A 115,343-nucleotide genomic window follows, 5' to 3' on the forward strand; every position below is an offset into this window, starting at 1 on the left:
CCGAGATCGGCAATGTGCTGGGTGTGACGGAGAGCCGGGTCAGCCAGATCCACACCAAGTCGGTGCTCCAGCTGCGGGCCAAGCTGGCCGACGCCGGCCGCTGAGGCCGCCCCGAATCGTGCCTGCCTTGCACATCACGTCGTCATAACGGCGCCTCATCCGTACAGTAGGACCGTGCCAAGGATTCGAGCGGCCTCGGTGGCCGAGCACCGGACGATGCAGCGCGGCGCCCTGCTGGACGCCGCCCGCTCCCTGCTGTCCGAAGGCGGTACGGAGGCGCTGACCTTCCCCGCCCTCGCTGAGCGCACAGGTCTCGCCCGGTCGTCCGTGTATGAGTACTTCCGATCGCGCGCCGCCGTCGTCGAGGAGCTGTGCGCCGTCGACTTCCCCGTCTGGGCGGCCGAGGTCGAGAGCGCGATGGACCGGGCGGACACCCCGGCGGGCAAGGTCGAGGCGTATGTACGCGCGCAACTGCTGCTGGTCGGCGACCGGCGGCACCGCGCCGTTGTGGCGATCTCCGCGAGCGAGCTCGACGCCGGTGCGCGCGAGAAGATCCGCGCCGCGCACGGCGGTCTCGTCACGATGATCGTCGAGGCGCTCGGTGAACTGGGCCATGAACAGCCCAGGCTCGCGGCGATGATGCTGCAGGGTGTGGTCGACGCGGCGGTCCGGCGCATCGAGCTCGGCGCGGCCGAAGCGCCGGACGTGATCGCGGACTCTGCGGTAGCGATGGCGCTGCACGGCGTCCAGGGCTGATCCGGCCCGTCCCCTTCGGCCACCGGGCCTCATCCTGCGATGGGCCCACAGCGCTGCCAGCGCCAAGCCCGCCGCGTAAAGACCGTCGCCCGTGCCCGCAGCAGCAGGCGCAGCAGATAGGGCGGCGGCAGAGGGCGCGGCAGAGGGCGCGGCAGAGGGTGCGGCAGGTGGCGGCCCCGCCGGGACGCCGAACACCGGAAGCAGGCGCGGCGGGCCCCGGTGCAGCAGGTCGGGTGGGAGCAATGTCAGCGGATCGAGGTACACCACGCCTCTGCGCAGCCCCCAGTGCAGGCAGCCGGAGGCGCAGTGTGACCGGCCGCCCTCCAGGACAGCCACCACCTGCCCGGCCCTGACCTCGTCCCCCTTCGCGACCAGCGCCCGCACCGGTTCGTACGTCGTCCGCAGAGGCGGTTCCCCCGTACCGGACAGGGCAATGGACAGCGTCCCGCGCCCCGCGACCCGGCCCGCGAAGGACACCCGGCCGGAGGCCGCCGCCCGTACGGCGTCACCCCGCGAGGCAGCCAGATCCACTCCCCGGTGCCCCGGGGCGTACGCAGACGGGGGCGGCTCCCAGCCCCGTACGACCGGCGGCCGGTCGCCCACGGGCCAGGCCGCGTCCGGGATTCCGGCAGCGGCCGCCGCCGGCACGTACAGGGCAGCAGGCAGGAGCAGGCCGAGCAGCACGGCCACGATCACCGGCACCAGCACAGTCGTTCGTCGCATGGGGAAACCGTGGCGCGACGGACGGATTCGTGGGGATCATGATCCGTATCTGTGGACCACCGACCGGTTGTGGACAGCGCCGTCACCCGGCACTGCCCAGGTCCCGTACACTTCTGGTGGCGATCCGGGTCACCGGGTCGACTTCGCACGCCCCGCCACCAGTCACTTCGCAATCGGTGGCCGCGCCGCTCGGTCCCTTGTGGGCACGGCGCACCGGGGCGTCAGGCGCGGCAGCAATCCTGCGGTCGCGGCAACCGAGTAACTCAAGGAGTACGGCCATGGCCGTCGTCACGATGCGGGAGCTGCTGGAAAGCGGCGTCCACTTCGGTCACCAGACCCGTCGTTGGAACCCGAAGATGAAGCGCTTCATCTTCACGGAGCGCAACGGCATCTACATCATCGACCTTCTCCAGTCGCTGTCGTACATCGACCGCGCCTACGAGTTCGTCAAGGAGACCGTTGCCCACGGCGGCTCCATCATGTTCGTCGGTACCAAGAAGCAGGCCCAGGAGGCCATCGCCGAGCAGGCGACGCGCGTTGGTATGCCGTACGTCAACCAGCGTTGGCTCGGCGGCATGCTGACCAACTTCTCCACCGTCTACAAGCGCCTTCAGCGTCTGAAGGAGCTTGAGGCGATCGACTTCGAGGATGTGGCCGCGTCCGGCCTCACCAAGAAGGAGCTCCTGGTCCTCTCGCGCGAGAAGGCCAAGCTGGAGAAGACCCTCGGTGGTATCCGCGAGATGTCGAAGGTTCCCAGCGCTGTCTGGATCGTCGACACCAAGAAGGAGCACATCGCCGTCGGTGAGGCGCGCAAGCTCCACATCCCGGTCGTCGCGATCCTCGACACCAACTGCGACCCCGACGAGGTCGACTACAAGATCCCGGGCAACGACGACGCGATCCGCTCCGTCACGCTGCTCACCCGCGTGATCGCCGACGCCGTCGCCGAGGGCCTCATCGCCCGTTCCGGCGCTGCGACCGGCGACCAGAAGCCGGGCGAGAAGGCCGCCGCCGAGCCGCTCGCCGAGTGGGAGCGCGACCTGCTCGAGGGCGACAAGAAGGCTGAGGAGGCCGCCCCGGCCGCCGACGCCGAGGTGCAGACCTCCGCCGAGACCGAGAAGGTCGCCGACGCCGAGAAGGCCGACGAGGCCGCCCCGGCCGAGGCCGCTGCCCCGGCCGCCGAGGCCGAGCAGGCCTGACACCCGTCACGGTTGACGACGGCGGGGGAGGGCGCGACGAGCGCCCACCCCCGCCGCCACCCGTAGATCTTCGCTTCGACTTCGAGAGAGATTCACAGATCATGGCGAACTACACCGCCGCGGACGTCAAGAAGCTCCGTGAGCTCACCGGCGCCGGCATGATGGACTGCAAGAAGGCGCTCGACGAGGCCGACGGCAACGTCGACAAGGCCGTAGAGGCCCTGCGTATCAAGGGTCAGAAGGGCGTCGCCAAGCGCGAAGGCCGTTCTGCCGAGAACGGTGCCGTCGTCTCCCTCATCTCCGAGGACAAGACCTCCGGCGTCCTGCTCGAGCTGAAGTGCGAGACGGACTTCGTCGCCAAGGGTGACAAGTTCCAGGCCGTCGCCAACACGCTCGCCGCCCACGTCGCGAAGACGTCCCCGGCCGATGTCGAGACGCTGCTCGCGTCCGAGATCGAGCCCGGCAAGACCGTCCAGGCGTACGTCGACGAGGCCAACGCCAACCTCGGCGAGAAGATCGTCCTGGACCGCTTCGCGCAGTTCACCGGCGGTTACGTCGCTGCCTACATGCACCGCACCATGCCCGACCTTCCGCCGCAGGTCGGCGTCCTGGTCGAGCTGGACAAGGAGAATGCCGAGATCGCGAAGGATGTCGCTCAGCACATCACCGCGTTCTCGCCGAAGTACCTGAACCGCGACGAGGTCCCGGCCGAGACGGTCGAGAACGAGCGTCGTGTCGCCGAGGCCACCTCCCGCGAGGAGGGCAAGCCCGAGGCGGCTCTGCCGAAGATCGTCGAAGGCCGTGTCAACGGCTTCTTCAAGGACGTCGTCGTGCTGGAGCAGCCGTTCGCCAAGGACAACAAGAAGTCCGTCCAGAAGGTTCTGGACGAGGCCGGCGTCACGCTGAAGCGCTTCTCGCGCATCCGCGTCGGCGGCTGAGTCCGTACGCGATCGACCTAAGACCCCGATAGGGTCTGACGCAGTCGTCCGCGTGCGCGCCGGACGACCGCAGATCTGACGAGGAGGCCATTGCCGCAGAGGGAACCGCAAGGACCCACCGGCAATGGCCTTCTTCGTATGTGCACGAGGAGATCTCCATGAAACAGGGCGCGGACGCCAAACAGTCTGCCGACGACAAGATCGACAACGGCAAGAAGAGCGGCCGCTTCATGCTGAAGCTGTCCGGCGAGGCGTTCGCCGGCGGTGGCGGGCTCGGCGTCGACCCCGACGTCGTGCACGCCATGGCGCGAGAGATCGCAGCGGTCGTACGCGACGGTGCCGAGATCGCCGTCGTCATCGGCGGCGGCAACTTCTTCCGTGGCGCGGAGCTCCAGCAGCGCGGCATGGACCGGGCGCGCTCCGACTACATGGGCATGCTCGGTACGGTCATGAACTGCCTCGCCCTCCAGGACTTCCTGGAGAAGGAAGGCATCGACTCCCGCGTCCAGACCGCCATCACCATGGGTCAGGTCGCGGAGCCGTACATCCCGCTGCGCGCCGTACGCCACCTGGAGAAGGGCCGCGTCGTCATCTTCGGCGCCGGTATGGGCATGCCCTACTTCTCCACGGACACCACCGCGGCACAGCGCGCCCTGGAGATCGACGCCGAAGCCCTGCTCATGGGCAAGAACGGCGTGGACGGGGTCTACGACTCCGACCCCAAGAAAAACCCGGACGCGGTGAAGTTCGACGCGCTGGAGTACGGCGAGGTGCTCTCCCGCGACCTCAAGGTCGCCGACGCCACTGCCATTACCCTTTGCCGCGACAACGCGCTTCCGATCCTTGTCTTCGAACTGCTCGCCGAAGGCAATATCGCGCGCGCCGTCAAGGGTGAGAAGATCGGCACCCTCGTGAGTGCGCAGGGCACCCGGACCTGATCCGGGTGACGCCCCTGTGAGGGGATAGACAAAGCCCTGCCGGTCGGACACCGTGCAGGACTAGACGCGGGTTACTCCGGGCCTGAATGCTGAGTTCCGGGCCCACTCAAGACATGCAGGAGCAGTGGTGATCGAAGAAATCCTCCTCGAGGCCGAGGAGAAAATGGAGAAGGCCGTCTTGGTCGCCAAGGAGGACTTCGCCGCGATCCGCACCGGCCGTGCGCACCCGGCGATGTTCAACAAGATCGTGGCCGACTATTACGGCGCGCTGACGCCCATCAACCAGCTGGCCTCGTTCTCGGTTCCCGAGGCGCGGATGGCCATCGTGACGCCGTTCGACAAGACCGCGCTGCGCAACATCGAGCAGGCGATCCGGGACTCCGACCTCGGCGTCAACCCGAGCAATGACGGCAACATCATCCGGGTGACGTTCCCCGAGCTGACGCAGGACCGTCGCAAGGAGTACATCAAGGTCGCCAAGACCAAGGCCGAGGACTCCAAGATCTCGATCCGCTCCGTCCGCCGCAAGGCCAAGGAGACCCTCGACAAGCTCGTCAAGGACAAGGAGTCCGGCGAGGACGAGGTCCGCCGTGCGGAGAAGGAGCTCGACGACACCACCGCGAAGTACGCCGCGCAGGTGGACGAGCTGCTCAAGCACAAGGAAGCCGAGCTGCTCGAGGTCTGATGAACGACTCTTCCTGGGGGGCCCCACCCCGGAGCGACTACGCCGGTGCGTGGGGACCCTCCGACCCGGGGCCCGTCCCGGCGGGTCCCGCCTACGATGCGCACGGGGCCGATCAGACTCGCCCCATGCCCATCGTGCCCGAGGAGCCCATGCCCACCCCGCCACAGCCCCCGCAGAAGAAGCGTGCGGGCCGTGACCTGCGTGCCGCCATAGGGGTGGGCGCAGGGCTCGGCGCGGTGATCATCGCGTCGCTGTTCATCTGGAAGGCCGCCTTCGTCGGTGTGATAGCGGTCGCCGTGGTCGTCGGGCTCTGGGAGCTGACCTCGCGGCTGGAGGAGCGCAAGAGCATCAAGGCTCCGGTCGTGCCGCTCGCGGTCGGCGGTGCGGCGATGGTCGTGTCCGGTTACATCAGGGGCGCCGAGGGCGCGTGGACCGCCATGGCGCTCACCGCGCTCGCGGTGCTCGTCTGGCGCATGACCGAGCCGCCCGAGGGCTACCTCAAGGACGTCACGGCCGGCGTCTTCGCGGCGTTCTACGTGCCGTTCCTGGCGACGTTCGTCGCGCTGATGCTCACCGCGGAGGACGGGGCACAGCGCGTGCTCACGTTCCTGCTGCTGACAGTGGTCAGCGACACGGGTGCGTACGCCGTGGGCTGGCGCTTCGGCAAGACCAAGCTCGCGCCGCGCATCAGCCCGGGGAAGACCCGGGAAGGGCTGGCCGGGGCGGTCGCCTTCGCAATGGTGGCGGGTGCGCTGTGCATGCAGTTCCTGGTGCACGACGGGACGTGGTGGCAGGGTCTGCTGCTCGGTGTCGCGGTGGCGGCGAGTGCGACGCTCGGTGACCTCGGCGAGTCCATGATCAAGCGTGACCTCGGCATCAAGGACATGGGCACGCTGCTGCCGGGCCACGGCGGAATCATGGACCGCCTGGACTCACTGCTGCCGACGGCTCCGGTGGTCTGGCTGCTCTTCGTGATCTTCGTAGGTACCGGCTGACCTGTGGTCTTGTCGGTTTGGGGTCCGCTGTCCACAGGACGGCGGACCCTTTCCGTACGTCTGCGACACTGGTATGACCATGCCTGTACCCGGAGAACTCACTTTCGTCGCGCCGCGCGGAGCCAAGAAGCCCCCGCGGCATCTCGCCGACCTCACGCCCGCCGAGCGCCGCGAGGCCGTGGCTGCGATCGGCGAGAAGCCGTTCCGTGCCAAGCAGCTTTCGCAGCACTACTTCGCGCGGTACGCGCACGACCCCGCGGAGTGGACCGACATTCCCGCCGGTTCGCGCGAGAAGCTCCAGGCGGAGCTGCTGCCCGACCTGATGACCGTGCTGCGGCACATCAGCTGCGACGACGACACGACGCGCAAGACCCTGTGGAAGCTGCACGACGGCACGCTCGTCGAGTCCGTGCTGATGCGCTACCCGGACCGGGTCACCATGTGCATCTCCTCGCAGGCCGGGTGCGGTATGAACTGCCCGTTCTGCGCGACCGGGCAGGCGGGGCTCGACCGCAATCTGTCGACCGCCGAGATCGTGCACCAGATCGTGGACGGCATGCGCGCGCTGCGCGACGGCGAGGTCCCTGGGGGTACCTCCCAGGCCGGAGGCTCTGGGGGAGGGCCCGCCCGGCTGTCCAACATCGTCTTCATGGGCATGGGCGAGCCGCTCGCCAACTACAAGCGGGTCGTCGGCGCCATCCGGCGGCTGACCGACCCCGAGCCGGACGGACTCGGCCTCTCGCAGCGCGGGATCACCGTGTCCACGGTGGGCCTGGTCCCGGCGATGCAGCGCTTCTCTGACGAGGGCTTCAAGTGCCGCCTCGCCGTGTCGCTGCACGCGCCGGACGACGAGCTGCGCGACACGCTCGTACCGGTCAATACGCGCTGGAAGGTGCGTGAGGTACTGGACGCGGCGTGGGAGTACGCCGAGAAGTCCGGCCGCCGGATCTCCATCGAGTACGCGCTGATCCGCGACATCAACGACCAGGCGTGGCGCGGTGACCTGCTCGGCCGCCTCCTCAAGGGCAAGCGTGTGCACGTCAACCTGATCCCGCTCAACCCGACGCCGGGCTCGAAGTGGACCGCCTCCCGTCCCGAGGACGAGAAGGCCTTCGTCGAGGCGATCGCCGCCCATGGCGTGCCCGTGACCGTACGGGACACGCGGGGCCAGGAGATCGACGGAGCGTGCGGGCAGCTGGCGGCTTCGGAGCGGTAGAGGGGCCCGTGTAACGTGGGCCGCACATTTACATATTCCGACAGGGGAGCGCCACAGCGCTGAGAGTGCGGCACGCTTTTTTCAAGCAGAGCCGCAGACCCTCTGAACCTTGCCCAGGTCATTCTGGGTAGGAAGTTCGGTCACTACTCGAGCTGTTGCGCCCTGCCCATTTTCCGTGGGCAGGGCCGCGTCTCTTCCTGGTTGCCCAGGAGGAATTCAGTGAGCACCACCAAGAAGTTCGCCGTCACCACCCTGGCCGCGGCGCTCGGCGTCTCGACGCTGGCTGCGTGCGGCGGTTCCGGTGACGACGAGTCGTCCACCGGATCGAAGTCGAAGACCGTCACGCTCGTCAGCCACGACTCGTTCGCCGCTTCCGACGCCGTACTGAAGGCGTTCACCAAGGAGACCGGCTACACCGTCAAGGTCCTCAAGAGTGGGGACGCGGGCGCCGCCCTCAACCAGGAGATCCTGACCAAGGGCTCCCCGCGCGGTGACGTCTTCTTCGGCGTGGACAACACCCTCCTCTCGCGCGCACTCGACAACGATCTCTTCACGCCGTACGAGGCCAAGGGCCTGGACAACGTCCCGGCTGCCCTTCGGCTGGACGGCGACAAGCACCGGGTCACGCCCATCGACACCGGCGACATCTGCGTCAACTACGACAAGAAGTACTTCGCCGACAAGAAGCTCGCGCCGCCGAAGTCCTTCGACGACCTGGCCAAGCCGGCGTACAAGAACCTTCTCGTCACCGAGAACGCCGGGAACTCCTCGCCCGGTCTCGGCTTCCTCCTCGGCACGGTCGCGCAGTACGGCGACGACAGCTGGAAGGGCTACTGGAAGAAGCTGAAGAACAACGGCGTCAAGGTCGTCGACAGCTGGGAGCAGGCGTACAACGAGGAGTTCTCGGGGTCCGCGGGCGGCAAGAAGGCCAAGGCCGACCGGCCGCTCGTCGTCTCGTACGCCTCCAGCCCGCCCGTCGAGGTCCTCTACGCGGAGCCGCAGCCCAAGGAGGCGCCGACCGGCGTCGCGACCGGCACCTGCTTCCGGCAGACCGAGTTCGCCGGTCTGCTGAAGGGCGCCAAGAACGAGGCGGGCGGCAAGGCGCTCATCGACTTCCTCATCGGGAAGAAGTTCCAGGAGGACATGCCGCTGAACATGTTCGTCAACCCGGTGATCAAGGACGCGAAGCTGCCCGAGCTGTTCACGGAGCACGGCGTGGTGATCGACAAGCCGCATACGGTGGCGCCCGACAAGATCGCCGACAACCGTGAGCAGTGGGTCAAGTCGTGGTCCTCGCTCGTCCTGAAGTAGCCACAAGCGTGCGCGGGGGCGCGGTGCGGCTCGGCCTCATGGCCGGTCCCGTCGCGTTCTTCGCACTCTTCTTCGCCTATCCCGTGGTCGCGATCGTCGGTCGCGGGCTCAAGGCGGAAGGCGTCTGGCAGTTCGGCCGGGTCGGTGAGGTGCTCGGCGATCCGGACATTCTGGACGTCCTGTGGTTCACGACGTGGCAGGCCGTGGCGTCGACGGCGCTGACCCTGCTGATCGCCCTCCCGGCGGCGTACGTCTTCGCGCGGTTCGACTTCCCGGGCAAGCAGTTGCTGCGGGCCGTCGTCACCGTGCCGTTCGTGCTGCCGACGGTCGTCGTCGGGACCGCGTTCCTGGCGATGCTGGGGCGGGGCGGGCTGCTCGACGAGCTGTGGGGCGTACGGCTCGACACGACCGTGTGGGCGATCCTCCTCGCGCACGTCTTCTTCAATTACGCGGTGGTCGTACGGACCGTGGGCGGCCTGTGGTCGCAGCTCGACCCGCGCCAGGAGGAGGCGGCGCGGGTGCTCGGCGCCGGGCGGTTCGCGGCCTGGCGGCGGGTGACGCTGCCGGCCCTCGTGCCCGCCGTCGCCGCCGCCGCGCTGATGGTCTTCCTCTTCACCTTCACCTCCTTCGGCGTCGTACAGATCCTGGGCGGCCCCGCCTACTCCACCCTGGAGGTGGAGATCTACCGGCAGACCGCGCAGCTGCTCGACCTGCCGACGGCGGCCGTGCTGACGCTGACGCAGTTGGTGGCGGTGGGCGCGATCCTCGCCGTACACGCCTGGACCGTGCGGCGCAGGGAAACCGCCCTGAAGCTGGTCGACCCGGCGCAGACCGCCCGGCGGCCGCGCGGGGCGGGGCAATGGGCGCTGCTCGGCGGGGTGCTCGCCACGGTGGTGGTGCTGATACTTCTGCCGCTCGGGGTGCTCGTCGAGCGGTCGCTGGACGGGCCCGACGGCTACGGCTTCACGTACTACCGCGCGCTTCAGTCGGCGGCCGCGAGTGGGGGCACCTTCCTCGTGCCGCCGCTGGAAGCGGTGTGGAATTCGCTGCAGTACGCCCTGGTGGCGACCGCCATCGCGGTGGCCGTCGGGGGGCTCGCGGCGGCGGCACTCACTCGGCGTGCGGGGCGGCTCGTGCGCGGCTTCGACGCGCTTCTGATGCTGCCGCTGGGCGTGTCCGCCGTGACCGTCGGCTTCGGTTTCCTGATCACCCTGAACCGGCCGCCGCTGGATCTGCGGACGTCGTGGATTCTGGTGCCGCTGGCGCAGGCGCTGGTCGGGGTGCCCTTCGTCGTACGGACGATGCTGCCCGTACTCCGGGCGGTCGACAGCAGGCTGCGCGAGGTGGCGGCGGTGCTCGGTGCTTCGCCGCTGCGGGCCTGGCGGGAGGTCGACCTGCCGATGGTGCGGCGGGCGCTGCTTGTGGCGGCCGGGTTCGCTTTTGCCGTGTCGCTGGGCGAGTTCGGGGCCACCGTCTTCATCGCACGGCCCGACAATCCGACGCTGCCGGTGGCCGTGGCGCGGCTGCTCGGGCGGGCGGGGGACCTCAATTACGGTCAGGCGATGGCCCTGAGCACGATTCTGATGGTGGTGTGCGCGGTGTCGCTGCTGGTCCTTGAGCGTGTTCGTACCGACCGGTCGGGAGAGTTCTGATGCTGCGGCTCGACGGGGCGACCGTGCGGTTCGGGAAGCGCGCGGTGCTCGACGCGGTGGATCTGGAGGTCGCGGACCACGAGATCGTATGCGTGCTCGGGCCGAGCGGCAGCGGGAAGTCCACGCTGCTGCGGGTCGTCGCCGGGCTCCAGAGCGCCGACGCCGGGCGCGTACTGCTCGACGGGCGCGACCAGCGCGGAGTGCCGGTGCACCGGCGCGGTGTCGGCCTGATGTTCCAGGACCATCAGCTCTTCCCGCAGCGGGACGTCGGCGGCAATGTCGCCTTCGGGCTGCGGATGCGGGGCGCGGCCAAGGCCGAACAGGTGCGCCGGGTGCAGGAGTTGCTGGAGCTTGTCGGCCTGCCGGGGGCGCAACGCCGCGCGATCGCCACGCTGTCGGGCGGCGAGCAGCAGCGGGTCGCGCTCGCGCGGGCGCTCGCCCCGCAGCCCAAGCTGCTGATGCTCGACGAGCCGCTCGGCCAGCTCGACCGCGGCCTGCGCGAACGCCTCGTCGTCGAACTTCGCCAGCTTTTCGGGCAGTTGGGTACGACCGTACTGGCCGTCACCCACGACCAGGGCGAGGCCTTCGCGCTCGCCGACCGTGTGGTGGTGATGTGCGAAGGGCGCATCGCGCAGACCGGCACGCCGCTTGAGGTCTGGCAGCGGCCGGCCTCCGAGTTCGTCGCCCGCTTCCTCGGCTTCGACAATGTCGTCCCCGCGACGATCAGCGGCGAGGCCGCCGACACGGTGTGGGGCAAGGTCCCCGTCCCGGCAGGGTCGGCGCAGGGCGAAAGCCGCCTCCTGGTCCGCCCGGCAGGCGTCCGGATGGTGCCGGCCGAGGACGGCCTGCCGTGCACGGTAACGGCCCGTACCTTCCGCGGCAACCATGTCGCCGTACTCCTGCAGCCCGCGAACGCTCCACAGCTGGAGGCCGAGTGCTCGCTGTGGGACGCGCCGGACGAGGGAGCGGAGGTGGGGGTCGCTTTCGCGGCGGAGGACGTCGTGGTGCTGCCGCCGCCGCTGCCGTCGGACTCCGGCGGCTCCGGCTCGCGTGACGATCAGAGCGCCGGCGCTCACGGCGGACTGCTCAAGACTGACGGTCGCGCCTGACAGTCCCGCCGCGTCCGGAGCCGGTACGCGTGAGTCGCGCGGGCCAGTGCCAGGCCGTACAGCGAGAAGCCGCCGTACGCGACCACCACGACCCACGGCGCATGGCTTTCCGGGCCCTTGCCCTCCTCGATCACACCGGCCCAGGTCAGCGCGCCGAACACGAGCAGGAAGATGCCGAAGGGCGCCAGCGCTCCTGCTCCCGCCCAGCCCAGGCCGATGAGGGGCAGTCGCGGGAGGCGCTCGCCCCAGGGGCGGGTCAGCGCAAAGGCCAGCGCCATGCCGATCAGGGCCAGTACGGCGGTGATGTCGACGCCGTGGTCGTACAGCCAGATCCCCGCGTTGCTCGTGTACTCCGGGTCGATGCCGGGTCTGCCGTCGCCGGTGTAGCCGACGGTCGCGCCGAGTGCCCAGGCCGTCTTGAGCGTGACGTACGGCAGCAGGGCGGCCGCTCCCAGCAGGCCCGCCCGGGTGCGGTGGCCGACGGTGACGGGCCGGGTGGTGTTGGTGTGGCCGCTGTTGCCGCAGTACGGGCAGACGCCGCGCGCATGCCGCTGGTAGGCGAGCGCCGCACACGCCCACAGCACGGCGCCGGCCACCGCCACGCCTTGGTTCGCCAGCCCTGCCCAGTCCACCGGGGGCTGGTTGCGGGAGAGGAAGGCGAGGAGGTGGATCGGAGTGAGGAGGAAGCCGAAGCCCGACATGAGGCAGAGCGCGACCACCGCCCAGGCGACGCGGGGCGGCCATCGGAGGCCGGGGCGCCGGAGCATGACGTATGCGAGGAGGGCGGTGGCGGCGTAGACCGCGGTCAGTGCCCATTCGGCGCCGGTGCCGCGCCCCTTGTGCGCGATCGAGTAGCCGAGGCGTGGGCCGAGCGCGGCGATCGCTGCCCCTGTGGCGTACGCCGCGGACCATCCGAGGGCGGCCCGCCCGGCCCACGCCGGCCAGGTCGCCCGTAAGTTCTTGATTCCCATACGGGGAGCGTGGCGTCGGCGGCGGGTGCGGGGCGTCCGGCCGGGGGACGGTCCTTGTCCGCCGCTCGGGGGAGCGGCGGATCGGCCCTACGGCTGAGCGTGTTGCGGCGCGCTTGTACCGCCGGCGAGGCGGGATAGGCCCTGCCCGGGTGGCGTCGGGGGAGGGGTGCGTCGCGGTGGATTTCCCCCACCCGCCCGTTCCCGCTCGTCCGGTTGCGGCTCCGCCGCGAGACGCACGAGACCGCTGGATCCCTGGGTGCCTCGTCCCCAGGGTGGCAGCTTCACGCCGCGGGTGGCCGCGGCGCGGTCGGTGCCGGGGGCGGGCCGGCGCGGGCGTGGCTCGGCGCTGGGCCCGGGTGACTGTCATGCGCGGCAGCCTCTGGGCTGCGGGCCGGCGCTGCGGGGTCGGTGGTGGCGTCGGTATGTGCGGCCGGGCGTGGCCCGAGCTGAGCCCCGGGGGTGGCATCAGCGGCGGCCTGGTCGCCGCAGGAGCCCCGCTGTGCGGTCGGGGGTGTCATGCGTGGCGGGCTTGTGCCATCGGCCCCGATGCGCGGGGGTTGTGGGGTAGGGGACTGCCGCCGGCGCCGGAACCGGCGCTATCGGGCCTCGCCCGGTGGGGGCAGGGGACTTCGGGAGCCTCGTGTCAGGGCTTCAAAGGCAGTGCCGCCAGTTCTGCCACCGCCCACGTCAGCGGGGCGAACGTCGTCAGCAGTGCCGCCGCTCTCACGGCCGCCGCCGTGCGTAGTGCTTGCGTGGGGGCGCCCAGGCGTACCAGGGCCTTCGTGGTTTCCGTACGGGCGTGTTTCGACTCCAGCGTCGCTGTCAGCAGCGTTGCCACCGTGCAGCCCAGTACCAGGGTCGCGCCCAGGCCCGTCAGCGGGCCGACGGGGTGCGGGGTGGCGCCGGCGTCGTACAGGGTGGCTGCGGCGATCGCCGCCGAGGCCACGGCGCAGACCACGCCCAGCGGGCGGCCGATGCGGCGGGATTCGCCCATCAGGACCCGGCCCGCCAGCAGGCGTACGGCTCCGGGGCGTACTGACTGGAGTACGCGGCCGCAGAGGTACGTCACTCCGGGGCCCGCCAGGGCCAGGCCCAGCGCCGTGAGGGCCCAGCCCACGAGGACGCCCGCCGGGAGGACGTCGATCCGGCCCGGCAGCGGGAGCGGAGCGTCCGGCGTGCCCTTGCTCGCGTACGCCTCCACCGCCAAGCCCGCCGCCGTGAGCGCAGCACCCCAGGGCAGGCCCGTGGGCACCGGCTGCGCGGGGGCCGGTTCGTCGGACGGCTCGGCGGGGCGGGGTCGCAGGGCCATGGCGCTCGCGGTCGCCGCCGCCACCGGTACCACGCAGAGCAGGGTGAGTGCTGCGGCCAGCGGCAGTGGCTGGTGCGCGGCCAGCAGCCCGGCCGCCGCACCGTCGAAGGGCAGGCCGCTGAGGTCACCGCGCAGGTGGAGGAAGAAGAGCAGGGCCAGCGAGCTGCCCAGGGTGCACGAGACGGCCGTGGACACGGCGGCGAGCGCCGTGAGGTGCGCCGGACCGAGGCCGACGGCGGAGAGCCCGGCCCGCGGCGGACTGGTGCTGGGGTCGGTCCTGGCCACCGCCACCGCGAACTGCACCGTGGCCGTGATCGGGGCCAGGCACCAGAGCAGGCGAAGCAGGGAGCCGGTGGAGTGCGCCGGGTGTCCGACGGCGTACCCCAGCGTGCACAGGAGGAGGAAACCTACGCCGGCCGACGCAGCCGCGACCAGCAGGCGGCGCAGCAGGACGATCGGGTGGGTACCGCGGGCTAGACGGAGAGCGAGCACGCGGCCCGGCCTTCCGCACCAGCCACCTGTACAGAGTTGACGCGGCGGCCGTCGAGCAGCGAAACCGTACGGTCCGCGAGGGTCGCCACCTCCGCGTCGTGCGTCGCGAGGAGGACCGTGATCCGGTGCGACCGGGCGGCGGCGGTGAGCGTACGCAGGACCTGCGCACGGTCGGTCTGGTGCAGCGGCGCGGTCGGCTCGTCCGCGAAGACGACCGAGGGCGTGGTCACGAGGGCGCGGGCGACGGCGACGCGCTGGCGCTGGGACTGCTGGAGGGCCGCCGGACGCTTCCGGGCGATCATGCCGATGTCGAGCCGCTCCAGCCACTCCATGGCGGCCTTCTTCGCGGCGCGGTGCGAGGCGCCGTGCAGGAGGAGGGGGAGGGCCGCGTTTTCCCAGGCGTTGAGTTCCGGTACGAGCCCGGGTTCGGGGCCGATCCAGCCGAACCGGTCGCGGCGCAGCCGCTCACGTACCAGCGGTCCCATGGTGTGCACGGGTGTGCTGTTGAACCACACCTCGCCCTGCTGCGGGACCAGCTGACCGGAGAGGCACCGCAGCAGAGTCGTTTTGCCGCTTGCCCGCGGGCCGTTGACCGCGAGGATCTCGCCCTCGCGCACACCGAGCGACACGCCCGTGAGGGCAGGGGAGCCGCTGTGGGAGTAGTGCAGGGACCGTGCCCAGAGCACATCGTTGTCCGGCGGGGCCTCCATGGCGTACACCTCACGTCTTGAGTGTCACAGCACGTCTTGCAGTGTCACAGCAGATATCCCCTCCCCCGTACGGGGGAACGAAGACGGGGCCGATCGGTCACTGCACCGTAAGGATTCGAGGCGTGGTGGCGTGGAAAGCGCGCGGCCCGGATGCCCCCGTTCTCACTCGAACGGGCGCATCCGGGCCGCGACTGGGTCATACGATCAGAGCTTGGTCCAGGCCTCCGTCAGCACCTGACGCAGGATGCCCTCGATCTCGTCGAAGGTCTCCTGGTTGGAGATCAGCGGCGGCGCGAGCTGGACGACCGGGTCGCCACGGTCGTCGGCGCGGCAGTACAGACCGTTGTCGTACAGCGCCTTGGAGAGGAAGCCGTAGAGCACGCGCTCCGTCTCCTCGTCCGTGAAGGACTCCTTGGTGACCTTGTCCTTCACGAGCTCGATGCCGTAGAAGAAGCCGTTGCCGCGTACGTCGCCGACGATCGGCAGGTCGTGCAGCTTCTGCAGCGTGCTGAGGAACGCGCCCTCGGTGTCGAGGACGTGCTGGTTGAGGCCCTCACGCTCGAACAGGTCGAGGTTGGCGATACCGACGGCCGCGGAGACCGGGTGGCCACCGAAGGTGTAGCCGTGCAGGAAGGTGTTGTCACCCTTGTAGAACGGCTCCGCCAGGCGGTCCGAGATGATGCACGCGCCGATCGGGGAGTAGCCCGAGGTCATGCCCTTGGCGCAGGTGATCATGTCCGGTACGTAATCGAACTTGTCGCACGCGAACATCGTGCCGAGGCGGCCGAAGGCGCAGATCGTCTCGTCGGAGACGAGCAGCACGTTGTACTGGTCGCAGATCTCGCGGACCCGCTGGAAGTACCCGGGCGGCGGCGGGAAGCAGCCACCGGCGTTCTGCACCGGCTCAAGGAAGACGGCGGCGACCGTCTCCGGGCCCTCGAACAGGATCTCCTGCTCGATCTGGTCGGCGCACCAGCGGCCGTAGGCCTCCGGGTCGTCACCGAAGATCGGGGCGCGGTAGATGTTGGTGTTCGGAACCTTGTGCGCACCCGGGACGAGCGGCTCGAAGGGCGCCTTCAGGGCCGGCAGGCCGGTGATCGACAGGGCGCCCTGCGGGGTGCCGTGGTAGGCGACCGCGCGGGAGATGACCTTGTACTTGGTCGGCTCGCCGGTGAGCTTGAAGTACTGCTTCGCCAGCTTCCACGCGGTCTCGACGGCCTCGCCGCCACCGGTGGTGAAGAAGACCTTGTTGAGGTCGCCCGGCGCGTAGTTCGCGAGGCGCTCGGCCAGCTCCACGGCCTTCGGGTGGGCGTACGACCACACCGGGAAGAAGGCCAGCTCCTGCGCCTGCTTGTACGCCGTTTCGGCAAGCTCGTGACGGCCGTGGCCGGCGTTGACGACGAACAGGCCGGAGAGGCCGTCGAGGTAGCGCTTGCCCTTGTCGTCGTAGATGTAGGTGCCCTCACCACGCACGATGGTGGGCACGGGTGCGTTCTCGTAGGACGACATGCGGGTGAAATGCATCCACAGGTGGTCGTACGCGGTCTTGGAGAGGTCCTGGCTCACGACTATCGGGTTCCCCACATATAGGTCTGCTTCTTCAGCTTGAGGTAGACGAAGCTTTCGGTGGACCGCACACCGGGGAGCGTGCGGATCCTCTTGTTGATCACTTCGAGAAGGTGGTCGTCGTCCTCACAGACGATCTCCACCATGAGGTCGAAGGAGCCCGCGGTCATCACCACGTACTCGCATTCGGCCATGGCCGTCAGCGCTTCGGCGACGGGGTCGAGGTCGCCCTCGACATTGATGCCGACCATGGCCTGCCGCCGGAAGCCCACGGTGAGCGGGTCGGTGACGGCGACGATCTGCATCACGCCCTGGTCGAGCAGCTTCTGTACGCGCTGGCGCACCGCCGCCTCGGAGAGGCCCACGGCCTTGCCGATGGCGGCGTAAGGACGGCGTCCGTCCTCCTGGAGCTGCTCGATGATCGCCAGAGAGACGGCGTCGACCGTTGGTGACGATCCGTTCCCGGTTCTGGAATCTGCGCTTCTACTGGCCACGTCTTCACTGTGCACGGGTCTCGTCCGTCTTGCAACCCCAAACCGATGAAATTCGTTGTTCGAGGGTCAAGATCTCACTGAATCCGAAGTTCACGGCGGGTAGGTATGTCGAAAGCGATACCTGAGCGACTAGGGTGGGAGTCTCACCCATCGGACGTCTGAGAGGGAGGGTGGCAGTGACCACCGAACTGCGTCGCCTGCGCAACTACATCGACGGAGAGTTCCGCGAAGCCGCCGACGGGCGGACCATCGAGGTGGTCAACCCGGCCACGGGCGAGGTGTACGCCACCTCGCCGCTGTCCGGCCAGGAGGACGTCGACGCCGCCATGGCCGCCGCCGCCAGGGCCTTCCCGGCCTGGCGCGACACCACGCCCGCCGAGCGCCAGAAGGCGCTGCTCAAGATCGCGGACGCGTTCGAGGAGCGCGCCGAGGACCTGATCGCGGCCGAGTCCGAGAACACCGGCAAGCCGCTCGGGCTCACCCGCACCGAGGAAGTCCCGCCGATGGTGGACCAGATCCGCTTCTTCGCGGGCGCGGCACGACTGCTCGAAGGCCGCTCGGCCGGCGAGTACATGGAGGGTCTGACCTCCATCATCCGGCGCGAGCCGGTCGGCGTCTGCGCACAGGTCGCGCCGTGGAACTACCCGATGATGATGGCCGTATGGAAGTTCGCCCCGGCGCTCGCCGCGGGCAACACGGTCGTCCTCAAGCCGTCGGACACGACGCCCGCCTCGACCGTCCTCATGGCCGAGATCATCGGCTCGATCGTCCCCAAGGGCGTTTTCAACGTCGTCTGCGGCGACCGTGAGACCGGCCGCGCGATGGTCGAGCACCCGACCCCGGCGATGGCCTCCATCACCGGTTCCGTACGGGCCGGCATGCAGGTCGCAGAGTCCGCAGCCAAGGACGTCAAGCGCGTCCACCTGGAGCTGGGCGGCAAGGCGCCGGTCGTCGTCTTCGAGGACACGGACATCGCCAAGGCCGTCGAGGACATCTCGGTCGCGGGCTTCTTCAACGCCGGCCAGGACTGTACGGCCGCGACGCGCGTGCTCGTACAGGAGTCGATCCACGACGAGTTCGTCACCGCGCTGGCGAAGGCCGCCGCGGACACGAAGACCGGGCAGCCGGACGACGAGGACGTGCTGTACGGCCCGCTCAACAACGCCAACCAGCTCAAGCAGGTCAGCGGCTTCATCGAGCGCCTGCCCGCCCACGCCAAGGTCGAGTCCGGCGGCCAGCGGGTCGGCGACAAGGGCTACTTCTACGCCCCCACCGTCGTCTCCGGCCTCAAGCAGGACGACGAGATCATCCAGAACGAGGTCTTCGGCCCCGTCATCACCGTCCAGTCCTTCACGGACGAGGCGCAGGCCACCGAGTGGGCCAACGGCGTCGAGTACGCGCTGGCGTCGTCGGTGTGGACCAAGGACCACGCGCGGGCGATGCGCATGTCCAAGAAGCTCGACTTCGGCTGCGTGTGGATCAACACCCACATCCCGCTGGTCGCGGAGATGCCGCACGGTGGCTTCAAGAAGTCCGGTTACGGCAAGGACCTGTCGGCGTACGGCTTCGAGGACTACACGCGCATCAAGCACGTGATGACCTCGATCGAGGGCTGATCAGAACCGGCTGATCAGGACGCTGTTCCACAGGAGCAGGAGCGGGCAATGGACGAACTGTCCATTGCCCGCTTCCGCTGTGCGGCGCGGGGAGGATTTCGCGAAAGCGTGGATTCCGTCGTGCGGCTCCAGCAGACTCGCGATCATGGATGATGACCGCGATCGGCTCAATGCCGCTGTGACGTACGGCCTGTTCGCCGCCTGGGCCCTTCACGACATCGAGGAACTGGCGACGCTGCCGGGGTGGATGCGCGAGAACGTACGCCGGCTGCGCAAGCGGTTCCCGCAGGTCCCCGAGCGGATATGGCAGGCCATGGAGTCCGCGGACGAGCGCGAATTCGCCGTCGCCGTCGGCGTGATGGGCGCAATCGTCGCCTCGGCCGCCGTCGCCGGACACCGCTCCGGCGGGCGCTCCGGCTTCTACCAGTCGACGCTCTACGGCTTCGGGCTGCACGGTCTGGTCCACATGGCCCAGGCCGCCGCCGTACGCGGCTACACCCCCGGTGTCGCCACCTCGCCGCTGGTCGTGGTGCCCTTCTCGCTCTGGGCGCGCGGCCGACTGCGCCGGTCCGGTGTGCTGCGGCCGACGCGGGCGCGGGACGCTGTGCAGGGGTTGGCCCTCGCCGGAGCGGCTACGGCGCTCTCTCATGTGGTCGCGCGGCGAGTGCTCGGGAGGCGGAGGCCGGTGGCGCCGGGGGCGACGTAAAGGGCAGGTAAATGCGGGCGTACGCTGCGGATATGAACGAGGCGAACGCCGTTCTGCGGCGCATACGCGTGTGGTTGGTCTTCTTCATCGTCTGTCTGGTACTGAGCGGGCTGACCGCTTTTCCGCTCGTCACCGAACTGCACTGGCTGGAAAGCCTGCTGAAGTCCTCGGCCTCTCCGGTGCCAGAGCATTTCCCCGCGCTGATGGAGTGGATCGAGCGGGTACGGGTGGGCCTCGACGCCACCGACGCCAAGTACCCCTTCGTCCTGTACGGGACGGACTGGCTGGCCTTCGCGCACCTCGTCATCGCCGTCGCCTTCTACGGCCCGTACCGCGATCCCGTACGCAACATCTGGGTCGTCGAGTTCGGGATGATCGCCTGCGCCGGGATCATCCCCCTCGCGTTGATCTGCGGGCCGATTCGCGGCATTCCCTTCTGGTGGTCGGTCATCGACATGTCCTTCGGGGTCTTCGGCGTCATCCCGCTGTACGTCGTACGCCGCAGAATCAAGCAACTGGAGGCGCTGACCGCGCCGGTCAAGCTCGCGGTCCCCGCAGCAGCCTGAGTCAGCGGCGCAGGGCCAGCACCGTGCCCCTCGTGACGGCCTCCTTGAAACGGGCCGAGGCCCGGCCGGTGAGGATGCCACTGCGTGGTGCATCGTCGGCGCGGGTGAACTGGGTGAGGCCGTCGCGTCGGCCGAGGCTGATGTTCTGCCAGACGTAGCGCAGGCGCAGTGGCTTGGGCGTACGGCCGGTGAGCGTGGCGGCGACGCTGCCCGCGACGTACGCGCCCATCGGCAGCCCCGTCTGGCAGGACATGCGGGATGCGGCGCCACCCGGTCCGTAGGCCGCCGCCGCGTCGCCCGCCGCGAAGACCTCCGGGTGGGAGGTCGAGCGCAGCGTCGCGTCGACCGTGATCAGGCCCCGTGCGTCGACCGCGAAACCGGCCTCGCGGGCCAGGTCCGGTACGCGGAATCCGGCCGCCCACACGACCGCGTCGGCCGGGATCTCGCCGCCGTCGGCGAGGACCAGGCCATGGGCGGCCACTTCGGCAACGCGGGTGTGCTCGCGCACCGCGACGCCGTGCCGGGCCAGGGCGGCGCGGAGATAGCGCCGACCGCGCTCCGACAGCCCGGCGCCGAGCTCGCCGCCGGTGACCAGCTGCACCTTGAGCCCCGGGTACGCCTCGGCCAGCTCGGTGGCAGCCTCGATGCCGGTCAGGCCTGCACCGGTTACGACGAGCGAGCCCTGGCCGCCCGCGCCCGCCGTACGTTCGCGCAGGCGGGCCGCGTCGTCGTAGGTGGCCACCGCCGAGGCGTGCGCGGCGGCGCCCGGAACGGGGACGGTGTCAGCCGCGCTGCCGAGGGCGTAGACGAGGGTGTCGTATCCGATGGCGTACGGAGCGGAGTCGACCCGGACCGTACGGGCGGCGGCGTCGACGGCCGTCACCCGGGCGACGACCAGCTCGATGCCTGTACCGGCGAGGAGCTTGTCCAGCGGCAGCTCCTTCAGCCGCTGGCCGGCGGCGAGCTGGTGCAGGCGTACCCGCTCGACGAAATGGCCTGCGGCGTTGACCAGCGTGATGCGTACGTCGCTGCGGCGCAGCTTGCGGGCCGCGCCCTTTGCGGCGGCCAGTCCGGCGTACCCGGCTCCAAGGACCACGATGTGATGCGTCATGCCTCCTGAACCGGTCGGTGGGCCGACCTGTGACAGCTCCGAGTGTGAAGTGGATCACGCGAGCTGGGTGGCGGCGTAAGCGAGCTTCCCCGGGTTGATGACCGTACGGACCGCGCTGACCCGGCCGTCGCCGACCTCCGGCACGATGACGCCGAGCAGCGTCCGGCCTGCGAAGACGGCGACCGCGGGCTCGCCGTTCGCCTCGGCGTACTCGGCCCTCACCTGCGCCGCCTCGGGCCGCGCCCCCAGCCCCATCAGGTAGCGGACTACCTTCTCGCGTCCAATGATCGGCCGGCGTGCAGCGGACACCTGGCCGCCCCCGTCGGACCAGGCGACCACGTCGTCGGCGAGCAGCTGCTCCAAGCCGGCCACGTCGCCTTCGAGGGTGGCGGCGAAGAAGCGCTCGACGACCTTCTTGCGCTGTGCGTCGTCGACCTCGAAGTGCCTTCGCGGGCGGCCGAGCTGTTCCCGGGCCCGGCGGTGCAGCTGCCGCGAGTTGGCTTCCTCGATGTCGAGGACCTCGGCGATCTCCCGGTGGCTGTGCCCGAACGCCTCGCGCAGTACGAATACCGCGCGCTCGCCCGGAGTGAGCCGCTCCATGAGCGTGAGCAGCGCGAACGACACCGATTCGCGCTGCTCGGCGGTCTCCAGCGGGCCGAGCTCATTGCGGGAGGTGAACACCGGCTCCGGGAGCCAGGGCCCGACGTACAGCTCGCGCTGGGCACGGGCGGAGGTGAGCTGGTTGATGCAGAGGTTCGTCATGACCTTGGTCAGCCAAGCCGCGGGCGTACGGACGGCGGAGCGGTCGGCCTTGCTCCAGCGCAGATACGTGTCCTGTACGACGTCCTCGGCCTCGCTCGCCGAACCGAGCATCCGGTACGCGAGCGAGAACAGCCGGGAGCGGTGCGATTCGAACTCTGAGGCGGCGGCTTCCGTGGTCGTCATGTCCGCAGGATGCCACTCGGGTCGGTCGGGTCAGTTGCTCTGGTTCGATAAGGCGGCGAGGACGATGTTCAACCCGTCAGCTGTGCTGCGTCCATGCTGTGCCCCCCTGCGACAGGATGGCGTGCAGCGCGTCGACGCGGTTGGTGGTGATCGAATCGACGCCGTGCCCGATCAGCCGCCGCATGGTGACCCTCGTGTCGGCGGTCCACGCCGAGACCAGCAGCCCGTCCCTGTGCACCCGCGCGCAGAGGTCCGCATCGACAAGACCGAAGCGGTAGTTGATCCAGCGCGGCTTCACCGCGTCGATCAGAGTGGGCCGCGGCGGGGCCGACGTCGTCCACGTCATGGCGATTTCCGCGCCCGGATCGGCCGCCCGTACGGCGAGCATGGTGTCCGATCCCGCGCAGTAGTACGTCCGCTCCGCCGCACCGCACTCGTGGACGGTGCCGACCACCGTCCGTACCGAAGACGGCGTGGCCCCCGGCAGGTCGATCATCAGGCGGTGCGAGTCCGCCGCGAGGAGCGCTTCGACGAGGGTCGGCACCCCGCCGCCGGACAGCTCGTGCAGCTCGTCCCAGGTGGTGTGCGCGAGCGGCCGGTCGAGGCCCCACAGCCGCTTCAGGGTGGAGTCGTGCAGCAGCACGGGGACACCGTCGCGGGTGAGCCGGACGTCGATCTCGACCGCGTCCGCGCCCCGTTCGGCCGCCGAGCGGATCGAGGCCAGGGTGTTCTCGCGGGCGCGGTACGGATCTCCGCGATGGGCGACGACAGTCACGGTGCGACGCATGCGCCCATTGTCGCCGGTCACGGCTTGCGGGTGAGCCAATCTGTCGCGTATGCATCGATCTCGGCCGTGATGCGTGCCTTGCCCGCCGGGTCGAGGAAGGACGCCTCGACGGCGTTCTTGGCGAGCGCCGCGACGCCCTGCTCGTCCAGGCCGAGCAGGCGGGCCGCCACCCCGTACTCACTGTTGAGGTCGGTTCCGAACATCGGCGGGTCGTCGCTGTTGATGGTGACCAGGACTCCGGCGTCCACCATCTCCTTGATCGGGTGCTCGTCCAGCGTGGCGACCGCGCGGGTCGCGATGTTGGACGTGGGGCACACCTCCAGCGCGATGCGGTGTTCGGCGAGGTGGGCCAGCAGCGCGGGGTCCTTGACGGCGCTGGTGCCGTGGCCGATGCGTTCGGCGCGCAGATCGTTCAGCGCGTCCCAGACGGTCTCCGGGCCGGTCGTCTCACCCGCGTGCGGCACGGAGTGCAGGCCCGCCGCGATCGCGCGGTCGAAGTACGGCTTGAACTGCGGACGCGGTACGCCGATCTCCGGACCGCCGAGACCGAACGAGACCAGCCCCTCCGGGCGCAGGTCCACGGCCAGCCTCGCTGTCTCCTCCGCCGCTTCGAGACCGGCCTCGCCCGGAATGTCGAAGCACCAGCGCAGTACGGTGCCCAGCTCCGCCTCCGCTGCCTTGCGGGCGTCCTCGATCGCCTCCATGAAGGCCTTCTCGTCGATGCCGCGGCGGGTGGAGCTGAACGGCGTGACGGTCAGCTCGGCGTACCGGATGTTCTGCCGGGCCATGTCGCGGGCGACCTCGAAGGTCAGCAGCCGGACGTCCTCCGGGGTGCGGATCAGGTCCACGACGGAGAGATAGACCTCGACGAAGTGCGCGAAGTCGGTGAACGTGAAGTAGTCCGCAAGCGCCTCGGGGTCGGTGGGGACCTTCGAGTCGGGGTGGCGGGCGGCCAGTTCGGCGACGATGCGGGGGGAGGCGGATCCGACGTGGTGCACATGCAGTTCGGCCTTGGGCAGCCCCGCGATGAAGGGGTGCAGATCGGTCATCGGATCCTCCGGAGTACGGGCTGGCTGGGTGGTTCAGGGATCATCGTAGGCGGGCGGTACCGGCCGGAACGCAGGCCGTAGCATGGCGGAACCACGATGGGGGAGACACATGTCAGACAACGCGCAGCACCCCTCGGGACCGCCGCCCGAGCGGTCGCGGGACCCCTGGGCCCCGCCGGAGCAGCCGGCGCAGAAGGTACCGCTGGACAAGCCGGCGGGCGGGGGATCTCCGGTTCACGATCAGCAGACGGTTACCTCGATGCCGGTCTCGGGACCAGGGCCAGAGCCGGGGCCGGGTGCGGGTACGGGTACGGGCGCGGTGCCGCCGCCCCCGGTCTCACCGGCGGGCCCCGCGCCGGCCGCCCCGGGCGCCTACGGCTACCCGGCGTACGCCACGCCGCAGACCCCCGCGCCGTACAACGCCGGGGGTTATCCCGGATACCCCGGTTACGCGGGCCAGACCGGCTGGGCCGGTCAGCAGGGCCCGGCGAACGGCTTCGGGATCACCGCGATGGTGCTCGGCATCATCGCCGTCACATTCTTCTGCGCGTACGGGCTGGGGATCATCCTCGGCATCCTCGCGCTGATCTTCGGCATTCTGGGCCGCAAGCGCGTGCAGCGGGGCGAGGCGACGAACAACGGCATGGCGGTGGCCGGAATCATCCTGGGCATTGTGGGCTTCGTGCTCAGTGCGGTGTTCATCGGGTTCATCGTCTGGGCGATTGTCGAGGGGCAGAACCAGAGGGATCGCGAGGCGGACGAGTACGACCCGTACGCGAATTCTTCGCTGGTGGTCGACGACGTGCGCTAGCGCGGGCGTTCACGACCCCCGGCCCCCGGCGCCACGGCGTGTCGGGGGCCCTTTACTTCCCCACCCCGCCCCTTCCCGAACTGGGGCGCTGCCCCAGACCACGCTCCTCAAACGCCGGAGGGGCTGAAAGATTCCGCCCGTCCGGGGGTCTGGGGGCTTGCCCCCAGCTTCGGGAAGGGGCGGGTAGGGGAACAGCGCCGCAGGCAGCCCGCGCACACGCACCCGCACCCCCGCACCCGCACTCGCATCGCCATCACGTCGCCCCCGCCCACGCCACGGACACTCCGTACCGTCATCCACCGGCCAACGCGACACATGGTCGACCGATTCCGTCGCGTAACCAAAAGGCAACAACGGAATCACTTGTTGGCGATGGATCCCTCTGTCAGGATCGGCACTCAATTCGAGCTGGGACAACGGAGAGCGCCATGGTCAACCGCCTTCAGGTGCAGGACCGATTCGCGGACGGTGCGCAGTTCATCGGCGGACAGCTGCGGGCCGGCACCTCGGGCCGTACGCACGCCGTCGTGAACCCCGCGACCGGCGAGAAGGTCTACGAGTACGAGCTGGCCGGCACCGCCGATGTCGACGCGGCGGTCGCCGCCGCGAGCGCGGCGTTCCCCGGATGGGCCGCCACCACGCCCGGCGAGCGCTCCGAGGCGATGCACCGCTTCGCCGCCGTACTGGCCGAGCAGGCCGAGGACTTCGCGTACGCCGAGTCGCTCCAGTGCGGCAAGCCGATCAAGCTGACCACCGAGTTCGACGTGCCCGGCAGCGTCGACAACACCGCCTTCTTCGCGGGCGCGGCCCGGCACTTGGAGGGCAAGTCGGCCGGCGAGTACTCCGGCGACCACACCTCCTACGTACGGCGCGAGCCGATCGGTGTCGTCGGCTCCATCGCGCCCTGGAACTACCCCCTCCAGATGGCCGCCTGGAAGGTGCTGCCCGCGATCGCCGCAGGCAACACCATCGTCCTGAAGCCCGCCGAAATCACGCCGCTGACCTCGATCATGTTCGCCCAGGCGGCCAAGGACGCCGGCATCCCGGACGGCGTCGTCAATGTCGTCACCGGAGCCGGCAAGGACGTGGGCGAGCACCTTGTCGGGCATCCGGACGTTGTCATGACCTCCTTCACCGGGTCGACCGCCGTCGGCAAGCGCGTCGCCGAGATCGCCACCTCCACCGTCAAGCGCCTCCACCTCGAACTCGGCGGCAAGGCCCCCTTCGTGGTCTTCGACGACGCCGACCTGGAGGCCGCCGTGCACGGCGCGGTCGCCGGCTCGCTGATCAACACCGGTCAGGACTGCACCGCCGCCACCCGCGCCTACGTCCAGCGGCCGCTCTACGACGCCTTCGTCGCGGGCGTCGCCGAGCTGATGGAGAGCGTCCGGCTCGGTGACCCGTTCGATCCGTCCACCGACCTCGGGCCGCTGATCAGCCACGCCCAGCGCGACCGGGTCGCCGGCTTCGTCGAGCGGGCCCGTTCGTACGCCCGCGTCGTGACCGGCGGCGAAGCGCCCGGGGGAGACCTCGCCAAGGGCGCGTACTACCGGCCCACCCTCGTCGCCGACGCCCCCCAGGACAGCGAGATCGTCCAGGCCGAGATCTTCGGGCCGGTCCTCGTCGTGCTGCCCTTCGACACCGACGACGAAGGCATCGAGCTCGCCAACGACACCCCGTACGGGCTCGCCGCCTCCGCCTGGACCCGCGACGTGTTCCGGGCGAACCGCGCCACCCGCGACATCAAGGCGGGCTGTGTGTGGGTCAACGACCACATCCCGATCATCAGCGAGATGCCGCACGGAGGTTACAAGGCCAGCGGCTTCGGCAAGGACATGTCGGCGTACTCCTTCGAGGAGTACACGCAGGTCAAGCATGTGATGTACGACAACACGGCGGTCGCCCGCAAGGACTGGCACCGCACGATTTTCGGGGACCGATAAGCAGAGGCCGACCGACCACGGCCGTACCCACCCGAAGGGCACTTTCGCATGGAGCAGTACAACACCGACAGCCTCTCCGCGGCCCAAATAGCCGCCATGCGACGCAGCATGGCGAACGGCAGGGGTGCGCTCACCCGCCGTTCAATGCTGCGAGCCTCAGGCGTCGGCGCGCTCGCCATCGGCGGCCTCGGCGCGCTGAACGGCTGCGGTATCCCGCCCGCCAAGCGGGAGGACGAGGGACCGGCTTCCGACGACGTTTCGGCCACCGAGAAGCACATGACCTTCTCCAACTGGACCGAGTACATGGACGTCAGTGAGGACGAGAAGAGCCGTCCGACCCTGGAGGCGTTCACCAAGCGCACCGGGATCAAGGTCAAGTACACCGAGGACATCAACGACAACGTCGAATTCTTCGGAAAGATCAAGCCGCAGCTCGCGGCCGGCCAGGACACCGGACGCGACCTCATCTGCGTGACCGACTGGCTGGCCGCCCGGATGATCCGGCTGGGCTGGGCGCAAAAGCTCGACCCTGCGAACCTGCCGCACGCGTCCGCCAATCTCTCCGCCCAGTTCCGCAGCCCCGACTGGGATCCGGGCCGGGCCCACTCCTACCCCTGGACCGGCATCTCGACGGTCATCGCCTACAACTCCAAGGCGACCGGCGGCCGCAAGGTCGACTCCGTCACCCAGATGCTGGACGACCCCAAGCTCAAGGGCCGGGTCGGCTTCCTCACCGAGATGCGCGACTCGATCGGCATGACCCTGCTCGACATGGGCAAGGACCCGGGGAAGTTCACCGACGCCGAGTACGACGCCGCGCTCGGCCGCCTCCAGAAGGGCGTCGACAAGAAGCAGATCCGCCGCTTCACCGGCAACGACTACATCTCGGACCTCGACTCGGGCGACCTCGCCGCCTGTCTCGCCTGGGCCGGTGACGTCATCCAGCTGCAGGCCGACAACCCAGACATCAAGTTCGCGATCCCATCGGCCGGTTACATCACCTCCAGCGACAACCTGCTGGTCCCGGCCAAGGCGCGGCACAAGAGCAATGCCGAGAAGCTCATCGATTACTACTACGAGCTCCCGGTCGCCGCGCAGCTGGCCGCGTACATCAACTACGTCTGCCCGGTCGAGGGTGTACGCGACGAACTCAAGAAGATCGACCCCGAACTGGCCACGAACACGCTGATCCTCCCGGACAAGGCCATGGCCGCAAAGTCCCGCGCCTTCCGCGCACTCAGCAGCAAGGAAGAGACGGCGTACGAAGAGAAGTTCGCCAAGCTCATCGGCGCGTAGCGCCCGCGCGGCGGGGCCTTCGAGGGCCGGGCGCCGCTCTCCAGCAGAAGCGCTGGGAGAGCGGCCCCGACCCGACCGGATCCGCCTTCTCCCTGGACCTCCTCAGCCCCCTCAACGCCGGGAACCATCCATGACACAGACCAGCGGCGGCGACGTCCGCCTCTCGGGGATCAGCAAGACCTACGGCTCCTTCACGGCCGTACATCCCCTCGACCTGACCATTCCACAGGGCTCGTTCTTCGCCCTGCTCGGCGCGTCGGGCTGCGGCAAGACCACCACCCTGCGGATGATCGCGGGTCTGGAGGACCCGACGACGGGCACGGTCTCGCTCGGCGACAAGGACGTCACCGACCTCCAGCCGTACAAACGCCCCGTCAACACCGTCTTCCAGAGCTACGCGCTCTTCCCGCACCTCGACGTCTCCGAGAACATCGCATTCGGCCTGCGCCGTCGCGGCATCAAGTCGGTGAAGAAGCAGGTCGACGACATGCTCGACCTCGTCGAGCTCGGCGCGTTCGCCCACCGCAAGCCGCACCAGCTCTCCGGCGGCCAGCAGCAGCGCGTGGCCGTCGCCCGCGCGCTCATCAACCACCCCCAGGTCCTGCTCCTCGACGAGCCGCTGGGCGCCCTCGACCTCAAGCTGCGCCGCCAGATGCAGCTGGAGCTCAAGCGCATCCAGACGGAGGTCGGCATCACCTTCGTGCACGTCACCCACGACCAGGAGGAGGCCATGACCATGGCCGACCAGGTCGCGGTGATGAACGGCGGCCGTGTCGAGCAGCTCGGCGCCCCCGCCGATCTGTACGAGAACCCGAAGACGACCTTCGTCGCCAACTTCCTCGGTACGTCCAACCTCATCGAGGCCGAGGTCGTCGAGACCTCGGGCGACACCATCGTGGTCACCTGCGGCGGCTCCAAGCTGCGGCTGCCCGACGAGCGGTGTTCGGCGCAGACCCACAGCGGCGGCAAGCTGCTCGTCGGCGTACGCCCGGAGAAGGTCTCGATCGCCCACGCCGACGACGCCGGCAGCATCGCCGACGGGCGCAACAAGATCAGCGGCCGGATCGTCGCCTCCAGCTTCATCGGCGTCTCGACGCAGTTCATCTCCAACAGCCCGGCCTGCCCGGACTTCGAGGTGTACGTCCAGAACATAGAACGCGACTCACGCCTGGCCCCTGGCGCCGAGGTCGTCATGCACTGGAACCCGGCGCACACCTTCGGTCTGGACGCGGATCAGGACATCGATGCGGGCGTGGAGACGGTGGAGGAGGGCGCGTGACCGTCACCGACGCGCCACCTTTGGCGCCTTCGCCGGCCCAGCCGCCGGTCCGCAAAGCTTCGACCCGCAGGCGGCTTGTACCGTACTGGCTGCTGCTGCCGGGCATCCTGTGGCTGATCGTCTTCTTCGCGCTGCCGCTGGCATACCAGGCGTCGACCTCCGTGCAGACCGGCTCCCTGGAGACGGGCTTCCAGGTCACCTGGCACTTCCAGACGTACTGGGAAGCGCTGCAGGAGTACTACCCGCAGTTCGTACGGTCGCTGCTGTACGCCGGCACCGCCACCTTGCTGTGTCTGCTGCTCGGCTATCCGCTCGCGTACATGATCGCCTTCAAGGCGGGCCGCTGGCGCAATTTCCTCCTGGTCCTGGTCATTGCGCCGTTCTTCACCAGCTTCCTGATCCGTACTCTCGCGTGGAAGACGATCCTCGCGGACAGCGGTCCGGTGGTGGATGTGCTGAACACTCTGCACGTCCTGGACGTCACCAGCTGGCTCGGCTGGACCGACGGCAGCCGCGTGCTGGCCACGCCGCTGGCCGTGGTCTGCGGCCTGACGTACAACTTCTTGCCCTTCATGATCCTGCCGCTCTACACCTCGCTCGAGCGCATCGACGGCAGGCTGCACGAGGCGGCCGGCGACCTGTACGCCACCCCGGCCACCACCTTCCGCAAGGTGACCTTCCCGCTCTCCATGCCGGGTGTCGTCTCGGGCACGCTGCTCACCTTCATCCCCGCGAGCGGTGACTACATCAACGCGGAACTGCTCGGCTCGACCGACACGAAAATGGTCGGCAGCGTCATTCAGTCGCAATTCCTTCGGGTGCTCGACTATCCGACGGCGGCCGCGCTTTCCTTCATCCTGATGGCGATCGTGCTTGCCATGGTCACCGTGTACATCCGCAAGTCCGGGACGGAGGATCTGGTCTGATGCGTTGGATACGACGTAATCTTCTCGTCATCGCGGGGCTCCTGACGCTCGCTTACATGATCCTGCCGAACATCGTCGTCATGGTGTTCTCATTCAACAAGCCGCAGGGGCGCTTCAATTACGCCTGGCAGCAATTCTCCCTGGACGCGTGGAAGGACCCGTGCGGCGTCGCAGACCTGTGCGATTCGCTCTCCCTCTCGTTCCAGATTGCCGCCTGGGCGACGGTCGGGGCCACCGTGCTCGGCACGTTGATCGCCTTTGCTCTGGTCCGCTACCGTTTCCGGGCGCGCGGCGCGATCAACTCGCTGATCTTCCTGCCGATGGCCATGCCCGAGGTCGTCATGGCCGCCTCGCTGCTGACACTCTTCCTCAACATGGGTGCTGAGCTGGGCTTCTGGACCGTCCTCATCGCGCACATCATGTTCTGCCTGAGCTTTGTCGTGGTGGCGGTCAAGGCGCGCGTGATGTCGATGGACCCGCGTCTCGAAGAGGCCGCGCGTGATCTTTACGCCGGTCCCGTGCAGACCTTTGTACGGGTGACCCTGCCGATCGCCGCACCCGGAATCGCCGCGGGAGCGCTGCTCGCCTTTGCGCTCTCCTTCGACGATTTCATCATCACCAATTTCAATTCGGGCTCGACCGTGACGTTCCCCATGTTCGTCTGGGGATCGGCGCAGCGCGGCACACCCGTACAGATCAACGTCATCGGTACGGCCATGTTCGTCATCGCCGTAGTGATGGTTCTCGCCGGCCAGTTCCTGTCGAGCCGGCGGAAGAACAACGCACAACCGCAGTAAGCCCTGAAGGAGTTGGAAACCATGGCCCCAGTTGCCATGCGTACTGCTGCACAATCCCTTTCCGACGCACAGCCCGTCTCGTTCTGGCTGGACGGCCCGGACAAGCCCGCACCACAGCCCGCCCTCACCGGCGACGAGCGCTGCGATCTGCTCGTCATCGGCGGCGGTTACAGCGGGCTGTGGACCGCGCTCCTCGCGAAGGAGCGCGATCCCCAGCGGGATGTCGTACTGATAGAGGGGCACGAGGTGGGCTGGGCCGCCTCGGGCCGCAACGGCGGATTCTGCGCCGCCTCCCTCACCCACGGGCTGGGCAACGGAATCTCCCGCTGGCCGGGCGAGCTCGCACAACTGGAGGAGCTCGGCGAGCGGAACCTGGACGCGATCGAGGCGGCCGTGGCGGCGTACGGCATCGACTGCGACTTCGAGCGCACCGGTGAGATCGACGTCGCCACCGAGCCGCACCAGCTCGCCGAACTCCACGAGATGTACGACGAGGCGCACAAGCTCGGCTTCACCGGCCTCGAACTCCTCGACCGGGACGCGGTACGCGCCGAAGTCGACTCCCCGACCTTCCTCGGCGGACTGTGGGACCGGCGCGGCGTCGCCATGCTGCACCCGGCGAAGCTGGCCTGGGGACTCAAGCAGGCGTGCCTCGGTCTGGGCGTACGGATCTACGAGCACACCCGGGGCCTCGACCTGGCCCCGGCCGGGGCGGGCATGGCCGTACGCACCCCGTACGGCCGGGTCTTCGCCCGCCGCGTCGCGCTCGGCACCAACATCTTCCCGTCGCTGGTCAAGCGCGTCCGCCCGTACACCGTCCCGGTCTACGACTACGCGCTGATGACCGAGCCGCTCACCGACGAGCAGCTCGCCTCCATCGGCTGGAAGAACCGGCAGGGACTGGGCGACAGCGCCAACCAGTTCCACTACTTCCGCCTCAGCGCCGACAACCGCATCCTGTGGGGCGGTTACGACGCCATCTATCCCTTCGGCGGCAAGCTGAACGCCGAACTGGACCACCGCCCGGAGACGTACCTCAAGCTCGCCGGCCACTTCTTCCACTGCTTCCCGCAGCTGGAGGGCGTGCGCTTCAGCCATGCGTGGGGCGGCGCGATCGACACGTGCTCGCGCTTCTCCGCCTTCTTCGGCACGGCGCACGCGGGGAAGGTGGCGTACGCCGCCGGGTACACGGGGCTCGGCGTCGGCTCCACCCGCTTCGGCGCCGACGTCATGCTCGACCTGCTCGCGGGTGAGCGCACCGAGCGGACCGAGCTGGAGATGGTGCGCAGCAAGCCGCTGCCGTTCCCGCCGGAGCCGTTCGCCTGGGCGGGCATCGGCATCACCAAGTGGTCGCTGGCCCGTTACGACGCCAACGGCGGGCGCAGCAACGTGTGGCTGAAGACCATGGACAAGCTGGGCCTGGGATTCGACAGCTGACAGGCCGAGTGCGCCCGGCGCACAACCACAGGTGGCCAAACCCGCGTAATGATCCGGTCCCGGGCCTCTCTCCTTCGTGAACGCACTGCCACTGCACCCACGAAACGGAGGCCGGGCTATGAGTGGCTCGGAGGCAAAGACCGCGGTCGAATGGCTCGTATCGGTGGCACCTGATCCCGATGCCTGCCGGTGGGAATGGGAGCGGAACCCGCTCGGAATCGCCCTCCTTCCCGCCGGCAGGCGCTGGGACGTCCTGATCCTGCCGGGAGAGCTCGGCTACCCGACCCTCGACATCCTGACGCGTCTCGTGGACCGTCCCGGCCCCGTGCTCGCCGACTTCGGCGACGCCCGCCTGGGCTTCTTCGTGCCGCCGGGCACGGCCGCCCGCTGGATCGGCACAGGCGTACGGGGTGCGGGCCGTGGCACCTGGATCGTCGTGCCCTATCCGGGCAGGGCGGCCGGCGGCGTCCGCTGGCTGGTCCTGCCGGACGCGGCCGGCACGCTCACCGATCCTTCGCTGCTGGAGCTCTCGATGCACGAGGCCGCCGCGAATTCCGCGCGGGAAGGCGATGAATGAGCAGAAGCAGCGGGAGGCACAGGCACCAGCTGCCGAACACGTCCAGCGGCCAGTGATAGCCGCGCAGGACGAGGCCGACGCCGGCCGCGAACGTGAGGACGACGGCGAGAGACGACGGCCACCATCGGCGGCCGGGGCGTACGTACGCGGAGACGAGCAGGGCCGCGCCGCAGTAGGCGACGGCCGCTGTCGCCGCGTGTCCGGACGGGTAGTAGCCGGTTTCGGCCGTGAGCGGGCCCGGGCGGGCGATCAAGGACTTGAGCGGGGCGACAAGGGCGGGCACTGCCGCGATGGCGAGGACGGCGGCGGATGCGCGGAGGAGACTGCCCCGCCAGAGCGCGTACGCGACGGCCGTGGCCAGGACCGGCAGCGCGACCGCGAGATTGCCGAGGTCGGCGAGGAACTCGGTGAGGGAGGCCGGGCCGCGGCCGACGACGGCACGGTCGAGGCGCTTGTCCGCGCGGCGCAGGGGGCCGAGGGCCGCGACCTGCCAGGTGATCAGCGCGAACAGGGCGAGCGCCGTGGTCACCGACCCGAGAAACCTCAAAGACCTCAGAAAGAGGAAAGCCGGCTGCCCGGGAACAGGGGGGGTAGTTCCGAGGCAGCCGGCGGGACCGGGCTGCCGCGCGCCCCGGGGGGTTTGGGGCGGGCGGCGATCCGATCCGTGAGGAGTTCCGGAGCCAGTGGCTCCAGTGGTGTGCGCGAGGGCACGGCCAGGGCGGGGCAGGGGGTGCCTCGACCTGGAACCGCCCGCAGTCCCCTGCGAGCGGGGTGTTTCTCTCATCTGCAGAAACCGTACGGCAGGGGGTGGGGGACCGACAGGCGGATCTCCATCCCGCCATTGGCCCCCCACACCTTCTTCACAGGTCACACGCCGGCGAAGGCCGCCTCGATGATGTCCAGGCCCTCGTTCAGCAGGTCCTCGCCGATGACGATCGGCGGCAGGAAGCGCAGGACGTTGCCGTACGTACCGCAGGTCAGGACCAGCAGGCCCTCGGCGTGGCACGCCTTGGCGAGCGCGCCGGCGGCGGCCGCGTTCGGCTCCTTGGTGTCGCGGTCCGTCACCAGCTCGATCGCGATCATCGCGCCGCGGCCACGGATGTCGCCGATGATGTCGAACTTCTCGGCCATCGTGGCGAGGCGGCCCTTCATGACCTCATCGATGCGCTTGGCCTTGGCGTTGAGGTCGAGCTCCTTCATCGTCTCGATGGAGCCGAGCGCACCGGCGCAGGCCACCGGGTTTCCGCCGTAGGTGCCGCCCAGGCCGCCGCCGTGCGGGGCGTCCATGATCTCGGCGCGGCCGGTCACGGCGGCGAGCGGCAGGCCGCCCGCGATGCCCTTGGCGGTCGTGATCAGGTCGGGCACGATGCCCTCGTCCTCACAGGCGAACCACTGGCCGGTGCGGCAGAAGCCGGACTGGATCTCGTCGGCGACGAAGACGATGCCGTTGTCGTTGGCGAACTTCACGATCGCCGGCAGGAAGCCCTTGGCCGGCTCGATGAAGCCGCCCTCGCCCAGTACCGGCTCGATGATGATCGCGGCGACATTGTCGGCACCGACCTGCTTGGTGATCTGGTCGATGGCCTGCGCGGCGGCCTCGGGGCCGCAGTTCTCGGCGCCGGTCGGCCAGCGGTAGCCGTACGCGACGGGGACGCGGTAGACCTCGGGGGCGAACGGGCCGAAGCCGTTCTTGTACGGCATGTTCTTGGAGGTCAGCGCCATCGTGAGGTTCGTACGGCCGTGGTAGCCGTGGTCGAACACGACGACGGCCTGGCGCTTGGTGTACGCACGGGCGATCTTGACGGCGTTCTCGACGGCCTCGGCGCCGGAGTTGAACAGCGCGGACTTCTTGGCGTGGTCGCCCGGGGTCAGCTCGGCGAGCGCCTCGCACACCTCGACGTAGCCCTCGTACGGCGTGACCATGAAGCAGGTGTGCGTGAAGTTCTGCAGCTGGGCGGAGGCCCGGCGCACGACGGCCTCGGCGGAGGCGCCCACGGAGGTCACGGCGATGCCGGAGCCGAAGTCGATGAGGCGGTTGCCGTCGACGTCCTCGATGATGCCGCCGTCCGCGCGCGCGGTGAACACGGGCAGCACGGAGCCCACGCCACCGGCGACCGTGGCGGTACGCCGGGCCTGAAGCTCTGCCGACTTCGGGCCGGGAATCGCGGTGACGACGCGGCGCTCCTGCGGGATTGCGGTCATGAGGGGCTCCTGGGGGTATTACGGACGCATCTTTACTTTCGCAGGCTAGGGGTGGGCGGGCATGCAGGGCATGTTCCGTTCGGGAGAATTGCGGGCGCGTCGTTGTCCGCGACGGATATAGCGGCTGCGGTGCGGTGCGGGTGCGGGCGCCCTGGGGGAACAGCGCCGCAGCACGCGCATCGGTGAACTGCGCAGCCCTACGCACTAGATTGAGCCCTCGCGCGCAAGCGCAGCGCACACCGCACTGAGCTGGTCAGGGGACGAGGGGCAGCATGGACACCGAGGGCACACACGACGCACGCCGGGTACCCCGACCGGCCGCACCCCCCGCCGTGCCCCCAGCCGCGCCCCCCTCCGTACCCCCCGCCCCCGCCCACGCCCCCACCACCGGCCCCTCCCTCGCCGACTGGCTGCGCACCCCGCGACCCGACGCCGGCCCCGGCATCTGGGCGTACGGGCATGTGCCGCGCCCGGCAGAGGAGCCCGAGCGCATCCCCGGGCGCCAGCTCGTCAGCGGCGCCCTGATCTCCCTCCTCACCGCCCTCCTCATCTGGTCGCTCTGCTGGAACGGCTACATCAGCTTCTGGCTCTGGCCACTCTTCTGGTTCACGCCCGAATCCTGGCGCGAGGACGGCGGCAACATGGCGTACGTCTGGGTGACGTACCTCTACTACGCACTGTTCGCCCTGCTCCTCGCCGTCGCCTTCGGCCGCATGGGTCGCTGGGCCGAGGTCGTACGCCGCTACCTCCTCCCGAAGCCCCGCCCCGCCGCTCCCGTGACCGCCCCCCGCTCCGCCCCCGACCCCACGGAGTGGCCCGAGCTGCTCAATGCCGGACAGTCCGAGGCCGCCGCTCGCCTCGCGCAAGAGGTGCGCTCCGGGCGCATGAACGACGTCGACTACGCCCGTATCCGCCGCGCCTGGCAGTCCGTCCAGGCCGACCCCTCCCGGCTCGCCGCCTTCACCGACACCGTCCTGCGCAACGGCGCCGCCGCGTGCACCCACCCTTCCGGTGCGCGCGACCTGCCCGTGCGTGCCGCCTCGCACGACCTGTACGGACGCCAGGTAAGGCTCGGCACAGTGCACCCCGGCGAGCGCAACCCGTACGCCCGCCGAGGCACCGGCCTCGCCCTCGACCCGCACCTCATCGGCACCTCGCTGCTCGCCGTCGGCCCGCCCGGCACGGGCAAGACGACCCACCTCGTACGACCCGTCGTCGAGTCGCTCGCCCTCCAGGCGCTCGCGGGCCAGGCCGCCGTCATCGCCGTCGGGGCGGTCGGCTCGCAGCTCGGCCCCGACGAGGCGTACGACGTCGTCGTCAAGCTCGGCGACCCCGCGTCCGTCTACGACCTCGACCTGTACGGCGGCACCACCGACCCCGACGAGGCCGCCGCCGTCCTCGCGGAGGGCTTCGTCGGCGACCTCCCCGACGTCGACAGCCGCCGCGCCGCCACGGCCCTGGCGCAGCTGCTCGGCCCGTACCGTGCCGCCTACGGGCGCTTCCCCTCCGTACCCGAACTGCGCGAGCTCCTCGACGGCGTACCGACCGCGCTCGCCGCGCTGCGCGAGGCGCTCGACGACGGATCGCAGTACGCCCTCCAGCGCGAACTCGACGCGCGTGCCCGGCAGTCCGGGACGGCGGGCGACCCCGGCATCGCTCTGGCCGACCGTGTCGCGCTGCTCGATCGGCCCGCTTTCGCTTCGTTCTTCGACACGAGTGGCAAGGCGCGGCCCTTCTCGCTGCGCTCCCTCGAACACCCACTGCGCGTCCGCATCGACCTGCCCGAACGCGGTCACGCCGAGGCGTCCCGAATGCTCGCGCGTCTCGTCCTCGCCCAGTTCACGGCGAGCGCCGCGCACCGCGGCGACCGGTCGCTGTTCGCGTGCCTCGTCCTGGACGACGCCACGCGTGCGATCACCACGGAGACCGTGCGCGGAATCCAGCGGCTCCGGTCCGCCAACGCGGGCGCGGTGCTCACGCTGCGTTCGCTCGACGACGTACCGGAGAACCTGCACTCCGCGCTGCTCGGCGCTGTCGGGTGCCGGATGGCGTTCTCGGGGGTGACGACGTGGGACGGCAAGCGGTTCGCCGAGGCGTGGGGCACGGAGTGGGTCGAGACGCGGGATGTGACGAGCCGGACCGTCTTCGCCGACCAGCCGCTGACGCGGGCATTTCATGTCTTCCGGCGGATCGTCACGGGCAAGGCCGTCACGACGGACGCCGTGACCGTACGGAAGGTCGAGCGCGAGCGGTGGTCCGCCTCCGACCTGGCGCACTCCGTGCCCGCCGGGCACGCCGTCCTCTCGCTGACCACAGTGCGCGGGGAGCACGCTCCACCGCTGCTCGTCGACCTTCGGAGCTGACAGGGCGCGCAGGACCCGTACGTCCTGGCAGAATTGGTGGCAGTCGTTCATACGGGACGGCAAAAACCTCCGTCCTAAGGTCTTACGGTCCCATGCCGCCTACTCTCGCCTCGCTCGTCCACCACTCGGCGCTCAAGCTCACCGTGCGCGCCGGGGAGGACCGGCTGGAGACGCCGGTGCGCTGGGCCCACGCCAGTGAGCTCGCCGACCCCGTGCCGTACATGGAGGGCGGCGAGCTGCTCCTCGTCACCGCCATGAAGCTGGAGGCCGAGGATCCGGAGGCGATGCGCCGGTACGTGCGGCGGCTGGCCGGGGCCGGTGTCGTGGGGCTCGGCTTCGCGGTCGGCGTCAACTACGACGAAATCCCGCAGGCGCTCGTCGACGCCGCGCAGGAGGAGAACCTGCCGCTCCTCGAAGTGCCGCGGCGTACGCCCTTCCTCGCCATCAGCAAGGCCGTCTCCGCCGCGAACGCCGCCGACCAGTACCGGGCCGTCACCGCCGGTTTCGAGGCGCAGCGCGAGCTGACGAAGGCGGCGCTGTCGGGGGACGGGCCGAAGGAGCTGCTGGCCCGCCTCGCGTCCCACGTGAACGGGTGGGCGGCGCTGTACGACGTATCCGGCGCCGTAGTCGCCGCCGCGCCCGACTGGGCCGCGCGCCGCGCCGCCCGGATCACCGCCGACGTCGAACGGCTGCGGGAGCGGCCCGCGCCCGCGAGCTCCGTCGTGGGCGGCGGCGGGGCCGACACCGACGCCGAGGCGGACGACCGCGTCGAGCTGCAGTCGCTGGGCGCGGGGCGGCGCGTACGGGGCGTACTGGCCGTCGGTACGGGCGCCCCGTTGGGCACCGCCGAGCGGTACGCCGTGCACTCCGCGATCGCGCTCCTGACGCTGACGACGGAACGGTCGCGCTCGCTGCAGGCGGCGGAGCAGCGGCTGGGCGCGGCGGTGCTGCGGATGCTGCTGGCGGGCGAACCCGACCACGCGCGCGCCGTCGCCGGCGATCTGTACGGTGCGCTGCTGGACGCCCCCTTCCGCCTCCTCATCGCTGAACCCACCGTCCCCGAGGCGGAGGGCGCCCCCGCGGACGCCGACCCGCTCCAGGCCCTCGCCGACGCGATGGAGTCAGCGGCGCTGCGAGCGGGGGAGCCGGTGCTGGTCGTGCCGGACGGCGACCGCCTCGTGGTGCTCGCGGCGGACGGAGGCGACGCTGTGCAAGCCTGCCTCGCCCATACGGAGGCCCGGCGCGGTGCGTCGGCGCGGCCGCACGAGCCGGCCGACGAGGACGACATGGTGGTCGGCCTTTCCGCTCCGGCGGGCCCGATCGCGGCGGTCTCGGCGTACAAGCAGGCGGAACAGGCCCTCTCCGTCGCCCGTCGGCGCGGCCGCGCGCTGGTCGAGCACGAAGAACTGGCCGCAGGCTCTGTCATGCAGCTGCTGGCCGACGACGCGGTGCGCTCGTTCGCGGACGGGATGCTGAGGGCACTCCACGAGCACGACGCGACGGGCCGGGGCGACCTGGTCGCATCGCTGCGCGCGTGGCTCTCCCGCCACGGCCAGTGGGACGCAGCGGCGGCAGACCTGGGCGTCCACCGCCACACGCTGCGCTACCGGATGCGGAGGGTGGAGGAAATCCTGGGCCGCTCGCTCGACGACGCGGACGTGAGGATGGAGCTGTGGCTGGCGCTGAAGGCGACGGGGACGGGGTCGGGCACGAGCTGATGGGGGTGGGTGGGGGGTTCATACTTCTAGCCCCTCCGGCGTTTGAGGAGCGGGGTCGGGAAGGGGCGGGGTGGGGAAAGCGCCGCAGGCCCCCGCACCGCCCCCCGCTCCCGCACCCCCCGCCCCCGCTCCCGCACCCCCCGCCCCCGCACCGCACCCCCCGCCCCCGCACTGCAACCGGCCCAGCCACCCCACCGCGCCGCACAGCGAAACCCCCGCCTCCTCCAAACCGGCACCCCCGCGCTCGCAGACACTCCACCCCGGACAAACGCCGAGTCCGGCCCCCGGCCCTACCGTGGTGGGTAGACAACCCCACCCCCTCGGAAGGGCCGGAACCGACATGACTTCCACCCACGCCTTCTGGCTCGCCGGCCGCCAGGCCACCGGCGAGGACGTCCTCGACGTCACCTCCCCCTGGGACGGCCGCCTTGTCGGCAAGGTCTCCGTTCCCACCGACGCCCAGGTCGAAGAGGCAGTCGCAGCCGCGCACGCCGTCGAGGGCGAGTTCGCCGCGACCCCCGCGCACGTACGCGCCGCCGCGCTCGACCACGTCAGCAAGCGCCTCGTCGAGCGCACCGAGGAGATCGCGCAGCTGATCTCCGCCGAGAACGGCAAGCCCATCAAGTGGGCCCGCGGCGAAGTCGGCCGCGCCGTCTCCGTGTTCCGGTTCGCCGCAGAGGAAGCGCGCCGCTTCAACGGCGGCGAGTCCCAGCGCCTCGACACCGACGCCGGCGGCGTCGGCCGCCTCGCGCTGACGCGCCGCTTCCCCCGCGGCACCGTCCTCGGCATCGCGCCGTTCAACTTCCCGCTGAACCTGTGCGCCCACAAGGTCGCCCCGGCCATCGCCGTCGGTGCCCCGATCATCCTGAAGCCGGCGCCCGCGACGCCCCTGTCCGGTCTGATCCTGGGCGAGCTGCTCGCCGAGACGGACCTGCCTGCCGGTTCGTGGTCCGTGCTGCCGGTCGCCAACGACCGTATGCCCGCGCTGGTCAAGGACGAGCGTCTGCCCGTCATCTCCTTCACCGGGTCCGACAAGGTCGGTTACGCGATCATGGACTCCGTGCCGCGCAAGCACTGCACCCTGGAGCTCGGCGGCAACGGCGCGGCCGTCGTCCTCGACGACTACGCCTCCGAGAAGGACTTGGACTGGGCGGCGACCCGTATCGCCACCTTCTCCAACTACCAGGGCGGCCAGTCCTGCATCTCCGTGCAGCGCGTGATCGCCGACGCGTCCGTGTACGACCGGCTCCTGCCGAAGATCGTCGCGGCCGTCGAGGCCCAGGTCAACGGTGACCCGTCCGACGCAGGCACCGACGTCGGCCCGCTCGTCAGCGAGGAGGCTGCCAAGCGCGTCGAGTCGTGGGTCGACGAGGCCGTCAACGCGGGTGCGAAGCTGCTCGCGGGCGGCAAGCGTGACGGCGCCGCGTACGCCCCGACCGTCCTCACCGACGTCCCGGCCGACGTCACGATCTCCTGCGAGGAGGTCTTCGGCCCGGTCCTGACGGTGCGTAAGGTCAACGGCGAGGCCGAGGCGTTCGCCGCGGTCAACGACTCCAAGTACGGCCTCCAGGCGGGCGTGTTCACGCACGACCTGAAGACCGCCTTCCGCGCCCACCGCGAGCTGGAGGTCGGCGGCGTGGTCGTCGGCGACGTTCCGTCGTACCGCGCGGACCAGATGCCGTACGGCGGCGTAAAGCAGTCCGGCACCGGCCGCGAGGGTGTGCGGTTCGCGATGGAGGACTACACGTACGAGCGGGTCATGGTCTTCACCGGCCTCGCCCTCTGACGTCTCAGCCGACGTACGGCCCAAGAACCACGGCCGGAGCCCACTGTGCGGGGGCTCCGGCCGTGTCTTGTGTACGAAGCGGTGTCCTGCGGACGAAGTCGTGGCTTATGTACGAACGAGTGCGCCAGGACTGGTGGGAATGCCAGGAATCGGGTACATACGGACGAGTAAAACCGGTCGGTAATGCGGTCGGCCGGGACCATGCCCATGCTCGTGTTCATGTCCGTGCCCCGACTCGCGGCGAGGTGAGCTCCTCATGTCCGCACAGCCCGCTGAATCCGTACAGCCAGCAGAACCCGCACGACCAGCACAGCAGCAGCCCAAGGTCTCCGAGCGCGAAGCGCGCCGGGTGGCCGAGGCCGCGCGCGAACAGGACTGGCGGAAGCCGAGTTTCGCCAAGGAACTCTTCCTCGGCCGTTTCCGGCTCGACCTCATCCACCCGCACCCGATGCCGCCGCCGGACGACGCCAGGCGCGGCGAGGAGTTCCTCGCCAAACTGCGCGTGTTCTGCGAGGCGAAGATCGACAGCGCGCAGATCGAGCGCGAGGCGAAGATCCCCGACGAGGTGATCAACGGCCTCAAGGAACTCGGCGCGCTCGGCATGAAGATCGACACGAAGTACGGCGGCCTCGGCCTCACCCAGGTGTACTACAACAAGGCCCTGGCCCTCGTCGGCTCGGCGAACCCGTCCATCGGCGCCCTGCTCTCCGCCCATCAGTCGATCGGCGTACCGCAGCCCCTCAAACTCTTCGGCACGCAGGAGCAGAGGGACGCCTTCCTCCCGCGCCTCGCCCGCAGCGCCATCTCCGCCTTCCTCCTCACCGAACCGGACGTCGGCTCGGACCCGGCCCGCCTCGCGACCACCGCCGTGCCGGACGGCGACTCGTACGTCATGGACGGCGTGAAGCTCTGGACCACGAACGGCGTCGTCGCCGACCTGCTCGTCGTCATGGCCCGCGTACCCAAGTCGGAGGGCCACAAGGGCGGCATCACCGCCTTCGTGGTGGAGGCGGACGCCCCGGGCATCACCGTCGAGAACCGCAACGCCTTCATGGGCCTGCGCGGCCTGGAGAACGGCGTCACCCGCTTCCACCAGGTACGGGTCCCCGCCGCGAACCGCATCGGCCCCGAGGGCGCCGGCCTCAAAATCGCCCTCACCACGCTCAACACCGGCCGCCTCTCCCTCCCGGCGATGTGCGTCGGCGCGGGGAAGTGGTGCCTGAAGATCGCCCGCGAGTGGTCGTCGGTCCGGGAGCAGTGGGGCAAGCCGGTGGCGCTGCACGAGGCGGTGGGCTCGAAGATCTCGTTCATCGCCGCCACGACCTTCGCCCTCGAAGCGGTCCTGGACCTGTCGTCCCAGATGGCCGACGAGGACCGCAACGACATCCGTATCGAAGCGGCCCTGGCCAAGCTGTACGGCAGCGAAATGGCCTGCCTGATGGCCGACGAACTCGTCCAGATCCGCGGCGGCCGGGGCTACGAGACCGCGGAATCCCTGGCGGCGCGCGGCGAGCGGGCCGTCCCCGCCGAACAGATCCTCCGCGACCTGCGCATCAACCGCATCTTCGAAGGCTCGACGGAAATCATGCACCTCCTGATCGCCCGCGAGGCGGTCGACGCCCACCTGAAGGTCGCCGGCGACATCATCGACCCGGAGAAGCCGCTCTCGGCCAAGGCGAAGGCGGGCGCGACCGCGGCAGGCTTCTACGCCCGCTGGCTGCCCAAGCTCGTCACGGGCCCCGGCCAACTCCCGCGCTCGTACGCCGAGTTCCACCCGTCGGACCACCCCGACCTCTCCACCCACCTCCGCTACACGGAACGCACCGCCCGCAAACTCGCCCGCTCCACCTTCTACGCCATGTCGCGCTGGCAGGGCCGCATGGAGACGAAGCAGGGCTTCCTCGGCCGGATCGTCGACATCGGCGCGGAGCTCTTCGCGATGAGCGCCGCCTGCGTACGCGCCGAACTCCTGCGCACGACCTCGGACCACGGCCGCGAGGCGTACCAACTGGCCGACGCCTTCTGCCGCCAGTCCCGCATCCGCGTCGAGGAACTCTTCACGCGCCTGTGGAGCAACACCGACGACCTGGACAACAAGGTCGTCAAGGGCGTCCTGTCCGGTACGTACACCTGGCTGGAGGAAGGCATCATCGACCCGAGCGGCGAGGGCCCCTGGATCGCCGAAGCCACTCCCGGCCCCTCGCAGAAGGAAAACGTCCACCGTCCGATCCGCTGACGCCGGACGTCGCACGCCGTGTCGGAGGGGGCAGGCGGCCACGAAGGCCACCTGCCCCTGTGGGGCCGCCGCGATCGCCGTCCAAAGCGCGGAATGGTCGGCGGGCCGGTGTCCCCGCCGGGCAGGATGTACGTCCGTGACCGTCGTAAACATCCCCGGATCCAAGTCCGTCACCGCGCGCGCCCTCTTCCTCGCCGCCGCGGCCGCCGGAACCACCACCCTGCTGCGCCCGCTCCGCTCGGACGACACCGAGGGCTTCGCCGAGGGCCTCGGCCGTCTCGGGTACCGGCTGGAGCGCGAGGCCGGTGCCTGGCGCGTCGAGGGGCGGCCGTCAGGGCCCGCCGTCGACGAAGCCGACGTCTACTGCCGCGACGGCGCCACCACCGCCCGTTTCCTGCCCACCCTTGCCGCGGCCGGCGCCTCCGGTACGTACCGTTTCGACGCATCCCCGCAGATGCGCCGCCGCCCCCTCGCCCCGCTCACCGAGGCACTGCGCACGCTCGGCGTCGACCTGCGCCACGAGGAGGCGGAGGGTCACCATCCGCTGCGCATCGCCGCCGCCGGTATCAAGGGCGGCGAACTGACCCTGGACGCGGGGGAGTCGTCGCAGTACCTGACCGCGCTGCTGATGCTCGGTCCGCTCACCGTGGAGGGCCTGCGCATCGATGTCACGGACCTCGTCTCGGCGCCGTACGTCGAGATCACGCTCGCGATGATGCGCAGCTTCGGCGCCGAAGTGACGCGGGAGGGCAACGTCTTCGACGTACGGCCCGGCGGCTACCGCGCGACGACGTACGCCGTCGAACCGGACGCGTCGACCGCCAGCTACTTCTTCGCCGCCGCAGCGGTGTCGCCCGGCCGCGAAGTCACCGTCCCCGGGCTCGGCACGGGCGCGCTCCAGGGCGACCTGCGCTTCGTCGACGTACTGGAACAGATGGGCGCCGACGTCCGTATCACCGCGGACAGCACCACGGTCCGTGGCGCAGGCGTGCTCAAGGGCCTCACCGTCAACATGCGCGACATCTCCGACACGATGCCGACACTGGCGGCCATCGCACCGTACGCCGCCGCCCCCGTCCGTATCGAGGACGTCGCCAACACCCGCGTGAAGGAGTGCGACCGGCTGGAGGCCTGCGCGGAGAACCTGCGCAGGATGGGCGTCTCGGTCGCCACGGGCCCGGACTGGATCGAGATCCGGCCCGGCACGCCCCGTCCCACCGAGATCGCGACGCACGGCGACCACCGCATGGCGATGTCGTTCGCGGTGACGTCACTGCACACGGCGCCGGGCATGACCTTCGACGACCCCGGATGCGTACGGAAGACCTTCCCGGACTTCCACGAGGCCTTCGCGGCGCTTCAGCGAACCTGGTAGCGCTAGGGGGTGTCCCCTAGACGCAGACGCCGCCCACTCCCATGCACCACAATCGACCCTTCACTCACGCATCAACAGAACCAGGGGCCAGCGATGTTCTGGGCGGGCAAGCAGGGGCAGCAGGGGAAGCGGCGGGCGCGGCGGCAGGGAGCGGCCGTCGCCGTGGCCGGAGTCGTGTTCGCTGGCGCGGTCGCGTGCGGCGGCAGTAACAGCGGCACCGACAAGGACGGCAAGAACGACGGGAAGCCGGACGGCACGCCCACTGCCAGTGCCGGCAAGGCCGCGAGCGGGCCCAAGCCGCTCACCGAGGCCCAGCTCACCGCCGCCGCGTTCACCGACGGCGAGAGTGTCGGCAAGTACACCGCCTCCGAGTTCACCCTCGGCGGGCCCAACGGCGAGGAATACACCGCCGACCCCGCCGTCTGCCAGCCCTTCGTCAGCCTCGCCGACGAAGTCACCGACTACGAACTCAGGACCGAGGTCAACCGCAGGGTCGACGTCCCCGACGAAATGCTCGGCCTGACCGTCTCCGTCCAGCTCCGTTCGTACGCGAACGGCGACGCCGCCCGCGTCATGAAGGACGTCGCCAAGGCCGGCAAGGAATGCGCCGACGGGTTCACCGAGGAGCGGGCCATCGCCAAGGGCAAGTACCTCAAGGTCGAGCCCGTCAAGGCGCCCGACTTCGGCGACGGGGCGGACGAGGCAAGGGCGTACCACTTCACGATTCTCGACGTGAAGGGGAAGCTGAAGCTCCACGAGTACCTGACCGTCGTACGCGCCGGCTCGGCCACCCTCTCCTTCCGCGGCGAGATCATCGACACCAAGGACATCGGGGGAGTGCCGAAGGAGGTCCTGGACGCCCAGTGGGAGAAGTTCGAGGCCGCGGTCGGCACCAAATGATCAGCGGGCTGTCCCTGCTCCTGCGGCACGCGCCGAGCGCCGTCGTCCCCGCACTGCTGGACCGGCTCGACGCCAGGCAGCGGTACGAACTCCTCGCCCTGTACCCACCGGTGCCGCAGACCGTGAACCACGTGCTGTCCCAAGGCGGCAGCCCCCGCGACCGCGTCGCCCTCGCGCGCAACCGGTACAGCGACCGCGCGCTGCTGCTGCGGCTGATGGAGTGCGGGGAGTACGAGGTCGACCGGTCGGTCTACTTCCACCGCCGGACCACAGGCGCGATGCGGCGGGCCATCGCCCCGGCCCCGCACGAGCCCGTGCTCGCCACGCTTGAGCTCGTAGAGCTGCTCAGGGGCCATCAGCGGGTACGGCACGCCCTGCGCATCCTGGACCGGCCGCACGTCCTCGACCCGCACGCACTGCTGAGCGAGCATCGCCGTCGGCCACTGCCGCCCGGCGCCGTCGAGGCGCTCGTCCTGAGCGGCGAGTGCCCGCGCGCAGCCGTGCTCGCACTGCTCGACACCCGCGGCACGCGCACGTACGGCCGCTGGTGGTACCGGCCGGCCGTACGCGCCGTACGCACCGGCGCGATCACCCCCGCCGAACTCGTCCGCCACATGGCCCCCGCCCACCGCACCCTCCTCCTCCCCACCGTCCGGGTACGCGGCGGGCTCCGCTTGAACGACGCGGAGGCAGCCGCCGTACGGGAGGAGACGGGCCGCGTGCTGCACCCCGTCCTCTCCGACCGGATCGAGGACTGGACCGACTTCGGGCGCCGCGCCCACACCTTCGACGGCACGCTGCCCGAACTGGCGGCGGCCACCGGGCACATCAGCACGGGCGGCCCCGAGATCGAGGGACTGAGCAGCGCCCTCCTGGACGCCCTGCCCGTACGCCGCGAACCGTGCTGGGACCCCCTCGCGCGGGCCGACGCGCTCAAGGCCCTCGCCCGGCTCGACACGGACAGTCGGCCCCAGTACCACCTGCGCAAACAGGCTCTGGCGGACGGGCTGCTGACGGGCGACGACATCGTGCTGCACGGCGCCCCCGCCCGCGCTGCCATCGACGAGAAGAGCTGGCTCGGCCATCTCGAACACTTCGACCGGCCGCAAGCAGTCGTCGCCGCCCGCACCCGCACCACCGAGCTCGCCCGCGCCGCGCTCGGCGAGGATCCGGAGGCATGGTGGGCCGTGGCCCGGCGGTTGCCGAAATTCGAAGGTACGTTCCCGGAGTTGCTCGGCCGGGGCTTCCGCGGGGACTCGCTGTCCGCCTGGTGAGCCATTGCGGCAACAATGGGGGGCATGAGCGACAGCCCAGCCCCCCTTGCCGACCCGCACATCGCCTTCGACGCGTCCGAAGGCCGCCGGGACATCGTCGTCCTCGGCTCCACCGGGTCCATCGGCACCCAGGCCATCGACCTGGTGCTCCGCAACCCCGACCGGTTCCGTGTCACCGCGCTCTCCGCGGCCGGCGGCCGGGTCGGGCTGCTCGCCGAGCAGGCGCGGCAGCTGAACGTCCGTACCGTCGCGGTCGCCCGCGAGGACGCCGTGCCCGCCCTGCGCGAGGCGCTGAAGGAGCGGTACGGGAACTCCGGGAGCACAGAGCCCCTCCCCGAGATCCTCGCCGGGCCCGAGGCTGCCACGGAGGTCGCCGCATCCGCATGCCACACCGTCCTCAACGGCATCACCGGATCCATCGGCCTCGCGCCCACCCTCGCCGCCCTCGAAGCCGGCCGCACCCTCGCGCTCGCCAACAAGGAGTCGCTGATCGTCGGCGGCCCCCTCGTGAAGGCGCTCGCCAAGCCCGGCCAGATCATCCCGGTCGACTCCGAGCACGCCGCGCTCTTCCAGGCCCTGGCCGGCGGCACCCGCGCCGACGTCCGCAAGCTCGTCGTCACCGCCTCTGGCGGCCCCTTCCGCGGACGTACGAAGGCGGAGCTGGCGAACGTCACCCGCGAGGACGCCCTCGCGCACCCCACCTGGGCCATGGGCCCGGTGATCACGGTCAATTCGGCCACTCTGGTCAACAAGGGTCTTGAGGTCATCGAGGCGCACCTCCTCTACGACATCCCCTTCGACCGCATCGAGGTCGTCGTCCACCCCCAGTCATACGTTCACTCGATGGTGGAGTTCACGGACGGCTCGACCCTCGCCCAGGCCACCCCGCCCGACATGCGCGGCCCGATCGCCATCGGCATCGGCTGGCCCGAACGCGTCCCGGACGCCGCGCCCGCCTTCGACTGGTCGAAGGCGTCGACCTGGGAGTTCTACCCCCTCGACAACGAAGCTTTCCCCTCCGTGGGACTGGCCCGACATGTCGGTACGCTCGCGGGCACGGCCCCCGCGGTGTTCAATGCCGCGAACGAGGAGTGCGTCGACGCGTTCCTCGCCGGGCGGCTGCCGTTCACAGGAATCGTGGATACGGTCGCCGAAGTCGTGGCCGAGCATGGCACCCCGCGTGCGGGAACCTCGCTCACGGTCGCGGACGTCCTGGAAGCCGAGACCTGGGCACGAGCCCGGGCCCGTGAAATCGCAGCACAGGCAACAGCGGAGGCTCGCGCATGACGACGATCCTGTTGACGGTCCTCGGGATAGTCATCTTCTTTGCGGGGCTGCTCATCTCCATCGCCTGGCACGAGCTCGGTCACCTCTCGACCGCCAAGCTCTTCGGCGTCCGTGTGCCGCAGTACATGGTCGGCTTCGGACCGACCATCTGGTCCCGGCACAAGGGCGAGACGGAGTACGGGATCAAGGCGATCCCGCTCGGCGGCTACATCCGCATGATCGGGATGTTCCCGCCGGGGCCCGACGGCAAGATCGAAGCCCGTTCGACATCCCCGTGGCGCGGCATGATCGAGGACGCCCGCTCGGCGGCGTACGAGGAACTCCAGCCCGGCGACGAGACCCGGCTCTTCTACACGCGCAAGCCGTGGAAGCGCGTGATCGTGATGTTCGCCGGCCCCTTCATGAACCTCATCCTCGCCGTGGCGCTCTTCATCGGCGTGATGATGACGGTCGGCCTGAACCAGCAGACGACCACCGTCGACTCGGTCGTCCCCTGTGTCGTCGCGCAGAGCGAGAACCGCGAGTGCAAGAAGGGCGACCCCGAGTCGCCCGCCAAGGCCGCCGGCCTGCAGAAGGGCGACAAGATCGTCGCCTTCGACGGCAAGCCCGTCGAGGACTGGGCGACGCTGTCGGACCGTATCCGCGACACCATCGGCCCGGCCGCGATCACGGTCGAGCGCGACGGCCAGGAGAAGGTCCTCCAGGCGAAGCTGATCCCCAACAAGGTCGCCAAGAAGGACGCCCAGGGCCAGCCCATCGCCGACCAGTACGTCGAGGCCGGCTACCTCGGCTTCGGCCCCGGCACGGCCGTCGTGCCGCTGTCCTTCACCGACTCGCTGGACCGCATGGGCGTCATGATCGAGTCCGGCGTCCAGTCGCTCATCGACCTGCCCTCCAAGGTCCCCGACCTGTGGAACGCCACCTTCAACGGCGAGGAGCGCAAGGCCGACTCCCCCATGGGCGTGGTCGGCGCGGCCCGCGTAGGCGGCGAGATCCTCGGGCTCGGGCTGCCCATGGAGAACACGATGGGGATGATGCTGTTCCTCATCGCGGGCTTCAACCTCTCCCTCTTCCTCTTCAACATGCTGCCGCTGCTGCCGCTCGACGGCGGGCACATCGCGGGAGCCCTGTGGGAGTCGCTGAGGCGCAATGTGGCGAAGGTCTTCCGGCGGCCCGACCCGGGCCCCTTCGACGTCGCCAAGCTGATGCCCGTCGCGTACGTCGTCGCCGGGATCTTCATCTGCTTCACCGCGCTGGTGCTGGTGGCGGACGTGGTGAACCCCGTCCGGATCTCCTGACACGTGCGGCTCACCGGCAGCCCACCATTGAGTGGGTTTGCCGACGTGGTGTGCTCCGGGCTTTCGCGGTGACGTAACCTCGAAGTCCGGAGCCCGCCGATCTCGGGACCTTGATCCACACCTTGGGGTTGCACAGCAGATGACTGCAATTTCTCTCGGAATGCCGTCCGTTCCGACGAAGCTCGCCGACCGTAGGGTCAGCCGCAAGATCCAGGTCGGATCGGTGGCGGTAGGCGGGGACGCGCCCATTTCGGTGCAGTCGATGACGACCACCAGGACGTCCGACATCGGCGCGACGCTCCAGCAGATCGCGGAGCTGACAGCGTCCGGCTGCCAGATCGTACGAGTGGCCTGCCCGACCCAGGACGACGCCGACGCGCTGGCGACCATCGCGCGCAAGTCGCAGATCCCGGTGATTGCGGACATCCACTTCCAGCCGAAGTACGTCTTCGCGGCCATCGACGCGGGCTGCGCGGCGGTCCGGGTCAACCCGGGCAACATCAAGCAGTTCGACGACAAGGTCAAGGAGATCGCCAAGGCGGCCTCCGCGAGCGGCACCCCGATCCGCATCGGAGTGAACGCCGGATCGCTCGACGCCCGCCTGCTCCAGAAGTACGGCAAGGCCACCCCGGAGGCGCTCGTCGAGTCCGCCCTGTGGGAAGCCTCCCTCTTCGAGGAGCACGGCTTCGGCGACATCAAGATCTCGGTCAAGCACAACGACCCGGTCGTGATGGTCAACGCCTACCGGCAGCTCGCCGCCCAGAGCGACTACCCGCTGCACCTCGGCGTCACCGAGGCAGGCCCCGCCTTCCAGGGCACCATCAAGTCCGCGGTCGCCTTCGGCGCGCTGCTGAGCGAGGGCATCGGCGACACGATCCGGGTGTCCCTTTCGGCCCCGCCCGTCGAGGAGGTCAAGGTCGGCCTCCAGATCCTGGAGGCCCTCAACCTCAAGCAGCGCCGCCTGGAGATCGTGTCCTGCCCGTCCTGCGGCCGCGCCCAGGTCGACGTCTACAAGCTCGCCGACCAGGTGGCGGCCGGGCTCGACGGCATGGAGGTGCCGCTGCGCGTCGCCGTCATGGGCTGCGTCGTCAACGGTCCCGGCGAGGCCCGTGAGGCCGACCTCGGTGTCGCCTCCGGCAACGGCAAGGGCCAGATCTTCGTCAAGGGCGAGGTCATCAAGACCGTCCCCGAGTCGAAGATCGTCGAGACCCTCATCGAAGAGGCGCTGAAGATCGCCGAGCAGATGGAGAAGGACGGGGTCGCCTCTGGCGCCCCGGTTGTCACAGCCTCGGGCGAGCCCGAGGTCTCCGTCAGCTGACACCGGCGGATATCCGCACAAGACGTGTGCGCAAGACGGTGCATAAGGAGCCTCGCCCTCGGGCGGGGCTCCTCCTGCATTTGCGGCGCTCGCCGGAAGGGCCAGGTACAGTTCGTGGATCAGAAGCCCGTACGGTGAGGCCCCTCACGTGTTGACTCAGACCACCACCCGGGTCCTCGACCCCGGCGAACTGGGCGCCGCGCTCGCCATCCTCGAAAGCGAGCCCGTCGCCAACGCCTTCGTGACCTCCCGCGTCCAGGCCGCCGGCCTCGACCCGTGGCGGCTCGGCGGCGAGATGTGGGGCTGGTACGCCGAAGGACGACTGCGCTCGCTCTGCTACTCCGGCGCCAACCTCGTCCCGATCTGCGCCACCCCCGAAGCGGTACGCGCCTTCGCCGACCGCGCCCGCAGGGCCGGCCGCCGCTGCTCCTCGATCGTCGGCCCCGCCCGGACCACCGCCCAGCTGTGGCGCCTCCTCGAACCGAGCTGGGGCCCCGCCCGCGACGTACGCTCGCACCAGCCGCTCATGGTCACCGAAGAACTCTCGCGGCTCGTCGAGCCCGACCCCCTGGTCCGTCGCATCGACAAGGCCGAGATCGACGTGATCATGCCGGCGTGCGTGGCGATGTTCACGGAGGAGGTCGGCGTCTCGCCGCTCGCCGGCGACGGCGGGCTGCTCTACCAGGCGCGGGTGGCCGAACTGGTCGCCGCCGGGCGGTCGTTCGCCCGTATCGAGGACGGCAAGGTCGTCTTCAAGGCCGAGATCGGCGCCGCGACGTCCCGGGCCTGCCAGATCCAGGGCGTCTGGGTCGCCCCCGAATACCGGGGCCGCGGGCTCTCGGAGACCGGCATGGCGGCCGTCCTGCGTTATGCGCTGGCCGATGTCGCCCCGGTGGTCAGCCTCTACGTCAACGACTTCAACACGGCGGCCCGCGCGGCGTACCGGCGGGTCGGTTTCCGCGAGGTTGGCGCGTTTATGAGCGTGTTGTTCTGACGGGACCGCGCAGTAGGGTGCGCTCCATGGCAGCTCATACCGGGGGCCACCCCCAGCCCCCCGCCGTCCTGATCGGGCCGGTCGATCTCGCGGCGCGGGTGGACGAGGCCCTCGCCGTGCAGGCCAACGCCTTCGGACTCAGCGACGACGAGGTCGGCGTACGCCGTCACATCGTGCTGCGGCATCTCCTCAACCCCGGCGCGCTGGCACTCGGCGCGACCACGCCCGAAGGCCGCCTCGTCGGCTTCGTCTACGGGATGCCCAACGACCGCACGCACTGGTGGTCGACTGTCGTGGAGCCGTACCTGCGCAACACCGGAACCGAGGGCTGGCTGGACGACTCGTTCGTCATCACCGAGCTGCATGTCGAGCCCCACCACCAGGCACGCGGCATCGGCCGCACGCTGATCACCACCATCACGGACGCCGTGCCCCAGCCGCGTTCCATCCTCTCGGCGATCGACATCGAGAGCCCGGCCCGCGGCCTCTACCGCTCACTGGGATACGTCGACCTGGCCCGCCAGGTCCACTTCCCGAGCGCGCCGATGCCGTACGCGGTGATGGGCGCACCGCTCCCGCTGCGGCGTCACCCTGCGTAACGGATTTCCCGGGGCCTGTGCGACACGGCTAACCTCCTGCCATCACACTTTTCTTCGCAGGAGTTCACCATGGCCCAGGTCCAGCGCATGTCCCGTCTGATGGTCAAGACATTGCGTGACGACCCGGCGGACGCCGAGACGCTCAGCCACAAGCTGCTGGTGCGCGCCGGATACGTCCGCCGGAACGCAGCGGGGATCTGGACCTGGCTGCCGCTGGGCAAGAAGGTCCTCGACAACATCTCGCGCGTCGTGCGCGAGGAGATGGACGCCATCGGCGCCCAGGAGGTCCTGCTTCCCGCGCTCCTGCCCCGCGAGCCGTACGAGGCGAGCGGCCGCTGGGAGGAGTACGGTGACCTGCTGTTCCGCCTCAAGGACCGCAAGGGCGCCGACTACCTCCTCGGCCCGACGCACGAAGAGGTCTTCACGCAGACCGTCAAGGATCAGTGCACGTCCTACAAGGACCTGCCGGTGATGCTCTACCAGATCCAGACCAAGTACCGCGACGAGGCGCGTCCGCGCTCCGGAGTGCTGCGCGGCCGTGAGTTCCAGATGAAGGACTCGTACTCCTTCGACACGACGGACGAGGGCCTCGCCGAGTCGTACGCGCTGCACCGCGCCGCGTACCAGAAGATCTTCGAGCGCCTCGGCCTCGACTTCCGCATCGTCTCCGCCGTCTCCGGCGCGATGGGCGGCTCGGCGTCCGAGGAGTTCCTGGCCCCGGCCCCGGCCGGCGAGGACACCTTCGTCGACTGCCCGGCCTGCGACTACGCGGCCAACACGGAGGCCGTCACGTTCAGCGCCGCCGCTGTCGCCGCCGCATACGACGGCTCGGAGCACGGCCCGGTCGAGGAGCTGGACACCCCCGACACCCCGACCATCGAGACCCTCGCCGAGCACCTCGGCGTACCGGCGTCGGCGACCCTCAAGAACCTGCTCGTCAAGGTCGACGGCGAGATCGTCGCCGTCGGCATCCCCGGCGACCGCGAGGTCGACCTCGGCAAGCTCGGCGAGCACCTCGCCCCGGCCGTCGTCGAGCTGGTCACCGCCGAGGACTTCGAGGGCCGCGACGATCTCGTACGCGGTTACGTCGGCCCGCAGGGTCTCGACAAGGTCCGCTACATCGCCGATCCGCGCGTCGCCGCCGGCACCGCGTGGATCACCGGCGCCAACAAGGCCGACACCCACGCCAAGAACGTCGTCGCGGGCCGCGACTTCGAGGTCGACGACTACCTGGACGTCGTCGTCGTCGAAGAGGGCGACCCCTGCCCGAACTGCGGCACCGGCCTCAAGCTCGACCGCGCGATCGAGATCGGCCACATCTTCCAGCTCGGCCGCAAGTACGCCGACACCTTCCAGCTCGACGTACTCGGCCAGCAGGGCAAGCCGGTCCGCGTGACCATGGGCTCGTACGGCATCGGCGTCTCCCGCGCCGTCGCCGCACTCGCCGAGCAGTCCGCCGACGACAAGGGCCTGTGCTGGTCGGCCGAGATCGCCCCGGCCGACGTCCACGTCGTCGCCGCGGGCAAGGCGCTCCAGACCGAACTGGCCGTCGAGGTCGCGGACAAGCTGGGCGCGGCGGGGCTGCGCGTGCTGGTCGACGAGCGGCCCGGTGTTTCGCCGGGCGTGAAGTTCACGGACGCGGAGCTCATCGGCGTACCGAAGATCCTGGTGGCGGGGCGCCGGAGCGCCGAGGGCGTCGTGGAGCTCAAGGACCGGCGCACGGGCGAGCGCGAGGAGCTCACGGTCGACGAGGCGATTGCGCGTCTTACCGCCTGACGGGCGGGGCGCGGGTTGCCTGCGGCGCTTTCCCCACCCCGCCCCTTCCCGAAACTGGGGGCAAGCCCCCAGACCCCCGGACGCCCTTGGGGGACCGGGGTCTGGGGCGGAGCCCCAGTTCGGGAAGGGGCGGGTAGGGGAACAAGCCCCGCGCAGCGGATCCCACCCCGCCCTACAGCCAGCCCGCGAACTCCAACAACAGCTCGGCATCCTGGTGGCGGCCCGCCGCGCTCGCCCGTACGCCCGACTCCACCGCCCGGAACAGCGTCCAGCCGTGCAGCCTCGCCCGGTCCACGTCCAGCGAGTCGGCGAGCTTGTTCACCCGGCGGCGGGCCGCCGACGCGCCCCCGGTGGAGGCGACCAGGTCCTCGACGCGGTCACGGACCAGGCGGGCCAGGTCGTACGCCCGCTCGCCGACCAGCGGCTCGGGCCCGACCGCAAGCCACGGCGCCCGGTCACCCGCGAGCACCTTGCCCTGGCGGAAGTTGCCGTGGAGGAGCAGGAGTTCGGCGTCGGACGCGGTCAGTTCGTCGCGCGCCGCGAGGGCCGCTTCGACCAGCGGGGCGAGCGACGGGTCGGCGCTCCGCAGGGGCTCGGCCTGGCGGGCGGTGCGCTCGGCGACGGTCTCGAAGGCGTGGCCGGGGGGCGGCTCGATCCACAGGCGCCGTACGATCCCGGCCGCCTCCAGCAGGGCCTTCGCCTCCGGCAGGGAGCGCAGCGACACCTCGGAGTGCAGGCGCTCCAGGAGAAGCTCACCGCTGTGGACATCGGTGTCGTCGAGGAGCTGGACCGCGCCCCAGCCGTTCCAGTGCGCCAGCGCCGCCCGCTCCAGATCGGGCCGGGCCGTCGGAGGGGCGATCTTGAGCGCGGCGGGGGTGCCGTCCTGCTGCCGTACGAGGACGACCAGACTGCTCCTGCCACCGGGAGCCTGCACGCGCTCTACGGTCAACTTCCGCCGGGACACTGCCTGTTCGGCGATATCGGGCAGTCGGCCGAGCCAGTCGGCGGCCTCTTCCCCGTGCGCCTCGCCGAGCGCTCGTACGAGACGCTGCGGCGGTTCGAAACCCATGCGTGTGGTGTCCCCTTCAAGGCCAGTCGTAAGCCGGGAGCCAAGTCCGGAGCTCACTGTGTGCGGCTCACCGCCGAAGTGGTCAGCTCGGCGAGCCCAGGAAAGGTTACGCTGCGTCCCCGCCAGCGCACGGCCCGCACCGCCGCCTCCCGCAGCGCCCCCGCCGCCTCGCGCCGCAGCGGGCCCCCGGCGGCCCGTACGACGTCGGAGTACACGCCGGCCACCCGGTCCTCCAGCTCGGCGGCCAGCCGCAGGGCCGCGGCCGCGTCCGGCACCGGGAACGGCAGGGCGTACGCGGCGGCCGCCGCCACCGGCGTTGCGCCCAGGTCGCGCACGGTCCGCTCCAGGGCGTCACGCCGCGACCGGTGCGCGTCGTACGCCTCCCGCGCCTCGTCCCTGCGGTCGTCGGCGACCCGGCCGCCGACGACTCCGTACCCGTACACAGCGGCGTGCTCGGCAGCGAGCGCGGCCTGCACGGCCTGCATGGCGGATGCCTGCATGGCGGACGACGTACCGCTGCTGCTCACGTGCGGTCCCCTTCGATCAGCAGATACGCGTGGGCGGCGCCGGCCGCCGCGACGGAGGCCAGCAGCCGCGCCAGCTCCGGCGGGGCCTCGACGAGCGCCGCACTGTGTTCGTCGGCGATACGGCGCTCCGCTGCGGCCAGCGCCTTGAGGGCGTCCTTGCGGCCGGAGTCGACCGGCGGCGCGGACGGCAGGCGCCCGCCCGGCTTCCCCTGCGCCCCGGCCCCTTCCGTCCGCAGCACGTCCGCCTGCCTGGCCACCGCCTCGCGCATCGGCTTCAGCCGCTCCGCGACGTCGGGGTGGGCGGCGGCGACGGCGTCGTAGTGCGAGAGGAGCGACCTGCGGGCCTGCGCGGCACGCGTGCGCAGCGCGGTCTCGATCCGGGCCGGGTCGGCCTTCGGGGCGTTCCGGCCGCCTGCGTCGGCGCCTTCCCCGCCGTGCGGAGCGGCATCCTCCGCACATGCGCCGGTCAGCAGAGCGACGGCCGCGGCCCCGGTCGCCCCAAGGGCACGCCTGCGTGTGGTTCCCGTGCGCCGCACGTGTGTCTCCCTCGGGCTTCTGCGGTGATCACCGCAGGCGAGCGTACCTGCGGGTCTGCGGGAGGCGGACGGCAACACCCCTCGGGACCGGATACCCTTTGATCTGACACGCGACGATCCATACAACAGCACACGCGGCCGAGGAGTCACCCGGATGAGCACCACCCAGAGCGACAGGCTGCGCGCACTCCTGGAACCACTGGTCAGCGCAGAGGGCCTCGATCTGGAAGACATCGAGGTGTCCCGGGCAGGCAGGCGCCGCATGCTGCGGATCGTTGTCGACTCCGACGAAGGCGTGGAACTCGACACCTGTGCCGAGCTGAGCCGCGCCGTCTCCGAGAAGCTCGACGAGACGGACGTGATGGGTGAGGACGAGTACGTCCTCGAAGTCAGCTCCCCGGGCGCCGACCGCCCGCTGTCGGAGCACCGCCACTACGTAAGGGCCATCGGGCGCCTGGCCAAGCTCCAGTTGCATGACGGCAGTGAGCTGATCGCGCGCATTCTGACCGTGGACGACGAGGGACTCGACCTCGAAGTGCCGGGCGTGAAGGGCCGCAAGCCCACCGCCCGCCGGGTCGCTTTCGCAGACATCGCCAAGGCGCGTGTGGAGATCGAATTCAGCCGCAAGGACAAGAAGGAAGAGGAGGCGTAGCCATGGACATCGACGTAAAGCTTCTGAAGGGCTTGGCGAAGGAAAAGGAGATTTCCTTCGACCTGCTGGTCGGGGCGATTGAGTCCGCCCTCCTCATCGCGTATCACCGCACCGAGGGCAGCAGCCGCCACGCGCGCGTGCAGCTCGACCGGGAAACCGGTCATGTGACGGTCTGGGCGAAGGAAGACCCGGCCGATCTCGAAGAGGGCCAGGAGCCCAAGGAGTTCGACGACACCCCGTCCGACTTCGGCCGGATCGCGGCCAGCACCGCCAAGCAGGTCATCCTCCAGCGTCTGCGCGACGCCGAGGACGACCGCACGTTCGGCGAGTACGCGGGCCACGAGGGCGATGTCGTCACCGGCGTCGTGCAGCAGGGCAGGGACCCCAAGAACGTCCTCGTCGACATCGGCAAGCTGGAAGCCATCCTGCCCGTGCAGGAGCAGGTGCCCGGCGAGGAGTACACGCACGGCCTGCGCCTGCGTACGTACGTCGTGCGGGTCGCCAAGGGTGTGCGCGGCCCGTCCGTGACGCTGTCCCGTACCCACCCGAACCTGGTGAAGAAGCTCTTCGCCCTGGAGGTCCCGGAGATCGCCGACGGCTCGGTCGTCATCGAGGCCATCGCCCGCGAGGCCGGTCACCGCTCCAAGATCGCCGTACGGTCGACGCGTTCCGGTCTGAACCCCAAGGGCGCCTGCATCGGCCCGATGGGCGGCCGCGTGCGGAACGTCATGGCCGAGCTGCACGGCGAGAAGATCGACATCGTCGACTGGTCGGACGACCCGGCCGAGATGGTGGCCAACGCCCTGTCGCCCGCGCGCGTCAGCAAGGTCGAGATCGTGGACATGGCGACCCGCTCCGCCCGCGTGACCGTGCCCGACTACCAGCTGTCGCTGGCCATCGGCAAGGAGGGGCAGAACGCCCGCCTCGCCGCCCGGCTGACCGGCTGGCGCATCGACATCCGTCCCGACACCGAGCAGCCGTCGGACCAGGCGCCGGACCGGGACTGAGCAACTTTTACGACAACAACCGTTCGATTTTTGCCCCAATGGGGTGAGGTCGCTACGGGGAGGTAGACTTAATAGTGTCTGGCCGGACGCATGCCCGCGTGTGCCCTGAGCGAACCTGTGTGGGATGCCGGGAGCGAGCGGCCAAGAGCGATCTGCTGCGGATCGTGGTGATCGAGGGTGAATGTGTCCCCGATCCACGCGGTACGCTGCCCGGCCGGGGTGCGTACGTTCACCCCGCCTCTGCCTGCCTCGACCTGGCGGTCCGCCGCCGGGCGTTTCCCCGGGCCTTCCGGGGCAAGGGGCCGCTCGACACATCGGCGCTGAGCCAGTTTGTCGAGCAGGCGACACCGTAAGAAGAGAACGGCACGGATAACCGTGCGGTCAGGTACCTCGCGAGTTGGAAGTAGGTCGAGATTGCGATGAGCACTCGATGAGTACGCGATGAGTACGCCCATGAAGTAGCGACGGTCCGGCGGTAACCCGGACCTAAAAGGAGCGAAGTGGCTAAGGTCCGGGTATACGAACTCGCCAAGGAGTTCGGCGTAGAGAGCAAGGTCGTCATGGCCAAGCTCCAAGAACTCGGTGAATTCGTCCGTTCGGCGTCCTCGACAATCGAGGCGCCGGTTGTACGCAAATTGACTGACGCACTGCAGGGGCCCGGCGGCAACGCCGGCAAGTCCGCTGCCAAGCCGGGCGCGCCCCGCAAGGCCGCGCCCGCCAAGCCCGCAGCGCCCTCCCCGGCCGCTGCGGCACGTCCCTCTGCCCCGAAGCCCGGCGCCCCGGCCCCCAAGCCGGCCGCAGCCGAGGCCCCGAAGAGCAGCGCCCCCGCAGAGACCGCGCCGGCCGCAGGGCCGCGTCCCGGTCCCAAGCCCGCACCGGCCAAGCCCGCTCCGGCGGCTCCGGTCCCCGCGGCAGAATTCTCGGCTCCGGCTCCGGCACAGCCGGCTTCCCCGCAGCCCCAGCAGGCCCCGCGTCCCGCAGGTGCCACGCCCGGGCCTCGTCCCGCCCGTCCGGCCCCGGCCGGTCAGCGTGACGGTGGCCAGCGCGACGGCGGCCGTGGTGGCGAGCGCGGTGGCGAGCGTCCCGGTCGTCCCGGTGGCCAGCAGGCCCCGCGTCCCGGTGGTGCCCGTCCCGCAGGCCCGCGTCCCGGCAACAACCCGTTCACCTCTGGCGGCTCCACCGGCATGGCGCGCCCCCAGGCGCCCCGTCCCGGCGGCGCACCGCGACCCGGCGGTGCCGGTGCCCCCGGTGGCGCCCCGCGTCCGCAGGGTGGTCCCGCAGGCGCTCCGCGTCCGCAGGGCGGCCAGGGTGGCGCACGTCCGACCCCCGGTGGCATGCCCCGTCCGCAGGGCGGCGCCCCGCGACCGGGTGGCGCTCCGGGCGGTAACCGTCCGAACCCCGGCATGATGCCGCAGCGTCCCGCAGCCAGCCCCCGTCCCGGTGGCGGTCCTGGCGGCGGCGGCCGTGGTCCCGGTGGCCCCGGTGGCCGTCCGAGTGGCGGCGGCGGTCGTCCCGGTGGCGGCGGCTTCGCCGGTCGTCCGGCCGGTCCCGGCGGTGGCGGTGGCGGCTTCGCCGGCCGTCCCGGTGGTCCCGGCGGCGGTGGCGGCGCAGGCCGTCCCGGTGGTGGCGGCGGCTTCGGCGGTCGTCCCGGCTTCGGTGGACGTCCCGGCGGTCCCGGTGCCCGTGGTGGCACGCAGGGTGCGTTCGGCCGTCCCGGTGGTCCCGCGCGTCGCGGTCGCAAGTCGAAGCGTCAGAGGCGCCAGGAGTACGAGGCCATGCAGGCCCCGTCGGTGGGCGGCGTCATGCTGCCTCGCGGCAACGGACAGACCGTCCGCCTGTCGCGCGGTGCCTCCCTCACCGACTTCGCGGAGAAGATCAACGCCAACCCGGCGTCGCTCGTCGCCGTGATGATGAACCTCGGCGAGATGGTGACTGCCACGCAGTCCGTCTCCGACGAGACGCTGCAGCTCCTCGCGGACGAGATGAACTACGTCCTGGAGATCGTCAGCCCGGAGGAAGAGGACCGCGAGCTTCTCGAGTCCTTCTCCATCGAGTTCGGTGAGGACGAGGGCGGCGAGGAAATGCTCGTCTCCCGTCCGCCGGTCGTGACCGTCATGGGTCACGTCGACCACGGTAAGACCCGACTGCTGGACGCGATCCGCAAGACGAACGTCGTTGCGGGCGAGGCCGGCGGTATTACGCAGCACATCGGTGCGTACCAGGTCGCCACCGAGGTCAACGGTGAAGAGCGCGCCATCACCTTCATCGACACCCCCGGTCACGAGGCGTTCACCGCCATGCGTGCCCGTGGTGCGAAGTCCACCGACATCGCGATCCTCGTGGTCGCGGCGAACGACGGTGTGATGCCGCAGACGATCGAGGCGCTGAACCACGCCAAGGCGGCCGACGTGCCGATCGTGGTCGCGGTCAACAAGATCGACGTCGAGGGTGCCGACCCGACCAAGGTGCGCGGTCAGCTCACCGAGTTCGGTCTGGTGGCGGAGGAGTACGGCGGCGACACGATGTTCGTCGACATCTCCGCGCGACAGGGCCTCAACATCGAGCAGCTGCTCGAAGCCGTGGTCCTCACCGCGGACGCGTCGCTCGACCTCCGTGCGAACGCCGAGATGGACGCGCAGGGTATTGCGATCGAGGCGCACCTCGACCGCGGTCGCGGCGCCGTCGCCACGGTGCTCGTCCAGCGCGGAACGCTCCGCGTCGGTGACACGATGGTCGCCGGTGACGCGTACGGCCGAGTCCGCGCCATGCTCGACGACAACGGCAACAACGTCGAGGAAGCGGGTCCGTCGACCCCCGTCCTGGTCCTGGGTCTCACCAACGTCCCCGGTGCCGGCGACAACTTCCTGGTCGTCGACGAGGACCGTACGGCCCGCCAGATCGCAGAGAAGCGTGCTGCGCGTGAGCGCAACGCCGCCTTCGCCAAGCGCACCCGCCGGGTGTCCCTCGAGGACCTCGACAAGGTGCTCAAGGCCGGTCTGGTCCAGGAGCTCAACCTCATCATCAAGGGCGACGCGTCCGGTTCGGTGGAGGCTCTCGAGTCCTCGCTGCTCCAGCTCGACGTCGGTGAAGAGGTCGACATCCGGGTCCTGCACCGCGGTGTGGGTGCGGTCACCGAGTCCGACATCGACCTGGCGATGGGCTCCGACGCCATCGTGATCGGCTTCAACGTGCGCGCCGCAGGGCGTGCCGCGCAGATGGCCGAGCGCGAGGGTGTGGACGTCCGGTACTACTCGGTCATCTACCAGGCGATCGAAGAGATCGAAGCGGCCCTCAAGGGCATGCTCAAGCCGGAGTACGAAGAGGTCGAGCTCGGTACGGCGGAGATCCGCGAGGTCTTCCGCTCGTCCAAGCTGGGCAACATCGCGGGTGTTCTCATCCGCTCCGGCGAGGTCAAGCGCAACACCAAGGCGCGACTCGTCCGCGACGGCAAGGTCGTGGCCGAGGACCTCAACATCCAGGGTCTGCGCCGCTTCAAGGACGACGTCACCGAGATCCGCGAAGGGTTCGAGGGTGGTATCAACCTCGGCAACTTCAACGACATCAAGATCGACGACGTCATCGCGACGTACGAGATGCGCGAGAAGCCGCGCGGCTAGTCCGCAGAGCTGATCCGTACGGCTGGTCCGTACAGCATCGGTCGGAGCCGCTCGGCGGAGATATTTCCGTCGAGCGGCTCCGGCCGTTGCGTGTACGGTTCTTGTGTCCCTGCCAAGTGGCTGGCGGGGCACGACCCCGAACCGGCGGGACATCCGGACATACATGTATGTGGGGACACTGTCCTTCGACCTGCTCCTCGGCGACGTACGGTCGCTGAAGGAGAAACGCTCCGTCGTACGACCGATAGTCGCCGAGCTCCAGCGCAAATTCGCGGTGAGTGTGGCGGAAGTCGGCGACCAGGATGTCTACCGCAGAGTCAAGATCGGCGTCGCGGTGGTGTCAGGGGAAACGGGGCACCTCACAGACGTACTGGACCGGTGCGAGCGCATGGTCGCCGCCCGGCCCGAAGTGGAGTTGCTGTCCGTTCGACGGCGGCTGCACACAGACGAAGACTGACGTATCGCAGCAGCGGAAAGACAGAAAGAGAGTAGGACCGGTGACCGACAAAGCGCGGGCCCGCAAGCTGGCCGATCGCATCCAGGTCGTGGTCGCGGAGACCCTGGACCGGCGTATCAAGGATCCGCGGCTGGGCTTCGTGACCATCACGGATGCCCGGGTCACCGGTGACCTGCGGGAGGCCACGGTCTTCTACACGGTCTACGGCGACGACGAAGAGCGCGCCGCCTCGGCTGCCGCACTGGAGAGCGCCAAGGGCATCCTCCGCTCCGAGGTCGGCCGGCAGACCGGCGTGCGCCACACGCCTTCGCTGGCCTTCGTGGCGGACGCCCTGCCGGACAACGCGCGCACCATCGAGGACCTCCTCGACAAGGCGCGCGCCAAGGACGCGGAGGTGCGCGAGGTGTCGACCGGCAAGACGTACGCCGGCGAGGCCGACCCGTACCGCAAGCCCGAGGACGACGAAGCCGGAGCGGACGCCGAGGGCGAGGGCGAAACCGCGGAATGAAGCGCACCACCACCACGACGCCGGACGGCCTTGTCATCGTCGACAAGCCGTCCGGCTTCACTTCGCACGACGTAGTGGCCAAGATGCGCGGGATCGCCAAGACCCGTCGCGTCGGCCACGCCGGCACGCTCGACCCCATGGCGACGGGCGTTCTCGTCCTCGGCGTCGAAAAGGCCACCAAGCTGCTGGGTCATCTCGCTCTGACCGAGAAGGAGTACCTCGGTACGATCCGGCTCGGCCAGACCACGGTCACCGACGACGCGGAGGGCGAGATCACGACGTCCACCGACGCTTCCGGCGTGACCAGGGAAGGCATCGACGCGGGCGTCGCCGAACTGACCGGCGCCATAATGCAGGTGCCTTCGAAGGTCAGCGCGATCAAGATAAACGGCAAGCGGTCGTACTCGCGGGTGCGCGAGGGCGAGGAGTTCGAGATCCCGGCCAGGCCGGTCACCGTCTCGTCCTTCCAGGTGTACGACGTGCGCGAGGCAGTGGCCGAGGACGGGACGCCCGTCGTCGACCTGGTCGTCTCCGTCGTCTGCTCCTCCGGTACGTACATCCGCGCTCTCGCCCGTGACCTCGGGGCGGGGCTCGGTGTCGGCGGGCATCTGACCGCACTGCGCCGGACCCGGGTCGGCCCGTACGGGCTCGACGCGGCGAAGACGCTGGAGCAGCTCCAGGAGGAGCTCACCGTCATGCCCATCGCCGACGCGGCCGCGGCCGCGTTCGCGCGCTGGGACGTGGACGAGCGGCGGGCGGCCCTGGTGACGAACGGCGTACGGATCGACATGCCGGCGTACGAGAGCACCCCGGTCGCGGTCTTCGGCCCGGAGGGGCGCTTCCTCGCGCTCGTCGAGGAGAACCGCGGCAAGGCGAAGAGCCTCGCCGTCTTCGGCTGACGGCTCGCGCGACCGCTGAGCATCGGCTCACCTCTGCGCCCACCTCTGCGCCCACCTCTGCGGCCCACCGTGGAGCGGACAGCCCGTCGGCTGTCCGCTCCACGATCCCCCTCGCAGGTGGTCTGTCCACCCAGCCACTCCGATTCACCCCTTCGGGCAGGCGCTTGGAGTGAATGAAGGGTGTATTGGGGGGCGCTTTCGCCCGGCGTCCTTCTCCTGCCGATCAATGCGGGGCGGTGCTCGTCCGTACCACCGAGCGTCGCCGCCTGCTCCGGCGCTGGGGGACTCCCATGCCCGATGCGAGGCACAGGCCGCGGGCATGGCAGTCTTAGACCTGCGTAATCAGCAATCTCACGTACACAGGTTCGGGTTCGAGTTCGGGCGAGGAGAGCGGTCACAGTGCAGCGCTGGCGTGGCTTGGAGGACATCCCCCAGGACTGGGGACGCAGCGTCGTCACCATCGGCTCCTACGACGGGGTGCACCGCGGACACCAGCTGATCATCGGACGCGCGGTGGACCGCGCCCGCGAGCTCGGCGTGCCTTCGGTGGTCGTCACCTTCGACCCCCACCCGAGCGAGGTCGTGCGGCCCGGCAGCCACCCGCCGCTGCTCGCCCCGCACCACCGGCGTGCCGAGCTGATGGCCGAGCTGGGTGTGGACGCGCTGCTGATCCTGCCCTTCACCGCCGAGTTCTCGAAGCTGTCGCCGGCCGACTTCATCGTGAAGGTGCTGGTCGACAAGCTGCACGCGAAGGCGGTCATCGAGGGCCCGAACTTCCGCTTCGGACACCGGGCGGCGGGCGATGTCGCATTCCTCTCCGAGCTCGGTCCGACGTACGACTACGAGGTCGAGGTCGTAGACCTGTACGTGCGCGGCGAGGCGGGCGGCGGCGAGCCGTTCTCCTCCACGCTGACCCGGCGCCTGGTCGCCGAGGGCGACGTCGAAGGCGCCGCGGAGATCCTGGGCCGGCCGCACCGCGTCGAGGGCGTGGTGGTGCGCGGCGCCCAGCGCGGCCGCGAGCTCGGCTACCCGACGGCGAACGTCGAGACGCTGCCGCACACCGCGATTCCCGCCGACGGCGTGTACGCGGGCTGGCTGACGGTGGAGGGCGAGGCGATGCCCGCCGCGATCTCGGTCGGCACGAACCCGCAGTTCGACGGCACGGAGCGGACGGTCGAGGCGTACGCCATCGACCGGGTGGGCCTCGACCTGTACGGGCTGCACGTCGCCGTCGACTTCCTGGCGTACGTACGCGGCCAGGCCAAGTTCGACTCGATCGAGGCGCTGCTGGTGGCGATCGCGGACGACGTGAAGCGCTCGCGCGAGCTGATCGAGGCGTACGAGGCGAAGTAGCGGCCGCGCTCAGGCGTCGCCCACGGCACTCGTCTCTGCCCCTGCCTCTGCCCCCGCGCGTGCCCCGGCGGCGCGGGCTGCCGCCCAGTGGCAGGCGACCTGCGCCTCGTCGCCGCCGGCCAGGACCGGCAGGAGCGCCGTACGGCAGTCGGCGTCGACGCCCGTACGCCCGGCCTCGCCGGAGGCCAGCACGTGGCAGCGGGCGTGGAAACGGCAGCCACCGGGAATGCGGGACGGGTCCGGCGGTTCGCCCGTCAGGACGACGGGTTCCGCACCGGACTCGGGGAGTACGGACAAGAGGGCCTGCGTGTACGGGTGCTGAGGCTCCGTCAGCACCTTCTCGGCGGGGCCGGTCTCGACGATCCGGCCCAGGTACATCACCGCTACCCGGTCGGCGATGTTCCAGGCGAGGCCGAGGTCGTGGGTCACCACCAGGGCGGAGAGCCCGAGTTCGTCGCGCAGCGACAGCAGTAGCGCCAGAATCTCGCCGCGTACGGACGCGTCCAGTGATGCCACCGGCTCGTCGGCGACGATGAGTTCGGGGTTCAGGACGAGCGCGCCCGCGATGACGACGCGCTGTCGCTGGCCGCCCGAGAGCTCGTGCGGGTAGCGCAGGAAGAACCGCTCAGGGGGACGCAGACCGGCGCGCGAGAGCGCCTCGGCGACGGCCCCGCGCTCGTCGCCCGCGTAACCGTGGATGCGCAGACCCTCCGCCACGGCGTCGTACACCGTGTGGCGCGGATTGAGCGAACCGCTCGGGTCCTGGAGCACGAGCTGTACGCGCTTGCGGTACGCCTTGAGGGCGCGTGAGCCGTAGTCGAGGGGCTTGCCGGCGAAGGTTACGCGGCCGGAGGTGGGCGGGACCAGGCCGAGGAGCGAGCGGGCGAGGGTGGTCTTGCCGCAGCCTGATTCGCCCACGAGCGCGACGATCTCGCCGGGGCGGATGTCGAGGTCGACGCCGTCGACGGCACGGGCGGCGGGGGCGCCGCGGCGGCCGGGGAAGGTGACGTGCAGGGCGGTGGCGGTGAGGAGGGGAGTGGGGTTCATGTCTTACTCCGGTGGGTGGGATGGGGGCGGTGCTCAGCAGTGCGGGGCCGCGGGTGCCTGCGGCGCTTTCCCCACCCCGCCCCTTCCCGAAACTGGGGGCAAGCCCCAGGCCCCGGGACGCCCTTCGGGCGTGGTCCTCAAACGCCGGACGGGCTGAATTCAGCCGCTCCGGCGTTTGAGGAGCGGGGTCTGGGGCGGAGCCCCAGTTCGGGAAGGGGCGGGGTGGGGAAATGGCACGCCGCAGGCGCCCCTGCCGGCTCCGGTCACGGCAACGGCTGCGCCACCCCCACCCGCACGCACGCCGCCCTCCGCCCCGCCCCCGCCTCTCGCAGTGGCTGGTCCTCCGTGGCGCACGTGTCCAGCGCCACCGCGCAGCGCGGGTGGAACGTACAGCCGGACGGCAGCGCCGTAGGATCCGGCGGATCGCCGCGCAGGCCGCGCGGGGCGAGACGCGAACCCGGGTCGCCGATGCGCGGGAACGCGGCCGACAGCGCCACGCCGTACGGATGCTGCGCCTCGTCGAACACCTGCCTCGCCGGGCCCTCCTCCACCACGCGCCCCGCGTACATCACCGCGAGCCGGTCACACGTGTCGGCCAGCACCGACAGGTCATGGCTGATCATCAGCAGGCTGATGTCCTGCTCCGCGACCAGCCCCTCGATCAGCCGCAGAATCTGCGCCTGGATCATCACATCCAGCGCGGTCGTCGGCTCGTCCGCCACGATCAGCCGCGGATCGCACGCCAGCGCCATCGCGATCATCACGCGCTGACGCTGCCCGCCGGACAGCTCGTGCGGATACGCGTCGGCGCGCGCGCCCGGCAGCCCGACCTGCTCCAGCAGCTCGGCGACCCGCCTGCGCGCGGCCCCCGGAGTGGACCGGCGGTGCAGCAGCACCGGCTCGGCGATCTGGTCCCCGATCCGGTGCACGGCGTTCAGCGAATGCATCGCGCCCTGGAAGACGATCGAAGCGCCTGCCCACCGTACGGCCCGCAGCCTGCCCCACTTCATGGTGAGGACGTCCTCGCCGTCGAGCAGAATCTCCCCTCTGAGCCTGGCCGACGCGGGCAGCAGGCGCAGCAGCGCCAGCGCCAGCGTCGACTTGCCGCAGCCGGACTCGCCCGCGATGCCGAGCTTCTGACCGGCGGAAACGGTGAGGTCCACGCCACGTACAGCGCGCGTCCCCGCTCCGTACGTGACATGCAGGTCCTTCACTTCGAGCAGCGTGCTCCGTGGACTCATCGGGCCGACACCCCCAGCTTCGGATTGAGCACGGACTCCACCGCACGCCCGCACAGCGTGAACGCCAGGGCGACGACCGCGATGGCGATGCCCGGCGGCGCCAGGTACCACCAGTGCCCGGACGACACCGCGCCCGCCTCCCGCGCATCCTGGAGCATGCCGCCCCACGAGACGACGTCCGGGTCGCCGAGCCCCAGGAAGGCGAGCGTCGCCTCGGTGAGGATGGCGTTGGAGATGCCGAGGGTGGTCTGGGCGAGGACGAGCGGCATGACGTTGGGCAGGACGTGGCGGGTCATGATGTGGCCGTGGCCGCCGCCGAGCGCCGTCGCCCGCTCGATGTACGGGCGCGACTCGACGGCGAGGGTCTGCGCCCGCACGAGCCGGGCCGTCGTCGGCCAGCTCGTGACGCCGATCGCCAGGATCACCGTCCACACGCTGCGCGACATCACCGTGGCCAGCACAATCGCGAGCACCAGCGTCGGCATCACGAGGAACCAGTCCGTGATGCGCATGACCACGGTCGAGAGCCACCCGCCGAAGTGCCCGGCGACGATGCCCACGAGCGTACCGATGGCCACCGACAGCGCGGCGGCCATCAGTCCCACGGTCAGTGAGATCCGCGCGCCCCAGATCAGCAGCCCGAGCAGCGACCGCCCGAACTGGTCGGTTCCTAGCGGGAATTCACCGCTCGGCGGCTCCAGCGCCGAGCCGGGAGCGTCCGTAACGCTCTGTACGTCGCTGCCGACGAGCAGCGGCGCGGCGAGTGCCACCAGCGCGATCAGGGCGAGGGCGCCGAGACCGAAGAGCCCGGCCCGGTGCGTACGGTACGAACGCCAGAACCGGGCCACGGAGTGCCGGCGCCGCGCCCACGCGAGCGACGAGGCGGTCTGAGCGGAGTTCGTCGCAGTCATCGGCCCACCCGGGGATCGAGCAGCGGATAGAGCAGGTCGGCGAGGAGATTCATCAGGATCATCGCTCCGGCGAAGACGACGAAAAGCCCCTGCACGAGCGGCAGATCGGGCACGCTCAGCGCCTGGTAGAAGAGCCCGCCGAGCCCCGGCCAGGAGAAGACCGTCTCGACGAGGATCGAACCGGCTGCCACATGACCCAGGTTGATGAACACCATGGTGACGGTCGGCAGCAGGGCATTGGGCACGGCGTGGTTGCGCCGCACGAGGTCGTCGCGCAGTCCCTTCGCGCGCGCCGTCGTCAGGTAGTCGCTGCCCATCTCGTCCAGCAACGACGACCGCATGACCAGCAGCGTCTGGGCGTACCCGACCGCGACCAGTGTGACGACCGGCAGCACCATGTGGTGCGCGACATCGGTGACGTACGCGAAACCGGAGGCGTCGCCCGACTCCATGCCGCCCGTCGGGAACATGCCGGGGATCGGGCCGATGCCCACCGAGAAGGTGATGATCAGCAGCAGGCCGAGCCAGAACGACGGCACGGACCACAGTGTCAGCGCCACTCCGGTGTTGACCTTGTCGCCGAGCCCGCCGTGGCGCCAGGCGGAGCGGGTGCCGAGCCACAGGCCGAGCACCGAGTAGATGACGACGGCGACGCCGGTCAGCAGCAGGGTCGCGGGCAGCTTCTCGCTGATCAGCTCGCCCACCGGGGCGTGGAACTGGTACGAAGTGCCGAGGTCGCCGCTCAGCGCCTTGCCGCAGTAGTCCGTGAACTGCTGCCACAGGGGGAGATCGAGGCCGAACTGGCGGCGCAGCGAAGCGAGTTGCTCGGCCGACACCTGGCGGCCGTGCGTCATCGTGCGCACCGGGTCGCCGGGGATGATCCGGAAGAGGAAGAAGCTGGTGACGAGGACGGCGAAGAGCGAGACGGCCGCGCCGCCCAGCTTCCCGGCGACGTACAGCAGATAGGCGCGTGCGGAGCGGGCGCGGGGGCCGGACGGCCCGGTCTTCACCGGGACCGGGCCGTCGGCCGTACCCTCCGCGAGGGGGGTGGTGCTTGCAGTGCTCATGGACTACTCACGGTCTTCCGCGGTGGAGCGGCGGCGCAGGGCGACGAAGACACCGAGCCCGGCGGCGAGCACGACGGCCGCGCCGATGCCCACGACGAGACCGGTGGAGGAACCGCTGTCCTCACTGGATCCGTCCGCGTCCGCGGGCACGGCCGACCACCAGCTCCAGTAGCCGTCCTGGCCCCAGAGGTTGCCGCCGGACGCGGGCATCGTCGTGATCGACTTGATCTGGTCGGTACGGTACGCCTCGACCGCGTTCGGGTACGCCATGACATTCATGTACCCGGTGTCGTACAGCCGCGACTGCATCTGCTTGACGAGATCGGCGCGCTTGGTCTCGTCGTACTCCGCGGTCTGCTGCGCGTAGAGCTCGTCGAACTTCTTGTCGCAGATGAAGTTGTCGGTCGCGCCCGTGTCCTTGGGCGTGGCCGGCAGCGCGGCGCACGTGTGAATGGAGAGGACGAAGTCCGGATCGGGGTTGACGGACCAGCCGTCGAAGGCCAGGTCGTACTCGCCCGCCAGCCAGGGGTCGGAGACATTGTCGAGGCAGTCGACCTTCAGCCCGATGCCGAGCTCGCCCCACCACTCCTGCATGTACTTGCCGATGGCCTTGTCGTTCGGGTCGGTGGCGTGGCAGAGGATGCGGAAGTCGAGCGGCTTGCCGTTCTTGCCGACGCGCTTGCCCGCGCTGTTCTTCTTGTAGCCCGCCTCGTCGAGGAGCGCGGCCGCCTTCGCCGGGTCGTACGCGATCTTCTGGCCGTCGGCCGGCTTCCAGTGGTACGCGGCGAAGCGCGGCGGGATGTAGCCCTCGCCCTCGACGGCGTGGCCCTGGAAGACCTTGTCGATGATGGTCTTGCGGTCGGTGGCGGCGAAGAGGGCTTGGCGCACCTTCGGGTCGAGCAGCGCAGGGTGGCCGTTGCCGAACTTCTTGCCGTCCTTGGACTTGGCGCCGGGGTTGGTGGCCAGCGCGTAGAAGCGGCGGCCCGGGGCGTCGTTGACCTTGATGTTCTTGGCTTTGGAGAGGGATGCGGCCTGCGCGGGGGTCAGGTTGGCCGCGAAGGACACCTCGCCCTTCTGGAGCGCGGCGACAGCCGCGTCACCGTCCTTGTAGTACTTCAGGACAAGCTCGTCGAACTTCGGGGCGCCGCGCCAGAACTGCTTGTTCGGCTTGAGCTTGACGTACTGGTCGACCTTGTAGTCGGTCAGGACGAAAGGCCCGTTGCCGACGATCGGGAACTTCTTGTCGTTGTTGAACTTCGAGAAGTCCCCGACCTTCTCCCATGCGTGCTTGGGGACGATCGGCACATCGAGCGCGGCCATGGTGGCCTGCGGCTTCTTCAGCTCGATGACCAGCTTGGTGGGGCTGGGGGCGGTGACCTTCTTGAAGTTGGCGACGAAGCTGCCGTTGGCGGTGGCGGCGCCCTCGTCGCTCATCATCGTGTTGAACGTCCAGGCGGCGTCCTCGGCGGTGGCCTGCTTGCCGTCGGACCACTTGGAGTTCTCGCGGATGGTGTACGTCCACGTCAGCTTGTCCGGCGACGGCTCCCACTTGGTGGCCAGGCCGGGGATCGCGTGGTTGTCCTTGACGTCGTAATTCGTCAGATTCTCGTAGACCAACCGGTGGACGCTGGTGGAGACCAGACGCTGAGCCAGGAACGGGCTGAGGGAATCGACGCTCTGGGAGACGGCGACGGTCAGCGTCCGCTTGCCGTCGCTGCCCGCGGCCTTCGCCTGCTGTGGTGCGGGGTTCAGCGGGGTCGCGGCTGCGGCGGCGATGGCCAGGGCGGTGGCGCCGACTGCGAGCAGCGTTCGGATATGAGGGTGTGGCCGGGCGTTGCGTGGAACAGTGGTGGTGTCCATGGGATGTTTGACCTCGCGTCATCACTCGCACGGAGAAGGCGTGTTGATCACTGCTGTCCAGCTTGGTGAAGCGAAGGTCTATCAGCGCTGTCCGGCCGCGTCAACGATGCTCTATACCCGGTGTGGGCTGCGGGAATGCCCCAGGAGAACGCCCGGGAGCGCGCAGGCGCAGTCGGTGCGAGCCCTCATTGGTCTAAACCCTTGTTGCCCTACTGTTGAGGGGCTGACGGAGCCCGTGCGAGCCCGTTTGGTAATTTGGGCGGTTCCATCTTCTGCTTCTCGGGGGACCCGTTTTGAGCCAGCCCTGGCAGCCCCAGCCCCAGTACAACCCGGGCAACCAGCCGCCGATGCCCCAGCAGCCGCCGGGGCCGCCACCGGGGTTCGGCGCACCGCCGCCGGCCCAGGGGCAGTTCCCGCCGCAGCCCGGCTACCCGTACCAGGCATATCCGGCGCCGTACGGGCAGCAGCAGCCCCAATCCGGCAAGCCGGTCGCCGCGTTCTTCCTCGGGCTGCTCGTATCTGTGGCCGTCGCGACCGTCTACAGCCTCGTCATGTACGCCACGTACGAAGACCAGTCGAAGAACACGGCGCAGGCCATGTACGTGATCCACGCCCTGCTCAACGGAGCGGCCGTCGGTGCCATCGTCGGCCTCGTGGGCCGCAGTAGCGGCGGTGCCAGGATCTGCGGGGCCATCCTGGCCGTGCTCGGAGGCTTCTTCGGTTACACCAACGGCGTGGTGCTCATTGCCTTCGATTCTGGCTGGATCGGGAGCATGGTGCGGTTCGACCCCTTCTTTCCGGCCAAGAACTGGTTCGGCAGCGACGGCGTGACGCAGCTGATCGCCGTGCTGGCTCTCGTGGGAGCCGCAGCAGCCGCCTGGGGACTCGCCTACGCCATTGGCAGAAACCGCCGCTGACACGGCGCCGACCACGCGCGGTGCCCAACCGACCTCGCCCCGCCGGATCTCGTCCGGCGGGGCGAAGTGCCGTCTGAGCGCCTGGCTCAGGTCAGATCGAACTCACCGTCGCGCGCACCGAGTACGAACGCCCGCCACTCGGCTTCGGTGTACCGCAGGACGGTTTCCGGATCTACGGACGACCTCATCGCGACGGCCCCTTCGGGCAGGTACGCGATCTCGACGCGCTCCTCGTTCTCGCTCGTGCCAGGAGCGCTGTGCCACTCGACGCCAGAGATGTCGAGGGCGTACAGCTCTTCCTTCTCCTGTGCGCTCCCCATCAGTCAAACTCCCTTTCGGCAACGGCCGGACGTCGTCCCGGGCATCTTAGGCCAGAGGCCTGAGTCATGCGGGCAGTCATTCACTCGCACGAGGGAAGACAGAAACCTCGCCCGCTACTGCTGTGTCCAGCCCTCGGGCGGTTGCTGCTGCCAGCCCTGGCCCTGCGGAGGCTGCTGCTGTTGCGGTGCCTGCTGTTGCCAGCCGCCACCCTGCGGAGGCTGCTGCTGCCCCTGTTGCTGCCAGCCCTGTCCCGGCTGGGGCGCGGCGCCGGGGTGCTGCTGAGGCGCGTACCCCTGCGGCGGCTGCTGTTGCGGAGCCTGCTGCTGGGCGGCGAAGCCCTGGCCCTGCTGGGTGCGGGCGATGTCCTCGGCGACGAGGGCCGCGATGTGGAAGTACGCCTCGCGGGTCTTGGGACGCATCATGTTGAGGTCGACCTCGGCGCCCGCCGCGAGGTGTTCGTCGAAGGGCACCACGACGACGCCGCGGCAGCGGGTCTCGAAGTGCGCGACGATGTCGTCCACCTTGATCATCTTGCCCGTCTCGCGGACCCCCGAGATCACGGTGAGCGATCGCTGGACGAGGTCGGCGAAGCCGTTCGCGGAGAGCCAGTCGAGCGTCGTCGACGCACTGCTCGCACCGTCCACGGACGGGGTCGAGATGATGATCAGCTGGTCGGCGAGGTCGAGGACCCCACGCATCGCGCTGTAGAGCAGTCCGGTGCCCGAGTCGGTGAGGATGATCGGGTACTGCCTGCCCAGGACTTCGAGCGCGCTGCGGTAGTCCTGGTCGTTGAATGTCGTGGAGACCGCCGGGTCCACGTCGTTGGCGATGATCTCAAGACCGGACGGCGCCTGCGAGGTGAAGCGGCGGATGTCCATGTAGCTGTTCAGCTGCGGGATCGCCTGCACCAGGTCGCGGATGGTGGCACCGGTCTCGCGCCGCACCCGTCGGCCGAGGGTGCCGGCGTCCGGGTTGGCGTCGATCGCCAGGATCTTGTCCTGGCGCTCGGAGGCGAGCGTGGCGCCGAGCGACATGGTCGTCGTGGTCTTGCCGACGCCGCCCTTGAGGCTGATCACCGCGATCCGGTAGCAGGACATCACCGGCGTACGGATCAGAGCCAGCTTCCGCTGCCGCTCTTCTTCTTCCTTCTTGGCGCCGAGCTTGAAGCGGGACGGACCCGCGTTGTTCTTACGGGCCTTGGGCTGGTTGCGCAGCAGCCGGTCGGAGGAGAGCTCTACGGCGGCGTTGTAACCGAGCGGGGTCCCTGGCGCGGCCTGCTGCTGAGGGGCGCCGGCCTGCGGTCCTGTCGGGGCGGTCCAGCCGCCCTGGGAGCCGTAGGCGGGCGGGGCCGCGGGGTTCGGCTGCTGGGGCTGCTGCTGGTACTGGGGCTGTTGGGCCTGCGGTTGCTGCTGGCCCTGTTGCGGCTGTTGCGGCTGCTGCTGTACGGGCTGCTGCGGGGGCGCGGGCTGCGCGGCCTGCGGGTAGCCGTAACCGGCCTGCTGCGGCGGGTAGTTGTAGCCGGGCTGGGGCTGTTGTGGCTGCTGCTGCTGTACGGGCGGCTGCTGCTGCGGTGGCTGGCCGGGCTGTTGCTGGGGCTGAGGCTGCGGCTGCGCAGCCTGCTGCTGGTGTGGCTGCGGGAAGCCAGGTGCGGGCTGTCCCTGCGCGGGGTACCCCGGGTGCTGCTGCGGGGCGGGCTGCTGCTGCGCCTGGGGCAGCGGCTGAGCCGCGCCGAACGTGCCCTGCGGGGGCGTCTGGTACTGCGGCTGCGGCATCGGCTGCTGGGCAGCGGGCTGCGGGTAGCCGTAACCGGCGGCTTGGGCGGCCGCTGCGGCTGCGGCCTGCTGGTTCGGCTGCGCCGCCTGCTGCGGTGCACCCTGAACGGGCTGCTGTGCGGGCTGGTAGCCCTGCGGCAGCGGGGGGAGCTCCTGGGGCGCAGGCACGGACGGGTCTGCGTGAGGCGCGGCGGCCTGCGGCGCGGGAGCCTGCGGCGGAACCTGCGCTGCGGGCTGGTGCCCGGACTCCGGTGCGGGCTCGACTGCGGTGGGCGCCGCTGCTGCCGCTGCCGCTGCCGAATCGGTCTCGGGCTCGGCTTCGCCATCGGCCCCAGCATCCGTCGCGGAGCCGGAGTTGGCGTCACCTTCGGCGCCGGACGCGGCCTCGGAGTCACCCGGCTCCGCCACGTCGCCGTGCTCCTCCTCCTCCTCCTGCTGCTGCTGCTGCTCAGGCTCATCGGCATCGTCGTCGTCGCCGAACAGCGCTGCCGCTTCGGCATCGGCGGCGGCGTAATTCGGCTCGGAGATCTGCTGCTCGGGGATCTGCGCGGCGGGGGCCTGCTGTTCGGGCACGTTCGCCGCCGGGGCCTCGGCCTGGGGCGTGTTGCTCTGCGCGTCGTCGTCGATCGGGCGCAGCACGGGGAAGCCGGGGGCCGGCGCCGGGGGCGTGACCGCTTGCGGCTGGGCCGGGGCGGGCTGCTGCGGGTACCCGTAACCGCCCGAGGTGTCCTGACCCGGCTCCTGTGCACCAGGCGCGGCCTGCTGCGGCGCCACGTACTGCGGCTGGGCCGGGGCCGGCTGCTGCGGATACCCGTAGCCGCCCGAGGTGTCCTGAGCCGGTTGCGGCGTACCCGGCGTGGGCTGCTGCGGCGCGACGTACTGCGGTGCGGCCGGGGCGGGCTGCTGCTGGGGATACCCGTATCCACCCGGCGCCGCCTGCTGCGGATACCCGTATCCATCGGTCTGCTGAGGCGTCACCTGCTGAGGGAACCCATAGCCACCCGTTCCGTACTGATTCGCCTCAGGTGCGCCAGGACCCGGCTGCTGCGGAGCACCCTGCGCGTACGGCTGCGCCTGGGAAGGGACCTGAGGGGCAGCCGGCGTCTGATGAACGGGTCCACCCGTCGGCCCCAGCGGTGGTCCGGTCGGCGGCGGCGGAGACGCCTGCCCGGCGTCCTGCTGCCCGCCCTGCGCGGAGCCACCCCGCGTGCTCTGGTCGTACCAGGCAGGAGGCTCGTAGACGATTTCGAACTCGCCGGTGAGATCCAGCTCGCGGTCGTCCCCGTCCGAGGACTGGCCGTCGCCGTGGTACTCGGACCGATCCCTGTTCACTGCTTTGCCTCCTGGTCAGCCACTGCTGCTGAATGCGTCGTCGCGGTCGGGCGGATGGGGTGGCGCGTCCTACGCGGCTGCGACGTTCACCGCATCACCAGAAGCCTAAGCTTTAGCAGCGCGGTACGGAAAAGCGCCCTTGCGTGCGGACCGGCTCCACCGGCCCCTCCCCTGCCCCCTCCGGCGACTGCGCTCGGCCGACGCCGAGGCGATGCCCCGGCCGACGCCCAGTCGACGACGCTCAGTCCAGGCGGCGGGCCATGCCCAGCAGGCCGGTCTCCGCGTCCGTGGGCTCGGTCATGACGTACTTGCGGTGCTTACGAGTGCACCACAGGGCGACGTTGTCGGAAAGCGTCGGCAGCATCTGGAGATGCTCGGCCGGGATGCCGAGGATCTCCCGTACGACTTCGGTCTCCTGAGGCGAAATCTGCTGGATTCCGATCAACTGCGCCTGCGCAAGCCAGCGCGGCGCGTGTTCGCTGACGAACGGAAGCACGGTCACCACGGACTGCCAGGGCAGGGACGTCACACGCCCACGAGGCGGACGTACGCCACAGTCGCGGATCAGCACAACGGGGCTGGAAACCGACGGTCCCTGCGCGGGCACCCGCCCCACCGGGTAGACCGTCATGCACGGCTGGCCGCCGCCCGCCGCCTGTGCTAGCTGCTGCCAGGCCTGCGGACGGCCCGTTTCGACGCCCACGCGCGCGCCCGTCGCGGCGGCGCGCAGCGCCAGGACCTGGGCCATCCACAGGCCGCCCACGAGTACGACGTCGAAGGGCGTAGGACGGGCCAGGCCGAGCACCGCCGGCTGGGACTCCGTGTCGATGCCGATGATCACGCCGTCGTCACCGATGGGCATGCTGATCGCCGCGATTTCCTCAGCGGTGACGACATGACGGTTGCGGCGCGGTCCGCGCAGCCCGAACCCCGGGCTGAAGATGCGCCGTTGCTGCTGGCGCGCATCGGGCTGCTGGATGATCGGGATCAGGCCCGTGTCGGTGGGCGATGCCACGTGCGCGGGCGTGCGGGCGGGTTCCTGGCCCCGCTGCCCCGGGTTCATGGTCGGCGTGGGGTAAGACATCAGTACGTACCTCCGAGAGGCAGGGTGGCGAGAGCTCCGGGGACCTGTTCGCGGTCGAGGCGCACGAGGCCGACCTTGGACGCACTGGCGGCACGCTCCAACTCCCGGCGGACCTGTCCGAGTTCGTTCTCGCCGCGGCCGGTGATGCGCAGATGCCCGGCGACCGAGATGCCCCGGTTGCCTGCCTTGCTCAGGGTCATGCTGAACGTCGTCGCGAGCACCGGCAGCGAGGTGAACTGCGTGACCATCTGCGGCAGTGCGACACCGCCGTCGCCCAACTGCGGCCAGCGGGAGATCCAGTACGTGGAGTGCCACCGGTCGTCGACGCGCCAGCTCCGTACCGACTCGACCGTACGCCGCTGAGTCGGGCGCCCCTCCTGACCGCGCTGCTGCGCATTGGCCCGGGGGTTGAGGCAGCTGGACGTCGCGAGCGCCTGTACGAGCTCGTTCTCGTCCAGGATGGTCGCCTCGAAGCCCGCCCCGGCCAGCCGGCTCGCCAGCTGGTCCGCCACCCGCAGCAGCGCGCGCTGGGCGCCGGGGACGCCGTCGCCGCGCGCCTCCACCGCCTCCGGGCACAGCTCGGGGTCGAGCTTGAGGGCGACCCAGGTGAGCCGCAGCGCGGGAGATCCGGCCTGGGCCTGGAGAGGCCCGTACGACCGTGCGGCGACGGACTGCTGGGGCAGATGCGGCGCGGGCGCCGGCTGGGTGTGCTGCACCACCTGCGCGGAGGCGAGCCGTATGCCGTCGACCTCAAGGGCGTCCCGGACCAGCTGGAGCGGGAGTTGGCGCCCGGCGAAGTCGGGGCGCAGCGGCTCGTCGCCCGGCTGCACGAAGAGCACCGCGGTCAGGAACGAGCCGTCGCCGATCATGCCGATCGAGCGATCGTCACGGGACACGAAGCTGTACGTCCGCAAAGCGGGGTCGCACTCCACGGTGGGTGCCAGCATCGGATCCGTACCCGGCGGAACGGGCAACTTGGCTTCGCGGCGGCGGCGCTTGAGGGCGCGCGTCGTTTCGTACCACTCGGGCAGCGGCCGGTGGTGGCGGCGCAGGATCGCCAGGAGCAGCAGCAGCGCGGCCACGGCGCCCGCGGGGGCGAGCAGCCAGCGACGGTCGGTGACCCACGCGGCCAGCATGATGGCGGCCGCGAGCTCCACCAGGATGAGCTGCTGCAGCCGCAGCGGGCCCATGCCGCCGGGGCTGGGCAGCGTACGCGGCGCCGCGGAGGCGGTCGCCGCGGGAGCCGCCGGGGCCTGCGCGGGTCTGCGGCGACGGCCCGGTTGCTGCTGTGCCGCTGCGCGGCGTCCGCGCCGAGTGCTCGTAGCGCTGGTCATCCCCCGGGACATCCCTTTCGCGAAGTGGCGCCGTCGTCGGTGGAGATCGTCGATGCAGATCTCAGCGACGGGGCCAGGGGCTCCGATTGCCCACAACAGTTGTGCGAGTGGTCACGGTACCCGCTGATGAACGTGGGGCGACACAGATGCAGGGCTACGAACATGGCAGGGCCTGTGAAGATGCGGCGGGGACCCGTACCTGGTTGATCGAGGTCGGGTGGCGCAGTGCATAGTGGGTGCCCTGTTCGGGCTGAAGCAGCCTTTGAGTACGACTGAGTACGACAAAACGGGAGAGCCAGGACCATGGCAAAGCGTCGGGATGAGCTCGCCGCCTATACGTTCGCTCGCAAGCGCACCGTCGCAGCGTTTTTGGCACCATCGCCCGGGGGCTCCGACGAAGGTGCGCCGCGCCCGGTTCGTACGGTAATGCCCAGCTTGGCGGTGGGTGTTGTGCTGGTGGTGGGCTTCATCGCCTGGGGTGTGATCAAGCCCTCGGCGCCCAAGGGCTGGGACACACCGGGCGAATACATCATCGTCGACAGCGATTCCACGACGCGCTACGTCGTGATCAAGGACAAGGGCGCGAACGACAAAGAAGTCCCGACGCTGCATCCCGTCCTCAACTACGCCTCCGCCAAGCTCCTTCTCGACAAGGGCAAGGGCAGCGTCATCGAGGTCCCCGGCAAGGACATCGACAAGAGCGGCATCCCGCACGGCGCGACGCTCGGCATCCCGTACGCTCCCGACCGGCTGCCCACCAAGGACGACGCCGAGAAGGCGAAGACGTGGGCGGTCTGCGAACAGCCGGCTCCCGGTTCGGGTACCTCCATCGACCGCGCCGTCTTCGTACTCGACGGCGAGGACGCGAAGTCGGTCGAGAACAAGGGGAAGGTCGACGAGCGCGAGGCGCTGTACGTCGTCGACACCAAGACCAAGCTGGAATACCTGGTCGACGGCAAGGGCAACGCGTTCCTGCTCGGCGACACAACGGGCCTCGACGGCACCACGATGGAGCAACTGCGCGCCGCCGTCATCGGCGTGCAGGCCGATCCGCAGCCGGTGAGCACGGAGTGGCTGCAGACCCTCAACCTGGGCGAGGCCATCACCTTCCCGACGGTGCCGTCCATCGGGGCGCCGACGACGGTGGAAGGGCTGCCCGACGAGGCGGGGACGGTGGGCCGCGTACTCAGGGCGCAGGACGCCCAGGGGGATCAGTACTACGTCGTACTGCAGGACAAGGTCGCGGCGATCACGCCGTTCGTCGCCGACCTGCTCAAGCGCTCGCCGTCGGCCAAGCGGGCGTACGGAACCGACGAGATCGCCGACATCAAGGCCGACACGTCGGACATCATCGCCGCCAACGGCGGCGGGGCGGACAACTTCTACGACGACAAGGGCTGGCCGCAGACCGTCCCGCAGCAGGCCAACTCCGCCTCCACGGCGAACGGCTCGGCCAACACCACCTCGTGCAGCGTCTACAGCGGCACGATCGGCGCGGACAAGAAGCCGAAACTCGCCGCCTGGGCCGGGACGACGTACCCCAAGAAGGTCATCGCCGACTCGCTGAGCGCGTACGTCTCTTCCGGCTCGGGTCTGCTCTTCCAGGAGGTCACGGGCGCGGCGGGGGGTGGCGGTGCGACGTACCTGCTGACGGACACGGGCCTGCGCTACTCGCTGCCGGCGGGCAACGACAGCGCGGCGGACAAGACCGGCAAGGGCTCGTCGCAGAGCTCATCGCAGGGCGGCGAGCCGAGCGAGACCGACAAGGCGCGCACGCGCCTGGGATACGAGAAGGTCGCCAACCCCGCGATCGTGCCGCAGACATGGGCGAAGTTCATCCCGAAGGGGCCGATGCTGGACACCGGCAGCGCAGCGCAGCCGCAGAGCCAGTGAGTCCAACGCTCCTGGTGGCAGCGCGACTTGGTGTATTCGATCACAGGGTCGTCGCGTGTGTGTGTGAAGTCTGTAACTGATGTCCGGCGCAAGCGATTGTGTGACGGACGGACGATAGAGTGTTTGTAGCGATCATTGATGTGACGCATATCCGGGGAGTGGCACAGGCTTTCCGGACCATCGACGACATGGGGGAAGGTTCACCATGGCCGGCCAGTTTCGGGTAACAGAAGATGACCTGAGCAAGCTCTCGGGCGACATCACCACGGCGAATGGTCAGATCCAGGGGGAGATCCGCCGCCTCACCGGAGTTATCGAGCAGGTCGCGGGCGGCTGGCAGGGCCAGGCGGCCAAGTCCTACCACCAGCTCCAGGAGCGGTGGAACCAGGACGCGAAGAGGATGAGCGACATCCTCGCCGACATCAAGGAAGCCGTGGACTCCACGCGGAGCAACTACACCGCGTCGGAAGAGCAGCAGAACGCTGAAGTCAGCAAGATCATGTCTGACTTCGGCTGAGTAAGCCGCTCTGAGCCCGACGTTCAGCCGGGCTCTCCCCCTTCCCGAGACCTCTTCCTGACCTGAAAGGGAGCGACGATGTCGATTCTCGTCAATTACGCCACCATCACCAACGCGTCCACGGACGTGCGCAGCACCGCCGGCCGTATCAAGCAGCAGCTCGACGACCTCGAGACCGCTGTCAAGCGCGTAGCCACCACCTGGGAAGGTGAGGCGCAGGAGGGTTACCAGCGCAAGCAGCGCGACTGGGACAAGACTGCGGCTGACCTGCACCAGACGCTGATGAAGATTGCCACGGCGCTGCAGAACTCGGCCGACAACTACCGGGAAACTGAGAAGAGCAACGCCAACACCTGGGGCTGATCCGCCCAGGTGGGACGAAGAGGGCGGCCCGGCCGACGCCAAGGCGTCCGCTGGGCCGACCCACTTCTGCAGACCGCACACTTTTGCTTGACACACAGCTTCGATTCCGATGGAAGCAAGAAGAGCCCTGGGGAGCCTGAACATGGGGGTCCTGACACCCCGTCCGCGTACGCGCACGAGTGGAACCCGCGCACTGCAGCGGGTCTTTGGCGTACTCGCGGTCACAGGCGTCTGTCTCGCCTGCGCCCCTACGGCACTGGCCGCTCCGGCACCACCCAATCGCCCCGAACCTGAATTCGGGCTGTCGTCCAGCTCCGAATGCGTCTTCGGCGGCAACATCATCAAGTCCACGCCGTGGTCACTCCAGCGCGTACTCCTGGACCAGCTGCGCGAGCAGGCGACGGGCAAGGGCGTGACGGTCGCTGTCATCGACACCGGCGTCGACGACTCGAACGACCAGCTGCGCGGCGCGATGGCCCCCGGCGGCAAGGACTACGTCGGCAAGTCGAAGGACGGCACCGAGGACGTCGAGGGCCACGGCACCAGGGTCGCGGGCATCATCGCAGCGCGCGCGATCAAGGACACAGGCTTCGCGGGCATAGCCCCGGAGGCCAAGATCCTCTCGCTCCGCTACACCGGCGCGGAGGACAAGCAGGGCGACTCGGGCACCATGTCCGCGGCGATCAGCGACGCGGTCGCCAAGGGCGCCAAGATCATCAACATCTCCTCGGACACCGCGAAGAAGCAGGACAACACGAAGCTGCGGAATACGGTGGCGGAGGCCGTGAGCGAGGGCGTCCTGATCATCGCGGCATCCGGCAACGACGGCGCCGACGGCAAGTCCGAGAACACGTACCCGGCTTCGTATCCCGGAGTCCTGGCGGTAGCGGCATCCGACCGCAACGACGAACGCGCCTTCTTCTCGCAGGCGGGCAACTTCGTGGACATCGCGGCGCCCGGCGTCGGCATGGTCTCGACGGTCCCGCAGGGCGGCCAGTGCACGGCAGACGGCACGAGCTTCGCGGCCCCGTACGTAGCGGGCGTAGCGGCGCTGCTCAAGGAAAAGCACCCGAACTGGACGGCGTCCCAAATCACCACCCGCCTCCAGGAAACCGCCATCCGCCCGGGCCGAGGCCCGAACCGCTACCTGGGCTGGGGAGTGGTGGACCCGGTAGCGGCCCTGTCGGACGAGTCGACCCCGGGCACCCGGCCGAAGGAGGACCCGCCGGTGAAGGCGGGCGCGGGTGAGGTGATCCCCATGGCGGTAACTGTGGGGGAGACGGAGGCGGAGCAGGAGCGCCGGGTTGCCATGTACGTGATGGGGACGGGGCTGCTGCTGGTGTTCGTTGTCGGCGGGAGCGGGGTGGCTGTGCGGGACTGGCGGCGTAAGCAAGCTGGCGAGCCATCGTCGGGCTGAACAGGCATCCACGTTGATCAGGCGCGAGTTGGCGCTGAAGACTTAGCAAATAGGGGAGAGGAACGGGGACATGACCAATACGAGCGCCGACCTGCGGGTTGATCTGAGCGCACTGGATGAGGTCCTTTCGAAGCTGCGGGGCCTGTTGAAGGACATGGAGGGCGCTCGTAGTACATCGACTTACGAGACGGAAATCCCGCTGAGCGCATTCGGGCACGCCGACTTCAAGCAGGCGAAGACGCTTCATGGGGCCCATCAGAAGATGAAGGCCAGGATCGAAGAGATCATCAAGCAGCTCGAGGATTTGATCGACGACTTCGGTAAGAAGACGTCGAAGGTCAGGGACAAGTACAGCAATCGCGAAGCCGACACCAAGCGCGGCCTGGGTAACGGTTCGGGTGGCAAAGACTCGCTCGCCAATTAGTGCCAGATTCGGATTGCTGACAGAGGGGATGTTCAATCATGGCCGGCGACAACACGGGCAACAAGCACATGAATGGGCAGGCGGAGGCGGAGAACCGAGAAGAGAGGAAGACGGAGCGAGACAGTACGCACGACCGCCTGGTCGAGCGGGAGAAAGCTAACAACGGCGGCAAGACGGCAATTGATCGAAAGGAAGAAGACACCTGGTACTTCCAGGAGTACTCGATCAACGGCCTGCGACGGATGATCCTGGACGCGAAGCCCGGCACGCTCATGGAGGTCGGTGGGCACTGGAAAAAGGTCCACGAGCTTCTCTCCGGCGGCGATGGCAATGGAGCCGCAGGCGAGGTGGACAGGACATCCAAGAAGGACAGCGTCGCCGGCTTGATGGAGACGGCGGTCGAAAACGTCCTGGAGCACTGGCACGGGGCGGCGGCCGAGGCGTTCCGCAAGAGGTCGAAAGAAATCGTCGTCGACATTCGCAACGGTGCCGCCCACGCGAATCTGACAGCTGCGAATCTTGACGCGGTGGGCAAGCTCCTCAACGCCTCCATCCAGGAGATGGAGAAGATTGAGGAGCCCAGCGCGGCGGAGCGCGCCAAGGACAGGCTCAACGACGACGGCCGCAACGACGACCAGCTGAAGAAGGACCTCGACGCGGGGGTCAGCGCCGGTACTGCAGCCCAGGCCAGTGAGAAGACGCTCTCGTTGACCAGGGAGCGGCAGCTGAAGGCTATTGCCGTGATGGAGAATCTGTCGCGCGGTTATACCACCGTCAGCAACAACATTAAGCCGGCGCCGGGGATCAGCGACAAGCGCGTTGAGCCTCCACGCGACGATGTGCAGATGCCTCCAGCCCCCGTGATTCCGGGCCCATCGACTGGCCCGGGACGGGCGGGTGCAGCTCCCAAGCCGTGGAGTGCCGGCAACGCCAACAACATCGGTAATACGCCCCAGGTCCCCCGTGCCAAGGGCATCACCGGAGGCTCGCAACTCCCGTCCACCGGGACCAATGTGGACAGCATCAAGCCCGGACTGACGGGACCCGGTCTTGGCTCGAGCAACGGAATTGGTCCCGGCGGTGGCGGCGGTACCGGTGGCACCTCAGGCCCGGGCCTGGCGGGCACCGGCGGCGTCCCGGGCTTGGGAGTCGGCGGCAGTCGCAATGGCCTTAATACCCCCGGTGGCCGTGGTGGCGGCCGGGCCGGCGGCCCGGGTGGAGCCGGAGCCGGCCGCGGAAGCGGCCGAGCGGGTATGCCCGGCATGGGCGGTGGCGCTGGAGCTGGCGGGGCAGGCCGTGGTGGCGCTGGTGCCGGAGGCCGCGGAGCCCTGGCTAAGGCTCGCGGCGGCGTAGTGGGTGCGGCCAAGGGCGTCGCTGGCAAGGGCGCGGGCACTGGCTCGGGCCTGCATGGTAGCCGTGGTGGCTCGCAGCGTGGCGGCATGATGGGTGCTGGCGCCGGTGGCATGGGCGGCCGTGGTGGTCGTCGGTCCGAGGAAGAGAAGGGCCAGGGCGACCGTCCCGACTACCTTGTCGAGGACGAAGAGACCTGGATCTCGGAAGAGGACCGTAACCGGAACGTGCCGCGCAACATCGAGTAGGCACGGACGAACCGGGATCGTCGTCGACGGTTCGTCTTGAAGGCTGGCGTAGACAGCTGCAGTTGAGTGAGGAGCAAGGAATGGGTGTCAAGCGGGTCTGGTCCGCGGCAGGAGCCGTGACGCTGGCGGGAGCCTTGCTCCTCACATCAGCTCCAACAGCCTCAGCGGATTCCGTACGGGATCGGCAGTGGGCGATGGAGGCGTTCAACGGCGAGAAGACCTGGGCTGAGTCGCAGGGGGAGGGGGTTACGGTTGCCGTCATTGATACTGGCGTGGAGAGAACCCATCCTGATCTGGTTGGACAGGTTTTGCCGGGGAAGGACTTCACCGACGACGGCGGGGACGCTAATGATGACGCCGACGGTCATGGCACCGGGATGGCGAGCATCATCGCTGGCCACGGGCATGGACCGGGCAATTCCGAAGGCGTGATGGGCCTGGCGCCGAAGGCTAAGATCCTCCCGGTGCAGTACTGGGATGAGTACAAACTCTCTGACAAGAGGATGGCGTCTGCCATCCGCTATGCGGTGGACGAAGGGGCATCGGTAATTAACCTCTCAGTCAAAGATGAGGATGTTACCGAGGAATCAAAGACTGCGGAGGCCGTCGCCTACGCCCAAGAGCACGATGTTGTCGTGGTTGCGGGGACCGGTAATGAGGGCTTGCCAGTCGGATACCCGGCAAAGCTTCCAGGTGTGGTCGCCGTGGGTGCCGTTGATAAGTCTCTGGCGATTTGGAGAAGGTCCAACCACGGTGTCGGCGTCACGCTCACCGCTCCGGGCGTAGACATCGTCCAGGCGGCGGCTGAGGTCGAAAGCCCCAACGGCTATGGGGATGGCACAGGTACATCTAACGCCACGGCCTACGTATCAGCCACCGCAGCCCTAGTCCGCGCCAAGTTCCCCGACCTCACCGCAGGCCAGGTCATCAACCGCCTGATCAAGTCGGCAACCTTCGCCCAGCACGACATCAAGAAGGCTCCCGACGACGAGTACGGCTACGGGATCATCCGCCCCCTCAAGGCGCTCACGATGGACATCCCCAAGGGCCCCAAGGAGGGCCCCTTGGAGCAGGCGCCATCGGACAGCTCCTCCAAGGCCGGCAGCGCTTCCGCGGGCAACGATGACGGCTCAACTCAGGCCGAGAAGAAGTCTTCTTCGAGCAGCCTGCCCCTCGTCATCGGCGGCATCGCAGCCGCCGTAGTCATCGGCGGCATCATCTTCGCTGTGCTTCGAAGCCGCGGAAACCGTGGCAACGGTGGCCCTGGTCCCGGTGGCCCCAACGGCGGGAGTTACCCCCAGGGCATGGGCTACCCGAACCAACCGCCGTACCCGACGGCCCAGCAGCCGTACCCCACCGCCGCTCCAGGCCAGTCCCCGCACAACCCCATCCCCTACGGCCAACAGCCGCCACACCAGGGGCAGTAGAGCAGGAGCGCTCTACCGGACAAGGTGCTGTCCGCAATCTATTCACCATCAAGGTCTCCACTCGCGGTCAGCACGGAGCACCGTATATGCGGGTCTCAACGCGTCAACAGTCCGTCGCTGGCCCAAGGGCGCCGAGGACGGCGGCGCGTGGGTCGCCGGCGATCTGGCCTTCGGTGGAGTCATGATTGTGCCCGGAACGAACGACATGCTGTTCATGCAGCCCCCTGACTGGCAGAAGTTCACGCAGGAGCGCGAACAGGCTGACGCTGCACGCATCGCGCGAGCGGAGCAGGCTGGGATCACCAAGCTCATCGAGAAGGAACCGAGGATGATGTACGGCTCGTAGCCGCCACGTCATGACAACGGTGCCGGGCTCCCAGAGCCCGGCACCGTCGCGTTCCCGCCCTACCCGCTCCCCTTCAGCTCCAGCTCCGCCCAGACCGTCTTCCCAACCGTGAGCGCCTCCACGTCCCATCGCGCCGCGAGTGCATGGACGATGACGAGCCCACGCCCGAACTGGTCCTCGCACTCGGCAGAGCGGAGAGCCGGTCTGCGCTCCCCCTTGGGGTCGGTGACGGCGATCCGTAAGACCGACTGGGCGAGGACTGCCTCCACGCGGAAGAGCCGATCCCTGAGGCAGCCGTGGAGCAGGGCGTTCGTTACCAGCTCGCTGGTAACGAGGGCCGCGTCCGCCGTGACTTCAGGATGTCCCCATTCGCCGACCAGCCAGGCGATCCGCCTGCGGGCGGTGGGGACGGACCCCAGCCTGGGCGGGTAAGTGACTACGTCGTAGCCGACGTTGGGTGATGCCTCCATGCACACGCACCTCCTTGTTCGAGCGGGCCACGAGACGGTGGCATGCCGCGCCCGCGCAGGGCGGAGCGGTGCACTTCCGCCAACTGGCTCCGCTGTGCGAGCGGTGGAGTACTGACGGTAGCCACGTCGATGCTGAGAGCGCAAGAACTCTCGGAGATATCTGTCTCCGAGAATCGCTTGTCTTGGCTCGGAGATCGACTGCACACTGGGTTCAACTCGAGAAAGGTGGTGCGAAGTGGCAAGCGGTCAGGCCAGTTTGGGCAACCGGGTGTCGACGGTCCTGGCCCGGAAGCTAGGCGGCGAGCTACTGCGACTACGCGACGCAGCAGGGCTGACCCAACCGCAGGCTGCGGCGGCACTGAGTGCTACGGCGGCGAAGGTCGCCAAGATGGAACGCGGCTGGGTGCCGTTCCGGGACCCCGACATCTTGGCTCTCTGCCAGCTGTACGGGGTGGACGACTCGAAGACCGTCGACAGCCTCTTGCATATCGCGAAGCTCGACCGTGAAAGGCGGAAGGCCAAGGGCTGGTGGAAGCACTCTCCCAACGCGGGGGCGCTGGCCGAGTACATCGCTATGGAGGACGTGGCCACACGCGTCCGCACCTGGCAGCTGTCGTTGGTTCCCGGACTGTTCCAAACTGCGGAGTACGCGCGCGCACTCGCTGTGAGCGACGGCGTATGGGAGGACCCGGACGACATCGAGCGCATCGTCGCGGTCAGGATGAAGCGGCAGGCCCGCCTGGCTGGCGAGACGCCCCTGCAGGTACATGCCGTGATCTGGGAGGCGGCGCTGCGGCAACTGGTCGGCGGCCCGGAGGTCATGCGGGCTCAGCTCGCTCACGTGCTGGATATGGCCAAACTCCCCAACATCCATGTTCAGGTGTTGCCCTTCCGGGCCGGTGGATACCCCTGTATCGGCGGTGCCTTCAACATCGTCTCCTTCGCCGAAGCTGGTGCAGTGGACGTGGTTCATGTGGACACCATTGCCTCTACCGTGTGGGTGGAGGACGCGAACGAAGGCGCCGCGTACGGCACATTCTTCGACCGTACGGCCAGGCTCAGCCTGTCACCGCATGACTCCGAGCTACTCATCGAGTAGCATTGGCAAGGGGACGCAGGCGTGACCCGGTTCGAGTTTGTGAAGTCCAGCTACAGCACGTCCGCCGGCGAGTGCGTCGAGGTTGCCACGAACATCCCCGGCACCGTCGCCGTACGGGACTCCAAGGACCCGGACAGTAAGATACTTCGCTTCAGCACAGCCGCATGGCAGGCATTTCAGTCACGAGGGACGCTCAGGTGTTGAACCCAGCCCGACGTCCCTGACGTCGAGCAGTGCTGAAGCGCAACTAAAGCCCTGCTGTACAAGGTCCTTGCTGTACGCACCGGCATCATCGGGCCTTTGTGAACAGGCGATGCTGCCCCGCGCTGACCCGGTGCCCCTGGCGAGTGAGTTCGAGGGCGAGTCTCCTGGTCGACTTGGTCGTCCAGCGCAGCGGTGACATCGGATCCCCCGCATATGTCCGGCTCGACCAGAGCCAGCAGGGCCGGCCGCAGCCCCGGGTTCACCTCGGCGGCCTTCTTGCGCCCGCCGCCGGGACGGCGCACCCGTCCCAGCGGCCCCTCGCCCGCCTCCAGCTCGTCCACGCCTTTGCGGACCGCGGTCTCGCTGACCTGAGCCGCCTGCGCGACCAGCCGGACACCGCCGTGTCCCAGGACCCGGGCCTCGGCTCCCATCAGCAGCCGACGCTGCCGCTCGTCCAGATGCGAGAACAACACCCCGAACTTCACGGCCAGTTGATCACGAGTCTCGTTCGGGATGCCCGTACCACGTGAACGAGCCCGAATACGGGAAGCAGCACGTTGATTCTCTGCGAGCCCTTAGTTTGGCGTTTATGCTGCGTGCCTGTTCGTAGTGCCCCTCGCAGCGTTTGGTTTGCCGTGTTTTCCGACGGGGTGCTCGTGTGCGCGGTGCTTGGTTCTTCGTGCCGGTTGGTCGGCCGGGGCCTGCGGTGCTGGATTTCGGTGCGCCGGCCAGCTGAGGGGTCTTCCCGCAGAGGCGGCGAAATCCTCGGCGGACGCGGGCGGGTGTGAGGCGCCTTGGGCGCGCGGGCGGTTCCCAGGGCCGGGTGGTTCCTCTGCGAGGGTGGCCGAGGCGGAGTTGGGCGTGGGCGGCGATGACCAGCCAAGTCCAGCGATCGGCGGCGGCTGGCTCACGGAGTTTGGGAGTGGTCCAGCCCATCGTCTGCCTGATCATTCTGAAGGTAGTTCAAGATCGAATATGCGTAGGAACGCCCCCTGTAAACGACGCCGCGCGAAGTCACCTCTTTTACATCGCGTACGCGAATCAGCACCGTAACTGGTCGCACTGACAGCGTCTCAGGGTCCTCATGTTTCTTTGGCGGCACATGGCTTGAATGCACTGCTCTGCGAGCTGCTCACCGACCACAAGAGCGTCCAATGGGGCAGGAGCGGGCGTCTCCCCTTGATCTGGTGCCTCAGTGCGTCGGAGGTTCGGCGTGGGCGGCGGCCTCCGGTGAGTGGCAACACCGCCCACATCTGGGTCCCGCCCCCGGCTCGCGAGCGTCCCCGAATGCCGCCCGTCCGGCCAGTGTGCCGAAACCCAGCGCGGCACGTCCCGGCGTTGTCAGGGCTGCTCTGACTTGCTGCGACAGGCCATCGGCGGTTGCCTCTCACCTCCGCTCGGACTAGAGCGCCTCACGGCGCGAACCGTCTACTGGAGGCTGAGGCACCGGCGTCGTCATGTTCGCCGTATGGGCGTCGCGTCGCCTACCCGCCTACTACCCGAAATCAGCCCTGACTTGGTCGGAGATGCTGGCTCTCCTCTCGCCGCCGTTTTCCGGGCCGGACGGAGGCGGTTCTGCGTCGCTGGCGACCGTGAGGTCGTGGGCCGACTTCGACAACAGCGAGACGTAGAAGGGGAGATCCGGCAGCGACGGAGTGGTCAGGCTCATGACGAGCAGCCGACGCATGCGAGGGAGGGGGAGGTAGACATCGGCCCGCGCGAGGGGCAGGGACGGTGCCGTGTCATCCCCCGGGTCGGACTGCCATTCCAGGCCGCACAGAACGAGCACGCCCGGCCCTGCTGGAACGCGGATGTCCTCGACTGTGTTGTTCTCGTTCGCGGAGAGCGCCTCGAAAAGGCCGCGCGCGGACAACTCGGCATCGGCCTCGTCCAGAGGGTCGAGGCGGGCCAGCAGCGAGGCGGTGGTGAGCCGGCCGTCCGGCGCCTCGTCCAGGCAGAAGCCCGCGTAGAAGGAATTCTCGGCCAGCGCGTGGTCGGCCATTTCGCGGTAGGTATGGAAGGTGACTTCGCGTTGGAAGTCGCTTCCGGTCGGCCAGATTTCCTCTGCGATGGACCAGAGTTGCTCGAGACGCCTCTCCTCGTCCAAGTCCAGGCCCAGGGAGTGAAATCCCCCAGGTATGTCCAAGTGCAGCTCATCGCTCAGTGCGGCCATCACATGTTCTCCCACTGGGCCGGCCTCAGACTCACGCTGGGGCGGATGTGATTGGGCCTCGGTACATCCAGAATCACGCGGTGCCTGTGCGCGATGCCCCTCATCACGCTGAGCGGAACCCCCCGATACTCGCGGCAGTCCACCATGACACCTACCAGGGGGCTTTCTCTGTCTCTGGCGCCAGTTGCATACCTGGCTCCGACGTAGTGGTAGAACCTGGTTCTCCAGCTGTACTTCCCCTTATGCATCTCCGCGGAAATTCGACCGAACTCCCGATCCAGATATTCTTCGTGTCTCACCGGATTACGTGACATGCGGAGCATGAGCTTAACCGGGGAGAGGAAACGCCTAGGAGCCTCAAAGATCCGATCAAAATCTTCACCGCCCAAGAAAAGAATCAGCAGCCAGAGGGGGCCCGTGACGCATTGCACCGGGATCATTACCCACTGTGCGAAAAACCATACGATAAGGCCGATCCTCGAGGCATGGGGAAGAACGGGATCGGCGGATCCTTCGGGGAGCGCGCTAGCCATCCCTACTCTCCAGTCACACTGTCGTAGATGCCGGTCGCCGCTCCAGGCACCGCCGCTGCGAGCAGAGGCCCCTTCGACCACCACGAGAGGGGATCGAGCGTGTCGTCGGCGCGGATGGCTTGCTGAAGACCTGGGAGGCTTCGCAAGCCAGGCGTGTTCGTGATGAGCCCGCTCAGCCCCTTCTCACCGATACTTGCTCCGAGGTTCACTGCCACCGAATTCTCCCAGGCGAGAGACACCCGGTTCCCGATGCCGCCTACGGCTTCGAAGGTGTGGACTTCAGCTGCACTTCGGAATCGGTTGGCAGCTCGCGGGACTTCGCTCACTGCTGCGGCTCCCTCGGAGACGAGGCGGTTCAGCCGAGTGACCCTGGCCACGTCGTCGATGTGTGTGACCACCCCGTCCCCTACCTTCGCCACTACCTTCACGGTTCCAGTGATCGCGGTCTTCGCGAACGCTGCGCCCGGAATAAGGCCTACCGCATCACCTGCGAGGGTTCCCCACCCGACATCCGCCCCTCCGATCTTCGCCGCACCATGCGCAACCAGCGCACCTGCCGAGAGCCCGGCGCTTGCCAGAGCAAGCCCCGCCGACAAGGGCGGACACCACAGGGTCAGCAGCGCCAGGATGCCGAGTACGGCGGAGATGTTCCCCAGCCAGTCGCCGATCTTGTTGAGCAGGTCCTTGTTGCGGGCGCACCACTCCTGGATCGAGTGCCCGATCTCTTTGAACTTGTCGCCGAGCCGGTCCCAGAAGCCGGGGTCGGGGGCGGCGTCGGTGGCCTTGCGCATGTGGCCCGCGACGCCGCGGGCCTCAGCCTGGTGCTCCTCCAGCAGCCGCTCGGCCCGCTTGATGATCTCTTCGAGTTCACGCTGCGCCTGGTCCAACTGGTTGGAGGCGGAGTCGAGTTCACTGTCGGCCTGCTTGAGCCGGCTGCTCGCCGCGTCGACCTTCGCCTGGGCGTCCTGGAGGGCGGGTCCGGTGAACATCTGGCCGCTCAGCCGGAAGGCGGGGTCGTTCGCGGCCTGGTTGTAGCGGCTGGCCGCGGCGTCGTTGGCCTTCTCCGCCGAGGCCACCTTGCCCTTGGCCTGCTTGGCCTGCACTTCGTACGTTCCGGCGGTGCTCTGGTAGTGGGTGAGTGCTTCGCGCCATTTCGACAGCTCCGAGGACGCGGTCTGCATCGCCTCGTGGCTGTCCTTGAGATAACGGGGCAGCTCGCCGACCTTCTGGGAGAAGGCGGAGGCGGCATCACCGGCCCAGCTCACGTTTCCTGTCAGGCGCTTGATGCTGTTCTGCGCGGTGTCGAGCGCTGTCGCGGCCCTCTTGGTACGGGCGGCGAGCGAACCCACGTTGCCAGAGTCACCCGGCGCGGGGTCGAAGCCGAGCGAGGGGTACTTGTCGCTCACTTCGTGCCCCCCTTACCGGCGAAGCCGTCCCGGATGGCCGCCTCAGCGTCCCGGTAGGTGTCGCGGGTCTGCTTGAGCTTGTCCTCGATGACCTGCGTGCCATCGGCGATTTTCTTGATCGCGTCGTCCCAGCTGTCGTGGAACTCGTCACAGGCGTTGTCGAGTTCCTTGCTGCCTGTGGTCTTCGGGCCGGTGTCACGCAGCGCGTTCAGCGCCGCGCGCATCTCTTCCTGGCTCCGGTGGAGTTCTCTGACGAGCCCGTCGAGCTCGGTAATCTCGACTTTGAAGCCTGCCCCCATCGCGCCGTGCTCCCCGTTGTCTCGTAATTTGCAGTCATCAACCCTTGACACACGTTAACGAGCAGGTGCCACGGAGCCGACAAGGGGTCCTGCCCGTTCGCTAAACCTTCACAGCGCGTCATCCGGCAATCCAGGTCCGAACTTCTCCGAACTTCGTGGTCGCGTCCCGGTCACACTCACCTCGCCAGTTGGCGACCCTGGTGGTGATGGGGACGCTGGGGGATCAGCCCAGAACGCAACCGATGTGGGTGCGCATCGCTGGCTTCGTGTGTGTGATCGCGGCACCGTTCAGCTTCGCGCTTGCGCTGTACTCGTTGGGGCCGGTTCTCCGGCTGCGCAGGATCCGGAAGGTGCTCCGCGAATATCCCTGGGAGTACCGCTCTTCCGTACGTCCTTGTCATGATGTCAAGGACGCGATGGCGCTGGTTGTGCAGCTCAAAGCTGACGCGGACAGCGACTGGTCCAAGACCATGCGCGGTCAACCCGCTGCGGAGGAAGCGCTGGACGGGGGAGATGGAGCAGGGTGCCTGGTTCGCCGGTGACCCTGATTCGGTGGAGTGATCGCGGTGCCAGGGGGCAGGGACCTCATGACTCTGGAGCGTGGCAGCCGGACGCTCGTTGAGAACTACCTGGAGATCGCCTGCGGCAAGGACCGCATGGCGCGGGCCACGAGGGCCGGTGTCGGAACTCTGAGTGCGGGCCTTCCCGCATAATCACGTTTGCTGAACCCAATGACGAGGAGTTGTCCGCGTGAAGTCCGGTCTCTCTGTCCCCCTCCCCTTGGCCAAGTGTGCCTTCGACGATCCCGCCACCCGGCAGGCGTATGAGAAAGCCCGGCGCAAGGCTCTCGTCAGTTTGTTGATCAGGGTCGCCGTGTTCCTTGCCCTGCTCATCGTGGCGAAGGCGTTCAAGGAAGAGGAGACGCAGCTCGTCTCGGGTACCGCATCCTTCCTGCTGATACCCGCTGCCTTCTTGCTGGCGGGGCCGGCCAAGGCATTGCGGTGGCTGCGCGCCGTCGAGAGTGTTCTGAAGTCCGGCCCCTGGCAGTACTGCTCCGCAGTCCGCAGGCCGGACGCCAAAGCCGGTGCGGGCACTGCCGTGCAGCTCAGGCTCGCTGACGGGGGCGGCGATGAGGACTGGACGCCGGTGCTGGCCGCTCGTACATGGCGTCGGCGCACGCGTTGGTCGGGAGAGTTCGAGCACGGGGCCTGGTTCGCAGGCAACGCTGACCGGGGTGGCGTCATCGCCTTGCCGGGCGGGCACGGACTGATGACCCTGCATCGGCAGTGACCGCAAGGTCGTGAAACCCACGTACCGGAAGCGCCAGTGCTTGGAGATGATTTCGGTCTCGGTGCGCTGCCGTTCGTGCTCTTCCGGGGACCGCTCGTACTCCCGGCGAGCTTGGCGGACTTCAGGATCTTCCCGGTCACATGAAGAGACTCACCAAGTACGACAGTCCAGCCCCCACGATGCCCACGCCGATCATCCCGATCGTGGTCGGCCGCGTCGCATTCCGTCCCGCCGCGTCCCATGCCACGTCGTACGAGATCCGGCTGCGGCCGAAGGGTGCGTAGCCGGTGGCGACGCAGAAGACGCCGAGGCCGGTGAGGACCCAGCCTGCGAAGAAGGCCGCGAACCAGCGCATGGCTCGGTTCAGGCCTGCGACGACGTAGCCGGCGTCTGTGCCGGCGTCAGCCGTCGGAGCGTCCGTCTGCTGAACGGAGACCTCTGTGCCCTTGAGATAGCGGCGCTTGCTCGCCAGCGCGGCGTTGATGTCCTTGGCCTTGCCGTCGTCGGACGCGAAAGTGCCGTAGCAGCGGATGGTGCTGCGGTTCTTGCGGCTGCTCCGGGAGACATTGTGCGGGGAGGTCACCTCGCAGCTTTCGACTGTCAGGGTGCCGTGCGTACCGGCCCACCCTGCCGCGTACGCCCCTTGGTACGCGCCTACGCCGGTCAAGGCGAGGCCCGCGAGGAGAAACACGACACCGCCCGCGCGCCCGAGTCGGCCGAGGGTGCTTCCGACGAGGCCTCGGAGCCAGCGGTCGATCCCTGCGGGCTGCGAGCGGGGCATGGCGACTGCGTCTTTCTTTTCCGTGTGGAGGGGAGGCGCGCGCGCCATTCGGGCGTGGCTCAAGCGATATTCGAAAGACTTTCCTATCACTTCGGTGCACTACGCCGCGACGGAACGGGCTGCCCAACGAGCGGCCTTCGGGCCCCGGATGCGTCAACGACCGACCGGATCCGTAGCAACTTCGGGTGACGAGAGATACTTGAGGGGACGAGAGGTGAGGAGAAGCGACATGGCCCAGCAACCCCAGAAACCCCAGGGACCGTCCTCCGACCGCGGCGTGTGGGACGAAGCGCTCGAACCGGAGCAGGTCCGCTCAGTGAACTCCGCGCTGCGCAAGCTGGCCGACAACGGTAACGCGAGCAAGGAAATGCAGGACATGGCCAAGAAGATGCTGTCCGGCCAAATCACCCTGCGCGACGCCATGGACGACCCTTCGGCGTCACGCGCCCTGGGTGGCGGTTTGGCATCCCTGCGCAGCGAGTGGGAGTCGCTGTCCGACGAGGAGCAGGACCAGATCCGGCACGGTGAGGTACCGGCGAACAGCGAGCCGTCCTCGGACGGGTCCGCGCCCGGACGCTCCCAGGGAGAGCCCTCGCAGACCCCCAAGAAGAGCAAGGGCCGGCACAGCGGCGGCTTCTCTCTGTACTGAGCACGCTGTCCGTGTGCCATGCCCCTCGCCGGCCGGTACGGGGACCGGTGGAGAGGGGCTGGTGGGACGGGACCGGTGGGGCGCCCGGACGGGCTTCATCGGTCCGTCCGGCTTCCGGCCCCTCTTCGCACGCGGGAGGTCCTAGTCCTCCCAGGGCCCGTACTCGTCTTCCAACTGCTCCAAGACGTGCTCCCAGAAGGCCGACTCCCCGCCTGCTTCCAGATGTTCGACGAGCAAGCGCAGCTCTTGCGCCGCCTCCGCTGGCTCCGGGCCGGCCAGCCGGTCCTCGTAGGCCTTGAGCAGTCCCAGTGCACCCGCGAGCTTGGGCAGGGAGGAGACCGCCCAGCCTGCGTAACCAGCTGCGTGATCCCAGCCGTTGGGGTCGTAGACGTCGACATCTCCGGTGGGGCCGTCCAGCACCAGGTGGAATCCGCCGCCGTACGTCCCGAAGCTGTAGCAGTAGCTCGTCGGCGGAGTGTCGTCGTCGGGGTATCTACGGCCGAACAGCTCGTCGGGGTCTTCTTCCCACAGTCCGTCCTTGGGCAGGCCCACCGACGCGAAATCTATGAAGCCGATCCGCACGGCCGGGAAGCCCACCGTGGTCAGAAACTTCCTGGCTTCCTTGTCCTCAAGGCGAACCGGGATCTCTGTCTCCGTGGGACGCCAGAGCGATCCCACGCCGAAAATGGACTCGAGCCATTCGGCGGTCGGCTCCTCTGCTTTGGCGAGCAGCTCAGTCTTGTTCACTGGTTCCCCCCGGGGCTCACGCTGTGACGATGAAACCAGTCAACCGCACGGCACTGACAACGGGACGCAGCCCCTCGGCCGGGCACGCCGCCAAGCCGACCACCCGTTCCGTTGGGCAGGGCGCCCTTGAAGCCCCGAGTTCGGGATCTGGGGATCAGTGGTGGCGAGCCGGCCGTGCTGTGGACCCCGGCGTCGGATCTCTCGGAAGCGTGGCATTGTCCTTGGGGCCATGCGCTGGAAGGCGGACTCGGCGCGCGGATGAGCCGGTTTGCCGTCGCGGATCAAAGGCAGCAGTCGGTCGACGACCTTGCTCCTCCGAGTGCGACCAGGCGGTGTAGCCGCCGGGGAGCATGGGGAGCTGGATCCCCGGCCGCCGCGTCGCCGGATGCGCCGCCTCCGTGCTTCTGCTGGTATATCCGTACGACCTCCTCGGCCGGTACCGACAGCTCGCCGGTACGTCGGTCGACGACCCCGTATGCGTTGCCGATCTCGGCGGGCGGCCGCCACTCCCCGGTCTCCGGGTCGCGCTCCAGCGGCGCGGGCGCGGCCCACACGACCCACCCCACGTGGAACTCTGGCTGATCACGAGGGGTTTTCTTCGAGGCCCTGGGGGACGTAGGCCTACGAGGTTGTCTCTGCGGCACGCGGGCGGATCCGGAGGGCCTTGGCTCCGCGCTCGGTTGCGACCAGGAGGATGCCGTCGGGCGACAGGTCCGCTCCGGTGAAGGGGGAATCCGAGATGAGGGAGGCCACCACCGTCTGGCGGGACCGGTCCCAGACCCGGAGCTGATCCGTGCCTCGGCGGAGTGCGAGCGGGGCGGCTGCCCGGTCCTGCTCGGAGAGCCGCAGCAGTTGTTCCGGTCCTGGCTCGTTGAAGAGCGCCGGCTGTACGAGGCTGTGCATGAGCAGCGCGGAATCACTGTTCCCGGCCACAGGGAAGGCGCCGGGCGTGCCGGTGGGTACCGAGAGGGCGGCGATGGGCACGGGGTTCTCCGCAGGGCGGGGGAGCGTGCCGATGGTGACTTCGCTGATGTCGCGGAGGCGGACGCTCCACAGGGTCTGCCAGGGCAGATCCAGGCCGAGCCGGTGCACCGCGGCCGCGAAGTCCGGAAGCTGGTCCTCGACGAACGCGCTCTCCAGGAGGGCCGCGCGGGCCAAGGCGGGTGCCTGTGCGCGGGTCAGCAGAGGGGCGATGCGCAGATACGTAAGCGCCGGAGCGCCGAGCGCTTGCTCCGGGACGGCCTCGACAGCCGCGCGCAGCGGCGCCGGGTCGGCGTACACGAACAAGCCAGGGTCGGTGAGGAGTTGGGGCAGCAGACCCGCTTCCAAGGTGTGCCCGGCGATGTGATCGCGTACATAGGGGTCGGCCTTGCTCCAGTCCTGACCGGGCACGGTTTCCAAGAGCGCCATGGCGATTTGGGACTGCGCGGCGCGGACGTTGGGAAGGCCGGAGCGGATCTCGTCGGCGATGGCGGGGTGGAGCAGCTGAAGCAGCGTACGCTCGCCGCTTGCGCCCGCCCGGAGCGACTGCACGAAGGGGCCGGCCAGCGCTCCGCTGCTCGCGATCGCCGCGGTCATGTCCGTGCCCGCGAGGGTGCTGACGAGCCGCACCCACAGCTCGGCCGGCAGACCGTCGCCCTCGGCAAGGGCCAAGGGCGCGAGCAGTTGGCGCAGCGTCTGCGGGTCGGCTCCGAGGCGGCGTGCGTGCAGGTCGAGCACCTCGCCCAGGGACGTGGGCAGTTGGCTCTCGTCGGTGGGGACGACGCCGGACGGATTCGTCAGGATGCTCTGGACCGCGAGCTGCACGGTCAGCGGGCTGGTCCCGGCGCGACGGCCGATCGCCTCGGCGAGCGCACGCCGGGCGGACGGGTCGGTGGTGAAGGGCAGCTCCGGCGCACCGAATTCAGGGCTGAGCAGGGCTTCGGCCTGCAGCACCGGACCATGGGGGTCGGCCCACTGCGGATCGTCGAGATCGATGATCTGCGCGGTGCCGGGCGGCAGTCCTTCCACCAGGCTCGCGGCGAGCTCACGCGGTACGTCGGCGAGGAGCCTGACGGACTCCGTGGTCGCGAGTGGCCTAAGTGCTTCCTGTACGAGGCGGGCGGGCTCGCCCGTGGTGCGGACCGGACCCGCCCGGTCGACGTCCGGCACGACGACGGTCACGGGCTGGTCGAAGGCGCCCAGTTCGGCGTACACGTCCTCGAGGCGCGAGGCCTGCAGACCGTAATGACCGGCGAGCAGCCACCCGAATTGCGCCGCGGTCAGACCTGCTGCGCTCGGGACCGCGGGTGCGGGAAGCTCCGGCGGCACCGTCGACGGGTCGAGATCGGCCAGCGGAAGCCGCCAGCGGAAGTCCGGGTCGCACAGCATGAGGAAGCCGGTGAGCAGGTGTGAACGCCCGCTGCCGGGGTTTCCGGTGAGGACGACGACGCGCGGCGCACCCGACAACTCCATCCGCCAGGCGGCGAGGGCGCGCAGCACGGTGGCGCGGCCGCCTATGTGCGGGTGTGGTGCGTAGCCGTTGGGTGGGGCGGTCATGAGCAGGGGTCCTCGGGTGCCGGGGATGGCGGGCGATGGGAAGTTGCTCTGCGTGGGGTGTGAGTCAGGCCCCGAGTCCGCGCTTCTTGCGGTAGAGCGCGATGGCTTGCTCGACGGGGAAGTTGGGGACAGTGAAGGTTTCGCCGGTCTCCTTGGACACCACGATGTTTGCGCCGCCGGGTTCGGGAGGGGCGGTGAGGTCCGTGTGGGGTGGGGCAACCGTGTACACGAGGTAGCCGATGTCGAACTCCTGGACGCGAAGCTCGATGGGGGTGCCGTCGGGGAGTTTGGGCTCCGCGTAGCGGCTGTTGACGATGGCCAGCGCCTGGTCGGGTGTGGCGGGTGGGCCTTGTGGGGTCGGGGCGGGGGTGTCCGGGGCCATGAAGTTCGCCTCTTTACTAGCTCTTGTGCTCTGACAGGGAGTTGGCGGCCGTGCCTACGGCAGGGTTGCCGATAGCGCCTACGTGTCGAACTCCCCCAGCCATCCGCGGTCGACCAGGCCATGGGGAAGGTAGTCGGACTCGACTTCGATGGGGAAGCCGCCGTCAAACGCGAGGCACGTGATGGCCAGTGGGCCCAAGGCGACCAGACCAGAGACCCGGCTCGCCTGATCCTCGTCTTCGCTCCAGTGCCCCTTGTGCCACTCAAGCGCTTGGGCCAGATCTGCGTTGAACTGCGCGTGGTCTTGGAGCAGGAAGCGGTAGAAGAGATTGATCGGCGGATACATGACCTCAAGGACGTAGTCCTTGCTCGATTCGGCCAGGACATCTGGTTCGGTACCCGCGATGGCTGCTTCAAGTTTATCGACGAGGCCGGGTTCCCTACGCCAATAGGTCTGGAGGGCATCAACCCAGGCGTAGATGTACTCGTCGTAAACGGCCCCGGAATCGCGTAGCAGGCTGATGGGTACATTGCACAACTGATTCATTCGATCCTGGTCGCGGCCAATAATGGCCAGCCAGAATGCGTCGATCCATGTGCTGGCATCTGTGAAGCTATGTGCGCCAGTTGCGGGAATAGTGCGCATCTTGTGGGCGATGCGGCACTGTACGGAGTCCCCGGTCGCCGTGGCTGACGCGAACAACGCCGACCCCAGTTGCATGGCCGTGACGAAGGCTTCCCAGGTCTCCACCTTCGACGCGGTGGGATCGAGGGCGCAGCGGCAACTGGCCTCCGATACCGCGCTGCTCATGGCCGCGCTCAGTTCTTCGCCGAACCCGAGACGGGGGGACTCCTCCAGTTCGTCGATCCTCCGGTGGAGGATCGTATGGAGGACTTCTTCGTGGCGAGCAGATTTAGTTGTGTCGAATTCGTGACGAGTGACGATGACGGCCATCTGCATCGCTCCTTAAAGTTCAGGGAGTTGAGCCATTAGGCGGACGGTGTTGTTGGCGACTGCGGCGCCTGCGGGGGCTTCGGCGTGATGTCGAAGTGCGTCATTTCGTATCCACGATACTCTGCCCTGTTGTCCTTGTTCTCCTTGGACTGCACCAGTACGTAGTCCAGCCTGCTGGGCCTGGCATTGAGGGCCCGCCGAAGGTCGTCCGCGAGCAGGGCCTCTTCGGGGCTGCGATCTTCCATGATCCGGAGAATCGTCTCGAAGTATTCCCGGTGACCTTGCATGACCTGGCGTCCGGTGTAGCTTCTGCGGTCACCGAGCTCTGCGGTAGGAGCCTTGGCCTCGACCACGACCCATCTGCCGTCCTCGGTTTTCCAGATCTGGTCGAAGCGGTTGTTCCCGTCTTTTCCGTCATCCTGCCTCACCGGGTTCTTGTAGTTCTCCGGTATGGCATGGAGGGCCGCCGCCGCCTCACCGTGATGTTCGGCCGCTTTGGTCTGCTCGTGGGCTGCTTCCTTGTACTTGGCTGCAGCCTTCTCGTACTCGGGGGAGTCCTCGCCGTGATTCTCTTCCGCGGCTTTCCTGGCTGCCTTGGCCTTTTGGTTCGCGGTAATGGCGTCGGCGCGTCGTTTGGTGGCCTTGTCCAGGTCCTCACGCTGCTTCTTCGCCTGCTCGTCGTTCCTCGCTCCCGTTATTGGTTCGAGAGCCTTGTAGTCCGGAGTCAGAGGGGGAGGAGCGTCCTTGGCGGCAACCCACTTGCCGGTATCGGGGTGCTTCCTCAGCTGCGGCAGGGGGTTGCCCTGGTCGTCGTTTCCGTCCTTGTCCCGACGACTTCCGATCTTGTTGTAGAAATCCTTGAAGAAGCTGTCGTTCGGGTCGTTGGCCCGCTCGACCTGGCGTCGGACGATTGCGCGCGCACGCTCGTCGTCGGAGGACGAGTTGCTCGTGTTCGGAGTCGATCCACTCGGCTCTGCCGGCCTCGGTGGGCTCGCCGCGTGGTCGGGAGCAATAGGACCGTAAAGCGGCGACTTCCCCTGAGTGGAGTCCTTGACGTAGTTGGCCGCGTCGGCGTTCCTGCCATCGGGCAGGCTCTCGCGCGTGGGGACAGCCGAGTCCTTGTTCATATTGCTCGGACGGTCGCGGTGGTCGTCGGCCGGCGGCCGGTTCGGGTCGTCGGGCCGGGTCTGGCCCGGGGTCTCGGACGGGTCCTTGTCCGGAGTCTCCGACCGCGGATCATCCAGGTGATCGGGACGCGTCTGGTCCGGCCGTGGCGAGGTGTTCGGGTCCGAAGCGCGGGGATCGGACGTGCGCGGATCCGTCGTGCGGGGATCCGCAGCGCGAGGATCGGTGGCGCGCGGGTCCCCGGTCTGCTGATGCGGAATGGACGTACGCGGGTCCGAGGGAGTGGTGGTCTGCTGAGGCGTGTCCCGGTTGGGCGTGGGGTCGTTCGGGGTGTCCCTCGCGGGCCGAGGAGGTGCCGTGTCCTTGTTCGGTGTGCCGTTGTCGGTGTTGTCGGGCGTGGTGTGTGCGGGGGACTCCCGGTGTTCCGAAGGGGAGTCGGGCCGGGCCGGGCTCTCGGTCGTCGAAGTCGGCTGCTGAGACTCCCTGTCGGGGGTCCGGCCTTGCTCGTCGGGGCGCGTCGGGTCGTCCGGTTGTGACCGCTGGTCCGGGGTGTTCGTCTTCTCGGCCGGGGTCGGGTGGTTCTGTTCCGAGGGGCTCTCGGGGGAGGGCGACTGCTGCGGCCGCGTATCAGCGTTGCTGTTGTCCGGGGACGGCTCCCGGCCATCCGGCCGGGAGGGCTTGTCGCTCTCGCCCTGGGGTTGGCCGGTCTCGCTCTCGGGCTTCTCGTTCGTCGGGTTCGGGTCGGCCGTGGACGACTGCTCGGGGTCCCCGTTGTTCGATGCGTCCGGGGTTGCCGGATCCGTCGCCGTGAGGGAGTTGGTGTCCGTGGCGGGGGTGTCGCCCTGCTTCGGGGTGTCGCTCGAGGTGTCGTTCTGCGGGTTGCTCTCAGAGGTTTCCGGCTGCCCGCTGCTCTCGGAGCTCTCGGGCTGGGACGCGTCGTTGTTCTGGTTCTGCGACGCGTCGTTCTGGCCCTCGGAGTCATCCGCAGTGTTCTGCACGGGATGCAGCGGATTCCCGTCGGGGTCCATCGGGATGTGCCATACGTGTTCGGCGTTGGCGAAGTTCACAGGGTCATGGCTGACCTCGCCGGTCTGGGAATCCACCCAGACGACGGTGCCGTTGTGGTTGACGGCGGCAAAGGCGTGACCGCCGCCACCTGGCCAGCTGACCTGCACAATGGTTGTGGAGCCGTGCCCCCCCTGCAGCAGGTCCTGCTCGATACGGGCCGCGGTGTCGGGGTCGTTCGCGGGACCGGCATAGGTGTGCGGGGCGCCTGCCCAACTGATCTGGTTGGCGTTCGCGTCGTCCTCGGGGCGCCTGGTGTCCAGCATGCCGTGCTCGTCGGTGTCGAGCGTGCGCGGAGCGGAGACCTGTGGGTTGCCGCGGTAACTCTCGATGAATGAACGTGAGCAGTCCGCACAGTTGTTGCTTCGGCCCGGGACCCCGATCCCGCCGTCATTCTGCAGACCGACCCACGCCCCGAAGGGGTCGGGGAACCGCTGCGGGGTGCCGTCCGGGTTCCGGGGGAAGACATCCTCCAGCCGGTCCTGGTCGTCGGGGTGGACCGGGCCGAGGCCGCCCGGCTCGTGATCCATGTCGTCCCGGATGTCCTGGACGCTGTCCGTCTTGGGGGTGTCGTTCTTCGCTTCGTTCCCCGGGTTGCTCTGGGGTGAGCCAGGGGCCTCGGGGCCGTTGGGCGTGTTCCCGTTCGGCGTCTGCTGCGTGGGGCTCGGCGTCGGCGTGGCCGTGTGCCCTGGCGCCGGAACGGGTGTCGGCTGTTGCTGCTGCGGATTGTTCGCCGGCGGTTTCTGGCCTTGCTGTGGACCGGGCTGGTTGGAGTTGGCCGGCTGGTTGGGCGTGTTCGGAGTGTTACCCGCAGGCTGCGGGGGCCTGTTGCCCGGGGTGGGGCTGGGGGTGCTGGCGGGCGCGTTGGGGCCGGGCGTGCCCGGCCGGTCGGGCGTACGACCCGGCGTGCTGGAGTCCGGCGCGCTGCTCGGACCCGATGTCGGCGTCGGAGTGCTCGCCCGCGGCGTGTTCCTCGGCGAGGCCGACTGGTTCGGCTGGTTCGACGACGGGTTCGACGAGTTCGGCTGAGTCGGCGTTGAGTTGCTCGCGGCCGGGTTGCTCGGACTCGGGTTCTGGTTCGTGGGGGTACGGCCGTCCGGCGTACCAGGAGTGTTGGCGCTCGGGCTGGGGGTCCGTCCGCCGGGCGAGCCCGCGCTGTTCTGGTTGGGCCCCGGACTGCGTCCGGGCGGCGTAGCCCCGGGAGCATGCTGGTTCGAGGGCCGCCCGTCCGTTGTTCCAGGAGTGCGGCCGTCCGTCGAAGTGGGCGGCGTGTTCCGAGGCGGTGTGGAGGAGGTGGGGTTCGGTGTGGAAGCGGGGCCGGTGCCGGTGGGGTTCGGGGTTCCCGGGGTGGTGGTGGAGGGGGTCCTGGGCGGGCCCGATGTGGGGTTTGGGCTTGTCGGGCTGGTGCCGGAGGGGGAGCTGCCGGAGGTGTTCGTGCCCGTACGGGCGCCTGCCGCACCGTCCGCCGTTGTGGGGGAGGTGGGTGAGGTCGGCATGGGGGAGTTGCCGTCCGACCGGGGGGCGGTGGACGAAGTGTCGGCCGTGGTGGGCGGGCGTGCTGAATTCGAGACTGTGGGGGTGCTTGCGGCGAGGCTGTCGATCGAGGTGCCGATGGAGCCGCCGCTGTTCGTGGAGGGCGATGCGCCGCTTGATGTGGCGGCGGGTGCGGACTGCGGGGTCGGCGAGGTGAGGCCGCCGGGTGAGGACGAGTTGGTGCGGTTGTCGCCACTGCTGTTGGACGGGGTGCTGGTGTCCGGGGCGGGCGACGTGCTGCTGGGTGTGGGGTCGTCGAAGTCCGACAGTGACGGCCTGGAGGGGGAGTTCGAGGAGGAAGGATTCTGCTGCCCGTTGTCCGGGGTGCTGTTGTTTGCCGGGTTGGGGGTGTTGCTCCCTGTGTCGCTGCTGGGCGGGCTGCCGACGTCGGGGGTGCTGGTGGGGGCGTTGCCGGTGTCGGCGGATATGCCACCGCCGATGTTCGTGTTCCCCGTGTTGGCGTTCGAACGTGACGTCGTCGACGAGTCCGAGCTGGAAGAGTCCGAGGAGTTGGACGAGTTCGTCGCGTTGGACGAGGAGGAGTTCGAGCTGGACGTGTTCGAGTCCGAGCCGTTCGAGCTGTTCGAGTCGGATGAGGAGTTGGTGTTGCCTGTGTTGTTGCTGCTGCTGTCGCCGTCGCCGCTGTTGTTGTCTCCTGTGGTGTTGGAGCGGTTGTTGTAGGCGTCCATGCTGTTGTTGTAGCCGCTGTCGATGCCGTCGCGGACGCTGCTGCCGGCCTTCCTGCCCAGGCCGTCGCGCAGGCCCTCGGCGAACGTCTGCGGGGTTTGCTGGATGGCTTCCCAGCCGCCTTTGGCGCCTTCCTTGACGGTCTTGCTGAGGTCGAAGCCTTCCTGGGTGCCGAAGCCGACGTTCACGGACTGCTTGACGAGGTCGGTGACCATGGCCTGGACTGCTGAGACCGCCGGTTCCTTCATCGCTTCGATGATGGCCTGTATCAGGGCGTCTTTGAGTGCGTCGAGGATGCGTCGTACGGCGATGCGGGTGAGCTGGGTGGCGGCCATGCCGGCGGCTGCGGAGAGGCCGAAGGTGACGATGGAGGCGGCTGCGGCGGCGGCGATCTGGATTGCCAGGGCGATCAGTTGGACGATGACCGCGTATTTGGCGAACTCGACGATGTATGCGGCGGCTTCGAAGGTGTTCGCGATGATGTAGGCGGCTTCGGAGGCGTTGGCGAGGTAGCCGTCCGATCCGTCGGAGAACTTCTTGTAGTGGGTGGTGAACTTGTCGATGGACTCGCCGGCGTTGTGTGCGGTCACAGTGCGGGCACTGGTGTCGGCCCGTATGCGGAGCTTCTGGGCGTCGTCGCCGAACTTCCGCCATAGGCCGGCGGAGTCTCTGAGCAAGTCCTCATTGGCTGTCGGCCAGTTGTAGCCGAGCATCTTCAGGACCCACTCGAGCTCGTCAGGCAACATCATCGCCACAGCGCGCCACACCCCCGTTAGGCAACCGCCGCACCACGTCCCCAACTGACAGGAGAACCACGCGAAGTACAGCCGTGCCCAAAGCTTACTAACCCTCCCGGGCGCGACTTGAACGTGCTCCCGTCACAACTTTGCTGCGAGCGCGTGCGCGAGCCGTCTCGCGAGCCCGCTACGGGCTGCAGCCGCGGTCAGAACGTGACCCGCGCACCGCTGGCTCCGAGGCCGCGCGTCTGACTGGTGCTGTCGGCGGTAGAGGGAGATGGCTGTCTCGGTCGGGTAGTTGGGGGACAGGTGACGGATTTGCCGGTGTCCTCGGCTACTACGATCTTGCTTTCACCGGGCGGGGCGGGCTGCGGACGGCCCGCTGCGTCAGTGGTCGACTGAAACGCGGCGCAGACCAGGTAGCCCGCCGTCAAATTCGCGAATGCGCCTGCGGGCTGGCGTCCCGTCAGGCAGCTTCACGGGCGCGGGCTGTAACGGCTGCGGACGGTGTCGGGAGCCCGCACGGTGGGTGCCCTGCCGCGGGTCTCGGATGCCGAAGTGGGCCGGGCAACTCATCGCAACAGGGCCCCACTCCCGTTCGGCGACCGCAACACGCCAGCCCCCCCCAACGACCTCTTCAGTACGCCCTGTACGCCCGCCCGCCAGACCCCGCGTCAGACCGACTTGAAGTTGTTCGCCCTGGCGCCCGCACCGGCGTCGTGCTGGGACGTGAGCGCCGCGTACTTCGCGTCCTCTTCGAGCTCGTGCTTCTCGTGTCGCATGCCCATCGCGGTGAACTTCACGCCCATGCCCGCGATCCGCTTCGCGAGGCTGGGCATCGAGTCCCTCATGCCGTCGCGCAGGCCCTCGTAGACAACGCCGAAGTTCTCGCCCATCTCTTCATCGCCCCAGGGTGGCGTTTTGCCTGATTTCTTCTCGATGGCGTCCAGTCCCTCGAACAGCGCCTTCGCAGCTGTGGCGAAGTCCTGCCCCACCTCGAACATGTGGAAGCCCTCGTCCTTGAGGACCGACGCATCCGTCCTCATCGTGTCGTCCGCCGCCACAACTGCCCCCTGTGTTCCGCCCGTCTGTTGCAGCGTCAGCCTAACGTCCGAGTCGCACACCATCCAAGGGAACGTGTGAGGGGCGGCGCCCCCAGCAGGCGCCGCCCCTCACATCACGCTCGTACGGCCGCAGAAAACAACCGATCGAATCAGATCGAATCGGATCAGGTCAGTACCGAGGCGGCAGCCACCCCGTCTGAATCATCTGCCCACTCCGCCGCCGCGTATGGAAGTGCCCACGACCGGGCGGCAGTTGCGACGGAGAGATGTTGCCGAGCAGCGCACCCTCCGTACGGTCGCCGGACAGCACCAGACCCTGCGCCCCGAGCTCGCGCAGGCGCTGCATTACCGGCTCGTACAGCGACCGGCTCGCACCGCCCGACGCCCGCGCGATGATGACGCGCAGGCCGACGTCGCGGGCGAAGGGCAGGTACTCCAGGAGTGGGGACAGCGGGTTCATGCCGGTGGCCACCAGGTCGTAGTCGTCGACGATGACGAATGCGTCGGGGCTGTTGTACCAACTGCGGTTGCGCAGCTGCTCAGGCGTGACGTCCGGCCCCGGCATACGACGGCTGAGCGAGCCCGCCAGACCCTCCAGGGTCTCCGTCAGCGCCGGCGCCGATGCGCAGTAGCGCGACAGGTGCGACTCCGGTACGCCCTCCAGGTGCGCGCGCCGGTAGTCGCCCATGACGATCTTCGCCTGGTCGGGCGTGTAGCGCTCCGTGATCTGCTTGATGAGCAGCCGCAGTACGGCCGACTTACCCGACTCGCTCTCGCCGAACACGATGAAGTGCGGGTCCGCCTCGAAGTCGACGAAGACCGGTGCGAGCGCCGACTCGTCGATACCGAACGCGACACCGCGCTCCGGGTGCTCGAACCCCTTGGGCAGCCGGTCCGCCTCCAGGACGGTAGGCAGCAGCCGCACCGTAGGAGCAGGGCTGCCCTGCCAGTTCTCGTTGATGCCCCGGATGAGCACGCCCGTCGCGTCCGCCAGGTCCTCCGTCTCCGAAGAGCCGTCGACGCGCGGCAGCGCCGTCATGAAGTGCAGCTTGTCCGGGCTGAGGCCACGGCCGGGCACGGAGGCGGGGACGTTCTGCGCCACCTTGCGGTCGATCTCGGACTCCGTCGGGTCACCGAGTCGCAGCTCGATGCGGTTCTGCAGCATGTCCTTGAGTGCGGGCCGCACCTCGGTGTAGCGGCTCGCGGTCAGGATCACGTGCACACCGAAGCCGAGACCGCGCATCGCCATGTCGGTGATGCTGGCTTCGAGCATCTCGTAGTCCGTCTTGAACGTCGCCCAGCCGTCGACGATGAGGAAGACGTCGCCCCAGTGCTGGTCGGGCAGCAGCCCGGCCGCCCTGCGCTGCCGGAAGGTCTGGATCGAGTCGACGTTGTTCGCGCGGAAGTACTCCTCGCGCGCGTTGAGGATGCCCTCGACCTCGCTGACCGTACGGCGTACCTTCTCGGCGTCCAGACGGTTGGCGACGCCACCGACGTGCGCCAGGTCCTCCATCGCGATGAGACCGCCACCGCCGAAGTCCAGGCAGTAGAACTGGACTTCGCTCGGCGTATGCGTGAAGGCGAACGACGAGATGAGCGTACGCAGCAGAGTCGACTTGCCGGACTGCGGACCACCGATGAACAGACCGTGACCGGCCCCGCCCGCAAAGTCCCGGTACAGCACGTCGCGCCGCTGCTCGAACGGCTTGTCCACCAGGCCGACCGGCACATTGAGCCGGCCGAGCGCCGTGTACTCGGGCGCGGTCAGGCCGCGCTCCGGAGTGACCGCCAGCGCCGGCAGCAGCTGCTCCAGCGAGGGCGCCTCCTCCAGCGGCGGCAGCCACACCTGGTGGGCGGGCGGACCCTGGTTCTCCATCTTGCTGACGATGACGTCCAGGACGGTGTCCGCGAGAGCGTCGTCGACCCGGTTGTTGACCTCGGGCTCCTCGATCACCGGCTGCGGAGGCAGCGCCACATGCTGCGCCGTGAACAGCGCGGGCCGCAGCTGAGTCGAGCGGTGCACCCGGGACGGGCCCTCGCCGTGGTAGGCGCCCGACACGTACGCCGCCTTGAAGCGGACCATGGTGTCGGTGTCGTACCGCAGATAGCCGGAACCGGGGATGGACGGCAGGTGGTAGGCGTCCGGCACACCGATCGCCGTACGCGACTCGGCGGCGGAGAACGTACGCAGACCGATCCGGTACGACAGATACGTGTCCAGACCGCGCAGCTTGCCCTCTTCGAGGCGCTGCGAGGCGAGCAGCAGATGCACACCGAGCGAGCGGCCGATACGGCCGATCTGGATGAACATGTCGATGAAGTCCGGCTTCGCCGTGAGGAGTTCGGAGAACTCGTCGAGCACGATCACCAGAGAAGCCAGCGGTTCGAGTGCCGCGCCGGCCGCGCGCGCCTTCTCGTAGTCGTGGATGTTGGCGTAATTGCCCGCCGTACGCAGCAGCTCCTGGCGCCGCTGCATCTCACCCATGATCGAGTCACGCATACGGTCGACGAGCGTGAGGTCGTCCGCCAGGTTGGTGATGACGGCCGCGGTGTGCGGCATGTCCACCATGCCGGCGAAGGTCGCACCGCCCTTGAAGTCCGCGAGGATGAAGTTCAGCGTCTCCGAGGAGTGCGTCACCGCGAGACCGAGCACCAGCGTACGCAGCACCTCGGACTTGCCGGAGCCGGTCGCGCCGACACACAGGCCGTGCGGGCCCATGCCCTCCTGCGAGGCCTCCTTGAGGTCCAGCATGACCGGCTCGCCGTTCTCACCGACACCGATCGGCACGCGCAGCCGCTCGTGCAGCGTGCGCGGACGCCAGGTGCGCGAGACGTCGACGGAGCCGGCGTCGCCGATGCCCATGAGGTCCGTGAAGTCCAGGTTGGACAGGAGGGGTTCGCCCTCCTCGGCCGTACCGACACGGAAGGCGGCGAGCTGCCTCGCCAGCGACTCGGCCTGCTCCGGGCTCAGCTCGTCGGGCTTGCCGGTGTACGCCGACTCGTGGCCCACGTACAGCTTCATGCGGTTCGGCTTCAGATACGCCGTCAGACCGCCGCGCAGCTCGTCCTCCAGCTCCCCGGGGGCGATCTCCAGGAAGGTGACGCCCTGAAGCCCTTCCGCGCCGGCGAGTCCGGAGTCCGGCGGTACGGTCCCGCCGTCGAGCACCACGATCAGGTGCGGCTGGTCGTAGACCGGGTTCGCGTCCCGGTTCCAGCGCGGCCGGTCGGCCAGCTGGTCCTCCAGCGCCTCCTCCAGCTCACCGAGGTCGTCGAACAGGAGCCGGGCCGAGCCGGCTCCGTCCTTGGCCTTCGGGTGCTGGGTGTGCGGCAGCCACTTGATCCAGTCCCAGTCCGTGGCGGCGGCGGGATGCGCGACCACGGCAATCATCAGGTCTTCGGGGGAGTGCAGCGTCGCGAGCTGGGCGATGGCCGCGCGGGCGTTGCCGTACACCGTGTCGGTGTCTCCGGACAGTGCCACGTGGTAGAAGGCGCGCAGCGAGACGGCGACCGGCAGGTCGGCCAGACTGCCGTGCGCGTCGAGGAAGGCCTTCATGGCCGCCGCGGTCAGCGGTTCCAGCTCCTCCTTGGGCGCGGTCTCCGGCGCGGCGAGCGGAGTGGCCAGCTGCTGGTTGCCGAGCCCCATGCGTACGGAGGCGAAGTCGGCGTCGGTCGGGCGCCGTTCCCACAGCCGCTTGCCGTCGGCGGCCACCGCCCACAGCTGGTCCGGGTCGGGGTGCTGGAACAGCTGGGTGCGCCGCTGCAGATCCGCGGTCTTGTGCACGTCCTTGCGGACCTGCTCCAGATAGCGGAAGTAGTCGCGCCGGTCCTGCGCCATCCCCGCGCCGCCGCCCTGCCGGGACTTGGCGAACTGGGCGATGGCCATGGCGAGGGTCGACGCGAGCATCAGACCGCCCACCACCCGCATGTAGGAGGGCAGGTTCGGCATGAAGAAGAAGCCGACAGAACCCAGCATGCCGAACATCGGCAGCAGGTTCATCAGAACGCTGTCATCGCCCTCCCGCGGAATCTCGGGCGGCGTCTCCAACTTGACCTCGCCGTCCGGGACAGCAGGCAGCTGTATCCGCGGCTGCCGTTTGATGATGACGACGCTCACCGATGCACTCATCCTTCGCGATTGCTGTGTCTTCCCGGGTGCAACCCCCGGACCCCCGGCCCGAAGAGCAGGCACGCGTAGGCGTTGATCCTACTGTTACGCCCATGCGCGAAGGGAGTCAGGAGGAAGGCCGGAGCGTGGAGATGCGGGGGAGGGCGAGGAGGAATGAGGGAGGCGGGGCCTTTGCCCCCTTGAGCAACCGATATGGTGGCGCTCCGCGTCGTACGAGCGGCGTAAGGAAGCTTGTCTAGCAGGGGGAACTACCAGGTGAGCACGGGCACATCGACGGGTTTCTGCCGAGTCACCGTCGCAGCACCGGACAGCCGAATCGATGTGGCGCTGCCGGAGGACCTGCCGATCCAGGACATCTACCCGGAGATCATCAGGCTCTCGGGGATGGCCCAGTCCGACAACAGCCTTGCCGGCTACCACCTCGTACGCCGCGACGGCCATGTGCTCGACGCCAGCCGTTCGTTGCTGGAGCACCGGGTCCGGGACGGCGAGGTGCTGTTGCTGCGGACGTTCGCCGATTCGCTGCCGCCGGCCGTACATGACGACGTGGTCGACGCGGTCGCCACCGCCGTCAAGCAGGACCTCCGCAGCTGGAACGACAACCTGATGCGGGTGGCCGGCCTTGTCGCCGGCGTGCTGCTGCTGACGATGCTCGGCTTCGTGTTCTGGTTCGCCGATCCGCTCCGGCACGACATGCACGGCCTCCAGGGCATAGTCGCCGGTGTGGTCGCACTGGCCCTGACGGCACTCGCAGGCGTACGTGCCCGGGTGTACGAGGACCGGGGATCGGCCGTCGCACTGGGCATCGCCGCACTGCCGCACGCACTTATCGCCGGCTCCGGCGTCATTCCGCAGGACGCGGGCGAAGGCCCCGGCAGGCTCCAGTTCCTCGTCGGCTGCGTTGCCGTACTGCTCTTCTCCGTCGTACTGATCATGCTGCTGCCGCAGGGAGACGCCCCGTTCGTCGCCGCGGCGCTGGCCGCCACGATCGGCACGCTCGCCGCGTTCTGCGGAGTACTCACCGAGGCGCAGCCCCGCGAGATCGCGGCCGGCACCTCGGTCGTCGCCCTGGCTGTCGTCGGCTTCCTGCCGGGCTGGTCGGCCCGCTTCGCCAAGCTGCCGATCGGTTTCCGTAATCCGGAGGACCTCGCCAGGGCCCGTCGCGAGGGCCAGGAGGGCAGCCTCGAAGCCGTCGACGTCCAGCGCATCGTCGCCCAGACCAGCCGTGGCCACGAGCTGCTCCTCGGCCTGGTCGGCGGCTGCGCCGTCGTCATCGTCGGCGCCGGCGGCGCCGTACTCGGCTTCAGCGACAGCGGCTGGGCCCAGCTCATGGCCCTGGTCACCGCACTCGCCGCGCTCCTTCGGGCACGCCTGTTCCGCTACACCGCCCAGGTCGCCTGCCTGCTGGTGGCCGGCGTCCTCACGACCGGCCTGCTGGTGCTCGGCCTCGCGATCTCGCCCCCGCTGGAGATCATCAAGGACCTGGCCCTGGGCAACTCCGCGGGCATCGACGTACGGACCCTGTGGCTCGGCGCCTCGGTCGCCGTCGGCGCCCTGCTCCTGATCGCGATCGCCCTGATCGTTCCGCAGAAGGGCCTCTCGCCCTTCTGGGGCCGCATGCTGGACCTCGCGGATTCGCTGGTGCTGCTCTCCTTGATCCCGATCTGCCTGGCCGTCCTCGACGTGTACGCCAAGGTCCGCGGCGGCGTCTGACCCCCACGGGCGGCCGTCAGGGGCACTCGCATCTGCTGGTAAGCTGCATGACGGCCGCTTGTGTATGCGCCCCCGGAACATCCGGAGGCTGCGCCCAGCGGATCCCCGCCTCCCGAGTAACGGAAGCTCCCCAGAGAATTCGACCTGGGGCACTCGATGGCAATACGAAGACCAAGAGGAGTACGCGTGCCGCTCGACGCCGCTACGAAGAAGCAGATCATGACCGAGTTCGCTCAGAAGGAAGGCGACACCGGCTCCCCCGAGGTCCAGGTCGCCATGCTTTCGCGCCGGATCTCGGACCTCACCGAGCACCTCAAGACGCACAAGCACGACCACCACTCCCGCCGTGGTCTGCTGATCCTGGTCGGCCAGCGTCGCCGCCTGCTTCAGTACCTGGCCAAGAAGGACATCCAGCGCTTCCGTGCCCTGGTCGACCGCCTCGGCATCCGCCGTGGCGCGGCCGGCGGCGCCAAGTAAGACGGACGTCGTGAAGGGAGCGGTTCCCCACTTCTAGGGGACCGCTCCCTTTGCTGTACGTGCGAGTCGTACCGGACGCTAAGTAGTCTGGTCGTACACGAACACAGAATGAGCGAGAAGCGGCTTCCCCGCCGCCGGTCCTCGGTAGTGGCCCCCGGAGCACATACTCCCCCGGGAGCTTCGATCGAAGACCGGCCCGCAGCTGAAGCGCTTCTCCGCCACCGTCCCCCGCCACACGGGCTCGGGGACGAAAGACGAAACGTAACGGAGATAACGCTAGTGGAGAACGAGACCCACTACGCCGAGGCCGTCATTGACAACGGCACCTTCGGCACCCGCACCATCCGCTTCGAGACGGGCCGCCTGGCCAAGCAGGCCGCCGGCTCCGCCGTGGCGTACCTGGACGACGACACCATGGTGATGTCGGCCACCACCGCTTCCAAGAAGCCCAAGGACCAGCTCGACTTCTTCCCCCTGACGGTGGACGTCGAGGAGCGGATGTACTCGGCCGGAAAGATTCCCGGCTCCTTCTTCCGTCGCGAGGGCCGGCCCTCCGAGGACGCCGTCCTCACCTGCCGCCTGATCGACCGCCCGCTGCGCCCCTCCTTCAAGAAGGGCCTGCGCAACGAGATCCAGATCGTCGAGACGATCATGGCGCTCAACCCCGACCACCTGTACGACGTGGTCGCGATCAACGCCGCCTCCTGCTCCACGATCCTGGCCGGTCTGCCCTTCTCCGGCCCGATCGGCGCCACCCGTGTCGCCCTGATCAAGGGCCAGTGGGTCGCGTTCCCGACGCACACCGAGCTCGAGGACGCCGTCTTCGACATGGTGGTCGCGGGCCGCGTCCTGGAGGACGGCGACGTCGCGATCATGATGGTCGAGGCCGAGGCCACCGAGAAGACGGTCCAGCTCGTCAAGGACGGCGCCGAGGCCCCGACCGAGGAGATCGTCGCCGCCGGTCTCGAGGCCGCGAAGCCGTTCATCAAGGTCCTCTGCAAGGCCCAGTCGGACCTCGCAGGCAAGGCTGCCAAGCCCACCGGTGAGTTCCCGGTCTTCCTCGAGTACGAGGACGACGTGCTGGAGGCGCTGACCGCCGCCGTCAAGTCCGAGCTCGCGCAGGCGCTCACCATCGCCGGCAAGCAGGACCGTGAGAACGAGCTCGACCGCATCAAGGAGATCGCAGCCGAGAAGCTGCTCCCGGCCTTCGAGGGCCGCGAGAAGGAGATCTCCGGTGCCTACCGCGCGCTGACCAAGTCCCTGGTCCGCGAGCGCGTCATCAAGGACAAGGTCCGCATCGACGGCCGTGGCGTCACGGACATCCGTACGCTCGCCGCCGAGGTCGAGGCCATCCCGCGCGTGCACGGCTCGGCGCTGTTCGAGCGTGGCGAGACCCAGATCCTGGGCGTCACCACCCTCAACATGCTCCGCATGGAGCAGCAGCTGGACACCCTCTCCCCGGTGACCCGCAAGCGCTACATGCACAACTACAACTTCCCGCCGTACTCCGTCGGTGAGACCGGCCGCGTGGGCTCGCCCAAGCGCCGCGAGATCGGCCACGGTGCGCTCGCCGAGCGCGCCATCGTGCCGGTGCTGCCGACGCGCGAGGAGTTCCCGTACGCGATCCGTCAGGTCTCCGAGGCGCTGGGCTCCAACGGCTCGACGTCCATGGGCTCCGTCTGCGCCTCCACCATGTCGCTGCTGAACGCCGGTGTGCCGCTCAAGGCCCCCGTCGCCGGCATCGCCATGGGCCTGATCTCGCAGGAGATCGACGGCAAGACGCACTACGTCGCCCTCACCGACATCCTCGGTGCGGAGGACGCGTTCGGTGACATGGACTTCAAGGTCGCCGGTACGAAGGAATTCGTCACCGCCCTCCAGCTCGACACCAAGCTGGACGGCATCCCGGCCTCCGTCCTGGCCGCGGCCCTCAAGCAGGCCCGCGACGCCCGCCTCCACATCCTCGACGTGATGATGGAAGCGATCGACACGCCGGACGAGATGTCCCCGAACGCCCCGCGGATCATCACCGTCAAGATCCCCGTGGACAAGATCGGTGAGGTCATCGGCCCCAAGGGCAAGATGATCAACCAGATCCAGGAGGACACCGGCGCCGACATCACGATCGAGGACGACGGCACCATCTACATCGGTGCCCAGGTCGGCTCGCAGGCCGAGGCGGCCCGCGCGACGATCAACGCGATCGCGAACCCGACCATGCCGGAGGTCGGCGAGCGTTACCTGGGTACGGTCGTCAAGACCACCACCTTCGGTGCCTTCGTCTCCCTGATGCCCGGCAAGGACGGTCTGCTGCACATCTCGCAGATCCGTAAGCTCGCCGGCGGCAAGCGCGTGGAGAACGTCGAGGACGTGCTCGGTGTGGGCCAGAAGGTCCAGGTCGAGATCGCCGAGATCGACTCCCGCGGCAAGCTCTCCCTCGTCCCCGTGATCGAGGGCGAAGAGGGCTCCGAGGCCGACCAGAAGGCCGACGCCGACCAGTGACATCCCGTAGTTCCGTGACGACGGCCCGCACCTCCTCGGAGGCGCGGGCCGTCGCCCGTACCCAAACACTGCTCAAGGGCAAGGACGGAATCGGTACGGTACGCAGGACCACCCTCCCCGGAGGCCTGCGCGTCGTCACCGAGACCCTGCCCGCCGTCCGCTCCGCGACGTTCGGCATCTGGGCGCACGTCGGCTCCCGTGACGAGACGCCGACCCTGAACGGCGCCACGCACTACCTGGAGCACCTCCTCTTCAAGGGCACCAAGAAGCGCAGTGCCCTCGACATCTCGTCCGCGATCGACGCGGTCGGCGGCGAGATGAACGCCTTCACGGCTAAGGAGTACACCTGCTACTACGCACGTGTGCTGGACACCGATCTCCCCCTCGCCATCGACATCGTCTGCGACATGCTGACGGGGTCGCTCATCGAGGCCGCGGACGTCGACGCCGAGCGCGGCGTCATCCTCGAAGAGATCGCGATGACCGAGGACGACCCGGGCGACGTCGTCCACGACCTCTTCGCCAAGACGATGTTCGGCGACACCCCGCTGGGCCGCCCGGTCCTCGGCACCGTCGACACCGTCGAGGCGCTGTCCGCGGACCGCATCCGCCGCTTCTACAAGAAGCACTACGACCCGACGCACCTCGTCGTCGCGGCCGCCGGCAACGTCGATCACGCCACCGTCGTACGCCAGGTCCGCAAGGCCTTCGAGCGGGCCGGCGCCCTGTCCCGTACGGACGTGGAACCGCTCGCCCCGCGCGACGGCTCCCGCACCATCCGCACCGCGGGCCGCGTAGAGCTCCTGAACCGCAAGACCGAACAGGCCCACGTGGTCCTCGGTATGCCGGGCATCGCCCGCACCGACGACCGCCGCTGGGCACTCGGCGTACTCAACACCGCCCTCGGCGGCGGCATGAGCTCGCGCCTCTTCCAGGAGGTACGGGAGAAGCGCGGCCTGGCCTACAGCGTGTACTCGTACACCTCCAGCTTCGCCGACTGCGGACTCTTCGGCGTCTACGCCGGCTGCCGGCCCAGCCAGGTCCACGACGTGCTCAAGATCTGCCGGGACCAGCTCGAAAAGGTCGCCTCGGACGGTCTGCCGGACGAGGAGATCTCCCGCGCCGTGGGCCAGCTGTCGGGCTCCACCGTCCTCGGCCTGGAGGACACCGGCGCGCTGATGAACCGTATCGGCAAGAGCGAACTGGCCTGGGGCGAGCACATCTCTGTCGACGACATGCTCGCCAGCATGGCGGCGG

General features: G+C 69.1%; 99 protein-coding genes and 2 pseudogenes (2 of these 101 cut by a window edge). 62 read left to right on the plus strand and 39 right to left on the minus strand.

The annotated features are described in order from the left end of the window. Window positions 1-104: the final stretch of an RNA polymerase sigma factor WhiG gene (gene whiG / locus PXH83_RS23175; protein WP_274562476.1), read on the plus strand. 733 nt of this gene lie to the left of the window's left edge; the window shows 104 of its 837 coding nt (coding positions 734-837); its start codon lies off the left edge, out of view; the stop codon is at window positions 102-104. A 94-nt stretch (window positions 105-198) separates the two neighbouring features. After that, a complete protein-coding gene (locus PXH83_RS23180; RefSeq protein ID WP_214927868.1) occupies window positions 199-756 on the plus strand; it encodes a TetR/AcrR family transcriptional regulator in 558 nt (185 codons plus the stop codon). A gap of 309 nt (window positions 757-1,065) precedes the next feature. On the opposite strand, the pseudogene PXH83_RS23185 reads toward PXH83_RS23180, so the two are convergent. Further along, window positions 1,066-1,479, minus strand: a pseudogene (locus PXH83_RS23185) (peptidoglycan DD-metalloendopeptidase family protein); the annotation flags it as partial. A gap of 278 nt (window positions 1,480-1,757) precedes the next feature. Here PXH83_RS23185 and rpsB point away from each other — a divergent pair. From rpsB to PXH83_RS23230, 9 genes are all read left to right on the plus strand, one after another. Continuing rightward, a complete protein-coding gene (rpsB, locus tag PXH83_RS23190) occupies window positions 1,758-2,678 on the plus strand; it encodes a 30S ribosomal protein S2 (RefSeq protein ID WP_274562477.1) in 921 nt (306 codons plus the stop codon). A gap of 101 nt (window positions 2,679-2,779) precedes the next feature. Next, on the plus strand, window positions 2,780-3,616 hold the full coding sequence (tsf, locus tag PXH83_RS23195; protein WP_274562478.1) for a translation elongation factor Ts: 837 nt from the start codon (window positions 2,780-2,782) through the stop codon (window positions 3,614-3,616). A gap of 158 nt (window positions 3,617-3,774) precedes the next feature. Continuing rightward, complete coding sequence (pyrH, locus tag PXH83_RS23200) at window positions 3,775-4,554, plus strand: UMP kinase (RefSeq protein ID WP_214927801.1); 780 nt, start codon at window positions 3,775-3,777, stop codon at window positions 4,552-4,554. 127 nt (window positions 4,555-4,681) lie between these two features. After that, the gene (gene frr, locus PXH83_RS23205) at window positions 4,682-5,239 is read left to right on the plus strand and encodes a ribosome recycling factor (RefSeq protein ID WP_274562479.1); all 558 of its coding nucleotides are present in this window, start codon (window positions 4,682-4,684) and stop codon (window positions 5,237-5,239) included. Beyond that, a complete protein-coding gene (locus tag PXH83_RS23210; RefSeq protein WP_274562480.1) occupies window positions 5,239-6,234 on the plus strand; it encodes a phosphatidate cytidylyltransferase in 996 nt (331 codons plus the stop codon). Before frr ends, PXH83_RS23210 begins: the two co-directional genes overlap by 1 nt. Window positions 6,235-6,313: 79 nt before the next feature. Further along, the gene (gene rlmN, locus PXH83_RS23215; protein ID WP_274562481.1) at window positions 6,314-7,450 is read left to right on the plus strand and encodes a dual-specificity RNA methyltransferase RlmN; all 1,137 of its coding nucleotides are present in this window, start codon (window positions 6,314-6,316) and stop codon (window positions 7,448-7,450) included. A 219-nt stretch (window positions 7,451-7,669) separates the two neighbouring features. Then, window positions 7,670-8,761: a thiamine ABC transporter substrate-binding protein gene (locus PXH83_RS23220; protein WP_274562482.1), complete on the plus strand. Its 1,092-nt coding sequence runs from the start codon at window positions 7,670-7,672 to the stop codon at window positions 8,759-8,761. 38 nt (window positions 8,762-8,799) lie between these two features. Continuing rightward, entirely contained in the window at window positions 8,800-10,413 is a 1,614-nt protein-coding gene (locus tag PXH83_RS23225; RefSeq protein WP_274562982.1) for an ABC transporter permease, read from the plus strand. Continuing rightward, the gene (locus PXH83_RS23230) at window positions 10,413-11,522 is read left to right on the plus strand and encodes an ABC transporter ATP-binding protein (protein ID WP_274562483.1); all 1,110 of its coding nucleotides are present in this window, start codon (window positions 10,413-10,415) and stop codon (window positions 11,520-11,522) included. The genes PXH83_RS23225 and PXH83_RS23230 overlap by 1 nt, the downstream gene beginning before the upstream one ends. Here the strand turns inward: PXH83_RS23230 and PXH83_RS23235 are convergent. The 5 genes from PXH83_RS23235 to PXH83_RS23255 all read right to left on the minus strand — a co-directional run bounded on the left by PXH83_RS23235 (window position 11,486) and on the right by PXH83_RS23255 (window position 17,079). After that, window positions 11,486-12,493, minus strand: coding sequence for a hypothetical protein (locus tag PXH83_RS23235; RefSeq protein WP_274562485.1), 1,008 nt, complete (start codon window positions 12,491-12,493; stop codon window positions 11,486-11,488). The two genes, PXH83_RS23230 and PXH83_RS23235, sit on opposite strands and share 37 nt — an antisense overlap. Window positions 12,494-13,136: 643 nt before the next feature. Further along, a complete protein-coding gene (locus PXH83_RS23240) occupies window positions 13,137-14,294 on the minus strand; it encodes a hypothetical protein (RefSeq protein WP_274562486.1) in 1,158 nt (385 codons plus the stop codon). Next, entirely contained in the window at window positions 14,276-15,004 is a 729-nt protein-coding gene (locus PXH83_RS23245) for an ABC transporter ATP-binding protein (RefSeq protein WP_274562487.1), read from the minus strand. The genes PXH83_RS23240 and PXH83_RS23245 overlap by 19 nt, the downstream gene beginning before the upstream one ends. Before the next feature lie 204 nt (window positions 15,005-15,208). Then, entirely contained in the window at window positions 15,209-16,588 is a 1,380-nt protein-coding gene (locus PXH83_RS23250) for an aspartate aminotransferase family protein (RefSeq protein ID WP_274562488.1), read from the minus strand. Beyond that, window positions 16,573-17,079 carry an Lrp/AsnC family transcriptional regulator gene (locus tag PXH83_RS23255; RefSeq protein WP_214927833.1) on the minus strand — a complete coding sequence of 169 codons (507 nt, stop codon included), beginning with the start codon at window positions 17,077-17,079 and terminating at the stop codon, window positions 16,573-16,575. The genes PXH83_RS23250 and PXH83_RS23255 overlap by 16 nt, the downstream gene beginning before the upstream one ends. Before the next feature lie 161 nt (window positions 17,080-17,240). Here PXH83_RS23255 and PXH83_RS23260 point away from each other — a divergent pair, with 161 nt between their 5' ends. Beyond that, on the plus strand, window positions 17,241-18,680 hold the full coding sequence (locus PXH83_RS23260) for a gamma-aminobutyraldehyde dehydrogenase (protein ID WP_274562489.1): 1,440 nt from the start codon (window positions 17,241-17,243) through the stop codon (window positions 18,678-18,680). On the opposite strand, the gene PXH83_RS23265 is transcribed toward PXH83_RS23260, so the two are convergent. Further along, window positions 18,681-18,827: a hypothetical protein gene (locus tag PXH83_RS23265; protein ID WP_274562490.1), complete on the minus strand. Its 147-nt coding sequence runs from the start codon at window positions 18,825-18,827 to the stop codon at window positions 18,681-18,683. Between PXH83_RS23265 and PXH83_RS23270 the strand changes: the two genes are divergently transcribed. Together PXH83_RS23270 and PXH83_RS23275 are read left to right on the plus strand one after the other, a co-directional pair. Further along, the gene (locus PXH83_RS23270) at window positions 18,826-19,386 is read left to right on the plus strand and encodes an HXXEE domain-containing protein (protein ID WP_274562491.1); all 561 of its coding nucleotides are present in this window, start codon (window positions 18,826-18,828) and stop codon (window positions 19,384-19,386) included. The two genes, PXH83_RS23265 and PXH83_RS23270, sit on opposite strands and share 2 nt — an antisense overlap. A 32-nt stretch (window positions 19,387-19,418) precedes the next feature. After that, entirely contained in the window at window positions 19,419-19,952 is a 534-nt protein-coding gene (locus tag PXH83_RS23275; RefSeq protein ID WP_274562492.1) for a hypothetical protein, read from the plus strand. Window position 19,953: 1 nt separating this feature from the next. Here PXH83_RS23275 and PXH83_RS23280 read toward each other — a convergent pair whose 3' ends face one another. The 4 genes from PXH83_RS23280 to PXH83_RS23295 all read right to left on the minus strand — a co-directional run bounded on the left by PXH83_RS23280 (window position 19,954) and on the right by PXH83_RS23295 (window position 23,844). After that, window positions 19,954-21,063, minus strand: coding sequence for an NAD(P)/FAD-dependent oxidoreductase (locus PXH83_RS23280; protein WP_274562494.1), 1,110 nt, complete (start codon window positions 21,061-21,063; stop codon window positions 19,954-19,956). A 54-nt stretch (window positions 21,064-21,117) separates the two neighbouring features. After that, window positions 21,118-22,008, minus strand: coding sequence for an RNA polymerase sigma-70 factor (locus PXH83_RS23285; RefSeq protein ID WP_274562496.1), 891 nt, complete (start codon window positions 22,006-22,008; stop codon window positions 21,118-21,120). Window positions 22,009-22,084: 76 nt separating this feature from the next. After that, window positions 22,085-22,795, minus strand: coding sequence for a glycerophosphodiester phosphodiesterase (locus PXH83_RS23290; RefSeq protein ID WP_274562498.1), 711 nt, complete (start codon window positions 22,793-22,795; stop codon window positions 22,085-22,087). A 17-nt stretch (window positions 22,796-22,812) separates the two neighbouring features. Further along, window positions 22,813-23,844 (minus strand): adenosine deaminase, encoded by a 1,032-nt coding sequence (locus tag PXH83_RS23295; protein WP_274562499.1) that lies wholly within the window; start codon window positions 23,842-23,844, stop codon window positions 22,813-22,815. Window positions 23,845-23,953: 109 nt separating this feature from the next. On the opposite strand from PXH83_RS23295, the gene PXH83_RS23300 reads away from it, so the two are divergent. From PXH83_RS23300 to PXH83_RS23335, 8 genes are all read left to right on the plus strand, one after another. Continuing rightward, window positions 23,954-24,655: a DUF4190 domain-containing protein gene (locus PXH83_RS23300; RefSeq protein WP_274562500.1), complete on the plus strand. Its 702-nt coding sequence runs from the start codon at window positions 23,954-23,956 to the stop codon at window positions 24,653-24,655. A 428-nt stretch (window positions 24,656-25,083) separates the two neighbouring features. After that, a complete protein-coding gene (locus PXH83_RS23305) occupies window positions 25,084-26,598 on the plus strand; it encodes a gamma-aminobutyraldehyde dehydrogenase (RefSeq protein WP_274562501.1) in 1,515 nt (504 codons plus the stop codon). Between the two features lie 48 nt (window positions 26,599-26,646). Next, complete coding sequence (locus PXH83_RS23310) at window positions 26,647-27,894, plus strand: polyamine ABC transporter substrate-binding protein (RefSeq protein WP_274562502.1); 1,248 nt, start codon at window positions 26,647-26,649, stop codon at window positions 27,892-27,894. Between the two features lie 130 nt (window positions 27,895-28,024). Further along, window positions 28,025-29,173, plus strand: a complete 1,149-nt coding sequence (locus tag PXH83_RS23315; RefSeq protein WP_274562503.1) for an ABC transporter ATP-binding protein — start codon at window positions 28,025-28,027, stop codon at window positions 29,171-29,173. Further along, a complete protein-coding gene (locus tag PXH83_RS23320; RefSeq protein ID WP_274562504.1) occupies window positions 29,170-30,099 on the plus strand; it encodes an ABC transporter permease in 930 nt (309 codons plus the stop codon). Before PXH83_RS23315 ends, PXH83_RS23320 begins: the two co-directional genes overlap by 4 nt. Continuing rightward, complete coding sequence (locus PXH83_RS23325) at window positions 30,099-30,896, plus strand: ABC transporter permease (RefSeq protein ID WP_274562505.1); 798 nt, start codon at window positions 30,099-30,101, stop codon at window positions 30,894-30,896. Before PXH83_RS23320 ends, PXH83_RS23325 begins: the two co-directional genes overlap by 1 nt. 21 nt (window positions 30,897-30,917) lie before the next feature. After that, entirely contained in the window at window positions 30,918-32,333 is a 1,416-nt protein-coding gene (locus tag PXH83_RS23330) for an NAD(P)/FAD-dependent oxidoreductase (RefSeq protein WP_274562506.1), read from the plus strand. Window positions 32,334-32,451: 118 nt separating this feature from the next. Then, window positions 32,452-32,910: a hypothetical protein gene (locus PXH83_RS23335; RefSeq protein ID WP_274562507.1), complete on the plus strand. Its 459-nt coding sequence runs from the start codon at window positions 32,452-32,454 to the stop codon at window positions 32,908-32,910. Here PXH83_RS23335 and PXH83_RS23340 read toward each other — a convergent pair. Continuing rightward, complete coding sequence (locus PXH83_RS23340; protein ID WP_338054729.1) at window positions 32,837-33,439, minus strand: phosphatase PAP2 family protein; 603 nt, start codon at window positions 33,437-33,439, stop codon at window positions 32,837-32,839. The genes PXH83_RS23335 and PXH83_RS23340 overlap by 74 nt on opposite strands. 338 nt (window positions 33,440-33,777) lie before the next feature. Beyond that, window positions 33,778-35,112 (minus strand): 4-aminobutyrate--2-oxoglutarate transaminase, encoded by a 1,335-nt coding sequence (gene gabT, locus PXH83_RS23345; protein ID WP_274562511.1) that lies wholly within the window; start codon window positions 35,110-35,112, stop codon window positions 33,778-33,780. Window positions 35,113-35,384: 272 nt separating this feature from the next. Between gabT and PXH83_RS23350 the strand changes: the two genes are divergently transcribed. The 13 genes from PXH83_RS23350 (at window position 35,385) to PXH83_RS23410 (ending at window position 54,036) form a co-directional block, all read left to right on the plus strand. Then, the gene (locus tag PXH83_RS23350) at window positions 35,385-37,475 is read left to right on the plus strand and encodes a type IV secretory system conjugative DNA transfer family protein (protein WP_274562513.1); all 2,091 of its coding nucleotides are present in this window, start codon (window positions 35,385-35,387) and stop codon (window positions 37,473-37,475) included. Window positions 37,476-37,567: 92 nt separating this feature from the next. Next, the gene (locus PXH83_RS23355) at window positions 37,568-39,193 is read left to right on the plus strand and encodes a PucR family transcriptional regulator (RefSeq protein ID WP_274562515.1); all 1,626 of its coding nucleotides are present in this window, start codon (window positions 37,568-37,570) and stop codon (window positions 39,191-39,193) included. A 340-nt stretch (window positions 39,194-39,533) separates the two neighbouring features. Then, window positions 39,534-40,979: an aldehyde dehydrogenase family protein gene (locus tag PXH83_RS23360; protein WP_274562517.1), complete on the plus strand. Its 1,446-nt coding sequence runs from the start codon at window positions 39,534-39,536 to the stop codon at window positions 40,977-40,979. Between the two features lie 256 nt (window positions 40,980-41,235). Then, window positions 41,236-43,215 (plus strand): acyl-CoA dehydrogenase family protein, encoded by a 1,980-nt coding sequence (locus PXH83_RS23365; protein WP_274562518.1) that lies wholly within the window; start codon window positions 41,236-41,238, stop codon window positions 43,213-43,215. A gap of 136 nt (window positions 43,216-43,351) precedes the next feature. After that, the gene (gene aroA, locus PXH83_RS23370; RefSeq protein WP_274562519.1) at window positions 43,352-44,590 is read left to right on the plus strand and encodes a 3-phosphoshikimate 1-carboxyvinyltransferase; all 1,239 of its coding nucleotides are present in this window, start codon (window positions 43,352-43,354) and stop codon (window positions 44,588-44,590) included. A gap of 93 nt (window positions 44,591-44,683) precedes the next feature. Beyond that, entirely contained in the window at window positions 44,684-45,490 is an 807-nt protein-coding gene (locus tag PXH83_RS23375) for a hypothetical protein (RefSeq protein WP_274562520.1), read from the plus strand. Then, window positions 45,487-46,764: a hypothetical protein gene (locus PXH83_RS23380; RefSeq protein ID WP_274562521.1), complete on the plus strand. Its 1,278-nt coding sequence runs from the start codon at window positions 45,487-45,489 to the stop codon at window positions 46,762-46,764. Before PXH83_RS23375 ends, PXH83_RS23380 begins: the two co-directional genes overlap by 4 nt. Before the next feature lie 24 nt (window positions 46,765-46,788). Continuing rightward, entirely contained in the window at window positions 46,789-48,051 is a 1,263-nt protein-coding gene (gene dxr, locus PXH83_RS23385; RefSeq protein ID WP_274562522.1) for a 1-deoxy-D-xylulose-5-phosphate reductoisomerase, read from the plus strand. Next, a complete protein-coding gene (locus PXH83_RS23390) occupies window positions 48,048-49,349 on the plus strand; it encodes a M50 family metallopeptidase (protein ID WP_274562523.1) in 1,302 nt (433 codons plus the stop codon). Before dxr ends, PXH83_RS23390 begins: the two co-directional genes overlap by 4 nt. Window positions 49,350-49,488: 139 nt before the next feature. Further along, complete coding sequence (ispG, locus tag PXH83_RS23395; RefSeq protein WP_274562524.1) at window positions 49,489-50,667, plus strand: flavodoxin-dependent (E)-4-hydroxy-3-methylbut-2-enyl-diphosphate synthase; 1,179 nt, start codon at window positions 49,489-49,491, stop codon at window positions 50,665-50,667. Window positions 50,668-50,815: 148 nt separating this feature from the next. Then, a complete protein-coding gene (locus PXH83_RS23400; RefSeq protein ID WP_274562526.1) occupies window positions 50,816-51,661 on the plus strand; it encodes a GNAT family N-acetyltransferase in 846 nt (281 codons plus the stop codon). A 26-nt stretch (window positions 51,662-51,687) separates the two neighbouring features. Continuing rightward, window positions 51,688-52,260, plus strand: a complete 573-nt coding sequence (locus PXH83_RS23405; RefSeq protein ID WP_274562528.1) for a GNAT family N-acetyltransferase — start codon at window positions 51,688-51,690, stop codon at window positions 52,258-52,260. 69 nt (window positions 52,261-52,329) lie between these two features. Beyond that, window positions 52,330-54,036: a proline--tRNA ligase gene (locus PXH83_RS23410; RefSeq protein ID WP_274562530.1), complete on the plus strand. Its 1,707-nt coding sequence runs from the start codon at window positions 52,330-52,332 to the stop codon at window positions 54,034-54,036. Window positions 54,037-54,208: 172 nt separating this feature from the next. Here PXH83_RS23410 and PXH83_RS23415 read toward each other — a convergent pair whose 3' ends face one another. Genes PXH83_RS23415 through PXH83_RS23425 form a run of 3 tightly spaced genes read right to left on the minus strand, consistent with a single transcriptional unit; the run spans window position 54,209 to window position 56,168 of the window. Further along, window positions 54,209-55,105, minus strand: coding sequence for an aminoglycoside phosphotransferase family protein (locus tag PXH83_RS23415; protein ID WP_274562532.1), 897 nt, complete (start codon window positions 55,103-55,105; stop codon window positions 54,209-54,211). 53 nt (window positions 55,106-55,158) lie between these two features. After that, a complete protein-coding gene (locus PXH83_RS23420; RefSeq protein WP_274562984.1) occupies window positions 55,159-55,605 on the minus strand; it encodes a ferritin-like domain-containing protein in 447 nt (148 codons plus the stop codon). 23 nt (window positions 55,606-55,628) lie between these two features. Next, a complete protein-coding gene (locus tag PXH83_RS23425) occupies window positions 55,629-56,168 on the minus strand; it encodes a hypothetical protein (protein WP_274562534.1) in 540 nt (179 codons plus the stop codon). 154 nt (window positions 56,169-56,322) lie between these two features. Here PXH83_RS23425 and rimP point away from each other — a divergent pair, with 154 nt between their 5' ends. The 8 genes from rimP to PXH83_RS23465 all read left to right on the plus strand — a co-directional run bounded on the left by rimP (window position 56,323) and on the right by PXH83_RS23465 (window position 64,661). Continuing rightward, on the plus strand, window positions 56,323-56,820 hold the full coding sequence (gene rimP, locus PXH83_RS23430) for a ribosome maturation factor RimP (RefSeq protein WP_274562535.1): 498 nt from the start codon (window positions 56,323-56,325) through the stop codon (window positions 56,818-56,820). 2 nt (window positions 56,821-56,822) lie between these two features. Continuing rightward, window positions 56,823-57,827 (plus strand): transcription termination factor NusA, encoded by a 1,005-nt coding sequence (gene nusA, locus PXH83_RS23435; protein WP_274562536.1) that lies wholly within the window; start codon window positions 56,823-56,825, stop codon window positions 57,825-57,827. A gap of 74 nt (window positions 57,828-57,901) precedes the next feature. After that, window positions 57,902-58,180: a YlxR family protein gene (locus PXH83_RS23440; RefSeq protein ID WP_214915970.1), complete on the plus strand. Its 279-nt coding sequence runs from the start codon at window positions 57,902-57,904 to the stop codon at window positions 58,178-58,180. Between the two features lie 147 nt (window positions 58,181-58,327). Then, on the plus strand, window positions 58,328-61,444 hold the full coding sequence (gene infB, locus PXH83_RS23445; protein ID WP_274562538.1) for a translation initiation factor IF-2: 3,117 nt from the start codon (window positions 58,328-58,330) through the stop codon (window positions 61,442-61,444). A gap of 163 nt (window positions 61,445-61,607) precedes the next feature. Continuing rightward, the gene (locus PXH83_RS23450; protein ID WP_274562986.1) at window positions 61,608-61,901 is read left to right on the plus strand and encodes a DUF503 domain-containing protein; all 294 of its coding nucleotides are present in this window, start codon (window positions 61,608-61,610) and stop codon (window positions 61,899-61,901) included. 40 nt (window positions 61,902-61,941) lie between these two features. Next, window positions 61,942-62,409, plus strand: coding sequence for a 30S ribosome-binding factor RbfA (rbfA, locus tag PXH83_RS23455; protein WP_274562540.1), 468 nt, complete (start codon window positions 61,942-61,944; stop codon window positions 62,407-62,409). Next, on the plus strand, window positions 62,406-63,308 hold the full coding sequence (truB, locus tag PXH83_RS23460; protein WP_274562541.1) for a tRNA pseudouridine(55) synthase TruB: 903 nt from the start codon (window positions 62,406-62,408) through the stop codon (window positions 63,306-63,308). Before rbfA ends, truB begins: the two co-directional genes overlap by 4 nt. Before the next feature lie 399 nt (window positions 63,309-63,707). After that, the gene (locus PXH83_RS23465) at window positions 63,708-64,661 is read left to right on the plus strand and encodes a bifunctional riboflavin kinase/FAD synthetase (protein WP_274562543.1); all 954 of its coding nucleotides are present in this window, start codon (window positions 63,708-63,710) and stop codon (window positions 64,659-64,661) included. A 9-nt stretch (window positions 64,662-64,670) separates the two neighbouring features. On the opposite strand, the gene PXH83_RS23470 is transcribed toward PXH83_RS23465, so the two are convergent. From PXH83_RS23470 to PXH83_RS23490, 5 genes are all read right to left on the minus strand, one after another. After that, entirely contained in the window at window positions 64,671-65,708 is a 1,038-nt protein-coding gene (locus tag PXH83_RS23470) for an ABC transporter ATP-binding protein (RefSeq protein ID WP_274562545.1), read from the minus strand. A 263-nt stretch (window positions 65,709-65,971) separates the two neighbouring features. Next, a complete protein-coding gene (locus PXH83_RS23475; protein WP_420803205.1) occupies window positions 65,972-67,060 on the minus strand; it encodes an ABC transporter ATP-binding protein in 1,089 nt (362 codons plus the stop codon). Continuing rightward, entirely contained in the window at window positions 66,946-67,860 is a 915-nt protein-coding gene (locus PXH83_RS23480; RefSeq protein ID WP_274562549.1) for an ABC transporter permease, read from the minus strand. The genes PXH83_RS23475 and PXH83_RS23480 overlap by 115 nt, the downstream gene beginning before the upstream one ends. Further along, complete coding sequence (locus PXH83_RS23485; RefSeq protein WP_274562551.1) at window positions 67,857-68,927, minus strand: ABC transporter permease; 1,071 nt, start codon at window positions 68,925-68,927, stop codon at window positions 67,857-67,859. The genes PXH83_RS23480 and PXH83_RS23485 overlap by 4 nt, the downstream gene beginning before the upstream one ends. Window positions 68,928-68,930: 3 nt before the next feature. After that, window positions 68,931-70,787 carry an ABC transporter substrate-binding protein gene (locus PXH83_RS23490; protein ID WP_274562552.1) on the minus strand — a complete coding sequence of 619 codons (1,857 nt, stop codon included), beginning with the start codon at window positions 70,785-70,787 and terminating at the stop codon, window positions 68,931-68,933. A 293-nt stretch (window positions 70,788-71,080) separates the two neighbouring features. On the opposite strand from PXH83_RS23490, the gene PXH83_RS23495 reads away from it, so the two are divergent. Next, a complete protein-coding gene (locus tag PXH83_RS23495) occupies window positions 71,081-71,704 on the plus strand; it encodes a hypothetical protein (protein WP_274562553.1) in 624 nt (207 codons plus the stop codon). Between the two features lie 86 nt (window positions 71,705-71,790). On the opposite strand, the gene PXH83_RS23500 is transcribed toward PXH83_RS23495, so the two are convergent. From PXH83_RS23500 to eccE, 4 genes are all read right to left on the minus strand, one after another. Continuing rightward, window positions 71,791-72,024 (minus strand): DUF397 domain-containing protein, encoded by a 234-nt coding sequence (locus PXH83_RS23500; protein WP_274562554.1) that lies wholly within the window; start codon window positions 72,022-72,024, stop codon window positions 71,791-71,793. 114 nt (window positions 72,025-72,138) lie between these two features. Further along, window positions 72,139-75,129 carry an SCO5717 family growth-regulating ATPase gene (locus PXH83_RS23505; protein ID WP_274562555.1) on the minus strand — a complete coding sequence of 997 codons (2,991 nt, stop codon included), beginning with the start codon at window positions 75,127-75,129 and terminating at the stop codon, window positions 72,139-72,141. Between the two features lie 241 nt (window positions 75,130-75,370). Then, the gene (locus PXH83_RS23510) at window positions 75,371-76,213 is read right to left on the minus strand and encodes a hypothetical protein (protein ID WP_274562556.1); all 843 of its coding nucleotides are present in this window, start codon (window positions 76,211-76,213) and stop codon (window positions 75,371-75,373) included. Further along, entirely contained in the window at window positions 76,213-77,547 is a 1,335-nt protein-coding gene (gene eccE, locus PXH83_RS23515) for a type VII secretion protein EccE (RefSeq protein ID WP_274562557.1), read from the minus strand. The genes PXH83_RS23510 and eccE overlap by 1 nt, the downstream gene beginning before the upstream one ends. A 303-nt stretch (window positions 77,548-77,850) precedes the next feature. On the opposite strand from eccE, the gene eccB reads away from it, so the two are divergent. The 8 genes from eccB (at window position 77,851) to PXH83_RS23555 (ending at window position 85,532) form a co-directional block, all read left to right on the plus strand. Continuing rightward, window positions 77,851-79,440: a type VII secretion protein EccB gene (gene eccB / locus PXH83_RS23520; RefSeq protein ID WP_274562558.1), complete on the plus strand. Its 1,590-nt coding sequence runs from the start codon at window positions 77,851-77,853 to the stop codon at window positions 79,438-79,440. A 205-nt stretch (window positions 79,441-79,645) separates the two neighbouring features. Then, window positions 79,646-79,957, plus strand: coding sequence for a WXG100 family type VII secretion target (locus PXH83_RS23525; RefSeq protein ID WP_274562559.1), 312 nt, complete (start codon window positions 79,646-79,648; stop codon window positions 79,955-79,957). 78 nt (window positions 79,958-80,035) lie between these two features. Beyond that, window positions 80,036-80,320 carry a WXG100 family type VII secretion target gene (locus PXH83_RS23530; protein ID WP_274562561.1) on the plus strand — a complete coding sequence of 95 codons (285 nt, stop codon included), beginning with the start codon at window positions 80,036-80,038 and terminating at the stop codon, window positions 80,318-80,320. 142 nt (window positions 80,321-80,462) lie between these two features. After that, window positions 80,463-81,737 (plus strand): type VII secretion-associated serine protease mycosin, encoded by a 1,275-nt coding sequence (gene mycP / locus PXH83_RS23535; protein WP_274562563.1) that lies wholly within the window; start codon window positions 80,463-80,465, stop codon window positions 81,735-81,737. A gap of 70 nt (window positions 81,738-81,807) precedes the next feature. After that, entirely contained in the window at window positions 81,808-82,161 is a 354-nt protein-coding gene (locus PXH83_RS23540; RefSeq protein ID WP_274562564.1) for a hypothetical protein, read from the plus strand. A 38-nt stretch (window positions 82,162-82,199) separates the two neighbouring features. Further along, window positions 82,200-83,759: a hypothetical protein gene (locus PXH83_RS23545; RefSeq protein WP_274562565.1), complete on the plus strand. Its 1,560-nt coding sequence runs from the start codon at window positions 82,200-82,202 to the stop codon at window positions 83,757-83,759. 80 nt (window positions 83,760-83,839) lie between these two features. Then, a complete protein-coding gene (gene mycP, locus PXH83_RS23550; RefSeq protein ID WP_274562566.1) occupies window positions 83,840-85,186 on the plus strand; it encodes a type VII secretion-associated serine protease mycosin in 1,347 nt (448 codons plus the stop codon). Between the two features lie 181 nt (window positions 85,187-85,367). Continuing rightward, window positions 85,368-85,532, plus strand: a complete 165-nt coding sequence (locus PXH83_RS23555; RefSeq protein ID WP_274562567.1) for a hypothetical protein — start codon at window positions 85,368-85,370, stop codon at window positions 85,530-85,532. Between the two features lie 59 nt (window positions 85,533-85,591). Here the strand turns inward: PXH83_RS23555 and PXH83_RS23560 are convergent, their stop codons facing one another. After that, a complete protein-coding gene (locus tag PXH83_RS23560) occupies window positions 85,592-86,002 on the minus strand; it encodes an ATP-binding protein (protein ID WP_274562568.1) in 411 nt (136 codons plus the stop codon). A 235-nt stretch (window positions 86,003-86,237) separates the two neighbouring features. On the opposite strand from PXH83_RS23560, the gene PXH83_RS23565 reads away from it, so the two are divergent. Continuing rightward, on the plus strand, window positions 86,238-87,101 hold the full coding sequence (locus tag PXH83_RS23565; protein WP_274562569.1) for a helix-turn-helix domain-containing protein: 864 nt from the start codon (window positions 86,238-86,240) through the stop codon (window positions 87,099-87,101). A 39-nt stretch (window positions 87,102-87,140) separates the two neighbouring features. Then, complete coding sequence (locus tag PXH83_RS23570) at window positions 87,141-87,305, plus strand: DUF397 domain-containing protein (protein ID WP_420803238.1); 165 nt, start codon at window positions 87,141-87,143, stop codon at window positions 87,303-87,305. A 118-nt stretch (window positions 87,306-87,423) separates the two neighbouring features. Here the strand turns inward: PXH83_RS23570 and PXH83_RS23575 are convergent. From PXH83_RS23575 to PXH83_RS23595, 4 genes and pseudogenes are all read right to left on the minus strand, one after another. Further along, window positions 87,424-87,736: pseudogene (locus PXH83_RS23575) on the minus strand (ISAzo13-like element transposase-related protein); the annotation flags it as partial. 1,064 nt (window positions 87,737-88,800) lie between these two features. Next, a complete protein-coding gene (locus PXH83_RS23585; protein ID WP_274562574.1) occupies window positions 88,801-89,478 on the minus strand; it encodes a hypothetical protein in 678 nt (225 codons plus the stop codon). 535 nt (window positions 89,479-90,013) lie between these two features. Next, window positions 90,014-91,417 (minus strand): putative T7SS-secreted protein, encoded by a 1,404-nt coding sequence (locus tag PXH83_RS23590; protein ID WP_274562576.1) that lies wholly within the window; start codon window positions 91,415-91,417, stop codon window positions 90,014-90,016. Continuing rightward, window positions 91,414-91,716, minus strand: a complete 303-nt coding sequence (locus PXH83_RS23595; RefSeq protein ID WP_274562578.1) for a WXG100 family type VII secretion target — start codon at window positions 91,714-91,716, stop codon at window positions 91,414-91,416. The genes PXH83_RS23590 and PXH83_RS23595 overlap by 4 nt, the downstream gene beginning before the upstream one ends. Window positions 91,717-91,904: 188 nt before the next feature. On the opposite strand from PXH83_RS23595, the gene PXH83_RS23600 reads away from it, so the two are divergent. The 3 genes from PXH83_RS23600 to PXH83_RS23610 are packed head-to-tail and all read left to right on the plus strand — an operon-like array spanning window position 91,905 to window position 93,006. Beyond that, a complete protein-coding gene (locus tag PXH83_RS23600) occupies window positions 91,905-92,258 on the plus strand; it encodes a hypothetical protein (RefSeq protein WP_274562579.1) in 354 nt (117 codons plus the stop codon). 45 nt (window positions 92,259-92,303) lie between these two features. Beyond that, complete coding sequence (locus PXH83_RS23605) at window positions 92,304-92,429, plus strand: hypothetical protein (protein ID WP_274562580.1); 126 nt, start codon at window positions 92,304-92,306, stop codon at window positions 92,427-92,429. Between the two features lie 37 nt (window positions 92,430-92,466). Next, window positions 92,467-93,006 carry a hypothetical protein gene (locus PXH83_RS23610; protein WP_274562581.1) on the plus strand — a complete coding sequence of 180 codons (540 nt, stop codon included), beginning with the start codon at window positions 92,467-92,469 and terminating at the stop codon, window positions 93,004-93,006. A 136-nt stretch (window positions 93,007-93,142) separates the two neighbouring features. On the opposite strand, the gene PXH83_RS23615 is transcribed toward PXH83_RS23610, so the two are convergent. Continuing rightward, window positions 93,143-93,787 carry a hypothetical protein gene (locus PXH83_RS23615; protein ID WP_274562582.1) on the minus strand — a complete coding sequence of 215 codons (645 nt, stop codon included), beginning with the start codon at window positions 93,785-93,787 and terminating at the stop codon, window positions 93,143-93,145. Window positions 93,788-94,016: 229 nt separating this feature from the next. Between PXH83_RS23615 and PXH83_RS23620 the strand changes: the two genes are divergently transcribed. Next, window positions 94,017-94,436, plus strand: coding sequence for a hypothetical protein (locus tag PXH83_RS23620; RefSeq protein WP_274562583.1), 420 nt, complete (start codon window positions 94,017-94,019; stop codon window positions 94,434-94,436). Window positions 94,437-94,577: 141 nt separating this feature from the next. On the opposite strand, the gene PXH83_RS23625 is transcribed toward PXH83_RS23620, so the two are convergent. The 8 genes from PXH83_RS23625 to eccCa all read right to left on the minus strand — a co-directional run bounded on the left by PXH83_RS23625 (window position 94,578) and on the right by eccCa (window position 109,382). Next, on the minus strand, window positions 94,578-95,183 hold the full coding sequence (locus PXH83_RS23625; protein ID WP_274562584.1) for an SUKH-4 family immunity protein: 606 nt from the start codon (window positions 95,181-95,183) through the stop codon (window positions 94,578-94,580). 281 nt (window positions 95,184-95,464) lie between these two features. Then, a complete protein-coding gene (locus PXH83_RS23630; RefSeq protein WP_274562586.1) occupies window positions 95,465-95,737 on the minus strand; it encodes a hypothetical protein in 273 nt (90 codons plus the stop codon). Between the two features lie 67 nt (window positions 95,738-95,804). Beyond that, a complete protein-coding gene (locus PXH83_RS23635) occupies window positions 95,805-97,721 on the minus strand; it encodes an ATP-binding protein (RefSeq protein WP_274562587.1) in 1,917 nt (638 codons plus the stop codon). Between the two features lie 64 nt (window positions 97,722-97,785). Further along, the gene (locus tag PXH83_RS23640) at window positions 97,786-98,103 is read right to left on the minus strand and encodes a hypothetical protein (RefSeq protein WP_274562589.1); all 318 of its coding nucleotides are present in this window, start codon (window positions 98,101-98,103) and stop codon (window positions 97,786-97,788) included. A 78-nt stretch (window positions 98,104-98,181) separates the two neighbouring features. After that, window positions 98,182-99,057: an immunity 49 family protein gene (locus PXH83_RS23645; RefSeq protein WP_274562590.1), complete on the minus strand. Its 876-nt coding sequence runs from the start codon at window positions 99,055-99,057 to the stop codon at window positions 98,182-98,184. Between the two features lie 35 nt (window positions 99,058-99,092). Continuing rightward, entirely contained in the window at window positions 99,093-104,216 is a 5,124-nt protein-coding gene (locus PXH83_RS23650; protein ID WP_274562591.1) for a toxin glutamine deamidase domain-containing protein, read from the minus strand. A 662-nt stretch (window positions 104,217-104,878) separates the two neighbouring features. Continuing rightward, window positions 104,879-105,268, minus strand: coding sequence for a hypothetical protein (locus tag PXH83_RS23655; protein ID WP_274562593.1), 390 nt, complete (start codon window positions 105,266-105,268; stop codon window positions 104,879-104,881). 169 nt (window positions 105,269-105,437) lie between these two features. After that, window positions 105,438-109,382 (minus strand): type VII secretion protein EccCa, encoded by a 3,945-nt coding sequence (eccCa, locus tag PXH83_RS23660; protein ID WP_274562594.1) that lies wholly within the window; start codon window positions 109,380-109,382, stop codon window positions 105,438-105,440. Between the two features lie 267 nt (window positions 109,383-109,649). Here eccCa and eccD point away from each other — a divergent pair, with 267 nt between their 5' ends. The 4 genes from eccD to PXH83_RS23680 form a co-directional block, all read left to right on the plus strand. Continuing rightward, complete coding sequence (gene eccD, locus PXH83_RS23665) at window positions 109,650-111,107, plus strand: type VII secretion integral membrane protein EccD (RefSeq protein ID WP_274562595.1); 1,458 nt, start codon at window positions 109,650-109,652, stop codon at window positions 111,105-111,107. A 186-nt stretch (window positions 111,108-111,293) separates the two neighbouring features. Continuing rightward, window positions 111,294-111,584 (plus strand): 30S ribosomal protein S15, encoded by a 291-nt coding sequence (gene rpsO, locus PXH83_RS23670; RefSeq protein WP_018551846.1) that lies wholly within the window; start codon window positions 111,294-111,296, stop codon window positions 111,582-111,584. Between the two features lie 279 nt (window positions 111,585-111,863). Next, window positions 111,864-114,086, plus strand: coding sequence for a polyribonucleotide nucleotidyltransferase (locus PXH83_RS23675; RefSeq protein WP_274562596.1), 2,223 nt, complete (start codon window positions 111,864-111,866; stop codon window positions 114,084-114,086). Then, on the plus strand, window positions 114,083-115,343 hold the 5' portion of the coding sequence (locus PXH83_RS23680; protein ID WP_274562598.1) for a M16 family metallopeptidase. The gene runs 119 nt beyond the window's last position; only the first 1,261 of its 1,380 coding nucleotides appear in the window; the start codon lies at window positions 114,083-114,085; its stop codon lies beyond the right edge, outside the window. Before PXH83_RS23675 ends, PXH83_RS23680 begins: the two co-directional genes overlap by 4 nt.

The sequence above is a fragment of the Streptomyces spiramyceticus genome (genome assembly GCF_028807635.1).
Taxonomy (GTDB): domain Bacteria; phylum Actinomycetota; class Actinomycetes; order Streptomycetales; family Streptomycetaceae; genus Streptomyces; species Streptomyces spiramyceticus.

What these genes read in the sequence shown, in the direction of transcription:
- rpsB (WP_274562477.1), top strand. Translation starts at nt 1,758, where the DNA reads ATGGCCGTCGTCACGATGCGGGAGCTGCTGGAAAGCGGCGTCCACTTC.
- tsf (WP_274562478.1), top strand. Translation starts at nt 2,780, where the DNA reads ATGGCGAACTACACCGCCGCGGACGTCAAGAAGCTCCGTGAGCTCACC.
- pyrH (WP_214927801.1), top strand. Translation starts at nt 3,775, where the DNA reads ATGAAACAGGGCGCGGACGCCAAACAGTCTGCCGACGACAAGATCGAC.
- PXH83_RS23210 (WP_274562480.1), top strand. Translation starts at nt 5,239, where the DNA reads ATGAACGACTCTTCCTGGGGGGCCCCACCCCGGAGCGACTACGCCGGT.
- rlmN (WP_274562481.1), top strand. Translation starts at nt 6,314, where the DNA reads ATGCCTGTACCCGGAGAACTCACTTTCGTCGCGCCGCGCGGAGCCAAG.
- PXH83_RS23225 (WP_274562982.1), top strand. Translation starts at nt 8,800, where the DNA reads ATGGCCGGTCCCGTCGCGTTCTTCGCACTCTTCTTCGCCTATCCCGTG.
- PXH83_RS23230 (WP_274562483.1), top strand. Translation starts at nt 10,413, where the DNA reads ATGCTGCGGCTCGACGGGGCGACCGTGCGGTTCGGGAAGCGCGCGGTG.
- PXH83_RS23235 (WP_274562485.1), bottom strand. Translation starts at nt 12,493, where the DNA reads ATGGGAATCAAGAACTTACGGGCGACCTGGCCGGCGTGGGCCGGGCGG.
- PXH83_RS23245 (WP_274562487.1), bottom strand. Translation starts at nt 15,004, where the DNA reads ATGGAGGCCCCGCCGGACAACGATGTGCTCTGGGCACGGTCCCTGCAC.
- PXH83_RS23270 (WP_274562491.1), top strand. Translation starts at nt 18,826, where the DNA reads ATGGATGATGACCGCGATCGGCTCAATGCCGCTGTGACGTACGGCCTG.
- PXH83_RS23265 (WP_274562490.1), bottom strand. Translation starts at nt 18,827, where the DNA reads ATGATCGCGAGTCTGCTGGAGCCGCACGACGGAATCCACGCTTTCGCG.
- PXH83_RS23275 (WP_274562492.1), top strand. Translation starts at nt 19,419, where the DNA reads ATGAACGAGGCGAACGCCGTTCTGCGGCGCATACGCGTGTGGTTGGTC.
- PXH83_RS23280 (WP_274562494.1), bottom strand. Translation starts at nt 21,063, where the DNA reads ATGACGCATCACATCGTGGTCCTTGGAGCCGGGTACGCCGGACTGGCC.
- PXH83_RS23285 (WP_274562496.1), bottom strand. Translation starts at nt 22,008, where the DNA reads ATGACGACCACGGAAGCCGCCGCCTCAGAGTTCGAATCGCACCGCTCC.
- PXH83_RS23290 (WP_274562498.1), bottom strand. Translation starts at nt 22,795, where the DNA reads ATGCGTCGCACCGTGACTGTCGTCGCCCATCGCGGAGATCCGTACCGC.
- PXH83_RS23295 (WP_274562499.1), bottom strand. Translation starts at nt 23,844, where the DNA reads ATGACCGATCTGCACCCCTTCATCGCGGGGCTGCCCAAGGCCGAACTG.
- PXH83_RS23300 (WP_274562500.1), top strand. Translation starts at nt 23,954, where the DNA reads ATGTCAGACAACGCGCAGCACCCCTCGGGACCGCCGCCCGAGCGGTCG.
- PXH83_RS23305 (WP_274562501.1), top strand. Translation starts at nt 25,084, where the DNA reads ATGGTCAACCGCCTTCAGGTGCAGGACCGATTCGCGGACGGTGCGCAG.
- PXH83_RS23310 (WP_274562502.1), top strand. Translation starts at nt 26,647, where the DNA reads ATGGAGCAGTACAACACCGACAGCCTCTCCGCGGCCCAAATAGCCGCC.
- PXH83_RS23315 (WP_274562503.1), top strand. Translation starts at nt 28,025, where the DNA reads ATGACACAGACCAGCGGCGGCGACGTCCGCCTCTCGGGGATCAGCAAG.
- PXH83_RS23325 (WP_274562505.1), top strand. Translation starts at nt 30,099, where the DNA reads ATGCGTTGGATACGACGTAATCTTCTCGTCATCGCGGGGCTCCTGACG.
- PXH83_RS23330 (WP_274562506.1), top strand. Translation starts at nt 30,918, where the DNA reads ATGGCCCCAGTTGCCATGCGTACTGCTGCACAATCCCTTTCCGACGCA.
- PXH83_RS23335 (WP_274562507.1), top strand. Translation starts at nt 32,452, where the DNA reads ATGAGTGGCTCGGAGGCAAAGACCGCGGTCGAATGGCTCGTATCGGTG.
- gabT (WP_274562511.1), bottom strand. Translation starts at nt 35,112, where the DNA reads ATGACCGCAATCCCGCAGGAGCGCCGCGTCGTCACCGCGATTCCCGGC.
- PXH83_RS23350 (WP_274562513.1), top strand. Translation starts at nt 35,385, where the DNA reads ATGGACACCGAGGGCACACACGACGCACGCCGGGTACCCCGACCGGCC.
- PXH83_RS23355 (WP_274562515.1), top strand. Translation starts at nt 37,568, where the DNA reads ATGCCGCCTACTCTCGCCTCGCTCGTCCACCACTCGGCGCTCAAGCTC.
- PXH83_RS23360 (WP_274562517.1), top strand. Translation starts at nt 39,534, where the DNA reads ATGACTTCCACCCACGCCTTCTGGCTCGCCGGCCGCCAGGCCACCGGC.
- PXH83_RS23365 (WP_274562518.1), top strand. Translation starts at nt 41,236, where the DNA reads ATGTCCGCACAGCCCGCTGAATCCGTACAGCCAGCAGAACCCGCACGA.
- PXH83_RS23375 (WP_274562520.1), top strand. Translation starts at nt 44,684, where the DNA reads ATGTTCTGGGCGGGCAAGCAGGGGCAGCAGGGGAAGCGGCGGGCGCGG.
- PXH83_RS23380 (WP_274562521.1), top strand. Translation starts at nt 45,487, where the DNA reads ATGATCAGCGGGCTGTCCCTGCTCCTGCGGCACGCGCCGAGCGCCGTC.
- dxr (WP_274562522.1), top strand. Translation starts at nt 46,789, where the DNA reads ATGAGCGACAGCCCAGCCCCCCTTGCCGACCCGCACATCGCCTTCGAC.
- PXH83_RS23390 (WP_274562523.1), top strand. Translation starts at nt 48,048, where the DNA reads ATGACGACGATCCTGTTGACGGTCCTCGGGATAGTCATCTTCTTTGCG.
- ispG (WP_274562524.1), top strand. Translation starts at nt 49,489, where the DNA reads ATGACTGCAATTTCTCTCGGAATGCCGTCCGTTCCGACGAAGCTCGCC.
- PXH83_RS23405 (WP_274562528.1), top strand. Translation starts at nt 51,688, where the DNA reads ATGGCAGCTCATACCGGGGGCCACCCCCAGCCCCCCGCCGTCCTGATC.
- PXH83_RS23410 (WP_274562530.1), top strand. Translation starts at nt 52,330, where the DNA reads ATGGCCCAGGTCCAGCGCATGTCCCGTCTGATGGTCAAGACATTGCGT.
- PXH83_RS23415 (WP_274562532.1), bottom strand. Translation starts at nt 55,105, where the DNA reads ATGGGTTTCGAACCGCCGCAGCGTCTCGTACGAGCGCTCGGCGAGGCG.
- PXH83_RS23420 (WP_274562984.1), bottom strand. Translation starts at nt 55,605, where the DNA reads ATGCAGGCATCCGCCATGCAGGCCGTGCAGGCCGCGCTCGCTGCCGAG.
- rimP (WP_274562535.1), top strand. Translation starts at nt 56,323, where the DNA reads ATGAGCACCACCCAGAGCGACAGGCTGCGCGCACTCCTGGAACCACTG.
- nusA (WP_274562536.1), top strand. Translation starts at nt 56,823, where the DNA reads ATGGACATCGACGTAAAGCTTCTGAAGGGCTTGGCGAAGGAAAAGGAG.
- PXH83_RS23450 (WP_274562986.1), top strand. Translation starts at nt 61,608, where the DNA reads ATGTATGTGGGGACACTGTCCTTCGACCTGCTCCTCGGCGACGTACGG.
- truB (WP_274562541.1), top strand. Translation starts at nt 62,406, where the DNA reads ATGAAGCGCACCACCACCACGACGCCGGACGGCCTTGTCATCGTCGAC.
- PXH83_RS23470 (WP_274562545.1), bottom strand. Translation starts at nt 65,708, where the DNA reads ATGAACCCCACTCCCCTCCTCACCGCCACCGCCCTGCACGTCACCTTC.
- PXH83_RS23480 (WP_274562549.1), bottom strand. Translation starts at nt 67,860, where the DNA reads ATGACTGCGACGAACTCCGCTCAGACCGCCTCGTCGCTCGCGTGGGCG.
- PXH83_RS23485 (WP_274562551.1), bottom strand. Translation starts at nt 68,927, where the DNA reads ATGAGCACTGCAAGCACCACCCCCCTCGCGGAGGGTACGGCCGACGGC.
- PXH83_RS23490 (WP_274562552.1), bottom strand. Translation starts at nt 70,787, where the DNA reads ATGGACACCACCACTGTTCCACGCAACGCCCGGCCACACCCTCATATC.
- PXH83_RS23500 (WP_274562554.1), bottom strand. Translation starts at nt 72,024, where the DNA reads ATGGGGAGCGCACAGGAGAAGGAAGAGCTGTACGCCCTCGACATCTCT.
- PXH83_RS23510 (WP_274562556.1), bottom strand. Translation starts at nt 76,213, where the DNA reads ATGTCTTACCCCACGCCGACCATGAACCCGGGGCAGCGGGGCCAGGAA.
- eccE (WP_274562557.1), bottom strand. Translation starts at nt 77,547, where the DNA reads ATGACCAGCGCTACGAGCACTCGGCGCGGACGCCGCGCAGCGGCACAG.
- eccB (WP_274562558.1), top strand. Translation starts at nt 77,851, where the DNA reads ATGGCAAAGCGTCGGGATGAGCTCGCCGCCTATACGTTCGCTCGCAAG.
- PXH83_RS23525 (WP_274562559.1), top strand. Translation starts at nt 79,646, where the DNA reads ATGGCCGGCCAGTTTCGGGTAACAGAAGATGACCTGAGCAAGCTCTCG.
- PXH83_RS23530 (WP_274562561.1), top strand. Translation starts at nt 80,036, where the DNA reads ATGTCGATTCTCGTCAATTACGCCACCATCACCAACGCGTCCACGGAC.
- mycP (WP_274562563.1), top strand. Translation starts at nt 80,463, where the DNA reads ATGGGGGTCCTGACACCCCGTCCGCGTACGCGCACGAGTGGAACCCGC.
- PXH83_RS23540 (WP_274562564.1), top strand. Translation starts at nt 81,808, where the DNA reads ATGACCAATACGAGCGCCGACCTGCGGGTTGATCTGAGCGCACTGGAT.
- PXH83_RS23545 (WP_274562565.1), top strand. Translation starts at nt 82,200, where the DNA reads ATGGCCGGCGACAACACGGGCAACAAGCACATGAATGGGCAGGCGGAG.
- mycP (WP_274562566.1), top strand. Translation starts at nt 83,840, where the DNA reads ATGGGTGTCAAGCGGGTCTGGTCCGCGGCAGGAGCCGTGACGCTGGCG.
- PXH83_RS23555 (WP_274562567.1), top strand. Translation starts at nt 85,368, where the DNA reads ATGATTGTGCCCGGAACGAACGACATGCTGTTCATGCAGCCCCCTGAC.
- PXH83_RS23560 (WP_274562568.1), bottom strand. Translation starts at nt 86,002, where the DNA reads ATGGAGGCATCACCCAACGTCGGCTACGACGTAGTCACTTACCCGCCC.
- PXH83_RS23585 (WP_274562574.1), bottom strand. Translation starts at nt 89,478, where the DNA reads ATGGCCGCACTGAGCGATGAGCTGCACTTGGACATACCTGGGGGATTT.
- PXH83_RS23595 (WP_274562578.1), bottom strand. Translation starts at nt 91,716, where the DNA reads ATGGGGGCAGGCTTCAAAGTCGAGATTACCGAGCTCGACGGGCTCGTC.
- PXH83_RS23605 (WP_274562580.1), top strand. Translation starts at nt 92,304, where the DNA reads ATGACTCTGGAGCGTGGCAGCCGGACGCTCGTTGAGAACTACCTGGAG.
- PXH83_RS23615 (WP_274562582.1), bottom strand. Translation starts at nt 93,787, where the DNA reads ATGCCCCGCTCGCAGCCCGCAGGGATCGACCGCTGGCTCCGAGGCCTC.
- PXH83_RS23620 (WP_274562583.1), top strand. Translation starts at nt 94,017, where the DNA reads ATGGCCCAGCAACCCCAGAAACCCCAGGGACCGTCCTCCGACCGCGGC.
- PXH83_RS23635 (WP_274562587.1), bottom strand. Translation starts at nt 97,721, where the DNA reads ATGACCGCCCCACCCAACGGCTACGCACCACACCCGCACATAGGCGGC.
- PXH83_RS23640 (WP_274562589.1), bottom strand. Translation starts at nt 98,103, where the DNA reads ATGGCCCCGGACACCCCCGCCCCGACCCCACAAGGCCCACCCGCCACA.
- PXH83_RS23645 (WP_274562590.1), bottom strand. Translation starts at nt 99,057, where the DNA reads ATGGCCGTCATCGTCACTCGTCACGAATTCGACACAACTAAATCTGCT.
- PXH83_RS23650 (WP_274562591.1), bottom strand. Translation starts at nt 104,216, where the DNA reads ATGATGTTGCCTGACGAGCTCGAGTGGGTCCTGAAGATGCTCGGCTAC.